The following is a 115,343-nucleotide window of genomic DNA, read 5'->3' as shown; positions in this document are numbered from 1 at the left end:
CGTGATTTAGCCGGTGAATGAGCCGGGTTGGACGGTGCCGGTTGAACTACGGTCGGGACGGCGGCAAGCAGGGTGCGGACAATGCGCTCGTCGCCCGCGCCGGACACCGTAATGCTATCAAAACCCAATGCCCGCGCGGTCTGCGCGATCCGGGGATGCGGCGTGACGAGCGCGGCGCGTTTGAGTTGAGAGATTTCGTCGGCGGTGAGGTGGTCTTGCGCCAGTTCGTGCAGATTGCGCACGCCTTCGGAACTGGTGAGCAGCCACGCGTGCGGCACGCCCGCGAGCAATTCGTGCACACGCGCCCAGCCGCCTATCGACGGTTCCGGCACGAGGCGCCGGTACGCCGCGACGGTCTCGACTTCGGCGCCGGCTTCGCGCAGACGCTCGGCCAGCCACTCGCGGCCGCCGTCGCCGCGCACGATCAGCACCCGCTTGCCTTCCAGGTTCGTCGCTCCGAGCGCCGTGTCGATCGCCGCGAAGAGGCCTTCGGAATCGAAGCGCGCGGTTTCTTCGTCGGTGCCGGACGGCGGGCTGATCACGTTGTATGCCGGCGAGGTCACGCCGTGACGCGCCAGCGCCTGCACGCTACCCGGCCCGACCACGCCGATCGGCAGCGCATGCGGCCAGATCGTATCGCTGCGGGCGAAGGCGTAATCGACGGCATTCGGCGACACGAACACGACGAGCGCATAGCGTTCGAGCGAACTCAACGCCGCGCGCAATGGAGCCTCGTCCGTGACGGGCGCGACGTCGATCAGCGGAAAGTCGAGCGTGGCGATGCCTGCGGCGGCGAGTCGTGCGATCAGTTCGTTTGACTGACCGGCCGGTCGCGTAATCACGACCGTGAACGCCGCCTTGTCGACGGATGGGGATGCGTTGCCGGGGATATCGGCCGCCATCACTCGCCGGTCACCGCGCTGTCCGCCGCAGCCGCACCGTTGGCGGTGCCGAGTGCGCGAACGATCTCCATCGCGCCTTGCTGTTCCAGCGCGCTCGCGACTTCCTGGCCGAGCGCGATAGCCTGCTCGACGCTGGTTGCGGGCGCCGACGCCTGCGCGCTCAGCACCCGCTGGCCGTCCGGCGTCGCCACGATGCCGCGCAGATGCAGCGCGCCGTCATGCCATGTGGCATAGGCGGCGAGCGGCACTTCGCAACTGCCGCCGAGCGCGCGCGAGACCATGCGCTCCGCTTCGACGGCGGCGGCCGTATGCTCGTGATGCAGCGGCGCGAGCCATGCCGCGAGGTCCGCACGGTCGGCGCGAATCTCGATGCCGAGCGCGCCTTGCCCCGCTGCGGGCAGGCTGTCTTCGGGATCGAGCAACGCGCGGATACGCTCGCCGAGACCCAGGCGCTTCAGACCGGCCGCCGCCAGAATGATCGCCGCGTAATCGCCGCGATCGAGCTTGGCGAGGCGCGTGTCCAGATTGCCGCGCAAAGGCCGCACTTCGAGATGCGGATAGCGCATGCGCAGCATGGCTTCGCGGCGCAGGCTGGAGGTGCCGACCACAGCGCCTTCCGGCAACGCGGCAAGCGAGTCGTACGTATTGGAGACCAGCGCGTCGCGCGGATCTTCGCGTTCCATGATGGTGGATAGCGCAAAGCCTTCGGGCAATGCCATCGGCACGTCTTTGAGCGAATGCACGGCGAGATCGGCGCGGCCATCGGCAAGCGCGGCTTCCAGTTCCTTGACGAAGAGACCCTTGCCGCCGACCTTCGACAAAGTGCGATCGAGAATTTGATCGCCACGTGTTGTCATTCCGAAGATTTTTACGTCACAAGATGGATATAATTTGTGCAGCGCACATCGCACATGCTCCGCTTGCCACATGGCCAGGCGGCTCTCTCGCGACGCAATCACAAGCGTGTGGGGTGGCGTGGAAAACGTCTCGGTGTTCATTAGCTTGCTGATCGAATGACGGGATGTAATAACAATCAATGTTAGCACGCGCCCTTGCGTCTCAAGACGCGGCGGGGTGCCGTGCTGAAGCGGTATCGATGGAGGAGACGGGCTTCGCGCGGCGCGTGCCGGCCCCATCCCTGCCTGTCCACGCACGGTCGTTCGCGCACCGGGCTGCGGCATGCGGGATGATGCGATGCGGTGCAATGTGCCGCAAGCGCCTCAGGTGCGCGTCGTGCAAACGCACGGCACCATGAAGGCGCGCAGTCTCTCTCAGGCGTATCGCCATCGGCGCATACCGTTTCGCGCAGTTCACTTTGCTGTTCACGTTGCAGTTCATAGTGCAGTCCCGCAGTAGCAGTTCATCACTCAACAGACCCTGGCTTCCCTGAGGAAACCCATCGTGACGTCTTCCGGACCGGCGCGCCCTGCCCGCCGCAACACTGCATCGCCCAACGCTCAAGCGGCCGACGCCGCCAAGCCCGCCGCCTCCGCCACGGCCGCTGCTGTGCCGACATCGGCCAAACGCACCGGCAAACCCGCTCAGGCTGCTCATGCCGCCAAAGCCGGCAAGGCCGCCAAAACCTCCACGCCCGTCAAGACGGACAAGGCTGTGAAGGCAGTCAAATCGGATAAGACGACGCAAGCCACAGCCACGGCCCAGGCGCAAAAACCGGCCAAGGCCGGCTCCTCGAAGATCAAGATCGTTGCCGCCGCACCGCAGGCGGCGAACGCGTCCGCGCTGCAGGCCGCATCGGCGCAAGCGCCCGCGCCGAAAGCCAATGGCCGCACGCGCGAGGACAAGGACCATCCGCTGTTCCAGGACATCCGTTATCTGGGACGCCTGCTCGGCGACGTGCTGCGCGAGCAGGAAGGCGACGCGGTGTTCGACGTGGTCGAAACGATCCGTCAGACGGCCGTGCGCTTTCGCCGCGAAGACGATAGCGCCGCCGCGCAGACGCTCGACAAGAAACTGCGCTCGCTGAGCCCGGAACAGACGGTCAGCGTGGTGCGCGCCTTCAGCTATTTTTCGCATCTCGCGAACATTGCGGAAGACCGCCACCGCAATCGCCGTCACCGGATTCACGAACTGGCCGGCTCGACCTCGCAACCGGGCACGATTGCCCATTCGCTCGAACGGCTCGTCGAAGCGGGCGCCGCCGCCACGCCGGTCCTGCAGCAGTTCTTCAACAACGCGCTGATCGTGCCCGTGCTCACCGCCCACCCGACCGAAGTCCAGCGCAAGAGCATTCTCGACGCGCAGCACGACGTCGCGCGCCTGCTCGCGGAACGCGACCAGCCGTTGACCGACCGCGAACGCGCGCACAACGAAGCGATGCTGCGCGCCCGCGTCACGTCGCTGTGGCAAACGCGCATGCTGCGCGATTCGCGTCTCAGCGTGGCCGACGAAATCGAAAACGCGCTGTCGTACTACCGCGCCACCTTCCTCGAAGAAATCCCGGCGCTCTACGCCGATATCGAAGAAGCGCTCGCCGAGCACGGCCTCGAAGCACGCCTGCCGCCGTTCTTCCAGATGGGCAGCTGGATCGGCGGCGACCGCGACGGCAATCCGAATGTCACGGCCGAAACCCTCGAGAACGCTATCACCCGTCAGGCCGCGGTGATCTTCGAGCATTACATGGAGCAGGTGCACAAGCTCGGCGCCGAGTTGTCGGTGTCGAACCTGCTGGCCGGTGCCAGCGACGCCTTGAAGGAACTGGCGGCCGCTTCGCCCGACCAGTCGCCGCATCGCACGGACGAGCCGTATCGCCGCGCGTTGATCGGCATGTACACGCGGCTCGCGGCAAGCGCGCGCGTACGCCTCGGCGAAGGCAGCGTGCCGGTGCGCAGCGCGGGCCGCGGCGCGGCGCCGGTGCGCGCCAAGCCGTATGCCGACTCCGCCGAATTCGTGCGCGACCTGCACGTGCTAATCGATTCGCTCGCCGAGCATCACGGCGCGCCGCTCGCCGCACCGCGTCTGTCGCCGCTCGCACGTGCCGCCGAAGTGTTCGGCTTCCACCTGGCGAGCATCGACTTGCGCCAGAGCTCGGACATTCACGAGGCGGTGATCACCGAACTGCTCAGGCGTGCAGGCGTCGAAGAAAACTATGCGGAGCTCCCCGAAACGGACAAGCTCAACGTGCTGCTCTCGGAACTGGCGCAGCCGCGTCCGTTGCGTCTGCCGTTCGCGGAGTATTCGGACCTCGTGAAGAGCGAGCTCGGCGTGCTCGAAGAAGCCCGCGTCACGCGCGAGAAGTTCGGCGCGCGCGCGGTGCGCAACTACATCATCTCGCACACGGAGACCGTGAGCGATCTGGTCGAAGTGATGTTGCTGCAAAAGGAAACCGGCTTGCTGCGCGGTTGCCTCGGCAATGCGAACGATCCGGCTCAAGCGGGCCTGATGGTGATTCCGCTGTTCGAGACGATTCCCGACTTGCGCAATGCGCCGCACATCATGCGCGATCTGATTGCGCTGCCGGGCGTGGACGCGCTGATCGAACACCAGGGCAACGAGCAGGAAGTCATGCTCGGCTATTCGGACAGCAACAAGGACGGCGGCTTCCTCACGTCGAACTGGGAGTTGTACCGCGCCGAACTGGCGCTGGTGTCGCTGTTCAACGAACGCGGCGTGACGCTGCGTCTGTTTCATGGACGCGGAGGCACGGTCGGCCGTGGCGGCGGTCCGACCTATCAGGCGATTCTGTCGCAGCCGCCGGGCACCGTGGACGGCCAGATCCGCTTGACCGAGCAAGGCGAAGTGATTGCGAGCAAGTTCGGCAATCCGGAAATCGGCCGGCGCAATCTGGAAACGGTGGTCGCCGCGACGCTCGAAGCGTCGTTGCTGCCGCACGGCATCGCCCCAGCGCAACTGCCCGCGTTCGAAGAAACGATGCAGCAGTTGTCCGACGCGGCAATGGCGTCGTATCGCGCGCTGGTCTATGAAACGCCCGGCTTCAAGGAGTATTTCTTCGAGTCGACGCCAATTGCGGAGATCGCCGAATTGAACATCGGCAGCCGTCCGGCTTCGCGCAAACTGCAGGATCCGAAGCAACGCAAGATCGAAGATCTGCGCGCGATTCCATGGGGTTTCTCGTGGGGCCAATGCCGTTTGCTGCTGACCGGCTGGTACGGATTCGGCAGCGCGGTGGCCGCGCATCTGGACAGCGCGCCGAGCGACGCCGAACGCAAGAGCCGTCTCGCGCTGCTGAAAAAAATGCACAAGACGTGGCCGTTCTTCGCGAACCTGCTGTCGAACATGGACATGGTGCTGGCCAAGACCGACCTCGCGGTCGCTTCGCGCTACGCCGCGCTCGTGTCCGACAAGAAGCTGCGTAAGCACGTGTTCGAGCGGATCGTCGCGGAATGGGAGCGCACGTCGAAGGTGCTGTCGGAGATTACGGGCAAGAGCGAGCGGCTTGCTGAGAACCCGCTGCTCGCACGTTCGATCAAGAATCGCTTCCCGTATCTCGATCCGCTGAATCACTTGCAGGTGGAGTTGCTCAAGCGTCACCGCGCGGGCGACACCAATGCGCGCGTGCGGCGCGGGATTCATTTGAGCATCAATGGGATTGCGGCGGGCTTGCGTAATACAGGTTAAGCCGCTGCACGCCAGGGTTGGGCCGAAATTGAAGCCGGTCGCGGATTATTTCGCCGTGACCGGCTTCGGCATTTCTCGTGGCGCAATATTGAACCTGATTTCGGGGTTGTCACGCGTGCGCCTTGCCTGGTCGTATGCCTCCAGGTCCGCCGCAAATCGCCGCTCGAAGTTCCCGCGCGCTTCCTGCGCCGACGTCACCGCCGAACTCCCCTCTGTAATGCCGGGCGGTCTGAAACCGTACTGCGCGTGCCGCGGATCCGAGGAAACACCATACGGCACGCCACCGGGATAAGAGGCAATCGCGCGCGGCAGTGTCGTGCCATTACGGCTATAGAATTCCTGATTGGTTTCAGCCACGGTGCACGGCGACAACGTTGCCACGGAAAGGCCAACAAAGGCGGTGCTAACGGTTCGTTTCAGCATGGCGACAGCTCCAAATTGCTAAGCAATCCAGAGCATATCACGGCGTTTCCGTGCACTTATTTTGGGATGTTCGGTTGAACGCATCACTTGACTTAACGTTGTCAGGACACACCTCAAGCCGCTTCGATCATCAACGCGTCGAGCTTGAACGAGCCGTCTTCCTGCACGTCGAAATATTGACGGACTTCATCCGGCGCGGACGCCCACATCGAACGAATCGCCACCACGCGCGGTTCCGGCGTGCGCATGCGCGCCACCCACGAGCTGAACTCGATATCGATGCGCCAACGCTCGTGAATCGCGGCTTTGAACCCAGCCGCCGCGAACAATGCGAGCCACTCGTCGGCGCGGTAATCGCGGCTATGCGAGGCATCGCGCAACAACTCGATGGCCTGGATATGCGTGTCGAGCAGCGGATGATCGCTGCCGGCAATATCGATGAACAACACTTTGCCGCCCGGCTTCAGCACGCGCCGCACTTCGGCGAGCGCGAGCGGCACGTCGTGCCAGTGATGCGCGCTCATCCGGCTGATGACCCAATCGAATGAATGGTCGGAGAACGGCAGCACTTCGGCCGCGCCCTGTTGCGTGCGAATGTTGGCGAGACCACGCTCCTTCGCTGCGCCTTCCACGGTCGCCAGCATTTGCGGCGCGATGTCGTAGGCCACCACCTCTTTCGCGTGCGGCGCGACTGCGAAACTCGCGTGACCCGCGCCGCACCCCATATCGAGCACCGTCGCAATCGGCGTCGCCGCGATCGCTTCGGCCAGCGTCCGCAGATCGGCGCCGGCGGCATGCGTCGGGCTCGTCAAATAGGCGGCGGCGGTCGAGCCGAAGGCGTCGGCGACCTGATCGTGATGCTTCATGGGAGGCTCCGGTTAGGTGTGTCGGGTAGCGCTGGCGGACGTCGTGCCCTTTCAGCCGCTACGAGCCGCTACAATAGAGCCCGCCGTGTACCAGTACAAGTTAAGCAATTATTCTGGTATCTCTATTACCTGCCTGCGCTTCGTCGCCCCATCACCCACCGCCCGCTCAGAATGACCACGCCGTCTTCCGCCGACCACCCGCCGCCGCTCGACGCCACCCCGGCCCGCGCGCTCGGCGACTTCATCCGCGCTCACCGCGAACGGCTTTCGCCGCAAGCGGTCGGCCTGCCGCCCGGTCCGCGCCGCCGCACGCCCGGATTGCGGCGCGAGGAAGTCGCGCAACTGTGCGGCGTGAGTCCGACCTGGTACACGTGGATCGAACAGGGGCGCCCGGTTTCCGCGTCCGCCGAGGCGCTCGCGCGCATCGCGGTCGCGTTGCAGCTGTCGCGCGCGGAGCGGGCCTATCTGTTCGAGCTGGCCGCCCAGCGCGACCCGGCGGAGCCCGACCCGGCCGCCGCCGACGCGCCCGCCACCCTGCTGGAAACCGTGCAACTCGTGAACGCGCCGGCTTACGTGCTCGACCGCCAGTGGAATGCGCTGGCGTGGAACGCGCGTGCCGCCGACCTGTTCGTCGGCTGGCTGGACGGCGCGCACGACCGCAATCTGCTGCGCTACACGTTTACCGAGCCAGCCGCGCGTGAGCTGATCGTCGATTGGGAAACGCGCGCGCGGCGGCTCGCCGCCGAATTCCGCGCCGACTCGATCCGCCATCTGAACGACGCGCCCACACGCGCGCTGATCGACTCGCTCACTACGGCGAGCGACGCGTTCGCGCGCTTCTGGGCGTCGCAGGACGTGGGCGGCCGCGAAGGCGGACGGCGCGAATTCAACCATCCGCGCGAGGGCCGCATCGTGTACGACCAGATCACGTTCAAACCCGCGCATCGCGAGGATTTGAAGCTGGTTGTGCTGGTGCGCGAGTAGGCGATGAATGGGTGGTCAGGGGCGGTTAGCGCGTCCCCAGGGAAAGCCGCTTTTGCGTTGCCGTGCCCGTGGCCAGCGGGCGCGCCGCGCAGCGACTCGGCAACACGTCACACGAACCCGCCTGGCCCGACCTCCCGGACGCGGCAACGCCGCCTCACCTCGCGCGCTCAGACCGCTGTGGGCCGTCCTCTGGACACCACCATATGGCGCACCGCGGCTTCAAGCCTCCCCGCCGGTGTTAAAATCCCTGTCTTTCTTCGCTTCGGCGGCTGCTTTTGCACGGTATGTGCATGCGCGTCGTCAGCCTCCCCACCGCTCGCTCAACTGCCGCTTAACTGCCCAACACCATGACGTCCCAACTGCACAAAAAAGGCGAAGCCTGGTCGGCTCGCTTCTCGGAGCCGATGTCGGAGCTCGTCAAACGCTACACGTCGTCGGTTTTCTTCGACAAGCGTCTGGCGCTCGTCGATATCGAAGGGTCGCTCGCGCACGCCTCCATGCTGGCCGCGCAGAAGATCATCGCCGCCGACGACCTCGCCGCGATCCAACGCGGCATGGCGCAGATCAAGGGTGAAATCGAGCGCGGGGAGTTCGAGTGGCAACTCGATCTGGAAGACGTCCACCTGAATATCGAAGCGCGCCTGACCGCGCTGATCGGCGACGCCGGCAAGCGCCTGCACACCGGCCGCTCGCGCAACGACCAGGTCGCAACGGATATCCGCTTGTGGCTGCGCGGCGAGATCGACCGGATCGGCGGCTTGCTTACGGAACTGCGCACGGCCCTGCTCGACATGGCGGAGAAGAACGCCTCGACCATCATGCCGGGCTTTACGCACCTGCAAGTGGCGCAGCCGGTCACGTTCGGCCATCACCTGCTGGCTTACGTCGAAATGTTTTCGCGCGACGCCGAGCGCATGATCGACTGCCGCAAGCGCGTGAACCGTCTGCCGCTCGGCGCGGCCGCGCTCGCCGGCACCAGCTATCCGATCGACCGCTACGCGGTGGCGAAGACGCTGGGCTTCGACGGCATCTGCGCAAACTCGCTGGACGCGGTGTCCGACCGCGACTTCGCGATCGAATTCACGGCGGCGTCGGCACTCGTCATGACGCACATCTCGCGCTTCTCCGAAGAACTCGTGTTGTGGATGAGCCCGCGCGTCGGCTTTATCGATCTGGCCGACCGCTTCTGCACCGGCTCGTCGATCATGCCGCAGAAGAAGAACCCGGACGTGCCCGAACTCGCGCGCGGCAAGACCGGCCGTGTGAACGGCCATCTGATCGCGCTGCTCACGCTGATGAAAGGCCAGCCGCTCGCGTACAACAAAGACAATCAGGAGGACAAGGAGCCGCTGTTCGATACCGTCGATACGGTTGCGGATACGCTGCGCATCTTCGCTGAAATGGTCACCGGTATTTCGGTGAAGCCGCAAGCCATGCGCGATGCTGCGTTGCAAGGCTTCTCCACGGCAACGGATCTGGCCGACTACCTCGTCAAGCGCGGTCTGCCGTTCCGCGACGCGCACGAAGCAGTGGCGCTCGCCGTGCGCGTGTGCGCGGATCGCGGCTGCGATCTGGCGGATCTGACGCTCGCAGAAATGCGCACGGAACTGCCGAACGTCGCGCATCTGATCGGCGAGGACGTGTTCTCGTATCTGACGCTGGAAGGCTCGGTGGCGAGCCGCAACCATCCGGGCGGCACGGCGCCGGAGCAGGTGCTCGCCGCGGTGAAGGCGGCACGCGAAGCGTTGAAGTAAGGGGGCGGCGTGCGATGAGGTGGCATTGCAAGCTCATCGCGTGCGCCTGGCTTGCTTGGTGTTTGCGGCCTCGCAGCCTTGCAAACAGAAAGGCGAACTCGTTATCGGGTTCGCCTTTTGTTTTTTGCGCCGCAGCGGCTCGCATGGAACGCGCTGCGCAAAAGAAAAAGCCCGCACGAAGCGGGCAAAATGAAAGACTTCCACCGATGCCTCTCGTAAGAGGCCATCAAAGTGTAGGCGTGTTTCGGCCGCACACCAATCCGGCCATATTTCAGCCTATTACAAGGGTCAAGCCACAAACCACGGGCGAACGCCAATTGCTTCCTGGCGCTTTTTGACTACCATCGAGTTAGACCCTGTCCCGTGTTTTCTCCGACGATGCTCAAGCGCACACGTCACCTTCTCTGCCTCACCGCACGCCGTGCGTCAGGCCTGCGTGTCCGGCCGGCTCCCATGCGCGGCATGCTGCTCGCCGTGGCGCTGGGCATCGCCGTAGCCGGCTGCACGATCACGCCGCCGCCGCGTCCGGTCGTCTCGACGCCCGCGGCCGCCATCAACAGCGCGGCGCTCGACCAGTACCGCGATGCGGTGGCCCGACGCATCATCGAACGCAATCCGTCTTATGTGTTGCGCGGCACGCCGCAAGCCATGCTGCGCTCGCTGGTGGTGGTGTCGTTCACGGTGGATCGTAACGGGCGCGTAGTGGAGTCGTCGGTGTACCGCACTAACGGCGACGACGAAGCCGAAAGCACCGCGCTCGCCACCTTGCGCCGTGCCGCGCCGCTGCCGCAACCGCCCGGCAGATTGCTGAACGGCCGTGGCCAGCTGGAGCTGTTCGAAGACTGGCTCTTCAACGACGACGGCAAATTCCAGCTCCGCGAGCTCGCCTTACCGCAGGCGCAAAACATCGATTGAACGCGCGCTCGCCTCGCCCGAGGCAAGCGGCGAACCCGGCCGCCTTGCTGCGCCACAGCCGTGCTCGCTATAATTTTCCGATTCCCCGCGCCGGAGCCTTCCGGCATGGCTCACGCCGCCCGCTCACCCGCCGGCGCGGCAAGAGCCCGATTGCAGCGCCGCTGCGCCATCCGCGAGCGCCGCCTGCTTGATGGGCGATGCGCGCGCTTGCCCTGATCGCCAACGTTCAGCGCCTCGCGCGGCATTCGCCGCCTTGCGTTGTTGGTCGCACGCGTCACGCAACCCGCCTGGTTATTGCCCTGGTATGGCCGCTTGCGCGGGCGAACTTCGCCGGCTGCCGTTGTAAGCTGTTGCTTCGTCGCCCGCGCCGCGCGTAGCCGTTCCACCGGCCGCCAAGCGAGCAAGGCACACGAACTTAAACAAGGACGCCGCCCACACGCGCACAACCGGCTCACGAACCGGCCGCCTCGCGGCATCACGACATTTGGAGACCCTGCATGTCCACTTCGCCGATTTCCGCAGCCCAGCCCAATGCGGCCGGGCAGAACAAGAGTTCGCGGATCATCTTCGCGAGCTTTATCGGCACCGCGATCGAGTTCTACGATTTTTACGTCTATGCGACCGCCGCGGCGCTCGTCATCGGGCCGGTGTTTTTCCCGCACGGCTCGGCCACGGCTCAGGCCTTGTCGGCCTTCGTCACGTTCGGCATCGCCTTCGTCGCGCGGCCGATCGGCTCGTTCCTGTTCGGCCACTTCGGCGACCGGATCGGCCGGAAGTCGACGCTGGTCGCGTCGCTGCTGGTGATGGGCCTGTCCACCACGCTGATCGGCTTCGTGCCGGGCTACGATTCGATCGGCAGCCTGGCGCCGATCCTGTTGTGCATCCTGCGTTTCGGCCAGGGCATCGGCCTCGGCGGCGAATGGGGCGGCGCGGCACTGCTCGCCACCGAGAATGCGCCGGCCGGCAAACGCGGCTGGTTCGGGATGTTCCCGCAACTCGGGCCGTCGATCGGTTTTCTGGCTTCCAACGGCCTGTTCTTCGCGCTGGCGCTGTCCCTGAGCGACGAGCAATTCCGCAGCTGGGGCTGGCGCGTGCCGTTCCTCGTGAGCGCCGTGCTGGTCGCGCTCGGCTTGTACGTGCGCCTGAAAATCGCCGAGACGCCCGCGTTCCAGGCGGCGATCGACCGCAAGGAACGCGTCAAGGTGCCGATCGCCACGCTGTTGTCGCAACACTGGCTGCCCACTCTCCTCGGCGCGCTCGCGATGGTGGTCTGCTACACGCTGTTCTACAACGCCACCACGTTTTCGCTGTCGTACGGCGTGTCCGTGCTGCATATTCCGCGGCCGACGTTCCTCGGTCTGCTGTGCATCGCCGTGGTGTTCATGGCGCTCGCCACGCCGCTCTCGGCCTGGGCCGCCGACCGCTATGGGCGCAAGCCGGTGCTGATCGTCGGCATCATCGCGGCGATCCTGTCGGGCTTCACGATGGCGCCGCTGCTCGGCAGCGGACAGACGCCGCTGGTGCTGCTGTTCCTCGTCATCGAACTGTTCCTGATGGGCGTGACCTTCGCGCCGATGGGCGCGCTGCTGCCTGAGCTGTTTCCGACCAACGTGCGCTATACCGGCGCGGGTGTGGCGTATAACCTGGGCGGGATTCTCGGCGCGTCCGTGGCGCCGTATATTGCCCAGATGCTGGCCGCGCGCGGCGGCTTGCCTTGGGTCGGCGCGTATGTGTCGATTGCCGCGGCCGTCAGCATGATCGGCGTGCTGTGCATGCGCGAAACGCGCGACACGCGGCTGATGTAATGTGAGGCGCCAGACTGGATTGGCGCCCCGCTCTCCCAGTGCCGCCGCGGCGTGCGATTCTCGCGCCGCGGCGGTACAGTCCCCCTCCCCGCTTTACACCCGCTGCTTGCCGAGCATTCCTGAGTAAATTCCCTGCCTTGCGCGTCTTTTTGACATGCCTATACTCGACTCCAATAACCCTATGGCGAGCAGGGAGGCACGGATGAACATTCATCTCCACAACGCGGATATCGTCATGATCATTGCGCTGGCGCTGCTATGTTCGCTGCTGCTTGCATTGCGCTTTCGACCGGCGACATGGAAAGGCATTGTCGTGGAAGCGTTGGCTGCGAATGCGGCGGCCATCGCCGCCGTAGTCGCGTTCGAAATGCTGCTGGCCTGACGCGGACGAATGTCGCGGCGCCCTCCTTCGGCGCCGCGGCACTTAACCGGAGTAGTTACCGGTAGTAATAGCCGCCGTGGTGGTAGTACCCACCACCGCCGTAATAGCCCGGTGCCGGTGCGACGATGCAGCCACCGAGTGCCGTTGCGAGCAGCGTGCCTGCGATCAGGCTCAAGATTAAACGTTTCATATTGTTCTCCATCGAGTCAGAGTCATTCGAGCCGAAACCCCGAATGACTCGATTGAACACGACGGCGCCTCGCGCAAGCGTTGCCATTTGTAAGGGAAGATCACGGCGGTGTTACATGATCGAGGCGCGCCACGGGCTGCATCCGAAGCGCGACCACGACGAATTCATATCAGAGGAAAACACCACCTATACTTGTTTGAACGTGCCGGTCCGGCGCGAGCCTTGCTAGCGGTGCATACGCCGTGCAAATGAAAATGCCGGCGAGCGTGCATGCGATCAGGCACGCGACAAGGCTGCTTTTGCATCGCGCGAAAAATGCGCGAGTAAGCCAATTAGGTACTCAACGAAAAGCGACAGATTTAACAGGCGTGTAATGCGCGGCGCCGCGGTTCCTCTCCGCCCGCTGTTCCCCGACGCGGGCGTTTTTCGGAGGCGTTACGAGGCAGCGCCCGTTTGATCGGGCGGACTGCACGTCACGCCTCTTTTCTTTTCGGGCAAACGATTGCGCAAGAAAGACGGAGAGACCCGGCGCTCAGGCAGCGGCCGAACCGTGTTGCACGGCCACGTCATGCGGCTCGGTGTGAACGTAGTCGATTGCCGCGAGCGCGGCGCTAACGGACGGCACTGACTGGCCGTCACCGATCGAGATGGAGCGGAACGGCGATTCGATGCCGTAATGCGCGGGCGGGGTCGCCACGAAGATCATCACCGTGCGCTTTTGCAGCGCGTGCGCAAGATGGACGAAGCCGGTGTCCGTGCCGATCACGAGGGCGCACGCGTCGATCATCTGCGCGATTTCGGTCACGCTCATTTTCGGCAGCACGGTCGCGCCCGGCAACTGCGCCGCGATCTGCTCCGCTTCGATCCGCTCGCCTTCCGAGCCCCACGGCAGCACCAGTTGAAAACCGCGCTGCGTCAACTCGCGGCCGATCGCCACCCAATGGGTCACCGGCCATTTCTTGTCGTCTTTCGAGGTGGCGTGAAAGAACGCCGCGACCGGTGCGCCATTCGAGACGAACGGAAGCCCGGTGGACTCCGGCAGCCGCAGTTTGAACACAGCCGGGCCTTCTATCTCGTAGCCGAGCGCCTCGCCCGCACTGATCCGCATGCCGTGCCATGCATTGCACTGCGGACGCCGGCCGAACCGCCCGGTGTAAGCGAACGCGGCGCCGCGTTCGCCGAGATCCGGAGCCTGATAGCCGATGCGCCGCGACGAACGCGCCAGAAACGCGATGATCGCGCTTTTGTACACGCCCTGAATGTCGATGATGAAATCGTAGCGGTAGGCGCGCAGTTCGGCGATCGACGCCCAGATCGATTTGAAATCGGCCCACCGGCGCGCCTTCTTGAAGCGGCGCAGCGGCGCGCATAGCACGCGGTCCACGTTCTCGCTCCAGTGCACTACTTCGGCGAATGCTTCGTCGGCGGCCCAATCCACCTGAACGCCGGGAAACGCGCGTTTGATATCGGCGACGACGGGCAAAGCCTGCACGATATCGCCGAGTGAAGTGACCTTGACGATAAGGACTCGCTTCATTGAAGACCTGTGAGTTGTTCGAACATCAAAACATTTTAGCCGACGAATGCGATGACCTCTGCCGAACCGCACAGCGCGCACTTCGGGCATTAATACGGCGGGTTACATCGAATGCCTTACACGCAGCTCTTTTACACCATTTCAAAATACTTTCATACCGGCTCGCGGGGCGTCGCGCGCCTTATACTGCATCCTTTGCACCAGCATTCGCTCATGTTCGTGCCACTCACGCTCCGTCCGTCCAGTCTCGTTCGCCGCGCGAGGCGGCTCTGGCGCCAATATGGCGTCTTCTGGCTCGGCGCGATCGCGGTCGGCCTCGTCGCGGTGCTGTACGCGCGGCTGATCGACTGGGGCTACGGCGAATTCCGCGCCCTTCAGCACGAGCATGTGTGGGCGCCCCTGTTCATCACGCCCGCGGTCGGAGCGCTCGCCGTCTGGCTCACGCGCAAATTCTTCCGCGGTGCCGAAGGCAGCGGCATTCCGCAGGTCATCGCTATCCTTCACTCGAAACCCGGCGCATACGGAGCGCGGCTGCTGTCGTTTCCCATTCTGCTGGGCAAGATCGCCGTGTCGTTTCTGGCGATTCTCGGCGGCTTCACGATCGGCCGCGAAGGTCCGACCGTGCAGGTCGGAGCCGCGTTGATGTTCAATCTGCGACGGCTCTATCCGCGCTCGAATGCATTGATCGAACGGCAACTGGTGCTGGCCGGCGCGGCGGCAGGTCTATCCGCCGCGTTCAACACGCCGCTCGCCGGCATCGTCTTCGCGATCGAGGAATTGACGCGCAGCTTCGAGGCACGCACGAGCGGCGTGCTGATTACGGCGATCATCATTGCCGGCGTGATCGCGCTCGGTTTGAACGGCAATTACACCTATTTCGGCACGATTCAGATCGGCGCGCACTTCCCCAATCTGATGGCGCTTGCCGTGCTGCTCACGGCGGTTGTCACCGGCCTTGCAGGCGGCGCGTTCGGCTGGCTGCTGCTGAATACCGCGCGCTGGATTCCAGCGCCGCTGCGTCGATTGCATGGCGAGCGGCCGGTCGCGTTCGCCGCGCTGTGCGGTTTGGTAATCGCGGTGGTCGGCCTGATTTCGGGCGGCACCACGTTCGGCAGCGGCTACGCGGAAGCCCGCGGATTGCTCGACGGGCATGCACAGTTGTCGGTGTTTTATCCGTTCATGAAAATGATCTCGATGGTCGGCTCATACCTGCCGGGCATTCCGGGCGGCATCTTCGCGCCGTCGCTGTCGATCGGCGCGGGCTTCGGCAATCTGCTGCATGAAGTGTTCGGCTCGATGGATTTACCAATGCTGATCGCGCTCGGCATGGTCGGCTATCTGGCCGCCGTCACGCAGTCGCCGATCACCTCGTTCGTAATCGTGATGGAAATGATCAACGGCCACGCGTTAGTGATCTCGCTGATGGCCACCGCGTTGATTTCGAGCCGCGTGTCGCGGCTGTTCGCGCCGCCGCTGTACGAGTCGCTGGCGGCGCGCTATATGGCGCTGCTGGCACAACCGGCGCCCGCGCCGGTGCCGGTTGCGCCCGAAGTCGAAGCGCCCGCGCCGGCCGCGACGCAAGCCGATGATGAGCCGCCCGCCAAAGACACACACGTAGACAGCGGCGGCGCAGCGCGTCAGTAGACGACCACGGCCGGCGCGCGCAGATACACCGGCCGCGCCGGCACGACGACGCAGCCGGCCAGCATGACCGCCAGAACGGCGATCAGAAGCAGATTCTTTTTCATCACAAGGGTTTCCTGGAACACGCAGGCCGGCGCTACGCCGGGCGCATGCGCGGTGCCTATGTCGTCGAAATGGAACGGGCGGCACGCGCGGCGTTCACCGCGCCGTGCCGCAAGCCGTGGGAGCCTGTGGCGCTAATTACGCCCAGTGGCCTTCAACCCAGCGGTAGTGCGGGCCGTGCGCGACCCAGTGGCCCGGCACCCAGTGATAGCCCACGCGCGCGGCCTGCCAGTGACCGCCTATCCACACATAGCGGCCATGATCCCAGCGCCAGTGACCGCGATCCCACACGTAGCCGACACGCGGCGCGGGCACCGCTTCGTAGTGCACCGGCGGCGGCGCGGACGGCGCGATCACGACGACTTCCGCCGCAGAAGCGGATGCCATAGCGGTTGCGCCAGCGGCGATCAATACGGCGTTGGCGAGCAGCAAACGAAAGGTCTTGTTCATGTTGTCCCTCTGTAGGTGAACACCGAAGGCGGCGTTACCCGTTTAATGCGCGAGGGGATGCAATGGCTGACCGTGGGCGTGTAACGCCACGCGCTGAAGTGCAACGGATTATTTCGACGCGAGGCCAAGGCGCGCGCGAACAAGCACTGAGGCAGCGGGACCGACAAAAAGGAACGACAGAGCGGCGCGAACCGGCGCGCTCACGCGCTTCGCCCCATCACGTCATTCCGACGCACCGCAGCGAAGCGCGCGGCACGTCATATGAAACCGGCCGCGAAACGGAACAGACCCGGCGATCAGGCCTGCGGTATTTCGATCTTGACCTCGAGCACTTCGAGATCGTCCTGACGTTCGAGGCTCACGCGAATATCCTCATGGGAAATCTTCACGTACTTCGAGATCACGGCCACCAGTTCGCGTTGCAACGCAGGCAGGTAATCGGCAGGCGCATGGCCGCCGGCGCGCTCATGCGCGATGATCAACTGCAGGCGTTCCTTCGCTACCGACGCGGACTTCTTCTTCTCGCCCAGCAAAAACGAAAGAATCGACATTACGTGCGCTCCCCTTACTTGGTGCCGAAGAGGCGCTGCAGCAGCCCGGGCTTCTGGTAGTCGGTAAAGCGAAGCGATTTCTGCTCGCCGAGGAAACGCGACACGACGTCTTTATAGGCTTCGGCCACGTCGGTGCCGTCCAGGTGCACCGCCGGCAAGCCCTGGTTCGATGCGTGCAGCACCGCTTCCGATTCCGGAATCACGCCGATCAGGTCGATGCGCAGGATTTCCTGGATGTCGGTGAGCGACAGCATTTCGCCTTCGCTGACGCGCTTGGGGTTGTAGCGGGTAATCAGCAGATGTTCCTTGATCGGCTCCTTGCCTTCGATCGCGCGCTTGGTCTTCGACGACAGAATGCCGAGGATACGATCGGAGTCGCGCACCGACGAGACTTCCGGATTCGTCACGATCAGCGCTTCGTCGGCGAAATGCATGGCGAGCAGCGCGCCCGATTCGATACCGGCCGGCGAATCGCAGACGATGTATTCGAAATCCATCGCGATCAGGTCGTTGATGACCTTCTCGACGCCTTCCATGGTGAGGGCGTCCTTGTCACGCGTTTGCGACGCGGGCAGGATGAACAGGTTCTCGCACTTCTTGTCCTTGATGAGCGCCTGGTTCAGATTCGCTTCACCCTGGATCACATTGATCAGGTCGTACACCACGCGGCGTTCACAACCCATGATGAGGTCGAGGTTACGCAGGCCGACGTCGAAGTCGATCACGGCGGTTTTGCTGCCACGCAGAGCGAGGGCCGATGCAAAACTCGCGCTCGTGGTCGTCTTGCCCACGCCACCCTTGCCCGAAGTCACCACAATGATTTTTGCCATTACCCTTACCTTGTGTTCGTCAAATTCATCAATTATGTGCGGCCCTATTTGCCTGAAACGCCGCGTGCCCCGGATTGATCGAGGCAGCGCGCTTCACGTCGCTCAGGTGAGCCGCAGTGGTTCGATCATCAACTTTTCTTCTTCGAGCCAGATCTGCACCGGCTTGCCGAGCACGTCGGCCGGCAGCGGGTTCTCGGTCGTTCGATAGATGCCTGCGATCGAGATGAGTTCCGGCTCGAGACACGTACAGAAAATGCGCGCGTCGTGATTGCCCTGCACGCCGGCCAGCGCCCGGCCGCGCAGCGGCGCGTAAATATGGATGTTGCCTTCCGCGATCACTTCCGCACCGTAGCTCACGAGGCCGAGCACGACCAGGTCGCCCTTGGCGTAAATGCGCTGACCGGAGCGCAACGGCTTGTCGACCACCATGGTTTGCGACGAGGTGGCAAGACGCACCGGCTCCGCGGCCGGCGCAGGCTCGACGGCGGCGGCCGTGGCCGGCGTGCCGCTTTCCGGCGTGACCAAGGCCGCTTCGAACAGATCGGCCGGCGGCGTGGCCGTCGCGGCGGTGACAGCCGGCGCCGTGGCGGAGGCGCTGTCTTCATCCGCAGATCTAGCGGCGGCGCCACGGCGGTCGCGCGCTTCGAGCAGCGGCAAAGCTGACTCCGCCGCCCACGCCTGCTGCGCGTTGGCGACCACGCCGACCGGTCGCATGCGCACGCTGTCGAGCAGTTGCGCGATGTCGGCGAGCGGCACGCGTTCGTTCCCGGCGAGGCGCCGCACGTCGATCGCGACGACGTCGTTAGCGAAAAACTCGGGAGTCGCCTCGAAGCGCCGGGTCAGTTCGGCACGCATGGCGTCGAGGTCGGTTGTCTTGACCACGAACAGGAGGGTGTCGACAGAGCCGCTGCGAAGTTCGAAAAAGGGCGATTTCTTGGGCGACATAGCGTTCTGCAAAAATTTTTGCGTATTTTACAGGCGTCGACGCGTGCGGCGAGCTTTTTTGCCGGGAGAGCGGGCCGACGCGATAACAGTGCGGCCATGCACGGGCCGGCCGGTAGATCCGCAACGGCCGCGCGGTGGCCAGTCACGTGGCCAATCACGTAGCCCATAACGCGGACAATACGCTGGCCGTTCAGGCCGCGCTTCACGCCGATGATCCGGCGACGCACGCTCAGAAGACACGAATGGGAATCGAGCGGCAGGCTGTCGCGCCGCTCGCAAGATCACTGCTGAAACACCTGCGACGTGGTCGGCACGTGGCGCACCAGCAGACTTTCCGCCTGGTCCGGTGCACGCGCGACGCGCCGATGTTCGCCGGTCGGCCCGAAGCCGAGCGCCTCATAGAAGCGCATGGCGTTGCGGTTGGCGTCGGCGACCCACGCGTAGACTTCCGTGGCGCCTTCATTCGCGAGCCACGCAGCGGCCGAATCGACCAGCAACTCGCCACCCCGCAGATGACGCACGGCCGGCGCCACCCACAGCTCGCAAACGAATGCGCGGCGCGCGGCGGTGTCGTCGAAATGCGCTTCGATCAACCCTGCCGGATGACCTTCGGTGTAGAGAATGAAGGTGGTAACAGTGAAGGAAACCGCATGATCCGCGGCGGTGGCGTCGAAACTGGCGGCGTCGGCCGACAACGCGTCCTCAAGCGTGGCGCCGAAGGCATAGGGTGCCTCCCGCAGCGACGCAGTACGGAGTTCGCGGAAAACGGCGCCCTGATCAGCGGCGATACGGCGAACGGTCAATGACGGACTCATGCAGACGAAAACCCCTTGAAACCCTAAGGCGTAGCTTTAACCGAACCGGCGCGAGAGTCAAATCATTCTTTACCGGATTGTGGAACCACGCACAGAGTCTATCCAGACTCAGCAGCATTTCGCGCGCCCGCCGCCGGCACATGCGGCGGCAGGCAGCGCGCCCTTTGCACGCTCAAGGCGCTTCGTAGCTGCCGGTGCCGTCCGGCCACGGCGTCAGCAGCTCATAGCCGTCGTCGGTGACGGCGACCATGTGTTCCCATTGCGCCGACAGCGAGCGGTCTTTGGTGACCACGGTCCAGCCATCGCGCAACACCGTGGTGCCGGCGCGGCCTGCGTTGATCATCGGCTCGATCGTGAAGACCATGCCCGGCTTCAAGCGTATGCCCTGCCCCGGCTGGCCGTAATGCAGCACCTGCGGCTCCTCGTGGTAGACCTTGCCGATGCCGTGCCCACAATAGTCGCGCACAATCGAGAAGCCGTCGCGCTGCGCGATCTTCTGGATCGCATGACCCACGTCGCCGAGCGTGGCGCCCGGCTTCACTTCGCGGATGCCCGCGAGCATCGCCTCATAGGTCGTGTCGATCAGCTGGCGCGCCACCGTGCTCGGCTGGCCGACGCAATACATGCGGCTCGTGTCGCCGAAATAGCCGTCCTTGATGATCGCGACGTCGATATTGATGATGTCGCCGTCTTTCAGGACTTCGCCGCGATTGGGGATGCCGTGGCACACCACCGAGTTGACCGAGGTGCAGATAGTCTTCGGAAATCCCAAATAGCCGACATTTGCCGGAATCGACTTTTGCGTATTGACAATGTAGTCGTTGCACAGTGTGTCCAGCTCTTCAGTGGAGACACCGGCCTTGATATGCTCGCCGATCATCGCCAGCACGTCGGCCGCGAGGCGGCCCGAAATGCGCAGCCTGGCGATGTCGTCGGGAGTCTTGTAGGTAATGGCCATGAATTCGGTCGATGTGGGTCGAATAGGAAAGTCGATGTTCAATCGATCGCCCAATTGTACAGAGGATCGCCACAAGGCTTGCGCGAGCCATGCCAAACCGGCCAAGCTGGAAATTTGGGCAGCACCTCCCTGTCGGCCTACAGCAATAAATCAGCATGCCTTACTGACGCATTTCATCTCTGCAAAAATCCCGAACTTCACGATGTGTTTTCCGGAGCGCCTCGAATCGCCGTTTTATTCGGACGCCCCGAGAGCGGGCACACGTCAGTCCGCTTTCGAAAGGACGAACTGCATCACGTCGGTACGTCGTTCGTCGAAACCGGCTTCGCAATACGTCAGATACAGCCGCCAGGTGCGCACAAAAATCTCGTCGAACCCTTGCGTGCGGATCGTCTCGAGTTGCGCTTCGAATGCGCCGCGCCAGCGGCGCAAGGTTTCCGCGTAATCGCGGCCGAATGCGAGCGACGCGCAAGCAACGAGTCCGGCACGCCGCGCCGCCAGGCCGAAGCGCTGCGGACTCGGCAACATGCCGCCCGGAAAGATGAACTCGCGAATGAAATCGCTCGTCGCGCGATACGCGGCAAAATGCGAGTCGTCGATCGTGATGGTTTGCACCAGCGCGCGCGCGCCCGGCCGCAGACGTTCGCGCAGAATGCGGAAGTAGGTCGGCCAGAACTTTTCGCCGACTGCCTCGAACATTTCGATCGATACGATGCCATCGTACTGACCGGTCAAGGTGCGATAGTCGCGCAGTTCGAGTTTCACGCGGTCGCCCAGACCCGCTTCGCGCACACGCTGCTGCCCGGATTCGAACTGCGCCGGCGAGATCGTCACGCCGTGCACGTGGATGCCGAGGCGTGCCGCGTGCATCGCAAAACCGCCCCACCCGCAGCCGATTTCCAGAATGTGCATGCCTTCGCGCAAACCGAGCGCATCGACGATCCGTTGATATTTCGCGTGCTGCGCGTCTTCGAGCGATTGATGCAAATTGCCGTCGAACACGGCGCTCGAATAGGTGAAGGTCGGGTCGAGCCACTGCGCGTAAAACGCGTTGCCAATGTCGTAGTGCGCGTGAATATTGCGCCGGCTGCCCGAACGCGTGTTCGGCCTCAGCTTGTGGCGCAGCCCGTACCAAAGTTGCGCGAGCCAGCCGCCATACACCGTGCGTTGCAAAGCGCGCTCGTTGCGGATCGCGACGCGCAGTAGCGCGGCCAGGTCGGGCGTATCGACCCAGAAGGCGCGCCACGCGTCTGCGAAACCGATATCGCCTTTGCGCAAAATCGCGCCGCACGCGCGCCAGTCATGCATTTCCAGGCGCGCGCCGGGCGCTGCGTGGGGATCGCCGAATACGCGCTGTTGGCCGTCCGGTGTGGTCAGGATCAGATGCCCTACCTGAATCCGCTCGAGCAAGGAGAGGAACAGACGGCCTGACGCGGGGGCGGCCTGGTGCCCGCTCAGGGTTCTTGAAAGCGCCATGACGGAATCTCCTCAATCGGGCGAAACGGGGCGAGCGGCGGAGGTTGGTTGGCCCGCTGCGGTAGGGTCGGCGGATGCGTCGGCGGTCTGGCCCGGTGCGGGGTTCTTGCCGTAAAACGGCGCGTTCCTGAGAGCAAGTCGCAGAGCCTGCCAGTGAATTCTCGTGACGACACCAACCGTCAGCAGCGGCTGGCGCAGCAGCGCGGCGAGCGCGGTCGCGCGCGTTAGCGGCGTCAAACGGCCGCCCAATGCGGTGCGCAGCAACAGGCCGTCCGCGTCGTGATAGTCGATCGAGACCGACGCGCTGTTGAGCGATTCCTTGATGCGGAAGGTGTAGCCGCCCTCAACGCGACAAAACGGCGACACGTGCAGCACTTTGCGGCACATGAGCCGCGTGTCCGCAGTGATCGGTGCGTTGCCGTCCGCACTCAGCAGATAACTGTGGCGCTCGCCGAATGTGTTGCGCACTTCGGCCAGCAGCGCGCGCAACCGGCCTTCGCGATCATGACAAAACCAGAAGCTGACCGGATTGAACGCATAGCCGAATACGCGCGGGAAAGCTTGCAACCAGATCCGGCCGTTCGCTTCTTCAACACCGGCTTGCGATAGTTGCGCGCGCATCCATGTGGCAAGGTCGCTGCCGTCGCGCGAACCGTGGTCACGCTGATGCAGACCAAGCGGCCGCCAACGGTCTATGCCGAACCAGCCGCTATCGAGCGCGGTCAGCCTATCCAGGTCGCAACGCACGTAAAACACCGGGTAGGTGAAACGATGATGCTTCGGCCGCAGACGCTCGTGCATCACCTTGCCGGTCAGAAGCCAGGCGGCCGGATCGGTGCAGGTGCAGGTGCAGGTGCTGTTGCGGCTGTCGCTCGGCGGTTTCATAGCCTGGCCCATGCCGGCGACGCGTCGAAATCCGCGGCCACGCGCAGCGCCGATTTCAGACCGTCCTCGTGGAAGCCGTAGCCCGTCCACGCGCCCGCGAACCAAGTGCGGCGCTTGCCCTGCAGCGAAGGCAGACGGTGCTGCGCGTCGATAGCGGCCAGATCGAACAGCGGATGGTCGTACACGAAGCGGCGCAATTCGGCGCCCGGCGCCGGCTGGGCCACCGGGTTGAGCGTGACGACGAGCGGCGTGCTGAACGGCAGCGGCTGCAACTGATTGACCAGATAGCTGACGCACACCGGATGCGTGCCGTCGACACTTCGGCTGCCCAGGTAATTCCACGCCGACCACACGCGCTGCCGACGCGGCAGCAGATTGGTATCCGTATGCAGCACGGCGACGTTCGGTTGATAGCGCACGGCGGCGAGTACGCCGCGCTCGTCCTGATCGGCGTCTTCCAGCAGACGCAGCGTGGTCGGCGCGTGCGTGGCGAGCACCAGCGCGTCGAAGCGCTCGGTGCCGCCGTCGGTGAACACGTCGACGCCGTCAGCGTCGCGCCGCACGCCGCGGACCGCCGTGCCGATGCGGACATCGCCGAGCGTGCCCGCTATCTGCCTCACGTATTCCCGGCCACCGCCTGCCACGGTCTTCCACTGCGGCCGGCGGTTCACCTGCAACAGCGCATGGTTCAGACAGAAGCGCAGGAACGTCGCGGCCGGGAACGCGAGGATGTCGGCGGTGGCGCTCGACCAGATCGCGGCGGCCATCGGCAGCAAATACTGCCGCTGGAACGCGCCGCCGTAGCCGCCTTCGGTCAGCAACTCGCCCATCGACGCACGCGTTTGAATCGCCAGTTCGAGGTTGCGTTGCGCGCCGCCGTTAAAGCGCACGATGTCGCGCAGCATGCCGATGAAGGTCGGCGAAAACAGGTTGCGACGCTGCGCGAACACCGTGTTCAGACTGCTGCCGGCCCATTCGAGGCGGCCCGCGTCGAGCGAAACCGAGAAGGTCATGTCGCTCGGATGCGACCGGACGCCCAGTTCGGCGAGCAGCGCGATCAGGTTCGGATAGGTGCGGTCGTTGAACACCAGGAAGCCGGTGTCGACCGGATGGCTGTGGCCATCGAGCGTGACGTCCACGGTGTTGGTGTGGCCGCCCAGATAGCCGGCCGATTCGAACAGCGTGACACGATGATTGCGCGTGAGCAGATAGGCGCTAGCCAAACCCGAGATACCGGCGCCGATGACCGCGACCCGCGAGCCGCGCGGCAGTGGTGAGGTCGGTGCGGAATGGGGCATGGGCGCCTCTCCTGATCGGGGGCGCGCGGTCGGTTAGTGGGGTGTGCGGCGAGGGTTGCGCGTCCTTGAGGGGATTTACGCAGCCAAGGGTGAATTGGATGCAAAGGCGGTGGATCGAGCCATTTTTGATTCAACAGGTCTGGGTAGCCCGATCGTGCGAAGGCGGGTGATGCCATTTCGCGGCTGTCTTCGGCGCCCAGCATGTGGATGCGGACAAGTCGCGCGGCGCCGATTGACCGCACCGCCGCTGTCCGCCGCATTTCACCTGGCCGGCGCTTCGGTTCAAGGCTTGCTGCTTGCGTCTGTACCGGGTCGGGGCAGCGTGAAATTCAGGGTGCCGCGTCCAGAATTGAGGTCCACGTCGATCCCTTTCGCGTCCGGAGAATCCGGATCGACCTTGGGCCAGGACAGATGAAACCACGTGCCCTTGTCGTCGGTGATCGCGGCGTAGGTGGTCCCGTCCGGCGCGAAGCTTTCCTGAAGCACGTGTGTGCCGTTGCCGTCGAATATATCGATGCCCGCCAGGTCGTCCCGATCGTCGAATTGCACGTACTTGCCCGGGGGAACGGACGGAGGCGGTTGCGGCACGAAGATGTCCTTCACCTTTCCATTGTCGTAGTAAGTGAAGGTGGTCGGCGACCCGGCTTGCGGATTCGGCGAGGGGACTGCGGATATTTGCGGGTCACGTCCATTGATCGAGAAGCTGTCATGCGATCGCTTTCCCGTCACCGGGTCTCTGGGGCCGAACAGATCGAACTCCGTGCCGCGTTTGGTATCGGTCACGAAGTATCGACTCCCGTCCCGTCCGATGGTCTCCTGCGAGTGTCTGCCGTTGCCGTCAAAGTTTTCCATGCTCTGCAAGTTCCCCTGGTCGTCGAAGCGCAAGTAGCGGCCCGGGGGAACGGGTGGAGGCGATTGCGGTATGAAGTCGTTGCGATTTCCGGTCTGGTCGTGGGTCACGGCCGGCGGTGGAATATTCACGTTGGTCATGGAGGATCCTCGTTGCGGGTCCAGAGGAAATCGAGAGCACAATGCTTCGAAATTCAGGAAGCCCTGGTTTGCTGGATGAACCAAGGACATATTCGAATGTTGCGGTGGGCAATGGGTAGTGCATATACGAGACGGGCGGCCGCCTTTTCCAATGCAACCATCTCCAACTGCCGAGGAATCGCTGCTTTTGCCTGATCGAACGCAGGGACTTCCGTTGGCCGCTTCGCGTCCAGTTTTACCAGCACGCGTGCATTATCGACAACGAGCGGCGCAGGGGTAACGCCACCGCGAGGCAACTGCGCCAGCGCCTGGGCTAACGGCAACGGCACACCTTGTGTATGCTCGTCGATAACCGGTGTTCTGAAGCTGACCCACGCTAGCTCACCACCGACAGACCTGCTCGGTGCGGTGCTGTGCTCCCGGGCGAGCCGGTCGAATGCCACGCCGGATTTCAATTGTGCAAGGACAACAGCGGCCGTTGCGTCGTCCGCGATCGAAACGCTGCGAGGCTTGTATTCATCCTTGCCGAGTGACGCGACGATCTGATCGTACTGAGCTCTTACCTGCAATCCGTGACCGGTTCCGCGTGTGGGTGCTTATATCAACGCCAGCGTTCCGTTCCACTTCTGGAATCGACGCACGACAGTCTGCTCATACGCGAGTCGTCGTCGTGCCCCTCTCCGCCTCGTGTAAAGTGGACGAAGTCGAGTGCCAAACGTATGCGCATCGCCTCCGGCAAAGTCTAAGCAGAAACTCCGACGCGCTACGAAACGTACGTGGGACAGTAAAGAACCCCAGACGCGCAAAACTGTCTTGATAGTCGAGTTGACAGTCGAAAAGCAAAAACCCCGCAGAATGAAAATTCTGCGGGGTTTTCTAAATTTGGCGGAAAGGGTGAGATTCGAACTCACGGTACCCCTAAAGGTACACTGGATTTCGAGTCCAGCGCATTCGACCACTCTGCCACCTTTCCGTGTCTTCCAACTCGCAACAACCGTACTGCAGGGCTGCTATCAAGCCAGATCCAAGCGGGTCGCTGCTTGGGAGAGAAAGATTATAGAACAGCTTAATTCGATTTCCAAGCCCCTCGTCAAAAATTTTTAAAGAGGCTTGGCAACCATTCACGGCAACCCGCCGCGCTCAAATCAGGCAGCCGGCAATTCCAGCCGCTCCAAACCGCCGAGGTACGGGCGCAACGCGGTCGGCACAGTGACCGAACCATCGGCGTTCTGGAAGTTCTCCAGCACCGCCACGAGCGTACGGCCGACGGCCAGCCCCGAACCATTCAGCGTATGCACCAGCTCCGGCTTGCCCTGCGCATTGCGATAACGGGCCTGCATGCGGCGAGCCTGGAACGACTCAGTATTCGAGCAGCTCGAAATTTCGCGATACGTATTCTGCGCCGGCACCCACACTTCCAGATCGTACGTCTTGGCAGCAGAAAACCCCATGTCGCCGGTGCACAGCGTAATCACGCGGTACGGCAACTCCAGCTTCTGCAGAATCGTTTCAGCGTGGCCGACCATCTGTTCCAGCGCGTCGTACGAGGTCTCCGGCGCGACGATCTGCACCATCTCGACCTTGTCGAACTGATGCTGGCGGATCAGACCACGCGTGTCGCGGCCATACGAGCCCGCTTCCGAGCGGAAGCACGGCGAATGCGCGGTCAGCTTGATCGGCAGCGCGTCCGCTTCGACAATGCTGTCGCGCACCGTGTTCGTCAGCGAAATTTCCGACGTGGAAATCAGATATTGCGTAACCGTGTTTTCGTCACCGCCCTTCTCGACGCGGAACATATCGTCGGCGAACTTCGGCAGTTGGCCGGTGCCGTACAGAATTTCCGGATTCACGATGTACGGCGTGTAGATCTCCGTATAGCCGTGGTGCTGCGTGTGCGTGTCGATCATGAACTGCGCCAGCGCGCGATGCAGCCGTGCAATCTGGCCGCGCAGCATGGTGAAGCGCGCGCCCGAGAGCTTCGCGCCGGTCTCGAAGTCGAGCCCGAGCGGCGCGCCGACGTCCACATGATCCTTCACCTCGAACTCGAACTGCCGCGGTGTGCCCCAGCGGCGCACTTCCACGTTTTCGGTTTCGTCCTTGCCCAACGGCACGCTTTCGTGCGGCAGGTTCGGCACGCCGAGCAGCAGGTCCGACAGACGCTTCTGGATCTCGTCGAGCCTGGCCGCCGAAGCCTTCATCTCGTCGCCGATACCGCTCACTTCGGCCATCACCGCCGAGGTGTCCTCGCCCTTGCCTTTCAGCGCGCCGATCTGTTTCGACAGACTGTTGCGGCGCGCCTGCATCTCTTCGGTACGGGTCTGGGTATCGCGGCGTTCCGCTTCGAGCGCGGTGAAGGCCGCCACGTCGAGGGTATAGCCGCGGTCGGCGAGGCGTTTGGCAACGCCGTCGAGGTCTTTGCGCAGCAGCTGAATGTCGAGCATGGAATGGGGCGGATGTTCGTTGTATGAAGGTGGGATTTTAGCGCACCGGCGCGGGCGGCCGGTGGGTTAGATGGTCAGCGTGAGCGCAAAGCCGACCGGGCGTGCGCCGCTGCGCGAGACAAGGTACGAACCGACGCGCTCAACGAGGCGCATTGCGAAGCGCAAACAGACTGCACGACGAGGTAAAGACCGAGCCGCGGAACAAGCCGCGAAAAAGCCGCACCACGAGCCACAAACCAGCCACAAACCGAACTGCGAAAAAAGCACCCAGCAACGCACCGGACCAGCTCACCCCTTCTTCGGCTTGTTCTCGCTACGCCACTGCGCGTCCAGTTCGGCCAGACGCGCCATCTTGTCGCCGATCTTGCCTTCCAGACCGCGCGGCGTCGGTTCGTACCAATGCGGATCGCGCATGTTCTCCGGCAGATAGGTCTCGCCGGCCGCGTACGCATCGGGTTCGTCGTGCGCGTAGCGGTATTCGTGACCGTAGCCGAGTTCCTTCATCAGCCTGGTGGGCGCGTTGCGCAGATGCACCGGCACGCCGCGCGACTGGTCTTTGCTGACGAAGCGGCGCGCCTCGTTATACGCGTTGTACCCGGCATTGGACTTCGGCGCGACCGCCAGATAGATGATGGCCTGCGCAAGCGCCAGTTCGCCCTCAGGCGTGCCGAGGCGCTCATAGGTTTCGGCGGCGTCGAGCGCGATGCGCGCGGCGCGCGGATCGGCGAGGCCGATATCTTCCCACGCCATGCGCACGATGCGGCGCGCCAGATAGCGCGGGTCCGCGCCGCCGTCGAGCATGCGGCAGAACCAGTACAGCGCGCCGTCCGGGCTGCTGCCGCGCACCGATTTATGCAGCGCGCTGATCTGGTCGTAGAATGCGTCGCCGCCTTTGTCGAAGCGGCGCAGGTTTTCGGCAAGCGCACTGCCGAGCAAGGCACCGTCGATCTCTGTGGTCTTTTGCTGTGAAGCCGCCCGCGCGACGATTTCGAGGTTGTTCAGCAGCTTGCGGCCGTCGCCGTCGGCGGAACCGATCAGCGCGTCGCGGGCTTCGTCGGTGAACGTGAGGCCGCCGAGTTCCTTTTGCGCGCGCTCGAGCAGCTCGCGCTGCTCTTCGTCGGTCAGGCTTTTCAGCACGTAGACGGCGGCACGCGAGAGCAAAGCGCTATTCACTTCGAACGACGGATTCTCGGTCGTCGCGCCGACGAACACGAACAGCCCCGACTCGACGTGCGGCAAGAACGCATCTTGCTGGCTCTTGTTGAAACGATGCACCTCGTCGACGAACACGAGCGTCTGATGCCCGTTCGCGCGATGAATCTGCGCGGTCTCGACGGCCTCGCGGATATCCTTCACGCCCGAGAGCACCGCGGACAACGCGATGAACTCGGCATGAAAGGCATCGGCCATGAGTCGGGCGAGCGTGGTTTTACCGACGCCGGGCGGCCCCCAGAGGATCATCGAATGGGCTTCGCCGGATTCGAATGCGACCCGCAGCGGCTTGTTCGGGCCGAGCAGGTGCTTCTGGCCGATCACTTCGTCGATATTGCGGGGCCGCAGGCGTTCGGCGAGCGGAACATTGGCACGGGTTTCTTCAAACATGACGTTTTGGGGATAATCTCGGCTTTTCCGGACGCGGTCCGTGTGAAGGCGGCGTACTGCCGGTGAGCCACGCCAGCACGCAAAAGTGCGGGCAACGTCCTGCATTATGACAGTGACGGCGCCCGAACGAAGGCGGCGCACTGCGCCGGGACGAGCCGGGCGCCGCGACCCGTGCAAAAATCCGGCAAAGTACGACGCAACAGGGCACGCAATCGAAGCCCCAGCCGCGGACATAACAGCAAACGCAACCGCCGACGCAACATCGCATGCAAATCGGCAAGCAACACCAACAGGGACAAGACCAGATGGCACAAGATCCACTCGCCGGCGACGCCGGTTCCACTTACGCACCGCTCATGCCGGTGCCCGATGCGCGCCGCGCGTTCCGCACCGGCGACGCCTTCGCGCTCTGGTTCTCGCTCGGCATCGGCCTGCTGGTCGCGCAAGCGGGCGCGCTGCTGGTGCCCGGGCTGTCGCTGCCGCATGCGTTGCTGGCGATCGTGATCGGCAGCGTGATCGGCGTCGTGCTGCTGGCGCTGGCGGGCGTGATCGGCACGGATACGGGGCTCGCGGCGATGTCGTCTCTGCGGCCGACGCTCGGCGTGCGCGGCGCGTCGGTGCCCGCCGTGCTGAACGCGGTGCAACTGGTCGGCTGGGGTTCGTTCGAGGTGATCGTGATGCGCGATTCCGCCGACGCCCTCGCCAAACAGGCCTTCGGCCTCTCCATGCCGCTCATCTGGACGGTGATCTTCGGGCTGCTCGCGACGCTGCTGGCGATCAGCGGACCGCTCTCGTTCGTGCGGCGCTTTCTGCGCACGTGGGGCATCTGGCTGTTGCTCGCGGGCGCGGCGTGGCTGACATGGAATCTGCTCGCAAAACACGATCTGGCTGCGCTGATGCAGCGTCCGGGCACGGGCGAGATGTCGTTCGGCGGCGCCATCGATCTGGTGGTCGCCATGCCGCTGTCGTGGCTGCCGCTGATCGCGGACTACACGCGCTTCGGCCGGCGCGCCGGTGAGACGTTCCGCGGCACGCTGCTCGGCTACGGCATCGCCAACATCTGGTTTTACGCGCTCGGCGCGATCTACGGCCTCGCGGCAGGCGGCGGCGACGCGCTGCTGACAAGCGCGCTGGCGCAAGCCGGCGGCGGCCTCGCGCTGCTGCTGATCCTGATCGACGAAGTCGACAACGCGTTCGCCGACATTCACTCCGCCGCGGTATCGACGGGCACGTTCTGGACGCGCGGCAGCGTGCCCATCCTGTCGGCGGCGTTCGGCGCGCTGTGCACGCTGATCGCCCTGCTCGTGCCGATGGCGAAGTATCAGAACTTCCTGCTGCTGATCGGCTCGGTGTTCGCGCCGCTGTTCGGCGTGGTGCTGGTGGATCACTTCATCGTGCGCAAGCGCCGTATCGAAGCTGCGGTTCTCGCCGACGTGCGCGGCCGTTACGGCTTCTCGGGCGGCTGGCATCTGAGCGCGTTCCTCGCGTGGGCCATCGGCATCGTCGCGTATCAGGCGATCAATCAATGGCTGCCGAATCTCGGCGCGACGCTGCCCGCGCTGGTAATCGGCGCGGTGTGCTATCTGGCGTTCGTGTCGGCGCGCAAGACTGCGTATGCGTGATTGAACTAACGTCACTGTTAAACGCGAAGAGGCCTGCAAATGCAGGCCTTTTCTGTTTGCGAGGTCACTTCAGCGCGTGGACGCCCGATACTCGACGCCCGGCAGCACGCACAGCAATTCGAACGCGAGATTCGCGCCGAGCAGCGCGGTCGTGCCAAACGGATCGTACGGCGGCGCGACTTCGACCAGATCGCAGCCGACGATATTCAGCCCACGCGAACCGCGAATGATCTCCAGCGCCTGCGGCACCGTCAAACCGGCGATTTCCGGCGTGCCCGTACCCGGCGCAAAGGCCGGATCGATCCCGTCGATGTCGAACGTGATGTACACCGGACCGTCGCCCATGCGCTCGCGCACACGCGCCATCAGCGGCGCGAGCGACTGGTTCCAGCAGGCCTCGGCCTGCACGACTTCGAAACCCTGATCGCGGCACCAGTCGAAGTCTTCCGCCGCGTAACCCGTGCCGCGCAAACCGATTTGCACGACGCGCTCGCAATCGAGCAAGCCTTCTTCCACCGCGCGGCGGAACGGCGTGCCGTGCGCGATCTTCTCGCCCATCATCGTGTCGTTGACGTCGGCGTGCGCGTCGACGTGAATCAGGCCGACCTTGCCGTGCTTGCGATGAATCGCGCGCAGGATCGGCAGCGCGATGGTGTGATCGCCGCCCAGCGTGATCGGCGTGCAATCGTGCTGGAGAATTTCGTCGTACGCGGTTTCGATGCGCTTGATCGAATCGTGCAGGTTGTACGGATTGATCGCGACGTCGCCGAGGTCGGCCACGCGCAGCGAATCGAACGGTGCCGCGCGCGTCGCCATGTTGTACGGGCGCAGCAGCACGGACTCGCTGCGGATCTGGCGCGGCCCGAAGCGCGCGCCGGTACGGTTCGAGGTGCCGAGATCGAACGGCACGCCGACGAAGCAGGCGTCGAACCCTTCGGCCGAGCCGACGTTCGGCAGCCGCATCATCGTCGCAATGCCGCCGCAGCGCGGCATCGCGTTGCCGGACAGCGGCTGCGGCCGTTCGCCGGCTTCGGCGTTAATGAAGGAAGAGGTATTCATCGTGTCTCGGCAATGAAAAAAGGACAGCACGCAAAATCATGCAGACCGGCCGAGGAGGAGCGTCTGAACCGCACCTTGCCGGGCGAATCTCGATTCTTGAGCAGTTTCCCAGAACTTAAAATACCTACGGCATAAACTTCACATTGATTCCCAGCGATGTATCCTGACCCATGTTCTCCCAACTCACCGATCTCGACCTGCGGCTGATCCGCGTATTTCTCGCCATTGTCGACGCGGGCGGCGTCTCACCGGCCCAGGCGACCCTGAACGTCGGCCAGTCGACTATCAGCACACAGCTTGCCACACTCGAAACGCGCCTCGGCTACCGGCTGTGCGAGCGCGGCCGCGGCGGCTTCAGTCTGACCGCACGCGGCGAGCAGTTCATCGACGCCGCCCGCGCGCTGCTGTCGGCCGTCGATACCTTCGGCATGCAGGCGCGCAACGTGGGCCGCAAGCTGGTCGGCACGCTCGATATCGGCATGATCGGCCACACGCCGGTGTCGGCGAGCACGCGCATCAGCGACGCGATCGGCCGGTTCCGGGCGCGCGATCAGTCGGTGCGGTTTTCGATTCTGGTGCGCTCTCCCGGCGAGTTGGAGGAACTGCTGCTCAATGGGCGGATTCAGATCGGCATCGGCTATTTCTGGCACCGCGTACCGTCGCTCGAATATACCGAGGTGTTCGCGGAAGATCAGTTCGCTTATTGCGCGAAAGGGCATCCGCTGTTCGCGCAAGCAGGCGAGGTGCAGCCCGCCGAGGCCGCGCAGCATGAATGGGCGTGGCGCAGTTATCCGCTGCCCGAAGCCGAGAGTTCGACCAGGCCGCAGAATGTCACCGCCGTCGCGGACAACATGGAAGCGGTCGCGATGCTGGTGCTCTCCGGGCATCATCTCGGCTATCTGCCGGGGCATTTCGCGGCGCCGTTCGTCAAGCAAGGGCTGCTCGCCGCGCTGAATCCGGCTCAGATGCGCTACCGCGTCGCGTTCCATATGGTCACGCGGGCGCGGCAGCATCGCACGGATATCGTCGAAGCGTTTATCGACGATATGAAGGCCGCGCATCCCATGCAGGTTTTGCAGGTGGATGAATAACGCGCGCAATAAAAAGCCGCGCACGGAGCGCGGCTTTCTGCCAATCACACACCACCCGCAGGCGGTTTATCCGTTGATCACGTCCGCGCCCTTCGGCACCGTGAACTTGAACGCATCGGCCGGTAGCGGCGGATTCTTCTGAATGTTCGAGAAGGTCAGCAGCGTGACGTTGCCGAACACGTCGTGCAATTCCATCGCTTCCAGATTGCCGTCCTTGAAGCCGATGCCCACGCGCTGAAACTGCGTGTCTTTCGCCTTCGGCGTCAGTTCGAGCCAGTCGATGCCGGCCTTCACGCCCGCGTCACGCAGCGTGAAGTTCCTGTCGAGATCGTTGCTGCCGAACAGGATCGCCGCAGGGCTCGCGCCGAGCGCGCCGCCGAGACTGCGCACCGTCACCTGATTCAGATCCTTGTCGTACACGAAGAGCTTGTCGCCGTCCGCTTGCAGCAGTTGGGCATAGGGCTTCTCGTATTGCCAGATGAACTTGCCGGGACGCGCGAACGTGAACGTGCCGCTCGACGTGCCGGTCTTGCCGGCGCCCGTGGTGGACAAGGTACCGCTTGCGCCCTGCGCCTTGCTCGGCGCCCGCACTTCCTGCTGCACGAAGGTGCCGCGCGCCGAATGCACTTGCGCGACGAACGCCTTCAGTTGCTCGGTGCCGCTCGCGAATGCCTGCGATGCGAACAGCACGGACGCGCCGATCGCCACACTGCCCACACTACGCACGAGGGTCCGCGCGAACTGGCCGAAACGGCCGGATTGAGCATTCTCTCGAGCGTGCTGCTGCGCGAATAGCCGCATGTAGTTTTCTCCCTTGATTGAATTCGTTGAGCGGTCATGACCGACGGCGCGCCACCGCTTCGCGTCGGAACCGAGGCCATCTGGCTCACTCCGCTTCCCGCGCCGGCGCCAGAATCTCGCGATTGCCGTTCGACGACATGGCCGACACCACGCCCGAGTTCTCCATCTGCTCGAGCAGGCGCGCCGCGCGGTTATAGCCGATGCGCAAATGCCGCTGCACCAGCGAGATCGACGCGCGGCGGTTCTTCAACACTACGTCGACCGCCTGGTCGTATAACGGGTCCGACTCGCCGTCGCCCGATCCGGTTCCCCCCGCGCCTGCGGAGCCTTCGTCGCCCTCGCCCGTCACGCCGCCTTCGAGAATGCCCTCGATGTAGTTCGGCTCGCCCTGTTCCTTGAGTTTGTCGACCACACGATGCACTTCCTCGTCCGACACGAACGCGCCGTGCACGCGCACCGGCAGGCCGCTGCCCGGCGGCAGATACAGCATGTCGCCCATGCCGAGCAGCGATTCCGCGCCCTGCTGATCGAGAATGGTGCGCGAGTCGATCTTCGAGGACACCTGGAACGCCATCCGCGTCGGCACGTTGGCCTTGATGAGCCCGGTAATCACGTCCACCGACGGACGCTGCGTAGCCAGAATCAGGTGAATGCCGGCCGCGCGCGCCTTCTGCGCGATCCGCGCGATCAGTTCTTCGACCTTCTTGCCGACCACCATCATCAGGTCGGCTAGTTCGTCGATCACCACCACGATGTTCGGCAGGCGCGTGAGCGGCTCCGGATCGTCCGGCGTGAGGCTGAACGGATTCGGCAGCTTTTCTTCGCGTTTGGCGGCTTCGTCGATCTTGTTGTTGTAGCCGGCGAGGTTACGCACGCCGAGTTTGCTCATCAGCTTGTAGCGGCGCTCCATTTCGGCCACCGCCCAGTTCAGCGCGTGACCGGCCTGGCGCATGTCCGTCACCACCGGACAGAGTAGATGCGGAATGCCTTCGTACACGCTCATTTCCAGCATCTTCGGATCGATCAGGATCATGCGGACCTGATCGGCGCTCGCCTTGTAGAGCAGCGACAGGATCATCGCGTTGATCCCCACCGACTTGCCCGAACCCGTCGTACCGGCTACCAGCAAGTGCGGCATCTTCGCGAGGTCGGCGCACACCGGTTTGCCGCCGATGTCTTTACCCAAGCCCATTGTCAGCGGCGACGCGGCGTCCGCATACACCGCCGAGCCGAGAATCTCCGAGAGACTGACGGTCTGACGGCGCTGGTTCGGCAACTCCAGCGCCATGAAATTCTTGCCCGGAATCGTTTCGACCACACGGATCGACACGAGCGAGAGCGACCGCGCGAGGTCTTTGGCGAGACCGACGATCTGGCTGCCCTTCACACCCGTGGCCGGCTCGATTTCATAGCGCGTGACCACCGGGCCGGGATACGCCGCGACCACGCTCACATCGACACCGAAGTCCTTGAGCTTCTTCTCGATCAGGCGCGAGGTGAATTCCAGCGTATCCGCGGAGATGGTTTCCTGCGCGACGGGCGCGGCATCGAGCAGCGAAATGGGCGGCAAGGTGGAGTCGCCCGGCAGGTCCGTGAAGAGCGGCACCTGCCGTTCCTTCTCGACGCGTTCCGACTTGGCCGGTGTGATGACCGGCGGCACGATCATGACCGGCTCATGTTCCTCGATCCGCACGCGGCCCTTCTCGACCTTGCCTTCGCGCTTCACGGCGGCCGCTTCGCCCAGCTTTCGGTCGCGGCCGGCCTCGCGGCGCAGCTTCGCGAAGGTCACGGCGGAAATAATGGATTCGCCAACCTTCTCCGACACCGACAGCCACGAAAAGCGGAAATACAGCGACAGCCCGATGCCGAGCACGATCAGCAGCGCCAATGTGCCGCCCGTGAACCCCAGCGCATGCGACACGCCGCGCGCGACCGCCTCGCCGATCACGCCGCCCGGCGCGCGCGGCAACTGTACTTTCAGCGACCACATGCGCAAGGCCTCGATGCCGTCGCACGCCAGCAGCACGAGCATGAAGGCGAACGCGTCGGCGAGCCAACTCACGTCGCGCGGCGCGTCTTCCTGCAATTCCTCGTGACGGTTGATGCGCTTGTAGTTCGCGGAGATATGACGGCCGAGCAGCACGATCCACCAGTAGGCGGACAGGCCGAACAGCAGCAGCAGGATGTCCGACGTCCACGCGCCGACGCGGCCCGCCCAGTTGGCGATATGGTCGACCTGCGCGGCGTGGGTCCAGCTCGGATCGCGCCTGCTGTAGCTGACGAGCGCCATGAGCAGGAAAACGCCGAGCGCCACCTGCAGGATCCAGCGGATTTCGGTGAAGAGGCGCGACATGCGGTGCGGCAATGCCTGCGCGCTCGCGGAATAGGGAGCTTTTGCCATTGATCCTGTTGCGTGTGTGCCCGATTCCCGGCCTGGGTTGTCGCCTGGGCCGTAGCCGAGCCTCACCCAGCGGGGCTTCGGGCCCGATCCCGGCTTCCGGGAACTTCGATCCGGCCTATTGTAAACGCAGTGCCCCGCGCGAGGCTGTAAATGACGGTAACTTGGCCGTCTGGCCACAGAAAGGCGTTGCAGGGCGCGCCGCCGACGCTATCGGCGCGATCGGAAAGCTTGATGGAGCAGGCGGGCGCCCCGCCCTTTATAATGCCGCACTGATACCCAACTATAGTTCCAGCTCAAGTCGCGCGGCCTCGCATGGGCGAGCCGGGCGCCGTAAAAGGATTCGATCATGCCCGCAACTTCCACGAAACACGCCAAGGTTCTGATTCTCGGTTCCGGTCCCGCCGGCTACACGGCAGCGGTCTACGCGGCGCGCGCGAACCTCGCGCCGGTGCTCGTCACGGGCCTCGCCCAGGGCGGCCAGCTCATGACCACGACCGACGTCGAAAACTGGCCTGCCGACGCCAACGGCGTGCAAGGCCCGGAACTGATGGCGCGCTTTCTGGAGCACGCCGAGCGCTTCAACACTGAAATCATTTTCGACCACATCCACACGGCCAAGCTGGACGAGAAGCCGATCCGCCTGATCGGCGACTCGGGCGAATACACCTGCGACTCGCTGATCATCGCAACCGGCGCATCGGCGCAATACCTCGGGCTGCCGTCGGAAGAAGCGTTCATGGGCAAGGGCGTGTCGGCTTGCGCCACCTGCGACGGTTTCTTCTACAAGCAGCAGCATGTGGCCGTGATCGGTGGCGGCAATACCGCGGTCGAGGAAGCCCTCTATCTGGCCGGCATTGCGAAGAAGGTGACCGTGATCCATCGCCGCGACAAGTTCCGCGCCGAGCCGATCCTGATCGACCGTCTGCTGGCCAAAGAGAAAGAAGGCATTGTCGAGATCAAGTGGAACCACACGCTCGACGAAGTGACCGGCGACCAGTCCGGCGTGACCGGCCTGCGCATCAAGCACACGCAGACCGGCGAAACCACGGACCTCGCGCTGCAAGGCCTGTTCGTCGCGATCGGCCACAAGCCGAACACGGACATTTTCGCGGGCCAGTTGGAGATGAAGAACGGCTACATCATCACCAAGGGCGGCCTGAACGGTTTTGCGACCGCCACCAGCGTGCCGGGCGTATTTGCCGCGGGCGACGTGCAGGACCACGTGTACCGCCAGGCAATCACCAGCGCGGGCACGGGCTGTATGGCCGCGCTCGACGCGCAGCGCTATCTGGAAACCATCGACGAAATGGCCGGCGAGCACGCCATGAGTCAGGAAGCCGAGCGTTGATCGGCCGCGCCGGTCCGAGACCCGGCCGGGAAGATTAGCGCAACGGTAAAATGGCGGCTGGGCATGGCCCGGCCGCCTGCTCGAAGAAGGCCGCGGCTGAATAGCCGGCGGCCTTTTTGCATTCCGCTCGCAAACAAACGTCGCGCGACCGAACTACTTCTCTGCGTGTATTACCAATATGCCGAAGAATCAGCCCCATCCGAGCGAACCGAAGCGCGCGCGCGCCGTCGCGCGGCCCGCGCCCGAACCGGCTGCGCCCGCCGTCAAACCGAAACTCGAACCAGCGGCCGGTCTCGCCGGCCTCGGCGCGTTGCGCGATGCGCTAAAAGTCGACGCGCAACGGCGCGAGCGCGAACGGGCGGCCGCTGCGGCCGCGCAGCGCGAAGCCTCGGCGGACGCCGATCTGTTTCGCCGCGAGATCGGCTCGGTCGCGCCGCTAGCCGTGCCGCCGCGCGCCACGCTGCCGCGCAATCCCCCGCCGCCGCTGCCGGTGCAAACCCGGCTCGATGAAGAAGCCGTGCTGCACGAAGCGATCTCGGACGAGTTCGATCCCGAAGTCCTGCTGGAAACCGACGAAACGCTTTCCTACTGCCGCCCCGGCGTGAGTCAGGAAGTCGTGCGCAAACTGCGGCGCGGCGACTGGATCGTGCAGGCGCAGATCGACTTGCACGGCATGCGCCGCGAGGAAGCGCGCGAGGCGCTGGCGGAGTTCATCCGCGAGTCGGTGAAACGCGGCTTGCGGTGTTTGCGCGTGATTCACGGCAAGGGTCTGGGATCGATCGGCAAAGAGCCGGTGCTGAAAGGCAAAGTGCGCGCGTGGCTCGTGCAGAAGTCCGAAGTCATTGCGTTCTGCCAGGCGCGTCCGCACGACGGCGGCGCGGGAGCAGTGGTCGTTCTGCTGCAGCCTGGCGCCGTGCCGGCGCACGCCAGACCCTGACGGAGCCGCGGTGATCCATCCGAGGCTGACGCTCGCGCTGACCATCATGGAAGCGCTGGCGATTTTCGCCTACGCCATTTCCGGTTTCATCGAGGCCAGAAGCCGCCGGCTCGATGCCGTCGGCACGTTTCTGGTGGCGATCGCCACGGCCTTCGGCGGCGGCACGTTGCGCGACGTGCTGCTGGAGCGCCGGCCTTTTTACTGGGTCGAGCATCAGGATTATCTGATCGCGATCTTCGTGATGTCCCTGTTCGCGCCGACGCTGCTGAAAATGACGTCGCGCCTGCTTTCCGAGCGGGTTTTGCTGGTGGCGGATGCGATTGGGCTTGGCCTCTTCAGCATCGCCGGCACGTCGATCGCGCACGACGCGCAAATGCCGTGGTTCACCTCGGTGATGATGGGCGTACTGACCGGGGTTTTCGGCGGCGTGATTCGTGACGTGCTGTGCAACGAAGTGCCGCTGATTCTGCGCGACTCGCGGCCTTATGCGACCTGCGCTTTCGTCGGCTGCTGGCTTTATGTGCTGCTGGATTACTTCGACTTCGACACGGTCTATAGCGTGCTGATCGCCACCGCCTTTATCCTGCTTGCAAGGCTGGTGACGTTCAGGTTCGATGTCCGCTTGCCGCACTAGCCAGCGCGGCACAGCTTGCATTCACGTGCGGCGCATGCCCGCGAACGGGCAGCGCGCCGTGTTCCAAACTGACCTGTTGGTCGCCGGCACGCCTGAAGCCGCCGAACAACGCCGTCAGGTATGACAAGTTGCTGTTCCTGGTCAATACTGGCCGGATCGTGGCGCCCGTCGATTTGTGCCGCTGCCGTTCGTCGTGAGGTAAACGGCCTCTTTGGCCGTCATTGCGCCGCCGCGCACTCCGCACTAGCAACCGTCCAAGGTGACCACGATGCCTCTGAAGCTCTACGCCCATCCCTTCTCCTCTTACTGCCAGAAGGTTCTGACCGCGCTCTACGAAAACGGCACGCCATTCGAGCTACGCCTGCTGGCGCACGACGACCCGCAAATCATGGCCGAATTCGCCGCGCTCTGGCCGATCAGGCGGTTTCCGGTGCTGGTGGACGGCGCCCGGACCGTGGCGGAGTCGAGCATCATCATCGAATATCTGGGTCTTTATCACCCGGGGGCGGTGCCGCTCCTGCCGGCCGACGCGCGCGCCGCGCTCGAAGTACGCAGCATGGACCGCTTCTTCGACAATTACATCTCGACTCCGCAGCAGAAGATCGTCTATGACAGTTTGCGCCCGGGGCCGGAACGGGATCCGCACTCGGTGGCCGAGGCGCGCGCCCTGCTCGACACCGCGTACGGCTGGCTGGACAAGGTGATGGCGGAACGCGAATGGGCCGCCGGCGACACCTTCAGCCTCGCCGACTGCGGCGCCGCGCCGTTCCTCTTCTATGCCGACTGGACGCACGCCATCGGCCCGACCTTCCCGCACGTGCTCGCCTACCGGAAGCGGCTGCTGGCGCGGCCGTCGTTTGCGCGCGCGGTGGACGAAGCGCGCCCGTATCGCGCGTTTTTCCCCCTCGGCGCGCCGGACCGGGATTGAGCGCGGCGGCACGGCGGCGGCTGCGGCTGCGGACAAACCTCAACACGAGCACTGGCAAACCGCCCATTCTTACCCTTTGGGACAACAATTTTTCCAACCTATACACTTCACTTCGACACCTACTTCCGCCAATCACTCACAAGGCAAAACATGGACCGTTTCGAAGCGATGGAGATATTTACGCGTGTGGTCGAGGCGAACAGCTTCACCAAAGTATCCGAGTCGCTCGACCTGCCGCGCGCCAAAGTCAGCCGCACCATCCAGGCGCTGGAGGAACACGTCGGCGTGCGTCTGCTGAACCGTTCGACGCGCCAGGTCAGCGTCACCGAAGACGGCGCGCTGTTCTACGAGCGCTGCGTGCGCATCCTCGCCGAAGTCGCCGAAGCCGAATCGTCGCTGTCGAACAAGCGCGAAAATCCGGCCGGCACGATCCGCGTGGATACGTCCGGCACGCTGGCCCGCGCGCTGCTGCTGCCCGCGCTCGACGACTTCTACCGGCAGTACCCCGAGATCGACGTGCGGCTCGGCCTCGCCGATCGCAACATCGACCTGATTCAGGACGGCGTGGATTGCGTGATCCGCATGGGCACGCCGGAGGAGTCGAGTCTCGTTGCGCGGCGGATCGGTCAGGCGCGGATCGTCACGTGCGCGTCGCCGGCGTATCTGGAGAAATACGGCGAGCCGACCACGCTCGAAGCATTGAGCGAACATCGCGCGGTCAACTACGTGTCCGCGCGCACGGGCAAAACGTTCCCGTTCGAATACGAAGTGGACGGCGAACTGGCCAAGGTCACGCTGAAGAGCGTGCTGGCGGTGAACGACGGCTCGGTGTATATCGGTGCGGCCGTGCTCGGTCACGGCATCATCCAGCCGTCGCGCTTCATGGTCTCCGATCTGATCAAACAGGGCGCGCTGAAGGAAATTCTCACCACCTACACGAGCCCCGGCACGCCGCTATCGGTGCTCTACGCGCATCGCCGCAATCTGAGTTCGCGGTTGCGCGCGTTCATCGAGTGGGTAACCGAGCTGGCGCGGAACAATCCGGATCTGCATATTGCGGAGCAATGAGGCGACGTCGCACAAGCAAAAGCCCCATGCGTCTTGCAACACATGGGGCTTTTTTTAAACACAATCCGAACTTCGCGGTCAGGCGATCCGCTCTTCGTTGGTCGGATCGAACAGCACCGCCTTCGAGGTATCGAACAGCAGCGTCGTGTTCGTCAGCGGCTGCGGATTCGAAGCCGGGTGCACGCGGCTCACAATCCGCTTGCCGTTGACCTGTGCGAACACCAGCGTGTCCGGGCCGGTCGGCTCGATCACGTCGACCTTCACTTCGATCGGTTGCAGCTTCGCGTTGTCGCCGTGCGCGCCACGCGCGTCGGTGATACGCTCCGGACGCAGGCCGAGAATCACGTCACGGCCCACATGCGACTTCACCTTCGCGGAGTCGAACGGCAGGTTCAGCGCCGTGCGCGCGACTCCCGTATCCAGTTCGAGCGCCACGCCCGCGCCCTGGTCGACCAGCTTGCCCTGGATGAAGTTCATCGGCGGCGCGCCGATAAAGCCCGCCACGAACAGGTTCGACGGCGAGTCGTAGATTTCCTGTGGTGCGCCGAACTGCTGGACGATACCGTCTTTCATCACCGCGATGCGGTCGCCGAGCGTCATGGCTTCGATCTGATCGTGCGTCACGTAGACGATCGTCGTGCCGAGGCGTTGATGCAGCAGCTTGATTTCCGAACGCATCTCGATACGCAGCTTCGCGTCGAGGTTCGACAGCGGTTCGTCGAACAGGAACATGACCGGGTCGCGCGCCAACGCACGGCCCATTGCCACGCGCTGACGCTGGCCGCCGGACAATTGACCCGGCTTGCGGTCGAGCAGGTGCGTGATCTGCAGCGTGTTCGACACGCGGTCGACGATCTGTGCCTGCTCCTGCTTCGGCACCTTGCGGATGTTCAGGCCGAACGAGATGTTCTCGCGCACCGTCATGGACGGATACAGCGCGTACGACTGGAACACCATGGCGATGTCGCGATCTTTCGGCGACAGGTTGTTCACCGTCTTGCCGTCGATCTGGATCTCGCCCTTGGTCACGGTTTCGAGGCCGGCAATCATGTTGAGCAGCGTCGATTTCCCGCAGCCCGAACCGCCGACGAGAATCAGGAACTGGCCGTCTTCGATGTCGATGTTGACACCCTTCAGAACCGGCACCCCGTTCGGGTAAGTCTTGTACACGTCACGGATGGAAAGGCTTGCCATGCTGTGAATCCTCTTGTCTCTGGTACAGCTTGAAAACTTTGTCGGGTGACGGCGGCTTCGAATCGAACAGACGCCGCCGCGCTCGGATGGTTTAGCCTGGCGTCTAGCCCTTCACCGCGCCGGCCGTCAGGCCGCGCACGAAATAGCGCCCGGCGATGATGTAGACCAGCAGCGTAGGCAGTGCGGCGATGATCGCGCCGGCCATGTCCACGTTGTATTCCTTCACGCCGGTCGAGGTGTTTACGAGGTTGTTCAGCGCCACCGTGATCGGCATCGAATCGACACCGGAGAACACGATACCGAACAGGAAGTCGTTCCAGATCTGCGTGAATTGCCAGATCAGGCACACCATGAAAATCGGCAGCGAGACCGGCAGCAGAATCTTCGTGAAGATCGTGAAGAAACCCGCGCCGTCGATACGCGCCGCCTTCACGAGCTCGGCCGGAATGCTGACGTAGAAGTTGCGGAAGAACATCGTGGTGAAGGCGATACCGTAGATCACGTGCACCACCACCAGACCGGTCGTCGTGTTCGACAGGCCGAGAAAGCCTTCGAAACGCGCCATCGGCAGAAGGATGGCCTGGAACGGGATGAAGCAGCCGACCAGGATCATCGTGAAGATCGGGTCAGCGCCACGGAAACGCCAGTGCGTGAGCACATACCCGTTGAACGCGCCGATGATCGACGAGATCAGCACGGCCGGAATCACCATCCGCACCGAATTCATGAAGAAGGGCTGCATGCCGTCGCAGCGCACTCCCGTGCAGGCACCGCTCCATGCCTTGATCCACGGATCGACGGTCCAGTGCGTGGGCGGCGTGAGCAGATTGCCGGTGCGCAGCTGGTCGATGTCCTTGAACGACGTGGACAGCATCACATACAGCGGAAACAGGAAATACAGGGCGAACAGAATCAAGGCCGCATAAATGACGGCACGGCTGATCGTCATCTTAGGCTGCATTGCGGGTGCTCCTCGATTCCAGATACATCAGCGGCACGAGCACGGCTACGACGGTGGCGAGCATCATCATCGACGATGCCGCGCCGACGCCCAGCTGCCCGCGATTGAACGAAAACGTGTACATGAAAATGGCCGGCAGCGACGAAGACGTGCCAGGACCGCCCGCGGTCAACGCGACCACCAGATCGAACGTCTTGATCGTGATGTGGCAGAGAATCAGCAGCACGGAGAAGAACACCGGGCGCATGCTCGGAATCACGATCTTGCGATAGATGGTGGGCAAGCCCGCGCCATCCATCTGCGCGGCCTTGAAGATTTCCCCGTCCACCCCGCGCAAGCCCGCGAGGAACAGCGCCATCACGAAACCGGTGGACTGCCACACGGCCGCGATCACGACGCAGAAAATCGCCTTGTCCGGGTCGCCCAGCCAGCTGAACGAAAAGCTCGTCCAGCCCCAGTCGTGAAACACCTTTTCGAGGCCGATGCTCGGCGTCATGATCCATTGCCACGCCGTACCCGTCACGATGAACGACAGCGCCATCGGGTAAAGGAACACGGCGCGCAGCGCGCCTTCGTTGCGGATCTGCTGATCGAGCAGGATCGCGAGAAACAGACCCAGGCCGATACAGATACCGATGAACGGGATGCCGAACCAGCCGAGGTTCGCAGCCGACGTCCAGAACACGTCGTTATCGAACAGTTCGCGATAACGATCGAGACCGACAAATTCATAACGAGGCATCAGCCGCGAATTGGACAGCGACAGATAGCCGGTGATTGCGATGAAGCCGTACACGAAGATCAGGCTGATCACGACGCTGGGTGCGAGCACCAGCTTCGGAATCCAGCGATCGGCAAGGGCCGCCATGGGCGACACGCGGCGGGTGGCGGTGGCCGGTTTCCCGTTTCCGCTGATAGAAGCAGTCACTACTCGACTCCTGCTGAAACTGTACCGCCGGCACCTTCACGCTGAAAAACGCGAAGCCGCAACGGCATAGGTGTGACTCTATGAAACCAGGTAAAGCCGCCTGCCGATGCGAGCTAGACAGCCCGGCAACCGGCGACACGAAGGGCGCGCCCGGCGCCCGTTGCTGAACCGCCGGGCGCGCCGCATCGCTTGACGCGACTACTTGGTCTTCGCTGCCTTCGCGAGCGCGGCAACTGCGCTCTTCGAATCCTGCTGCGAGTTCATGAACTTCGTGACCACGTCCGAGATCGCGCCGGCTGCTGCATCCGGTTGCGCCATGCCGTGTGCCAGCGAAGGCACATAGCCGCCCGACTTGATCGCCACCTGTTCATCCGCGTACGACTTCTTCGCGCAGTCGTCGAACTTGGCCATCGACACGCCCAGGCGAACCGGGATGGAACCCTTGTTCAGGCTGAACTGCTCCTGAAAGTCCGGCGACATGATCGTCTTGGCCAGTGCGAGTTGACCCGGCGTGGCCGCCTTCGCACCCTTCTGCTGGAAGAACACGAACGAGTCGACGTTGAACGTATACGACTTTTCCGTGCCCGGCACAGCGGCGCAGATGTAGTCCGAGCCCGACTTCTTGCCGGCGTTGGCGAATTCGCCCTTCGCCCAGTCGCCCATGAACTGCATGCCGGCCTTGCCGTTGATGACCATCGCCGTTGCCAGGTTCCAGTCACGGCCCGTGCGGCCCGCGTCGAAGTAACCCTGAATCTTGCGGACCGTGTCGAATACGCCGACCATCTTGTCCGAGGTCAGCGTCTTTTCGTCGAGGTCCACCAGCGCCTTCTTGTAGAAGTCCGCGCCTTGCGACAGCACGACGTCTTCCCACAGCGTCAGGTCTTGCCATGGCTGGCCGCCCATCGCGATCGGCTGGATGCCCGCGGCCTTCATTTTGTCCGCGACGGCGAAGAATTCAGGCCACGTGGTCGGCGCCTTGCCGCCCGCCTTGTCCAGCGCTGCCTTGTTGATGTACAGCCAGTTCACGCGGTGCACCGAGAACGGTGCGGCGACGTAGTGACCGTCCGCATGCATGATCTTGTCGATTTCCGGCGGCAGGTTCTTCTTCCAGTCGCCGGCGGCCGCGTCGATCGGCACCAGCACGCCTTGCTGCGCCCAGTCCTGGATCAGCGGACCCTTGATCTGCGCGGCGCTCGGCGCGTTGCCCGAGATCACCTGCGTCTTGAGTGCCGTCATGGCAGCCGCGCCCGCGCCACCCGCAACCGCAAAGTCCTTCCACGTGTAACCCTGCTTCGTCATGTCGTCCTTGAGGACGCCGACGGCTTTCGATTCGCCGCCCGAGGTCCACCAGTGCAACACTTCGATCGACTCGGCAGCCTGCACCGCCGAGACGCCACACATCAGACCTGCGGCGCACAAAGCGCCCATGATCGCGCGAAATTTCATTGCTTATCTCCTCCAGACACCTGAACAAAAAACAAATGGCCCCTGATGTCGCCAGGGTGCTGTGGTTGGTTCAAACAGGCAAAACACTGGGCGATCGAGCACGGTCGGGCGCATGCGCGAGGCATGTGCCGGCGGACCGATGTCCGGCCGCTGGAAGCTCAAGAGATGAGTGGTTCGGGATGCAACTGACTGTCTCCTCTTTTGATTTTTGCCTGCCCGCGTCGCGCGCGGCAGACTCGAGGTGCCTTGCACGTCAACTTGGGGCAGACCCTGCCGGCCGCTCAACCGCCCGACTTTCCGCAAGGTCCGCCGGGCATGCTGGCAAGTGCCGGCACGCAATGTCCGTTAACATGCAGGGGACGCCTGCCGATTCGGGAAAACGCGCATCTTGACTCACAGCGCACGCTTTTTTCATCGAATTAGCGCTACCTCTTGATTTGGATTGTAGTTAAACTACAATTCAGTGTCAAAAAAAATTTTATCGGACTACGGTCGCGCTTCCACTCACTTTCCGCGGCCCCAGGACAATCGACGGAGACTCATGCAAACCGATTCAAGCTTCACCTTCGTTCTCTTCGGCGGAACCGGCGATCTGTCGATGCGCAAGATTCTGCCGGCACTGTTTGAAGCACATCGTGCGGGCGGCATGCTGGCCGACAGCGGCAAGATCTTCGCGGTGGCCCGGCACGCGGCGGATCGCAGCGAATATCTGCAGTGGGTGAACGAGCACGTCAAACCGCATGTGTCGAAGAACGGTGTGGACGAAGCGGCATGGGCGAGCTTTCTGAAGCGCATCGAGTTCGTGAAGATCGACCTCGGCAACCCGGACGACTTCGCGCTGCTGCGCGACGCCATTCAGGATCTGCCCGGCATCCGCGTGTTCTATCTGGCCACCGGCCCGTCGCTGTTCGTGCCGATCTGCCACGCGCTCGCGTCGGTGGGATTGAATGCGAACGCCCGCATCGTGCTGGAAAAGCCGCTCGGCTACGACCTCAAGTCGTCGAACGCAATTAATGATGCGGTCGGCGAAATCTTCGCTGAAGAACAGATCTACCGGATCGACCACTACCTCGGTAAAGAGCCGGTGCAGAATCTGCTGGCGCTGCGCTTCGGCAATGCGCTGTTCGAGCCGCTGTGGCGCCGGGAGTGGGTCGAAAGCATTCAGATCACGATCGCGGAAGAGCTCGGCGTGGAAGCGCGCGGCGACTTCTACGACAATACCGGCGCGCTGCGCGACATGGTGCAGAACCATTTGCTGCAATTGCTCTCCATCGTCGCGATGGAGCCGCCGCATTCCATGGATTCGGATTCGGTGCGTGACGAAAAGCTGCGCGTGCTGCGTGCGCTCAAACCTATCGATCCGCGCGATATCGGCAAGGTGGCCGTGCGCGGCCAGTATCATTCGGGTGTGATTCGCGGCACTTCCGTGCCGGCGTACGCAACGGAGCCTGGCGTCAGGCCGGACAGCACGACCGAAACCTTCGTTGCGCTGAAGGTCGAGATCGAAAACTGGCGCTGGGCCGGCGTGCCGTTTTTCCTGCGCACCGGCAAGCGGCTGGCCGATCGCGTCGCCGAGATCGTGGTGAACTTTCGCCCCGTGCCGCATTCGGCGCTGGGCGCCTCCGCGCTGCGCGCCGGCGCGAATCGCCTGGTGATCCGCCTGCAGCCGAACGAGACCATTCGCCTCTACTGTCTCGCGAAGCAGCCCGGCGAAGGCATGAATCTCGCCAGCGTCCACCTCGACCTCGCGTTCGACCAGTTCTTCCGCGAAGGACAGATGGAAGCGTATCAGCGTCTGCTGCTCGACGTGATCAACGGCCGCCTCGCGCTGTTTGTGCGGCGCGACGAGCAGGAAGCCGCCTGGCGCTGGGTCGAACCGATCCTGAACGAATGGAAGGCGTCGAACAAGCCGCCCAAGCCGTATGCTTCGGGCACGTGGGGACCGGCCGCATCGAGTGCGATGCTGGCACAGCACGGCACCTGCTGGCTCGAAGAAGAGAATTGAATCGCGGCGCCACGTCGTATTCCACGGAACATGGCGTGGCGCCTGTAAGACCCACCGACGAACTGAACGGAATGGCGCCGGTATCACGAGGGCGCCTGCAAGTCATCCATCTTGCAGGCATCGCGTGAGAGCAGGACGGCACATTCGGCAGATCCAACAAGAAAGCAGCACGGAGGAGAAGTGATCGAGCTTCACGCTTTCGACGATCAACGCGCCCAGTCCGACGCGTTGGCGAAAGCGGTTGGCGACGCGTTGCATGCGTCGCTCGCCGCACAGGCCGCCGGTGCCACCACCGGCGCGCGCCCGGCAATGCTTGCAGTGTCCGGCGGCAGCAGTCCGCGCCCGTTCCTGCAGACGTTGTCCACGCAGTCCTTCGACTGGGCACGCATTGCCGTGACGCTGGTCGACGACCGCTGGGTGCCCGAAACGGACAGCGCGAGCAACTCGCAACTGGTACGCGCCACGCTATTGCAGAACGCCGCGAAGAACGCCGCGTTCTGGCCGCTCGTGGACACCACGCAGGATATCAACGCGCATGTCGCCGCGCTGAATGCCGACGCGCGTTTTAGCAGCGTGCCCGACGTCGCGATTCTCGGCATGGGCGAAGACGGCCACACCGCGTCGATCTTTGCCGACTCGCCCGAATGGGATCATGCGATCACCACCGCCGAGCGCTTCGTTGCCGTGCATCCCGGCAGCGCGCCGCATGCGCGCGTGAGCTGGTCGATGTCCGCATTGAAGGAAGTGAAGCATCTGTTTTTGCTGATTGCAGGACCGCGCAAGATGGACGTGCTGAATGCCGCCACCGCTGCGCTACAAAAAAATGCCATCTCACAGTTGGCAAACGACAAGGGAGTGAGACTCGATGTCTACTGGTGTGCAAACTAAGGCTGCTCCGGGCGCGGGCCAGCACGCCGATGGACCCAGGCTGCTGGCCGATATCGGCGGCACCAATGCGCGCTTCGCGCTGGAGGCGAGTCCGGGCGAAATCGGCTCGGTGAAGGTCTATCCGTGCGCGGACTATCCGGGTGTTGCCGAAGTCATCAAGAGGTATCTGAAGGACACCAAGATCGGCCGCGTGAATCACGCGGCGATCGCGATTGCGAACCCGGTCGACGGCGATCAGGTAAGCATGACGAACCACGACTGGAGCTTTTCGATCGAAGCCACGCGCCGCGCGCTCGGTTTCGACACGCTGCTGGTGGTGAACGACTTCACCGCGCTGGCCATGGCACTGCCCGGCCTCACCGACGCGCAACGCGTGCAGGTGGGCGGCGGCACGCGCCGGCCGAACAGCGTGATCGGCCTGCTCGGGCCGGGCACCGGCATGGGCGTGTCCGGCCTGATTCCCGCCGACGACCGCTGGATCGCGCTCGGCAGCGAGGGCGGCCACGCCACCTTCGCGCCGGCCGACGAACGCGAAGACATCGTGCTGCAATACGCGCGCAAGAAGTGGTCGCACGTGTCGTTCGAACGCGTGGCCGCGGGTCCGGGCATCGAAGTGATCTACCGCGCGCTCGCGGGCCGCGACAAGAAGCGCGTGGCGGCCAACGTCGATACGATCGAGATCGTCAAGCGCGCGATGGAAGGCGAGCCGCTCGCGGCCGAATCCGTCGACGTGTTCTGCGGCATTCTCGGCACCTTCGCCGGCAATATCGCGGTGACGCTCGGCGCATTGGGCGGCATCTATATCGGCGGCGGCGTGGTGCCGCGGCTTGGCGAGCTCTTCGCCCGCTCGTCTTTTCGCAAGCGCTTCGAAGCCAAGGGCCGCTTCGAGGCGTACCTGCAGAATGTGCCGACGTATGTGATTACCGCCGAATATCCCGCCTTCCTCGGCGTCTCGGCAATTCTCGCCGAACAGTTGTCGAACCGCGCGGGCGGCAGTTCATCGGCAGTGTTCGAGCGGATTCGCCAGATGCGCGATGCGTTGACGCCAGCCGAACGCCGCGTGGCCGATCTCGCGCTGAATCACCCGCGTTCGATCATCAACGATCCGATCGTCGATATCGCGCGCAAGGCCGACGTGAGTCAGCCTACCGTGATCCGCTTCTGCCGTTCGCTCGGCTGCCAGGGCTTGTCCGATTTCAAGCTGAAGCTGGCAACGGGCTTGACCGGCACGATTCCGGTGAGCCACAGCCAGGTGCATCTGGGCGACACGGCCACGGACTTCGGCGCGAAGGTGCTGGACAACACCGTGTCGGCGATCCTGCAGTTGCGCGAGCATCTGAACTTCGAGCACGTAGAGCGGGCCATCGATCTGCTGAACGGCGCGCGGCGCATCGAGTTCTATGGCCTCGGCAATTCGAACATCGTCGCGCAGGACGCGCACTACAAGTTCTTCCGTTTCGGCATTCCGACGATTGCGTACGGCGATCTGTACATGCAGGCGGCGTCGGCGGCATTGCTCGGCAAGGGCGATGTGATCGTGGCGGTGTCCAAATCGGGGCGCGCGCCTGAACTGCTGCGCGTGCTGGATGTAGCGATGCAGGCCGGCGCCAAGGTGATCGCGATCACGTCGAGCAATACGCCTTTGGCCAAGCGGGCCACGGTTGCGCTCGAAACCGATCACATCGAAATTCGCGAGTCGCAGTTGTCGATGATTTCGCGGATTCTGCATCTGGTGATGATCGATATTCTTGCGGTCGGGGTGGCGATCCGTCGTGCGGTGCCGAGCGCCGACGTGGCGGAGACGGTCGCCAGGGCGCGGCAAGGCGCGGACGACGATGCGACCGCCGTGCTGGATTGGCTAAGCCACGGCGCGGCTTCTTCGGCGCGGGATTGATGTTGGGGAATGGGCTGCGCCGCGGCGGAAGTTGTCTTGCCCGCGGCGCCGGCCTTTCCTTGAAGTTTTTTCGGCGTTCCCTTGAGCGTGCAGAACCAAAGGCACATGGCGACCCCGCACCAGGAGTTCGCGCATTACGACGCCTGGCAGCGACCAGGCACGATTGATCAATCAATGGCACTATTGTCGCCACCCTGCTAGATTTCCATTCAGCCGAATCATTGATCGGGAGAGATCGATGGCCGACAGACCGACATCCAGTACGTCCGCAGTCCGTTCGCTGCTTCTGATTGCAGTCATCGTGGCCGCGCTGGTCGCGGCCTTCGCCTATACGGCCGGCTGGCTTTCGCCAGGGCGCCTGACGCCGGCAAAGATCGTCAACGGCCTGGCGCCGCCGGGCGGCGCGGCGCTCGGCTTCCGGCGCAATCATGCCAAGGGCATCTGCTTTACCGGCAACTTCGAATCGAATGGCGCGGCCGCGGCCCTGTCCAGGGCGCCGATGTTCGCGCCTGGCTCGTATCCGGTCACGGGGCGTTTCAACCTCGCCACGGCGGACCCCAAGGCCCCGGACGCCACGGTGCGGGTACGCGGCCTGAGTCTGCGTATCGTCGCGCCGGACAGAAGCGAATGGCGCTCGGCGATGATCGACGCCCCCGTCTTCCCGGTCGCCACGCCGCAGGCCTTCTACGCTCTGCTCGAGGCGTCGGCCGACAAGACCGACCCGGACGCCATGAAGAACTTTGCCGCTGCGCACCCGGAGTTCGGCGCTTTTGTCGCGTGGGCCGGCAGCGCGCCATGGACGGGCTCGTATGCACAGGAACGGTACAACAGCCTCAATAGCTTCATTTTCACCAATGCCGCGGGAGAGGACCAGGCGGTGCGCTGGTCCTTCGTGCCCGCCGCGCAGCCCGAGGCCGTACCCGCCGACCAGTTGAAAGCACGTGCCGCCGACTTCCTCGCCGCGGATATTACGCAGCGGGTGCAAAGCGGACCGCAACGATGGACTTTGGTCGTCACGGTCGCCAATCCCGGCGACCCGACCGCCGACCCCAGCAAAGCCTGGCCGGAGGATCGGCGCAAGGTCGAGGCGGGGACGCTGGTGGTCAACGCGATCGAGCCCGAGGCTGACGGGCCGTGTCGCGATCTCAACTTCGATCCCACCGTGCTGCCGCCAGGCATGCATGTTTCGGACGACCCGTTTCCCGCCGCGCGCTCAGCCGCCTATTCCGTGTCGTTCAATCGGCGGACCGCCGAGGATAAGGACTATCCGCACCATCCGGCGGAAGGAGCCACGCCATGACCCCGACCCACGATCGCTTCACGCCGCTGCAGCGCGCCCTTCACTGGCTCATGGCGATTTGCATTCTGGCGATGCTGTTCATCGGTGTCGGAATGGTGTCCACCATTCGCCCGGACTATCTTTCGCTGGTGTCCATCCACAAGCCGCTCGGTATCGTGATTCTCGTGCTGGCGGTGATTCGCCTCGTGCTCAGGTTGACGCGCGGCGCGCCGCCGCTGCCGGCATCGATGCCGGAACCGATGAAACTCGCCGCCCACCTGTCGCATCTTGCGTTCTATCTGCTGATGATCGGACTTCCGCTGATCGGATGGGGCATGCTGTCGGCCGCGGACTATCCCGTCGTGGTGTTCGGGGTGCACTTGCCATCCATCCTGCCGCATAGCAACGGGTTGCACACGTTGCTATGGAACGCGCACCGGGCCCTCGCGCTGTGCTTCTTTGCGCTGATCGTGCTTCATCTGGCAGCGGCGCTGTTACACGCACTGGTCAGGCGTGACGGTGTGTTCCAGGCGATGGCGCCCTGGCGGTGAGAGACGCAGGTGCACTGCGCCTGATTCGAAGAGTCGCGTCGGCGAAAGGCGCTCGGTGGCGGCCGGAAGCCGCCGCCGAGCGCCAGGCCTCGTGTCTCGTGTCTCGCGTTGACGGAGAACGGTCGACGAGCCTTATAGTTTAAAACCGGGTCCGTAATCCAACGGTTCCGACCACCTGGTTGGCACTCGACGACGCGCCGCCCGATGTGTTGACAAACGCAACGTACTGCTTGCCGCTCACGTGCTGATACATGCCTTCCGCGTAGACATCGGTTCGCTTTGAAAGCGAATAGATCAGTTGCGCATTAACCTGATTCCATTTGGGGTCTGCGCCGTAGGTCGTCGTGTGACTCACATGGCCGTCCGTGTAGACGTAAGCGATGCCCGCCTTCAGAGCCGGCGTCAGCGCATAACGGCCGTTCACTTCGAAATTGTCGAAGCGCACCGTGCCGCCAGCCGACCCAAATGACTTCGTACCTTGATACTGGCTATGCGAATACACAAAGCCGAGCACAGCGGGGCCAAACGCGTAGTTCACGCCGGCGGCGGCCACGCGCTGCACGTCCGCGCCGAGCTGGAATCCGCCCGTGCCGTTTGCTGTCGATTCGGCGGTGTCGATTGCGCCGGAGGTATTCGCGCTGTTCGATCCATTGATCTGCAGGTAGCTGGCCGCCAGGTTTAACGGCCCCTGCCCGTAGCTTGCCCCAACGCTGTATACGCGATTCGAACTGAAGTCCGTGCTGTTGGAGAACGCATAAAGTCCTCCAAACTTCAAACCTGCAATGCTGTGGCTATTGAACTTGACAGCGTTGTTGATGCGGACAGAGTAGTCCAGATTATCGTTGTCGAATGGGTGCGAGAAGCCTGTCTTTCCGAACGACGAAGCCACTTCGGATAACGGCGCCACGAAGTCGACACCCGAGTCGTACTGGCGGCCAAGCGTCAGCGTCCCGTATTGGGCACTGTCGATACCAACGTAAGCCTGGCGGCCGAACAGACGGTTGTTCTGCCCGAGCTTGCCATTCTGGATGTTGAACCCGTTCTCGAGCACGAAGACTGCATGAAGTCCGCCGCCGAGATCCTCGTTGCCGCGCACGCCGAACTGACTCCCGTTGATGTTGCCGCTCGTCGCCTGAATGAGAGAGCCTTGGGAAGACCCTTTCTTGACGTTATTCGTGTACATGAGTCCGGCGTCGATCAGGCCGTAGAGTGTGACTGAATTCTGGGCATGCGCGAGCGGAGCGATCAGACTCGCCGCGACAGTAGCGCCCAAGACAAGCTTCTTGGTCAAGGTTGACTCCGGAAAGATGTTGATATTGCGGGATATGCCATTAGAGGGAGTCGATGCTAGAAGTCTGTCCGCTGTAGCGGAAATGATCTCTTGTTATATAGAAATCGTCGATTGTGTTATTGGCGAATTAACGGGAGAGTCGGCTCGGGTGGATAGAATGGTGTACTGAACATTTAGCCAGACACGGGAGTTACCGCGCAAACCCTTTCTGGACGGCGCTTTGCGCTTGAGCGTCCCGTGGATCGCACGCTACTGCCGAGCGTGGTCAGAGAGGTTTACAACAGCTTTTGCGCGAACCCGCTCACGGCGATTTATCTACGCCGTGTAACAGACCTTTCCAGATTGCAGCACTTATTCGCCATACCGGCGGTCATCTGGGACAGCTAATGGAAGGCTAATGGACGACTCATCGCGACATCGCGTGAACCGATTCAGAGTTGCAATGCGCTTGCCTGTAGATTCGACCCACTTTCCTTTTTGTCCCGTGGAATGAAGTCCGTTGCCTGAAGTGCAACCGTGCCCGAGCGGGCAATCGAGCGTTTCTTGCCGGCCAGAACCAGAATACGTTCCAGAAACGTATAGAAGAGTTCGAGCTGGGTCGCATCCGAAGCCGGCGACTCCAGGTCGAACACGTCCTCGAGCACGCGGCGCGACACGTGGAAACGTTGAAGTCCGTGGGCAATACGAACCTGGAAGACGACGCCGTCACTGTTGTGCGGCACCGCCGCCCAAATGAGCACATGGCTACTCATGGAGTCCCCGTGGATCATGATCTTCAGATCAAAAGCTGGTCGATCCATAATCGCACAGGCGAATATTTTTCAAAATTGTGACATCCAACCATTCGACATTTTTACCACGCCCTCTATTGCGACGCAGCAGACTACCTATAGACTGGAAGACGAACTGTGCACTCGTGCGCTCGCAGTTCTGATATAAGTAAAAAACGCGCCATGAAGGCTCCTCAGTAATCACACGCCCCATTCGCCCCTGTACTCCATGTCTTCGCGCAAGCGACGGCTGGCATGCCGGCGCATTCCAGCTCGCGAATTTACGCTTTCGCGTTGCCCTGCTCGTCGAGAGCAAACACAATTTGGAGAGTTTTGATGAGCAAGAAATCGTTTTCCGACGACGCCGGCGACTCGAATGAAACAACTGAACAGGCTTTGATAGCGTTGACGGCTCAGATCAAGGCGTTCGTCGAGAACAGGTCGCTAGACAGCCGGTTTGCTGCGAAACTCGTAAGACGATTGAAAAAGGAAGCCGATGCCATTTCGCAAGGCGGCAATGCCACGAAGCCTGGGCAGAAGGAGCTAAAGAAGGCATTCGACGCAGTGGACGAGGCGCTGCGTAACCACGACGCAGCATTATTGGTCACGGCCAACGCGGCGCTGCGCGAGACGGACGATACGAGCGCTAGCAAGAAGTCGCAGCAACGGCCGGCAAAGAAATGATCGGGCCTCTGCCCGCCGGGAGTACCCATGCTCCGCGGACAGATACCGTCGCAGCTCATTTTTCGGTCCGGTTGCTCCACTGGCCCTGGACAGAACCTCAAGCAACCTCGGCCGACAGATAGTCCGCGAGACGAATCAGCATCGCGTCGCAACGGCGCAATTGCTCGACGGTGACAAACTCGTCGGGCTTATGCCCCTGGTCCATGCTCCCCGGCCCGCAGACCACCGTGGGAATGCCAGCCTGATCGAAGAGCCCGCCCTCGGTGCCGAACGCAACCGTGCCGAACTCAGTGGAACCGCTGAGCAGCGCCAGCAGACGCGCCGCTTCGCTATCGGGCGAAGTGGCCAATCCCGGATAGGTGGAGAGCGACTGAAAACGGATGTCGGTATCGGACTTCACGGCGCGCATCTTCGGCAGCAATTCGGCTTCGGCGTAGGTCTGCAACTCGTCGGCTACCTCGTGGGCGTTATAGCCGGGCAGCGCCCGCACTTCGAAGTCGAATTCGCATTCGGCCGGCACGATGTTGAGCGCACGGCCGCCTTTGATCACGCCCGTCTGCACGGTCGAGAACGGCGGATCGAATCGCTCGTCGTGATGCTCGGGCCGCGCCAACTGCTCGCCAATCTCTTCCAGATGGCCGATCATGCGCGCCGCGTATTGAATGGCATTGACGCCGTACGGCGCATAAGCCGAATGGCAAGCCGCGCCTTTCACGTGACAACGCATCGCCAGCTTGCCCTTGTGACCCAGCACCGGCTTGAGTTCGGTCGGCTCGCCGATCAGGCACAGAGTCGGCTTATGCGGGCGCCGCTCCAGTTCCGCCAGCATGGGCCGCACGCCGAGGCATCCCACTTCCTCGTCGTACGAAAAGGCGAGATGGACCGGCAGCTTCAGTTCGCGCTCAAGAAACACAGGCACTGCCGCCAGCACCGAAGCGATGAAGCCCTTCATGTCGGCCGTGCCGCGGCCATAGAGCCGCCCGTCGCGTTCGGTAAGGCAGAATGCGTCGACGGTCCACGCCTGGCCTTCGACCGGCACCACGTCGGTGTGACCGGACAGCACGATACCGCCACGCTCACGCGGACCGATGGTCGCGAACAGATTCGCCTTGGTGCGCTCGGCGTTGTAGAACAACTCGCTCTCGACTCCGAGTTCCCCGAGGTAATCCCGAATGAATTCGATCATGTCCAGATTGGACTCGCGGCTGACCGTGGCGAAGCCGATCAGTTGTTCCAGCAGCGCCCGGCTGGATCGGTCATTCATCGCCTGGCACTCCGTAGCTGGGCGCGGCAGTCGGATTCAGCGCCCGGGTCACGTAATCCTGCATCTGCGGCCGATATGCCTGCCATAGATGGTCGAGCTGGCCGAGGGGATCGTCATCCGCCCAATCGACCCGCAAATCGACGATCGGCCAACTCGGTTCGCCCACAATACTGAGCGCCGCCGAATGCACGGGCCCGGCTTCGCCGCCGGCCGCCATTGCGGCATGCATGGCCGCTAGCAAGCGATCGGCGAGCGTGCCCGTTGCCTGCTCGAACGCCGGAACCATCGCCTCGATTACTTCGACGCCGGCGAGCATGTTGCCCGCGGCCACACATTGCTTGCCGGCCACGGCGTGATACGTGCCCAACGCTTCCTTGCCGCTGAAGAAAGCTGTGCGGCCCTGGCTATCGATCACCGTCACCTGCCGGTACTCGCTCCATTCGTTCGCGCCAAGCGCGCGCTCCAGCGCAGCGGCCGGATCGGATTGTCCGTTCTCCAGAAGATCGAGAATCTGCGGGCCGAGCGCTGGCAGCGTGACGTTCTGCGTCGCCACCGCGCCCACGCCTGCGCGAACCCACGGGCACCGGGCGCCCACCGCGATGCTGGACGAACTGATAGCGATTCCAAGCTGCCCGGATTCGGGACAACGTCCGACGATAGAGAATGTCATGTCCCGCTCCTTAGGCCGTCGGCGGCGTCCATCCATCCGGAATGACCGCGACGACATCGATCTCCATCAACCACTGCGGCTGACCGAGCGCGACCACCACCAGGCCGGTGGAAATAGGAAACACGCCCTTCAACCACTTGCCGACTTCCTGATAGACCGGCTCGCGGTAGCGGATGTCGGTCAGAAACGTCGTGGTCTTGACGACGTGCGACAAATCGCTGCCCGCTTCCGCGAGCAACTGTTTGACGTTCTTCATTGCCTGCTCGGCCTGGGCGCGCGGATCACCGAGGCCGACCAGGCGGCCTTCGAAATCCGTGCCCACCTGACCGCGCACATAAACGGTATTGCCGGCGCGCACGGCCTGACAAAGATCGTTGTCGAGCGTCTGGTTCGGATACGTATCCTTCGTGTTGAACATGCGGATACGGGTGTGCGTGGGTTGGCTCATCAATGCACCTCAATGCTAGGGAGAAACGGATACGGATCGCGGATTAAAGAAGCATACACATCAATTCACGCCCAACTCGCTGACTTTGTGAACGCGTGAATCGTGGGACGTGTTGCCGGTGCTTTCCTCGCTGCCGCCCTGTGCATGGCGTTGCGAGTCGTCGTAATAGGCAAGATATTTGCGCTGCGTGACGATGTGATCGGCAATGTGCTTCGCGTCGTGCCACACGCCCCAGATAAACGCGGAACCGCGGCGCGACAGCCAGGGCAAACCGAGGAAATAGATGCCGGGCTCTTTTGCCACGCCGCGTTGATGTTTCGGCTTACCCTTTTCATCGAAAGCGTCGACGTTCAACCAGCTGAAATCGAGTGCATAGCCGGTCGCCCAGACAATCGACGTCACGCCGGCTTTCGCCAGATCGAGATCGTGCAACGGCTGCGTCACGCACTCGGGATCAGCAGGAATGATGCGGGCTTCGGGTTCCTCCGGAAGATCGAGGCCATTGCGGGCAGCATAGGCATCGGCGGCGTCCAGCAGCGACAGATAGTTCTCGTCGCCGCGCGCGATGTTCTCCGCGAGATTCGTTTCGAAGATCGCCACGCCGTTGTCGAACGATTTCGTCAATCCGACCAGCGTGATGCCCTGATTCGCGAGACGCCTGAAGTCCACCGTATGGCCGCCACGCGCGCCGCTCACCGCAATGGTGACGTGTTCCCTGCCGGGTTTCATGACCTCCGCGTCCCATTCGCCGAGCACGCCCAGCCACCAGCAGAAGTCTCGGCCGCGATAAGCGCGCGGCGGACGGTCATGCGCGCCGACCGACAGATAAACGCGCCTGCCCGCACGTTGCAACTCGTCAGCGATCTGCACGCCCGACGATCCGCCGCCTATGACCAGCACGCCCCCTTCGGGCAATTGCCCCGGATTGCGATAGTCGGCGGAATGAATCTGCGTGAGACTCGAATCTTGCGGCGCGATCGGCGGAATGACCGGGCGCTGGAAAGGTCCGGTCGCGACCACCACGCGATTGGCCTCGATCGTGCCCTCCGACGTTTCGATCGTGAAGCCCTGCCGCCCTGCATTGCGCACGACATTCTTCACTTCCACGCCGGTGCGGATCGGCGCATCGAATTTCTTCGCATAAGCGACGAAATAGTCCGCGACCTGCTCTTTCGGCGCGAAAGCGTCCGGGTCGACATCGGCAAACTCGAGATTGGGGAAACGATCGTGCCATGCGGGGCCGTTGGCAACCAGCGAATCCCAACGTCCCGTGCGCCAGCGCTCGGCGATACGGGCGCGCTCGAGGACGAGGTGCGGCACGCCGAGCCTGCTCAGGTGTTCGCTCATGGCGACGCCGGCCTGGCCGGCGCCGACCACCAGCGTATCGATTGACGTTGTTTCCACTGTCATGGCTGTGTCCTTCTGAAAGACGGAATGTTTCGATTCGGTTGCGGCTTCGCGGCCTTCGAACGCTCGCAACCGTGGCGGACCCAGTCGTGTTTTGCGGTGGCGCGTGCCGCCTTGGGCCGTTCGTGCTCGTGAAAATCTACGCGCCCGGCCGGAATCTGAAAAATATATTTAAAAAATGCATAGCATCGGATTTTCCTATGCATGCCTTTTTGACCACCCCACAATCCCATCCATTGAAGGCCTCGAACAGGGAGCATAAGTCGATGGAGAGCCACCCCCTGCGCTACTCGCTGCGCCAGTTGCGTTATTTCGTGGTCACCGCGGAAGCGCTGTCTTTCACGGCCGCCGCGAAGCGTCTGCACATCTCGCAGCCGTCGATCTCGACAGCGCTTGCGGACCTCGAAGTGTCGTTCGGCGTGCAACTCTTCATACGGCATCACGCGAGCGGTCTCTCGCTCACGCAAGCGGGGCGCGATCTGCTCGGGCAAGCGCGCAATCTGCTGAAGATCGCGGAAGAACTGCAGATGGCCGCCAAGGAAATGGACGGCGGCATGACAGGCGCCATCGCGCTCGGCTGCCTCGTCTCGCTCGCGCCGCCGCTCATGCCGCGGCTCATCAGCCGCTTCACGGCCGAGCACACGGGTATCTCGTTCCGCACTGTCGAGGCGCATCAGGATGGGCTGTTGCGCGGCCTGCACGACGGCTCGCTCGACATCGCCCTCACCTATAGCCTCGATTTGACGGAGGATATTGCGTTCACGCCGCTGCTCTCGCTGCCGCCCTACGCGATCCTGCCGAGAACGCACCGCCTCGCGCGTGCCCGCAAGGTATCGCTCGCAGACCTTCTGCCCGAGCCGTATGTGATGCTCGATCTGCCGCACAGTCGCGAGTATTTCGCCGCGCTCTTCGATGCGGTGGGCAACCGCCCCGTGCCCGCGTTCCGTTCGTCGCAGCCGGAAGTTGTGCGCGGCATGGTGGCCAACGGCCTCGGCTATAGCCTGCTCAACTTCCCACTCAAATCGAATCGCACCGTGGATGGAGAAGAGTTCGTCATTAAACGCTTCAAAGACAATGTCAACGCGACGATGCTCGGCATCGCGCAATCGCGCACGATGAAACCACGCCAGGTGGTGCATCGCTTCGCGTCGTTCTGCGAGACGTATATCCGGCGGCTGCATCTCGACGATTGATCGGCAAAGCGTGCTCGCCCGTTTCGAGCCGGTGCACCTTGCATAGGTAAAAACTTTGATCTGTATCTGAAAACAATATTTTGGCTTGCAATTTGGCTTGATAGATTGGTGTCCATGTTGAGCGCTGCACTAGCAAGCCTCGTGCTGGCGCGCTCTTACCGCGATGAATCCAGGAGGACACCATGACCAACCCGGCAAGGACGATTGCAGTGCAAGCGCTTGTCGACGAGTTGCAGACGGGTTGCGAGCGACCCTTCAGCGACGCGCATGCAATGCCGCCCGGTGTCTATACGTCGCCCGAATTTCTCACACTGGAAGAGCGCGCAATCTTCGAGCGCGAATGGCAATGCGTCGGCCGCGCCAGTGCGCTCAAAGTACCCGGCGATTACCTGACGACGCGTATTGGCGCGCAACCCATCGTCATCTTGCGCGACGAACAGATGCAACTCAAGGCAATGTCGAATGTGTGCCTGCATCGCATGTCGGTACTGCTCGAAGGGCGCGGCAATGTGCGTCGCGTCGTGTGCCCCTATCACGCGTGGAACTATTCGCTGGACGGTGCGCTGCAAGGCGCGCCGCTGATGGATCGACAAGAAGGCTTCTGCAAGGAGGCCTACAAGCTGCCCGCCGTACGCTGCGAAGAATGGCAAGGCTGGCTCTACGTGACTCTCGACGAAAACGCGCCGCCCGTTCACTTGCAGCTCGCCAGCTTGAGCGAGCTGGTCGGCGCATACGGTATGTCGGACTACATTGAAACCTTCTATGAAGAGCACGTGTGGGACACGAACTGGAAGATCCTCGCGGAAAACTTCATGGAGAGCTATCACCTGCCGATGCTGCATCGCGCGACGGTAGGGCCGCATTCGCGGCTTGAGGAAATGGAATGCCCGCCGGGCTATCCCGCCTTCAACTATCACTGGATCACGAAGGAAGCGAGCTTGCCGATCGGCAATGCGCATCCGGATAACACGCGTCTCACGGGACACTGGCGCAAAACTACGGCACTGCTCGCAATCTATCCGACGCATCTCGTCACGCTCACACCGGGTTACTTCTGGTATCTGGTGTTGCAGCCTCAAGGTGTGGGACGCGTGCATATCCGCTTCGGCGGCGGGCTTGCGCCGGAGTTCATCGCGGATCCCGAGGCCAACGCGCACATGACGACGCTGAAGAAACTGCTCGACGAAGTGAACGCGGAAGACAAACGCGGCGTGGAAGCAGTCTTTCGCGGCGTACACGCGCCGCTCGCGCGGCCCGGCCACCTGAGCCATCTCGAACGCCCGAACTACGACTTCGCGCGCTACCTTGTGAGCAAAATCGCCGCGACCAAGCTCGGCACGCATTGAACCCGCTTCATCGACAGGACGCAATTACGATGTCAAACCCTTCCTTCATTTCGTTCTCGGGCGTGAGCAAAACGTACGACGGCACGCAATATGTCGTCGACGATTTGAACCTCGACGTGCGCAAGGGAGAATTCCTGTCGCTGCTCGGTCCGTCCGGCTCGGGCAAGACGACGACGCTCATGATGCTCGCGGGGTTCGAATCGCCCACGCACGGCGAGATCCGTCTCGACGGCCGCCGGCTCGACGACAAGCCGCCGCATCAACGCGACATCGGCATGGTGTTTCAGAACTACGCGCTCTTTCCGCATCTGACGATTGCGGAGAACGTCGCGTTTCCGCTCTCCGTTCGCCACGTAAGCCGCGCCGAGCAGAAGACGCGCGTAAAACGCGCACTCGACATGATCGAGTTGCCGCATCTGGCGAACCGGCGCCCCGTGCAACTCTCGGGCGGCCAGCAGCAGCGCGTGGCGCTCGCCCGCGCACTCGTGTTCGAGCCGAGCGTCGTGTTGATGGACGAGCCGCTCGGCGCGCTCGACAAGCGCCTGCGCGAAACCATGCAATACGAAATCATGCGCCTGCATCGCGAACTGTCGCTCACGATCGTCTATGTGACGCACGATCAGGCCGAAGCGCTGACCATGTCCGATCGCGTGGCCGTGTTCTCGGATGGCCGTATCCAGCAGGCCGCCACGCCGAGCGAACTCTATGAGAACGCGCAGAACGCCTTCGTCGCTAATTTCGTCGGCGAGAACAATGGGCTGACCGGGCGCGTCGTCAATGTGAGCGACGACTGGGCGACGCTCACGCTGTCGGACGGCAGCGTGATTCGCGGCCGTTGCGAACCCGGCCTGCGCGCGGACGACGAAGCGATGCTCGCGTTGCGCCCCGAACGCGCGCATATCCCGAGCGCGGAAGGCATTCAGGTCGATGAGCACAGCAACGTGGTACGCGCGCGCGTCGAGGAACTGGTGTATTGCGGCGACCATCATCGCGTGCACCTGAAGCTCGGCTCGCGCGATTCCATCGTCGTAAAAGTGCCCAACACGCAGCGCCACGCGCTGCCCTCGCCTGGCAGCGAGATCGAAATCGCGTGGCGCCACGACGACTGCAAGATTCTCGCGGCGAGCTCGCCACGCAGCGCGCCCGCGCTCCAGGTATCCACACCGCCTTCACCTTCCATCATCACTACAGCAGCCGCAGGAGCCAACTGATATGCGCAACAACCTCAAAGCACAATGCGCCGCACTCGCCGTGCTCGCGTTCACCGCCGCGGCCTCCCAGGCAGCGGAGACGCTCTCCGTCGTGACCTTCGGCGGCGCGTATGAAGCGGCCGCGAAGAAGGCCTATTTCGAGCCGTTCACGCAGGCTACCGGCATCGGCTTTTCGACCGAATCGTATGACGGCGGCCTCGCCAAGCTCTCCGCGATGGAGCAGGCGAAGAACACCACGTGGGACCTGATCGACCTCGAAACAAACGACGCGATCACCGCCTGCGACGAAGGCCTCCTGCAGAAATTCGACAAGAAGTCGCTCGGCAAGACGAGCGACTTCATCCCCGGCTCGATCAGCGATTGCGCGGTCGCGAGCATGGTCTGGTCCACGGTCTACGCCTACGATGCCAGCAAGCTCAAGACCGCGCCGACCACCGTCAACGACTTCTTCGATCTGCAGAAATTCCCCGGCAAGCGCGGTCTGCGCAAGTCGCCGAAGGTGTCGATGGAATGGGCGCTGATCGCCGACGGCGTCGATCCCAAGGATGTCTACAAAGTACTCGGCACGCCCGCCGGCGTGGATCGCGCATTCAAGAAACTCGACACGATCAAGAAGAGCATTGTGTGGTGGGAGTCGGGCGCGCAGGCGCCGCAACTACTCGCGGACGGCGCGGTCGTGATGACGCAGGCCTACAACGGCCGCATCGACGACGCTGCGAAGAAGGACAACAAGCCGTTCAAGGCCGTCTGGGACGCACAGGTCTACGACTTCGACTGGTGGGGCGTGCCGACCGGCGCGAAACATGCCGACGACGCCGCGAAGTTCATCGTCTCGGCGTCGCAGCCGAAGGCATATGCGGACCTGTCGAAATACATCGCCTATGCGCCGCCGCGCAAGGACGCGATCGCGCTCGTCGACAAGCAGCGGCTCGCCGATCTGCCGACGTCACCGCAGAACTTCAAGCGCGCGTTGCAGATCAACGCAACCTTCTGGGCCGACAACGCGGACCAGATCAACAAGCGCTTCCAGGTGTGGCTGACGCAGTAACCCCATCGTCCGACGAGAGCCCAACGTGACTACCAGCATGCCCGCTTCGGCCCGCGCCACAGCCGTCGGCTCTCCGACGAGAGCCGACGGCGGCGCGTCATTTCAGAAGGCGCGCCGCCGCGCGTCGGTGCGGGCACTGTTGCTCGCGCTGCCGCTGATCGTGTTCCTCGTTTCGACGTTCATCGCACCAATCGCGCTGCTGCTCGCGCGCAGCGTGCAGAACCACGAGATGTCCAACGGCATGCCGGCGCTCACGCGCGCGCTCGACGCGTGGGACGGCCGCGGCGTGCCGGACGAGCCCATGTTCGCCCTGCTCGCCGCGGGGCTCCGCGAGGCGCAGCAGAGCGGACAGCTCGGCACCGTCGCGCGGCGGCTGAACTTTGACCAGGCCGAGTTCCGCAGCCTGTTGATGCGCACCGCGCGCCAACTTCCCGCCGATGCGCCGCCCGCATGGAAACCGGCGCTCATCGAACTCGACGAACGCTGGAATTCGCCGGAAATCTGGCGCCTGCTGAAGCGCGCCGCCGCGTCGCCAACGCCGGACTATCTGCTCGCCGCCGTCGATGCGCAAGTCACGCAGCAAGGCTCGGTCGCGTTCGTGCCGGACAATGCGTCGATCTATCGGCAGGCCTTTGCGCGCACGATCTCGATCAGCGCCACGGTCACGCTGCTGTGCCTCGTGCTCGGCTATCCGGTTGCATGGCTGCTCGCGAACTTGCCCGCGAAAAGCAGCAACCGCCTGATGCTGTTCGTGATCGTGCCATTCTGGACCTCGCTGCTCGTACGCACGACTGCATGGTACGTTTTGCTGCAACCGGGCGGCGTCATCAACAGTCTGCTGACGGGTCTCGGGCTCGCCACGCATCCGCTGCCGCTCATCTTCAACCGCACGGGTGTGCTCATCGGCATGACGCACGTGCTCCTGCCGTACATGATTCTCGCCATCTACTCGGTGATGAAAAGCGTATCGCCCGTCTACGTGCGGGCCGCGCAATCGCTCGGGGCGCATCCGTTCACCGCGTTCGTGCGCGTCTACATTCCGCAGACGCTGCCGGGCGTGGGCGCAGGCTGCTTCCTCGTATTCGTGCTCGCGCTCGGCTACTACATCACGCCCGCGCTGCTCGGCGGCGCAGGCGACGAGATGATCAGCCAGCTCATCGCGATACAGACCAATACGCAGCTCAACTGGGGGCTCGCCGGCGCACTCTCGGCCTACCTCGTGATCTTCACGGCGATCTTCTATTTCCTGTTCAACCGCATCGTCGGTATCGACCGCTTGCGCTTCGGTTGAGCCTCGGTCGAAACACGCGCATACGACGAAGGAACGACATGCAAGAACAACGCAACAAGGTGCTGACGGAACGCATCGCCACGCGCTGGGTGCGGCTGCATACGGCGGTCGTGCTTTTCTTTCTGATCGCGCCGATTCTCGCGATCATCCCGCTCTCATTCAATTCGGGCTCGTATTTCTCGTACCCGATGCAGGGCTTTTCTTTTCGCTGGTATGAGCAGGCGCTGACGAGCGCGGACTGGCAACGGTCGCTTTTGAACAGCATCGGCATCGGCGCGGCATCCACACTGATCGCCACGTGTCTGGGCACGCTCGCCGCGCTGGGCCTTTCGCGCGCGCAGTTTCCGCTGCGCTCGCTGATCATGCCGATCATCATTTCGCCGATGATCGTGCCGATCGTGGTCGTCGCCGCGGGCTTCTATCTGATCTTCGCGCCGCTCGGCCTCGTGAACTCGTATCCCGGCGTGGTGCTCGCGCACGCGGCGCTCGGCACGCCGTTCGTGGTGATCACCGTGACGGCGTCGCTGCTTTCGTTCGATCAAAGCCTGTTGCGCGCCGCTTCCGGGCTAGGCGCAGCGCCTTGGGTCACGTTCCGGCGCGTCACGCTGCCGCTCATCATGCCCGCTGTCGCCACCGGCAGCGTCTTCGCATTCGCGACTTCGTTCGACGAAGTGATCGTCATTCTGTTCATTGGCGGCCCGGATCAAACCACCGTGCCGCGGCAGATGTGGAGCGGCATTCGCGATTCGATCGACCCTTCGATTCTCGCCGTGGCAACGATGCTGATCGTATTCGCCGTGCTGCTCTTCGCGAGCATCAACTGGTTGCGCGGCCGTGCGGCCGCGGCCAGCAGCGCTCTTACCTGACGCTCGGGGCCACGCCGTGTCCGGCTGCTCGGGCAATCCTGCTGTCGCGACGCAGGGCTGCGTTTCCGGTCAGAGGTTCGTCTCCGCTCGTGAGCACATCCCCTCGCGTTCGAGCCAGGAGCGGAACAGCACGACCAGGTCATCCGCGGACTTCCCCTCCGGAACATAAGTGCAATAGCTCCGCGACGGCAGACGAGGGCCGGCGAACGGCGCGACAAGCCGGCCGGCCGCGAGATCGTCGGATACCAGCGCGGTCGGCCCCATTGCGATGCCTATCCCGTCGATGGCGGCTTGCAACGTCAGATAAAAATGGTCGAAGGTCAGAGCGGCAGCCGGCCTGAGTGCGGGAATTTTCGCGCTCGCCAGCCAGTCCGGCCACAGACGCGGAAGGCTCGACGTGTGCAGCAGCGTGTGCTCCTGCATATCGTCGGGTGTGCGAAGCGGCAGTCGCTGCAATAGCGCCGGACTACAGACCGGCAGCCGCTCCTCGGACAGGAAAGGCCGCATCGAGTAGCCGTAGAACGTGTCCGGACCACCCCGGATAACGATGTCATAGATATCTTTCAGACTCTCCGCCGACTCGTTCGACGTCTCCACCTTCACGTCCACGTCCGGATGCACTGCGCGGAACTTCGCCAGTCTCGGCACCAGCCAGCGCAATGTGAAGGTGGCAGGCGCATTCACGGAGAGTGTGCGGGAGACCGTCTCCGGAAAACCATATCTCGCGGTTGCCTGCGACAACTGCTCGAACAGGGGACCGATTTCTCCCAGATAGGCCTTCGCCGCCGCGGTGAGCACCACGCGCCGGTTGTGCCGTTCGAATAGCGGTGCGCCTAGCCATTCCTCGAGCAGGCGCACCTGCTGACTCACCGCCCCGTGAGTCACGTGCAATTCGGCCGCCGCTTCCTTGAAGCTGCCGAGTCGGCCTGCGGCCTCGAAGGCTCGCAATGCATTGAGCGGGGGCAATACCCGTTTCATTCACAAGAGTTTATCTAACGCGAGCACCCAATTTAACTCGTTTGTTAGCGAGCGACAAGATAGATATCCTGCTTGCAGCGCCGATGGGCGGCGTGCACGCGCGAAGCGTAATTTTCCACACCCTTTCCGGCCCAGAGCCCATGCTCAGTTATACCGGCGGTCTCGTTCTGCTTGCAGCCCTGCTCCACGCGAGTTGGAACGCAATGCTTCACGGCAACCGCGACCGTTTCCTGTCCATGACGTGGATGAGCATCGCCATCGCAACGGTCTCCAGCTTCGTGGTCATGTTCACGCCGTGGCCGACCGGCGCGGCGTGGCCGTATATCGTCGTCTCGGGGCTCCTGCATATCGTCTACAACATGACCCTCGTGCGGGCATACCGCCGCAGCGATCTGGCCCAAGCGTATCCGATCGCGCGCGGCTCATCGCCCCTGCTCGTCACGCTCGGCGCCGCGCTTTTCGCGCATGAGGCGATCGGCGCCTTGCACGCGCTCGGGATTGCGATGATATCGGGCGGCATCATCGCGATCGCGCTGCAAGGCGGGCGCGTATCGCGCGCGGGTGCGCTGGCCGCGCTGACGACCGGGGCGACGATCGCGCTCTATACCGTGATCGACGGCATCGGCGTGCGCTTATCCGAAGGCCGGGCGCTCACCTACACGGCGTGGATGTTCCTGTTCTACTGGCTGATGCCGCTGCTGTTCGTCGCGATGCGCGGACTCGCGGCGCTGTGGACACCGGTACGGGCGGCGCCAATCGCAGTGGGTTCGTCGCTCGTCGGCGGCCTGGTGTCGATCGCGGCGTACGGCATCGTGATCTGGGCGATGCAGTCGGGCGCGATGGGCGCGGTATCGGCGTTGCGCGAGACCAGCGTGGTGTTCGCGGTGCTGATCGGGCGCGTGTTTCTGCGGGAAGCGGTGAGCGCAAAGCGCTGGCTCGCGTGCGTGATCGTTGCGGCCGGGGCGGTTTGTCTGGGAGTTTGAGCGGCGAGATCAAAAACACAAAAAAGCGATAATAGAACCCCCGCTGCTTCAGGCAAGAAAACCACCCCCAATGATCATCCGCCCGCATCTCCATTGGTTTCGCATGCTGCTCGCCTGGCGAGGCTCAGTCCTTCCGCAATTGCTCCCGCGGCTCTTCCTGATCTTCTGCATTTCGATCGTAGCCGTGGCGGCCCACGACCACCTTCTGCCGATCTCGCTGAATCTCAACACCACGGCGCCCTTCTCCCTGATAGGCATTGCGCTCGCGGTGTTTCTCGGCTTCAGGAACAACGCCAGTTACGACCGCTGGTGGGAAGCCCGCAAGCTCTGGGGCCAGTTGCTCAACGAGTCGCGCTCGCTTACTCGCCAGGTGCTCACGTTGCCGGTCCGGCCATTGCCGAAAGAAGACGTCAGGGAACTTTTCACGGCGCTCGGCGCCCTTCCTCACGCGCTGCGTCATCAGCTTCGCAAGAGCGACCCGCGCGAAGACCTCGCCGCACGTCTGCCGCAAGCCCTCTTCGAGCGCGTCATGGCGTCGCGGTACAAGCCGGCCACCTTGATGCTCTATCTCGGCGAATGGGTGCAACGCCACGCCCGGGCAGGCGCAATCGATCCGATGGCGGTCATCGCCTTCGACCGGAATCTGAATGGCATTTCGGATGTGATCGGCGGCTGCGAGCGCATTGTTTCGACGCCGCTGCCGTTCGCGTATTCGGTGATGATTCACCGCACGGTGTACTTCTTCTGCGCGTCCTTGCCGTTCGGACTGGTGGACAGCATCGGCATCTTTACGCCCGTTTTCGCGGTGTTCGTGGCGTACACGTTCATGGCGCACGAAGCCATCGCGTCGCAGATCGAAGAGCCTTTCGGCACCGACGACAACGACCTGGCGCTTCACACGATGTCGATGGTGATCGAGGACGCCATGCGCGACCTGCTCGGCGAACCGGCTCTGCCGCTGCCGAGCCCGGAAGCGGAAGGCTACATACTCAATTGAGCGTGCTTCGCCCGAAGCACGCCGCTTACCGCACGCTCAACTATTGCCGACGGTTTCCGACAAACGCTTGAGCGTCGCCACCCGCGCGCCGATGATATCGATGCGGCCGCGCTCGTCGATAACCGGCGTCGTGGCGTTCAGGTACACGGTCCACGCCTTCTGCGCGCGCGCCAGCGTCGGGCGCGTGCGTACCGGCATCTTCGACTGCAGGCGGCGGTAGTAGCGGTTCAGATCGAACATGGCGTGTTCGCACTGCGCGTCCGCGCGGCAGGCGCGCACCCGGCGCGGCGGATCGCCGCCGGCGCTCGCCTTCGCGACCGCGCTGCGCAGCGCGAGCGCCCGGTCGCGTACGGGCTGCAACTGCATGTCGGCTTCGGCGAGCACGTACATGGAACCGCGCGTGGTGGCGAACACCGCAGCGAGCAACGGCTTCTCGGCATCGCGCGACGCCTGCCAGCTCGCCTGGCTCTTTTCCCACTGCTTGCGCTGCGCGGGCGGCACCTTCTGCTGAAGCTGCTGCCACGCGTTGTCCAGCGCGGTCCTCCAGCCGATCCGCGCGTTGTCCATGCACTGCACCTGCCCCACTGTCGACGACATGTCGCTGCGCGCGAGGCAAGCGCGCATCGACGCGTCGATCGGATCGGCGGCGGCGACTTCGGCATGCGCCGGCAACGACGCCGCGCCGAACACCGCTGCCGCGGCCAGCGCCAGCGCACAGAACGCCCGCTGCGGGCCGCCGGCGCCCAACGGGGACTTCGCTCGCCGCATCGTCAGCCGCGAACGCAATCGACGAAGTATTCGATGCGCCCGTTGATCGTTTCGCCGACAAGCCCGTGGATGTCCGTGTGGAAACCCGGGAAGCGCTCGTTGAACTCGCGCGCAAAACGCAGATAGTTGACGATGGTCCTGTTGAAGCGTTCGCCCGGAATCAGCAACGGAATACCCGGCGGATACGGCGTCAGCAGGATCGACGTGACGCGGCCTTCCAGTTCGTCGATAGGCACGCGGTCGATCTCGCGGTGCGCGAGCTTGGCGAACGCATCCGAAGGCTTCATGGCCGGTTCCATGCTCGACAGGTACATCTCGGTCGTCAGGCGCGCAATGTCGTTCGCGCGGTAGACACTGTGAATCTGCTCGCACAGATCGCGCAGGCCGACGCGCTCGTACATCGGATGATGCGAGACGAACTCGGGCAGCACGCGCCACAGCGGCTGGTTGTTGTCGTAGTCGTCCTTGAACTGCTGGAGTTCGGTGACCATCGAGTTCCAGCGGCCCTTGGTGATGCCGATCGTGAACATGATGAAGAACGAATACAGCCCGGTCTTCTCGACGATGATGCCGTGCTCGGCCAGATACTTCGTGACGATCGCGGCCGGAATACCCGACTCGCCGAAGCCGCCGTCCATATCCAGACCCGGCGTGACGATCGTTGCCTTGATCGGGTCGAGCATGTTGAAGCCGTCTGCGAGCGGTCCGAAACCGTGCCACGGATCGTTCGGACGCAGCATCCAGTCTTCGCGCGAGCCGATGCCTTCTTCGGCGAACTGATCCGGGCCCCACACCTTGAAGAACCAGTCGTCGCCATATTCGGCGTCGACCTTGCTCATTGCGCGGCGGAAGTCCAACGCCTCCGCGATCGACTCTTCGACGAGCGCGGTGCCGCCCGGCGCTTCCATCATCGCCGCGGCCACGTCGCACGAGGCGATGATCGCGTACTGCGGGCTGGTCGACGTGTGCATCAGATACGCTTCATTGAAACGATGCTTGTCGAAGCGGCTGTTCTTCGAATCCTGCACGACGATCTGCGAAGCCTGCGAAATGCCGGCCAGCAGCTTGTGCGTGGAGTGCGTGGCGAACACCATCGCGCCGATGCGCGGACGCCCCGCGCCGATTGCGTGCATGTCCTGATAGAACTCGTGGAATTCCGCGTGCGGCAGCCAGGCTTCGTCGAAGTGCAGCGTGTCGAGCCAGTCGCCCAGCATTTCCTTGATCATCTCGACGTTGTAGATCACGCCGTCGTAGGTACTTTGCGTAATGGTCAGGATGCGCGGCTTGAGCTCCGGATTCTTCGCGAGCGCTTCGCGGGCGAACGGGTTCGCCAGAATCTTCTTCTTGATGTTTTCCGGCTCGAACTCGCTGCGCGGAATCGGACCGATGATGCCGAAGTTGTTGCGCGTCGGCGTGAGGAACACCGGAATCGAGCCGGTCATGGTGATCGCGTGCAGGATCGACTTGTGGCAGTTGCGGTCCACCAGCACGATGTCGCCGGGCGCTACCGTACCGTGCCAGACGATCTTGTTCGACGTGGACGTGCCGTTGGTCACGAAGAACACGTGGTCCGCGCTGAAGATGCGCGCCGCGTTGCGTTCGGAAGCCGCCACCGGACCGGTATGGTCCAGCAACTGGCCGAGTTCGTCGACGGCATTGCACACGTCCGCGCGCAGCATGTTCTCGCCGAAGAACTGGTGGAACATCTGGCCGAGCGGGCTCTTCAGGAACGCGACGCCGCCCGAGTGGCCCGGACAGTGCCACGAGTACGAGCCTTCGTCCGCGTACTGCACCAGTTCCTTGAAGAACGGCGGCGCGAGCGAATCCAGATACACCTTGGTCTCGCGGATGATATGGCGCGCGACGAACTCCGGCGTGTCCTCGAACATGTGGATGAAGCCGTGCAGTTCGCGCAGGATGTCGTTCGGCAGGTGGCGCGAGGTGCGCGTTTCGCCGTACAGGAAGATCGGAATGTCGGCGTTGCGGCGGCGCACTTCGGTCACGAACGCGCGCAGCGCGACGATCGCGGCGGCCAGTTCCGGCGTCTCGCCTTCCACCACGACGTTATCGACGTACGGCAGCAGTTCGTCGTCGTCGATCGAGAGGATGAAGCACGAGGCGCGGCTCGACTGCTGCGCGAACGAGGTCAGATCGCCGTAGCTCGTCAACCCGAGCACTTCCGCGCCTTCTTTCTCGATAGCTTCGGCCAGAGCCCGGATGCCGGAACCCGAGATGTTCTCGGAGCGGAAATCTTCGTCGATGATGACGACGGGAAAACGAAACTTCATGGGCGATTCTCCAAAAAGAACGACCGCTGCATTCTGTCAATTGCAGCGGTCACCCGGTATGCCTGGTGGTTCAGTACGCTGCGGCCGTCACGTTCTCGGCAACGTGACGCCGTGCTGACCTTGATATTTGCCGCCGCGATCCGCGTACGACGTTTCACAAATCTCGTCGCTTTCGAAAAACAGCACCTGGGCGACGCCTTCGTTCGCGTAGATTTTCGCAGGCAAAGGTGTCGTATTCGAGAATTCGAGCGTGACGTGGCCTTCCCATTCCGGTTCGAACGGCGTCACGTTGACGATGATCCCGCAACGCGCATACGTGGACTTGCCCAGACACACGGTCAGGACGCTGCGCGGAATGCGGAAATACTCGACGGTGCGCGCAAGCGCGAACGAATTCGGCGGGATGATGCAGACATCGCCCTTGAAGTCGACAAACGATTTCTCGTCGAAATTCTTCGGATCGACGATGGTCGAGTTGATGTTCGTGAAGATCTTGAATTCGTCGGCGCAGCGGATGTCGTAGCCATAGCTCGACGTGCCGTAGCTGACAATCTTCCGGCCGTCTTCGGAGACGCGAACCTGATCGGGCGCGAACGGCTCGATCATCTTGTGCGACTCGGCCATGCGCCGGATCCACTTGTCGGATTTGATAGTCATAGGTGAACGCTGCTCGACGTGAATGACAGGGGTGTGACGGATTACGACCCGGTAAGTGCCGGGTCACTTTTGGTTAACTGCACGCCTGCGTTGCGCTGACTTCGGGGTGCGGGACAGGCGGCACGCCGTTCGGGCGCCCTATGCCCCTTTGACTGAGTGCCCCGCCCATAAGGCGGAACGGTCGCGCTGAAGAGGCAGCCGAACGAAAGGCGCTTATTTTACGCGATCGTGAGCATGCTGCCGCAGGTAGGGTTGAGAACGGTCCTGTGACCTGCCCCTTGCTGAACGCCGCCTGGCCGAATGCCGGCGAGCTGCTTCGCCCGCGAACACGCGGTGCGCGCGCCGCTCATTGGCGGATCACTCCGCATGCGAGCGCGGGGCCTGCGCCATGCTGCGGGTAGGCGTACGGATCAGTCGCGTCGTGATGCAGCACCACCGCGCGCTGCAATACCGAGCGGATGCCGTCGAGCGAAACGTCCGGCGCGACGATGAAGCCCGTGGCCACGCCGTTCGCATCCGCGTGAATGTTGCCGAGATCGCCTTCGACCCGCGCGCCGGTTTTCAGCCGCTCCGCGGCTGGCGAGAACACCTGGCCCGCGCTGGAACCGTCGGCGGCGTTGCAGTCGCCGCGCTCGTGCACTTGCAGCGCGTGGTCGCTATTGGGCGGCATGCCCGCGAGATTGTAGGTGACCTGCACGCCGTCCGAGCGCTCGATGAACGTGACGAGGCCGCGCGCCTGATTGCCCACGGTGGGCAGCAACTGAGCGTCGGCACGTTTTTCCTGCGGTCTCAGGAACGCGCTACAGCCGCATAACAGCACACTGGTGGCAGCCAGGACGATGAACGCATGCACCGCCTGCCCGTCGATTCGTTTTCCCATGCGATCCTCTTGCCGGCCTGGCGGCCGCCCCTGCGGCCGCCGAGCCGAACTTGTGAAGTCGACATGATACCGCGAGACCAGGCGCAAAAAGACGCCTTGACCCCTTGTCCGGACGGCTGTCAGGAACGGCCCCAACCTGTCGTTACGCGCCGGCCCCCGAGGGGGTGAGAAAACTTGGGGCGGCCCGGCGTTCCAGGAGCGCCCCCCAATCTGTCGCTACGCGCCAGCCCCCCGAGGGGGGTGAGAAAACTTGGGGCGGCCCGGCGTTTTCTCAGGTGTTCTGGACGACGATGTTCGGAAACTTCGACGTCATGTCGCGAGCCCGCTCGGCGATATGAATCGCCACCTTGCGTGCGATCGACCGGTAAATCTCGGCGATACGCCCCTCCGGGTCCGCCACCACGGTCGGTTTGCCCGAGTCGGCCTGCTCGCGGATCCCGATGTCGAGCGGCAGGCTGCCGAGCACGTCGACGCCGTATTCCTTGCCCATGCGCTCGCCGCCGCCGGCGCCGAAGATATGCTCTTCATGGCCGCAGTTCGAGCAGATATGCGTGCCCATGTTCTCGACAATGCCGAGAATCGGAATGCCGACCTTCTCGAACATCTTGAGACCCTTCTTCGCGTCGAGCAGCGCGATGTCCTGCGGCGTCGTGACGATCACGGCGCCCGTCACCGGCACGCGTTGCGACAGGGTCAGCTGAATGTCGCCTGTGCCCGGCGGCATGTCGACGATCAGGTAGTCGAGATCGTGCCAGTTGGTCTGCCGCAGCAGCTGTTCCAACGCGGAAGTGGCCATCGGGCCGCGCCACACCATCGGGTTGTCCTGCTCGATCAGGAAACCGATCGAGTTGGCCTGCAGGCCGTGGCCGGTCATCGGGTTCATCGACTTTTCGTCCGGCGACTCGGGGCGGCCGACGATACCCAGCATCATCGGCAGCGACGGGCCGTAGATGTCCGCGTCGAGAATGCCGATGGAGGCGCCTTCGCTTGCCAGCGCCAGTGCGAGATTCACGGCCGTCGTGCTCTTGCCGACGCCGCCCTTGCCCGACGCCACCGCGACGATATTCTTGACGTTCGGCAACAGTTTCACGCCGCGCTGCACGGTATGCGCCGCGATGTGCTGCGACACCTGGACACGCGCGTCGGCCACACCGGGCACGGCGCGCAGCGCGTCGGAGAATTGCGCGCGGATGGCGTCGAATTGGCGCATGGCCGGATAGCCGAGTACCACATCGACGCTGACCGTGGCATCCTGCACCGCGACGTTCTTGATATTTTTGGCCGCCGCGTACGGTCGGCCGGTGTTGGGGTCGGCGACGGCCGCGAGGGCAGCGTCGACCAAAGCCCGATCGATACTCATTGAGACTCCGTGGGGAACACTTGCGGCGTAGCGGAATCGAAGCCTCCGCCACGCGCCGGAATTTGAAAGAAATTGTTAGACAGCATTGCGAAAACCCGGCGTGCCGGGCACCCTTCGGGCAGGCGGAACGCAATGGGGCCGCATCGCTGCGTGCTTCAGCCATTATTGTAGTGGTTGGCGCCACGCCCTGCCGGAAGACCCTTCTTCACTGTCGGACCGAGGCTGAATAAGGCGTAGGACTTCTCGTATTATCGAGCCGACGGCTTTACCGCCGTCATGCTCACCGTATAGATTTGTCGCTTGTCGCCGCCTTTTCCGCCTGACTAGCTTCACTCAAGAGGAATCAAAAATGAATGCAAAAATCATGACTCGCCTGGCCGTCTTTGCCGTTGCCGGTTCGTTGCTGGCAGGTTGCGCCACCCAACAGGGCACCAACACAGCCGTAGGTACTGGCGTCGGCGCCGGCACCGGTGCGGCGCTGGGCGCAATCTTCGGCGGCGGCAAGGGCGCGGCGATCGGCGCGGGCGTCGGCGCAGCGGTGGGCGGCATCACCGGTTATAACTGGCAGGCCATTCACAACAAGCTGTCGGGCGCCACGAAGGGCACCGGCACGCAGATCACCGAACAGCCGGACGGCTCGCTCAAGCTGAACATTCCAAGCTCGGTCACGTTCGACACCAATAGCTACGCAGTCAAGCCGTCGTTCGCGCCGGTGCTGGACCAACTGGCGCAGACCATGCAACAGAACCCGGAACTGATCGCTCAGGTGGTCGGCCACACGGACAGCACGGGCCAGCCGGCGTACAACCAGACGCTGTCGGTCAACCGCGCAGAAAGCGTGACGGGCTACCTGGGCCAGCGCGGCGTCGCGCCGCAGCGCCTGTCGGCACAAGGCATGGGCCAAACCCAGCCGATCGCCGACAACAACACCGAAGCCGGCCGTGCAGCGAACCGCCGCGTGGAGATCTATCTGCGCGCAACGGCTCAGCACACCACGCAATAAAGACAGAACCAGGGGAGATTGAGAAAGCCGGTCGCCGCAACTGCATCGCCGGCGATCGTGATGCCGATTGTGATGCTTTAGAAAGCCGTGAAAGGCGGAGAACAGGAATCTCGCACGAGAACGAAAAAAATTTCGAACTCTGCGGAAAATCCGCTGTCTGTCTTTACGGTACGTGGCTGGCGATGCCGCCGCGTCACCATTCTCCTCTTGTCGTTGTTGCTCCGGGGTTAATAGCCCCGGTTTTTTTTGGGCGCTCGGTTTACACACCACGTGAGTTCCCTCGGGGACACACCGCCCCACGCGGCCCGCCCCGCGCCGGGCGCCTGCCCTGCTAGAATCAACGTTTCGTCCCACCGCAGGCTCCCACCATCCTTATGTCAGCACCCGCAACCGATCTCTCCGCAGGCGCGCCGTCAGGCCGTCGCCAGATTCTCGTCACGTCGGCCCTTCCCTATGCGAACGGGCAAATCCATATTGGCCATCTGGTCGAATATATCCAGACGGACATCTGGGTCCGGACGTTGCGAATGCACGGGCACGAGGTCTACTACGTGGGCGCCGACGACACGCACGGCACGCCCGTCATGTTGCGCGCGGAGAAAGAAGGTCTCACGCCGAAGCAGCTGATCGACCGCGTCTGGCAGGAACACAAGCGCGACTTCGACAGCTTCGGGATTTCGTTCGACAATTACTATTCGACCGACTCCGAAGAGAACCGCGTTCTCAGCGAAAACGTCTATCTGGCGCTCAAGGAAGCAGGCCTGATCGACGCGCGCGACATCGAACAGGCGTATGACCCGGTCAAGGAAATGTTCCTGCCGGATCGCTTCATCAAGGGCGAATGCCCGAAATGCGGCGCGAAAGACCAGTACGGCGACAGCTGTGAAGTATGCGGTTCGACTTATCTGCCCACCGAACTGATCAATCCGTACTCGGTCGTCTCGGGCGCCACGCCGATTCGCAAGACCTCGACGCACTACTTCTTCCGTCTCTCCGATCCGCGTTGCGAGAATTTCCTGCGCGCATGGGTGGGCGGTCTGGCGCAGCCGGAAGCCACCAACAAGATGCGCGAATGGCTCGGCGACGCCGGCGAAGCCAAGCTCGCCGACTGGGACATCTCGCGCGACGCGCCGTATTTCGGTTTCGAAATTCCGGGTGCGCCGGGCAAGTATTTCTATGTGTGGCTGGACGCGCCGGTCGGCTATTACGCGAGCTTCAAGAACCTCGCCGAAAAACGCGGCCTCGATTTCGACGCGTGGGTTCGCAAGGGTTCGAAGGCCGAGCAGTATCACTTCATCGGCAAGGACATTCTGTATTTCCATACGCTGTTCTGGCCGGCCATGCTCGAATTTTCGGGCCACCGCACGCCAACCAACGTGTTCGCGCACGGCTTCCTGACCGTGGACGGCGCGAAGATGTCGAAGTCGCGCGGCACCTTCATCACCGCGCAGAGTCTGATCGAGACGGGCCTGAATCCGGAATGGCTGCGCTATTACTTCGCGGCCAAGCTGAACAGCACGATGGAAGACCTCGACCTGAACCTCGACGACTTCCAGGCGCGCGTCAATAGCGATCTGGTCGGCAAATACGTGAACATCGCGAGCCGCGCCGCCGGCTTCCTGATCAAGCGCTTCGACGGCCGCGTGCAGGACAGTGCGATGCAGCATCCGCTGCTCACTTCGCTGCGCGCCGCCGTGCCGCAAATCGCCGCGAACTACGAAGCCCGCGAGTACAACCGCGCGCTGCGTCAGACTATGGAACTGGCCGACGCCGTGAACGCGTACGTCGACACCGCCAAGCCGTGGGATCAGGCCAAAGACCCGGCGAACGGCGTCGCGCTGCATGAAACGTGCAGCGTGAGCATAGAAGCGTTCCGCCTGCTGTCGCTGGCGCTGAAGCCGGTGCTGCCGAAGCTCGCCGAAGCGGTCGAAGGCTTCCTCGCCATCGAACCGCTGGTTTGGGCGGACGCCAACGTGCCGCTCAGTTCCACCCGGCCAATCAACGCGTACAAGCATCTGATGACGCGCGTCGATCCGAAGCAGATCGAAGCGCTGCTCGCCGCCAATCGCGACTCGCTGCAAGCCACGCCGGAAGCAGCCGCGCCGGCCGACGCCAAGGGCAAGTCGAAGGCAGCAAAAGCAGCCGCCGCCGAGAAAGACGAAACACCCGGCGTCATCTCGATCGACGACTTCGCGAAGATCGATTTGCGCATTGCGAAGATCGTCGACTGCAAGGCGGTGGAAGGTTCGGACAAACTGCTGCAACTCACGCTCGACGTCGGCGAAGAGAAGACCCGCAACGTGTTTTCGGGCATCAAGTCGGCGTATCAGCCGGAGCAACTGGTCGGCAAGCTCACGGTCATGGTCGCCAATCTCGCGCCGCGCAAGATGAAGTTCGGCATGTCCGAAGGCATGGTGCTGGCCGCCTCCGCCACCGACGAGAAAGCCGAACCGGGTCTTTACGTGCTCGAGCCGGATAGCGGCGCGAAGCCGGGCATGCGCGTGAAGTAAAGAAACAAAACGCGCGGCGGCTTGCGCTGCAGGCGCGAATAAAAACGGCACGCTCTAAAAGGCGTGCCGTTTTTTTGCTGTGCCGTTTTTTTGCCGTACTTTTTTTGCGGTGCCTTTTTTGCCTGGCCGCGCAGATTCAAGCCCGCATCGCGCGCATCACCAGTGGATCCGGTCGAAGCGCCGCGTGTAGAGCAGATCGAGGCCGTCGAACGTGCCGCCATAAGCCGCAACCGACCAGTACCGCGTCAGGTTGACGGTCGCCTTGATCGCATTGCTCGCCGACTGCAGCCCCTGTTCGTAGCCGATCACGAGCCACTCGTTGATCGCCTTCGACACCATCACCACCTGCGGATCGGTCAGTCCGACTTCGCTTCGCCCAATGGAGAACTCGTCGAGCCCGAAAGTCTGCGCGATCCGCTTGCCGCTCGCGCTGCCGAGCAACGCGAGCGCCGTCGTCATGGTGCTCTGTTGACCCAGGTTGTTGCCCTGATCCGTGCCATGACCGAACAGCAGCCACGAGAGCTTTTCGTTATCCGGCACGTTCGGTTCGGACACCAGCTTCGCGGTCGGGAATTGAACCGTGCCCGTGACCTGCACGCCCGCCTCGACCTGCTGATTGCGGCGCATGGCGAGGATGTTGATGCCGGGATTGGCCACCGGACCGTTGAACGTGAAGAAGCCGTTTTCGATATTGAGCTTGCGGCCGAACGCGGTATAGGTCGAACCAGGCGTGACACGCACGTTCCCCACTGCGCGCAGCGGCAAATTCGGCGCGCTCATGGCGGTGATCGTACCGCTCAGGCCCAGATCCGCGCCCTGACCGCGGAAGCGGAAGCTGTTGCCCAGGTTGATGTCAATATTGGCGCGCGGCGCGAACGGGCCGATCGGCTTGTTGGTGCCCGCCACGGGCCGCGGCCGCTCGCCCGCCACCGAACCGTCGGGGCGCACCACCACCACGTCGTCGCCGAGCTTCGGCGCGGACTGCTCCGGCATGTCGAACAACGCGTGATCGACCACGAATTTGCCGTTGATCTCCATGCCGCCCAGCGTCCCGCCGTTCGCCACGGTCGCGCTGCCCGACAGCGACAGGTTACGGTCCGGCGCCGCGAACAATTCGAGCTTGTCCGCGACGATGCTCGCGGTCAGGTCCGGCTGGGCACCGTCCAGACGCACGCGCCCGGTGGCGCGCAACGTGCCGCTCGCGCCGTGAAACTCGACCTGCTGGAAGTCGACCAGATTCTGCGAGAGCGCGATACGCACCACGCCATCCTTTAATTGCACGCCCTGGTCGACCATCGTCGCGGAAATTCCGTCGCCGAGCAGCGAGCCGGTCAGGTTCGGTTTGGCGACCGTGCCGCCGAGCGCGAGCTTGAGCGCGAGGTGGCCGTCGAGCAGATAGCTCGGACCGAACAGGCCGCCGGTCGTTTTCAGCGACGGCACATTGGCATTCACATTGCCGGTAAGCGCGCCCTCTTCGTTGACGGTCAGGAAGCCGTCGCGCATGACCAACGTGGTGTGCGCGTCGGCGTCGATCACGCCGATGCGGCTTGCCTGCGCATGCACCGTGGCGTTGAGCCGGTTGCCGCCGCTGAACTCAGCGCGCGCGCTGATATCCGAAATGCCCAGGGAAGCGAGGCCCCGGCCGATCTCGACCGTAACGTCGCCGCTACGGCGCTTCAGCTGGATGTGGCCGCTCGCCGTGCTGCCGAGCGTGAAGTCCCAGTCGCCGTCGAACACCAGGTCGGTTTTGACGATCGGCGGCTCGCCGGTGATCTGGCGCCGCAGATCCTGAAGGCGCACGGCCGAAATGTCAGTCAGGCTGCCCGCCGACTGAATCTTGCCGTGGTCGAAGGCGAACGTTTTCAGGCTCAGCACCGCGCCTTCGAGCGTGAGCCTCGTCGCGCCGAGCGTCAGGTGCTGCGGCCCGGCGCTGACGGCGAGCGGCGACTCCAGATTGAACGACGGCGTGCCGCGATTCTGCAAGCGGGTGACCGTGCCGTCCCAGCGCGTGCCTTCGCGCGCTTCGGTCAGCTTGCCGTTGGCGGCGAGCGTGAGATCGAGCGGACGGTCCTGCAGCTTGCCGGTGGCCGCCGCCTCGAGCGTGTGATTGGCGCGCGTGCCGGACAAGCGCGCCGTGAGCGTGCTCAGATCGACGCCGCCCGCGCTGACATTGCGTGCGTCGGTGGTAAAGACGAGCGCGCCGTTCGCGCCGTCGCGCAGTTCCGCGTGGCCTTCCGCATGACCGATGCGGTTGCTGCTGAACACCACGCTGTCCGCCTTGTAGTTCAGCACCACATTCGGATGCGCGAACGAGCCGGTGATGTCGCCATCGGCAGCGACGAGCCCCGCCAGACCGAAGCCGAGGCGCTCCAGTTCCGGCGCATCGACGCGAAACTTCAGCCGGTCGCCACGCGCGCCGAAGCTGCCTTGCACATCCACCTGGTTGCCCGCCACCGAGAGGTTCGCGCGGCTCGGCAGGATTCGCGAGCCCGCCAGTTGGACGGTGCCGCTACCGGTCAGCGGCAGGCCGTCGTACACGCTCGGACCGAGCTTGAAGTCGGCCTTGGTCGTGAAGACCGGGCCGAGCATGCCGGCCGCGCTGAGCGTGCCGTTCACGCGCGCCTCGATCTTGCGGGCAGGCGGCGCGCCGCGTTTCGGCGCCGGCGTTTTGCGCTGGGCCACTTCGGTTCTGACCGCTGCCTTCGCGGTGTTTTTCACGGCGGCGGCGGCTTTGTCGGCGGGCGCCGCGCTCTTTGCGCCAGCCGTGCTGCCGGCTTGCGCCGTGGCCTGCGCGGTTCCGCTCTTTCCGGCACTGCTCGCCGCCGGTGCCGGGCCGGCCACCGGCGTGCGCGACGGCATCTGCGAAGTCAGCGTCAACGGATCGAAATCGGTCAGTTGCGCTTTCAGGTTGTAGGTGGAATTCGCGTCGTGCTTGAGCGCGCCGGAGAGATCGATGCGGCCTTTGCCCGACGTGATGCGCACGTCGTTGAAGCTCATCCGCGCGGGATCGAAGGTAATCTTGCCTTGGGCGCGCAGCGCCGCTTTCGGGTCCGCGAGATCGAGCGTGACACTCTGCACGTCGTCGTTCAGACGAACACTGATTGGACCGGAAAGCTGCGTAGGCCGCACCGTTGCCTGCAATGCATTCAGGTCGAGCCCGGCGACCTGCAGATCGAACTGCCCGTGCTTGCCGCTCAGCGCGCCGCCGCCGGTGAGCGTGGCGCTCTTCACGAGGCGCACGTTCAGGTTCGAGATGCGCTGCGTCTGGGCGTCGAGCCGCACGTCGGCGTTGGCATCGATCAGCGGCAGCAGGTTCTGGTCGATCGCGCCGGGCTTGGCGTTGACGATCGAAACGTGGCCGGCGACCGCGAATCCGGCGGTGCTTTTGCCTGACGCGCGGGGCTGAGCGCTGTGTTCGCCGCTTGCGGCAATGGCGCGCTGCGCCGCGCTGGCCCCACTCGCCCCACTCGCCCCCGACACGGCCGCCTCCGCCGCCCCCTGCCCGACCGGCTGCAACTCTGCCCGCACGGCGAGATCGGCCTGCGGCGCACCCGGCGAAAACGCCTGCGGGTTGATGTGATCGAAGGTCAGCGTGGCGCGCTGTAGCGGCACGTCGCCGAACGGCTCGGCCTCGACCCTGGCGTGACCCGCGAGTTTCATGCCGCTCGCGTCGAGCTCGGCGATCAGATTCTCTAACGAGCCGCTCAGATGCCCGCCCACCTGCACTGCCTCGTTGTTGACCTTGCCCGAATAGCCGATGTCCCCGCTCAGCGGAAACGGCCGCACGCCGTCGAGTTTCGCGGCCGCCGTCACCGCGCCGAACGGCGTGTCGAGCCGCTCGATCGCGGCCTCGTGATGGCGACCGTCGCTGCGTCCATGAAAGACGAAGCGCGAGAATTCGGTCGTCGACGCGCCCTGATGCAGCAACAGTTTGTCGACCTGGACGTCGCGAATGTCGAGCTGGATGGGCAAGCGCAGGTCTTGCGGCAGCTTCATCGGCCCGCTGCTCGACGACGAAGCGCCGATGCGCGCGTCCACCGTGCCGACATGCAGATAGTCGACCGTGAAGCGCCACGGTTGGCGCGCGAGCGCCCAGCGGCCCGCCACGCGATCGATCTGGATATCGGTGCCGCTGCCGTCGAGGCTGCGCCAGCGCACTTGCCGCAATTGCAGGCCGTTGGCGAGTGCGCCGCTTTCAAGCGTGCCGCTCAGCTTACCGCCCAACAGCTTCACCGCCGCTTGCCACGCATAGGCGGTGCCGCGCTCCGTGGTCAGCGCGCCGTATAGCAAACCCGCCGCCAACGCGAGCAACAACACGACCACGGCCACCGTCCACGCGAGCGATTTCAGCAGCAACCGGCCGAGCCGGCGCCTGGGCGCAGGCCCTTCGGGTGGCGGCTGCTGTCCCGGCGGCTGCCTTGGCGGCTCTCCTGGCGGATGAGCACCCGGCGGCTGGGCGGGAGGTTGGGCGGAAACGTCCGTGGTCATGCGTGGATCATGGGGAAGCAGGTTTCCATCAGAAGGCGATGCCCAGCGTCAGATACGGCCGCACGCTGCGGTTGCGGATCCCGTAGGCGACATCGACGTTGACCGGGCCGACCGGGCTGCGCCAGCGTGCCCCGACACCGACGCCTGGATAAAAGACTTTTTCGCCCCAGGTATCCGTGGCGGTGCCGACATCGAAAAACGCAGCAGCGCCCCAGTCGTGGTTGAACCAATGCTGGTATTCGGCCGCCGCCGTGACGAGGTACTTGGTGGGCAGCACCGAACCGTCGACGTTGTTACCGATGCTCTGATAGCCATAGCCGCGCACCGAATTCGAGCCGCCCGCGCGAAACAGCAGCGAAGCCGGAATGCCGCTCGAAGGGCCGCTCGTGAACACACCGCCCAGTTCGGCGCGAATCAGCACGAGGTCTTCCTTGCCGATCGGCAGGTACTGCTGGCCGCGCGCATAACCGCGAATGAAGGTCTGGTCGGTGAGCACCCCTTTGACCGCGAAGCCCGCCTCGACGTGAATCAGGTTGCCCTTGCGCGGGAACAGCGGGTCGTCGGTGTTGCGCCGGGTCCATGACCAGGACGGCACCAGCGCGCGGCTCGTGGTCGGCGCGGCCGCGTTCTGGTCGAGCCGGTCCTGATAGAACAGGAGCGCGTAGTTGTAGTCGATGAACTGCGAGGTCCGGGCCCGCTGCACGCCGCCACGGATACTGTAGATGCGCGTGTCGGAAACGTCGGTCGTGGTGTAGGAAGCCAGCATGCTATTGGTCCACGCGCGCCGCCCCGGCGGCATCGAGAGTTCGATTTGCCCGTACTGCTGGATCTGGTCGACGCGGCCCTCGACGGTGAACGGCCAGGCTTTGCCGAAAGTGTCGAGGTACGAATAGGAGCCCTGAACCAGCGGACCGTTGTCCGTGGAATAACCCACGCCGCCGCGAATGCTGTTGTACGGATATTCCGACACCTTCACGTGCATCGGCGTCTCGACCGGTTTGGCGGGGTCGCTATCCACGTCGATTGCGACGCTCGCGTAGTACGGCGTGTTTTGCAGTTGCCGCTGCAATTCGGCGACGCGCTGCACGTCGTAGATATCGCCCACCGAAATCGGGTTCACGTTGTCGACGATCTGTTCCGGGTAGCGCCGCGTGCCGGAGACGTCCAACTTGCCCATCGTGAAAGTCGGCCCGCTTTCGTACGTGACCGACAGTTTCGCCTCGTGTGTGCGCGGATCGACGCGTGCCTCGGAATGGTAAATCTTCGCGCCCAGATACCGGCGCGCCTGCAAGGCCTTGAGCGACGCGTTTTTTGCATCGTCCCAGCCGCCCTGCGAAAACGGGTCGCCTTCGTGCAGCGAAAACGCGAAGCGCGCGGCGTTCTCCTGCGCCGGGTCTTCGGTGAGCACCGGCCCGCGGAACGACAGCGAAATCGACGAGATCAGCGTTTGCGGCCCGGGATCGACGCTCACGGTGACGCGCTTCGTATCGTCGACGGTGCGCACGTCGGTACGCACGACCGGCGTGAAATAACCCTGCGTGGAAGCCAGATCGCGCACCTGTTGAGGCGTGGCGGTGATCAGAAACTCGAACTGGTCGTCGCTGATGTCGGGGCGTTTGGCGAAACGCGCAATATCCAGATGCGCTTCGAGCAGCTTGCGCAGCGAGCGCGGCGTGGCTTCGATATCGACCTTGTAGCTGGCGGCCGCTTTCGCGGCGTGAGCGTGGCCGGCCGCCAGCGTCAACATGACGAGACCGAATGCCAGCCACGCGCGCAGCCAGTGCCGCATGGGCGTGCGAGGCCCACGCCGGAAACCGGCCTTGCCGCGCCGCAGCCGCGGCTTGTCGATCGCACACCCCGCCAAACAGGACCTCCGGCCGTGGTTGATGAATTCCGTCGCTCAGGCGCGCCGCGGCGGCCGAAGCTCGCTATTTGACCACATCGGCATGATGCCGCGAGATCTCTAAAAAGGGGTGCGCCGCGTGCGGGCGGGCCTCGCCGCCAGATTCGCGCGCGGCGCAACACGCCAGCGAAGACCCTGACGCCCGCACCGAACCCAGGGAATACAACGGATGCACGCCGCCTGGTCGGCGACGCGCCCGCCTTTGACGCACACCGCGCCGCGCGGGTTCCGGGTATTTTCGTGCGCCGGCCACCTGGCGCTGCCGCCGTTTTTCGCCCGCGCGCCGCGCATGCGGTAAAATTGCGGGATAGCAGCGGTGTCCGGCGAATGACCGCCGGGTGGCCGCCAATTCCCATACCACGGACGTCGAGCCATGTATCAATCGGACATCACCCAGTTCCTGAACCAGCTCAAGCAACAGAAGCCCAACCTGGAAGCCGAGCAGCGCCGCGGCCGCGCGCTGCTGTGGGACAAACAGCCGATCGATCTCGAAGAACGCGCCGAGCAGAAAGCCTCGCGCGTGGAACAGACGCCTTACTCGTACTATCAAAACTTCTAAGCGCGTGAGTCACGCCGACGAGGCACACGGCGCTCCGCCGGCCCCCGCCGACGCCGCGCTGGCCGCGCCCGCCACCGATTCGACACCCGACACCGTCGACGGCATCGCTTTTGCACGCCTGTACGGCGAGCCGCTCTTCAAGATGCCGACGGATCTGTACATCCCGCCGGACGCGCTCGAGGTGTTTCTCGAAACGTTCGAAGGCCCGCTGGATCTGCTGCTGTATCTGATCCGCAAGCAGAACTTCAACGTGCTCGACATTCCGATGGCGGACGTCACGGTGCAGTACCTCGGCTACGTCGACCAGTTGCGCCAGACCAATCTCGAACTCGCGTCCGAGTATCTGCTCATGGCCGCGATGCTGATCGAAATCAAATCGCGCATGCTGCTGCCGGTCAAGAAGGCGGACAGCGGCGAGGAAGCCGAAGATCCGCGCGCGGAACTGGTGCGGCGCCTGCTCGAATACGAGCAGATGAAGCTCGCCGCGCAGCGCATCGACCAGTTGCCGCAACTCGGGCGCGACTTCCTGCGCGCCGAGGTCTACATCGAGCAAAGCATCACGCCGCGTTTTCCCGACGTGAACAGCGAAGACCTGCGCGCCGCGTGGGCCGACGTGATCAAGCGCGCCAAGCTGGTCCAGCATCACAGAATCTCGCGCGAGGAGCTTTCGGTGCGCGAGCATATGAGCTCGATCCTGCGGCAGCTGCAAAACGCGCGCTTCATCGAATTCTCCGACCTGTTCGACACGAGCAAAGGCGTGCCGGTGGTCGTGGTGAATTTCATCGCCGTGCTTGAGCTGTGCCGCGAATCGCTCGTTGAAATCACCCAGGCGGAACCGTTCGCGCCGATCTATGTGCGCCTCGCCTATTTGCCCGCCTGACACCCTCAAACGGGGCTCGATTCCGTTCGCCGGGAGAAGGTGCCTCTTTTCGGTGCGGCAGCCGTCCAAATCCACTACAATCCCGCGCTCCGAACCTGTCATTACCAGTGAGGCGGCGGCCCGCGCGATTCCTTAGGGTTTTGCGTCCACCCAGTCTCGCGCCGCGCGAGGAAATCCCTGTCCGATCATGAAAGTCATCAGCTCGATCCATGAATTGCGCGACCAGTTGCGCGGCCAGAATCGCACCGCGTTTGTGCCGACAATGGGCAATCTGCACGAGGGCCATCTGTCGCTGATGCGTCTCGCGCGTCAGCACGGCGACCCGGTGGTGGCCAGCATCTTCGTCAACCGGCTGCAGTTCGGTCCGAACGAAGACTTCGACAAATACCCGCGCACGATGGAAGCGGACATCGAGAAGCTGCAGAAGGAAAACGTCTACGTGTTGTTCGCACCGACGGAAAAAGACCTCTATCCGGAGCCGCAGGAGTACCGCGTGCATCCGCCGCACGATCTGGGCGATATCCTCGAAGGCGAATTCCGGCCGGGCTTCTTCCAGGGCGTGTGCACGGTAGTGATGAAGCTGATGTCGTGCGTGCAGCCGCGCGTTGCCGTGTTCGGCAAAAAGGATTACCAGCAGTTGATGATCGTGCGCCGCATGTGCAACCAGTTCGCGCTGCCCACCGACATCATTGCCGCCGAAACTGTGCGGGATGCCGACGGCCTCGCGCTCAGCTCGCGCAATCGCTATCTGCAGTCCGCCGAGCGCGCCGAGGCGCCGAGGCTGGCCGCCGAACTGAATCAGGTGCGCGAAGCGGTGCTTGGCGGCGAGCGCGACTTCGCGAAAATCGAACGGGCGGCGATGGCGGCGCTCGCCACACGCGGCTGGCAGCCCGACTACATCGCCGTGCGCAAGCGCTCGAATCTGCTGCCGCCGGGTCCGGAAGACGCGAATGCGGAACTGGTGGTGCTGGCCGCCGCCAAGCTCGGCGCCACCCGTCTGATCGATAACCTCGAAATCTGAAGCCGTCTTAGGCAGACGTAGACACGCAAAGAAATCACACAGGATTGGTCATGCAACGCAACATGCTGAAGTCGAAGATTCACCGCGTCGCGGTCACGCATTGCGAACTGCACTACGAAGGTTCGTGCGCGATCGACGAAGATTTGCTGGAAGCGGCGAACATCGTCGAAAACGAGCGGATCGACATCTGGAACATCAACAATGGCGAGCGTTTCTCGACCTACGCGATCAAGGGTGAACGCGGCAGCGGCATGATCTCGCTGAACGGATCGGCGGCGCGGCGCGCGCAGCTGGGCGATCTGGTGATTATCGCGGCGTTCGCAGTGGTGGACGAAGCGGAGCTGAAGGCCGGCTGGAAGCCGGACCTCGTGTTCGTGGACGACAACAACAGGATCAAGGGCAGCCGCGATCACGTGCCGACGCAGAACTGGACCTGAACGCGCAGTAGTAGTTTGCTGGCAAGTTCGCTAGCAGTTTGTCAGATGTCCGCCACGCGTGCGCCCCCAAGGAATTCCTTGGGGAATTCACCGCGCGGGGACTCGACCTGGCGGGCGGCACACAGCCGCCGGCCCTGCCGCCTCAACCCTTCCTTCCCGCCCCGCTAGTCCATTCGACGATCGGCTGCCACTGCTCCAGATCCTTCTCCACCCGGCTTTTCGCCACGTCCCACAAGGTCAGCCCGTGGGCCGCCAGTTGCACGTAATTCTGCGTATCGCGCAAAAAGCCGAGTACCGGCAACTTCAGCCCCTCGACAAAGCGATGCAGTTGCTCCGCCGAGCGCGTGCGCGCATCCACGCGCATGCCGACCACGCCGATTTCAATTGCGCCTTTCCTGACCGCTTTCTCCTTGGCCAGCCGCTCGAGGAATTCCTGGGTGGCGAGAATATCGAACATGGACGGCTGGAGCGGCACGATCACCTTGTCGGCCAGATCCAGCGCGATATTCAGGCGATTGCCGTGCAGCCCGGCCGGTGTGTCGATGACAGCATGCTCCAGTCCCTTGGGCGGTTTGACCGGCGCGTCCAGATTGACTTCCCAGGTTTCGATGGCCGGCAGCGTGTCGGGCCGCAGCGACAGCCACGCATGCGCGGACTGCTGTTTGTCCAGGTCCGCCAGCGCGACCCACTCGCCGGCCGCCGCGAAATAGCCGGCCAGATTGGTGGACAGCGTGCTTTTGCCCACGCCGCCCTTCGGATTCGCCACCACGATCACCGTCATGAATTCTCCCGGAAAGAAGGCTGGCTGCCGCCAGCCGGTTTGCCGCGTATTGGGTCTGACATGCGCAAGTGTGCCCGGATCCGCATTGGTTTCAGATCCACTTGCCGATCCAGCCGTTGATAATATCGACAAATGCACGCTGGCCGAAGCCCCCAAACGGCTAATTAGCCGCTGTGCGCTGCCGATTTCTTCAACCAGGATCCGAATCTCATGAGCAAACTGCGCCCGGAATACACCGTCGAACGCCTCCACGAACGCCAGAAAGGCTCGCTGCCAGGCCTGCTGGGCGTGCATGTCGTGTCGCTGGAAGAGGGCGTGCTGATCGCGGAATTGACCGTGCGCACGGAACTGCTCGCGCCGAACGGCTTTTTGCATGCCGCCACCGTGATCGGTCTCGCCGACACCGCCTGCGGCTACGCCTGCCTCGCGCATCTGCCGGAGACCGCGCGCAATTTCACGACCATCGAGGTGAAAAGCAATTTTCTCGGCACGGCAACCGAGGGGACGATCCGTGCAGTCGCAAAGAGCGTGCATCTCGGGCGCAGCACACAGGTGTGGGATGCCACGGTCACCGATCCGAACGGCAAGACGATGGCGCTGTTCCGGTGTACGCAGATCGTGTTGTATTGACGAGGGAAAGGGACGCGGTACCATAAAAAAGGCACGCGGCCTTGCGGCGCGTGCCTTTTCATGGGAGCAGCCAACCGCTCAGGCGGCCACCGCCCGCGGCGCCTTCGCCCCGCCGAACGCCAGCGCCCCGCCGCCGAGCAGCGACTGCACCACCAGCGTCACGGCCCAGAACGCCGGATATTCCCAACCGCCGTTCGGCGACGCGAAACCCCAGCCGTTGTGGAGATGCTGCGACATCGCGCCGAGCATGAACGGCAGCAGCACCAGCGCGGCCCAGCGCACCTGCACGCCGAGCAGCAGCGCAATGCCGCCGAACAGTTCGACGAATGCCGTCACGTAGCCGAGCCAGCCCGGCAAGCCGAGCGAGACGAAGAACTGCGCCGTGCCGGGCAGCGTGAAGACGAAAATCTTTTGCAGACTGTGGGCGAGATAGAGCACGCCTAGAGCGACGCGAAGGAGTAAAGCGGCAAGCTCGGCAGAACGGTTCGGGTTCATGACAGGTCCTTGAAGAGAGAGAGACAGCACGGAAACGGCCGTCGATGCCTGCACTCTATTCGAACCGTACGAAGCGAAAAACCAGTTCTCAAGCTTTGATTATTTCCCAACAGGATTTAATCTGATCTTCCCCTTTGACCCCGATCAACCCATCGCAGCAAAAAGTTTCGCCAGATCGAGATGCTCGGCAAGCGTATCCGCAAGGCGTTCCAGAGACGCCTCACGCAACGCCGGGTAGTCGATTGCCTCGGCATCGCTCAAACCCGCCCACGCGAGCAAAGCCGCACAGGCGGCCGGCGTGTCGAACAGGCCGTGCACGTAGGTGGCGAGAATCTGGCCATCGGCGGAGATCGCGCCGTCGGGGCGGGCATCCCGCGCGTCGCCCAATTGCAGCGCGGGCGTGTCCAACGCCGGCCCGCGCGTCTCGCCCATATGGATCTCGTAGCCGGCCACTTCCGGCGCGCCGGGCAACGCGAGGCGCCCGGTCACATTCTTCAGCGTCTTGTCGCGCGTGAGCACTGTCGAATAGTCGAGCCAGCCGAGTCCCGCGGACGTACCCGGCGCGCCCTCCACGCCATGCGGATCGGCCACTTCACGCCCCAGCATCTGCATGCCACCGCAAATCCCGATCACCCGGCCGCCATAGCGCAGATGCTTTTGCAGCACCGCGTCCCAGCCTTGTGCGCGCAGAAACGCCAGGTCGCCAGGCACGTTCTTCGAGCCCGGCAGAATGATCAGATCGGCTGGCGGCGGCGGTGTGCCGCTGCGCACGTAATGAAAATCGACCTGCGGATGCGCGCGCAACGCGTCGAAATCCGTGTGATTGCTGATGTGCGGCAGCACCGGCACGACTACCCGCAGCATGCGCCCCGCGCCACCGCTATGCGCCGCGCGCAATTCGGGCGGCAGCATGTCTTCGGCGTCGAGCGTCAGCCCATGCAGATAGGGGATCACGCCGAGTACCGGCTTGCAGGTCTTCGCTTCGAGCCAGTCCAGACCGGGCTGCAGCAAACCGACGTCGCCGCGAAAACGGTTGATGATGAAGCCGCGCACCCGCGCCTGCTCGCTCGCCGACAAACACGCGAGCGTGCCCGTGAGATGGGCGAACACGCCGCCTCGGTCGATATCGGCCACCAGCACTACCGGGCAATCCACCGCCTCCGCAAAACCCATGTTGGCGATATCGCGGTCGCGCAGATTGATTTCGGCGGGGCTGCCCGCGCCTTCGACAAAAATCGTGTCGTACGCCGCTTGCAGACGCGCATACGACTGCAGCACGGCTTCGAACGCGACGGGTTTGTAGTCGTGGTACGCACGCGCGTCGAGGTTCGTGCGCGCCTTGCCGTGGATGATCACCTGCGCGCCGCGGTCGCTGGTCGGCTTGAGCAGCACGGGGTTCAGATCGGTGTGCGCGGCAATGCCCGCGGCCACCGCCTGCAAAGCCTGCGCGCGGCCGATCTCGCCGCCGTCCACCGTTACCGCGCTGTTGAGCGCCATGTTCTGCGGCTTGAACGGCGCGACCCGCGCGCCGGCGCGGCGCGCGAGCCGGCACAATCCGGCGACCAGTGTGCTCTTGCCCGCGTCGGACGTGGTGCCCTGGATCATCAGCGTGCCGCGCGGCACGGGTACGGCGTTATGCGAGGTCGAAGTGGTGGTCACGGAGTCTTGGGCCAGGGCCTGGCGGTGAACAGACAAAACAGACAATGAAGCTGGCGGCAACGCAGCGCTCACGCGGGGCACCGGGCCGTGCGTTTTCATACGGACATCAACGCGTGCCGGTAACAAGCCGCGCAGCGCCGGCCCCGTGTGGTGCGCTGAGGCGCCATGCATGGAACGCGGCATTATCCCATCGCGCCGGCCCGCACTGCACGCCGGTACAATCACGCGATGACTCCCCGCGACCTCACCTTCGTTCTCGGCGGCGCCCGTTCGGGCAAGAGCGTGCACGCCGAACAGCTTGCCACAGGCAGCGCCCTGCCCGTCACCTACATCGCCACCGCGCGCGTCGCTGACGACGCCGAATTCAGCGCGCGCATCGCCCACCATCGCGAGCGGCGTCCGGCGCATTGGCAACTGTTCGAAGCAGGCGTCGATCTCGCCGGCGCGGTGACGCAAAGCGACGCGCCCGGCCACTGCATCCTGGTCGATTGCCTGACGCTGTGGCTCGCCAATCTGCTCTGTCCGCCCGAAGGCGACGCGCTGCCGATCGATCGCTATCACGCGCACGTCGCCGCGCTCGAAGCGGCGCTCGTCAACGCCCAAGGCAAGGTCATCGTGGTCAGCAACGAGATCGGTCTGGGTGTGGTGCCGCTCGGCGCGGCCACGCGTCTTTACGTCGACGAACTCGGGCGGCTCAACCAGCGCATCGCCGCGTTGAGCACCCAGGCCACGATGATGGTCGCCGGATTGCCGCTCGCGCTGAAAACCGCGAGCCACGCGTGATGCTGTCGCTCCCGCTTCTCGTGACGCTGACCACCGTGGGCGTCGCCCTCGACCGTTGGTTTGGCGAGCCGCGCACGGCTCATCCGCTGGTAGGGTTCGGCAAATGGGCGATGCGTCTCGAAACGCGCTACAACACCGGCCGCCGCTTGCGGCTCAAAGGGCTGCTCGCGTGGTCGCTGGCCGTGATGCCGCCCGTGCTGATCGCCTGGTGCCTGGTTGCCGTGCTGCCGTTTTTCGCGGCCTGCGCGGTGCATGTCGCGCTGCTGTGGTTCGCGCTCGGCGCGCGCAGTCTGCACGATCACATTGCGCCGATCGCGCAGGCATTGGCGCAGCGCGATCTCCCGCAAGCGCGCTTGCTGACCGCGCGCATCGTCTCGCGCGAAACCGCGCATGCGGACGAAGGTGCGCTGTCGCGCGCCGCCGTCGAATCGGCGCTCGAAAACGGCAACGATGCGATCTTCGGCGCGCTGTTCTGGTTTGCCATCGCGGGCGGTCCGGGTGCGCTGGGGTTTCGTCTCGCCAACACGCTCGACGCGATGTGGGGTTATCGCACGCCGCGCTATTTGCGCTACGGCTGGGCCGCCGCGCGGATCGACGACGTGCTCAACTGGATTCCCGCCCGTCTGACAGCCGCCAGCTATGCGCTCCTCGGCGACACGCGCACCGCGTGGCGCTGCTGGCGCGAACAGGCGCCGCGCTGGGACAGCCCGAACGCCGGACCGGTGATGGCAGCCGGCGCAGGCAGTCTGAACGTGCTGATCGGCGGCCCGGCGGTTTATCACGGCGCACTCGAACATCGCCCGATGCTCGGCTTCGGACGCGAGGCCAAGGCCGCCGACGTCAACGCCGCGTTGATGCTGGTCGAGCGCACGGTCGTTCTATGGCTCGCCGCGCTGATCGTGCTGGCGTTGCTGAGCGTGCCCTTTCATGTTTGATCGAATGACAGGCCGCTTGAACACAACGGGCGAAACGAGCAAAGCGAACGAGGCAAACGGAATGCCCGCTGCAACCGGTACGATCGCGCACGGCGGCAATCTGCAAGAAGCGGCCAGACGCTACGGCATTCCGCACGCGCAATGGCTCGATCTTTCGACGGGTATCAATCCGCACGGCTATCCGGTCCCGCCAGTTCCCGCCGATGCCTGGCGCCGCCTGCCCGACGACGGCGACGATTTCGCCGCCTGCGCCGCGCGCTACTACGGCGCGCCCGACGCCGCGCATGTGCTGCCCGTTGCAGGTAGCCAGGCGGCGATTCGCGCGCTGCCCGCGCTGCTGCCGCGCGCACGCGTCGGCATCGCGCCGCTCACGTACGGCGAATACGCGCCCGCATTCGAGCGCGCCGGCCATGAAACGATCGTGCTCGATGTCTCCTTCGAAACATTGCCCGACACGCTTACGCATGCAGTCGTCGTGAATCCGAACAATCCGACCGCCGTGCATCTGAGCGCCGCCAGGCTGCTGCATTGGCATGCCCAGTTGGGCGCGCGCGGCGGCACGCTGCTGGTCGATGAAGCGTTCGCCGATGCGATGCCGTCGGCATCGCTCGCGGCGAGCACGCATCGCGACGGCCTGCTCGTGTTGCGTTCGCCGGGGAAATTCTTCGGTCTCGCCGGCGTACGCGCGGGTTTCGTACTCGGTGCACCTGCGTTGCTCGAACGTTTGCGCGACACGCTCGGCGCGTGGACCGTCAGCGGCCCGGCCCGTCACGCCGTCAGAGCCGGATTCGCCGACGAGGCCTGGCAACGGCACATGCGCACCCGGCTCGACACCGAAAGCGCGCGGCTGGCCGACCTGTTGCATGCGCAAGGGTTCGACACGCGCTGCACACCGCTCTTCGCGTGGACCTGCGACGCACGCGCCGCCGCTTTGCATCGAGCCTTGGCGCGGCGCGGCGTGTGGACGCGTCTGTTCACGCCGTCAGGTAGCGTCAGATTCGGCTTGCCTGCAAGCGAGGCCGAATGGACACGCTTTGACGGGAGCCTGCGTGAGGCCGTTCGGGAGATCGATCCCACGCGAAGGGGCTGATGCAGCAAAGACCTTGCATCCCTGCCACGCTCACCCTACGTCTCCCACCTCTTCGCCCGATGAATCGACTCGCCCGCTTCACCATCGCCGCAGCGCTTTGCATCCACGCGACGCACGCGTTTGCCGCCATCTCCGTCACCGACGACACCGGCGCAACCGTCACCCTGCCCGCTCCCGCGCAACGTGTAATCAGCCTCGCGCCGCACGTCACCGAATTGCTGTATGCGGCGGGCGGCGGCGCGAAGCTGATCGGCGCAGTGTCCTATAGCGACTACCCGCCGGAGGCAAAAAAATTGCCACGCGTCGGCGACAACAAGTCGCTCGATCTCGAGCGACTTGTTGCGCTGAAGCCCGATCTGATCGTGGTGTGGCGGCATGGCAATGCGCAGCTTCAGCTCGACCGCCTGCGCGAGATGCACATTCCGCTCTTCTTCAGCGAGCCGCATCATCTCGACGACGTGGCCGCGTCGCTGACGAAGCTCGGACAATTGCTCGGCACGTCGCCGGCGGCGGATGCGGCAGCGGCCGCGTACCGCCAGGACATCGCGGCGCTGCGCAGCCGGTATGCGGGCCGGGCGCCCGTCAGCGTGTTCTATCAGGTGTGGGATCAACCGTTGATGACGCTCAACGGCGAGCATATGGTCAGCGACGTGATCGCGTTGTGCGGCGGCCGCAACGTGTTCGCAAAACTCGCACCGCTGGTGCCGACCGTCTCGACCGAAGCGGTGCTCGCGGCGAATCCGGAAGCGATCGTCACGGCGGCGCCGGGCGCGACCGAACCGGACACTACCTTGCCGCAACTCGGCGCATGGCGAGCGTGGCCGAGCCTCACCGCGGTGGCGAACCACAACCTCTTTGCGATCGACGGCGATCTGATCAACCGGCCGGCGCCGCGCATCGCGCAGGGCGCGAAACAGATGTGCGAAGACCTCGACATAGCGCGCTCACGCAGAAAGTCAGGCGCGCAATGAGGCAAGGGCGATCGGCGCCCTGCCCGTCTTACGCATTCCACCGCACCAGCGACCACTGCTGCGTTTCATCGTTCCTGCGCAACCATACGATGCCGCTCATGTCGAGCGACCAGCGCAGACAGCGTTCGAGCGGCACGTCCAGCACGATCGATGCAATGGCCCGCATCACGCCCGCGTGCGTGACCACATAGGCCGGCGACAACTCGCGCGTCAGTGCGAACGCATCGAGCCATGCACGCACCCGCGCGACGAACTGCGCCACGCTTTCGCCGCCATGCGCACGCGCATGTTCGAAATTGACCGCCCAGTCGTCGAGCAGTTCGCGATCGATCGCGTCCCAGCGTTGCGTTTCCCAATCGCCGAAGTTCATTTCCATCAGACGATCGTCGTGACTGATCACACAGCCGAAGTCGTTCGCCATCTCGGCAGCCAGCGCCGAGCAGCGCTTCAACGGGCTCGACATCAGCACGCGTGGCGCGGGCATCTGCAAAGTCGCGAGCTTCAAGGCGAGCGCCGCCGACGACACCTCGGCGTTTTCGGCAAGCGCCACGTCACTGTGGCCGTAACACACGCCCGCATCGAGCGCGACCGCGGGATGACGAATCAGGACGATATCCATATGAGCCCCACCAGGTAGATGCTCAACTCAAAAATCTGCTGTGCGAAGCCGAGGCAGTCGCCGGTATAACCGCCGATGCGCCTGACGAAATAACGGCCCATTGCCACGCGAAGTACGACCAGTACCGCAAGCGCCGAGCCCGCAAAGCGCCAGTCAGGCGCATCGAGCCAGTTCGGCCAGAGCAGCCACGGCAAACCGGATATCGCGGCGCAGACGAACGCGCCGCCGCTCAGGCGCTGCGCCACCGGTTTGGCCTTGCCTTCGGCGCGCACGTAGTCGAGCGTAGCCAGATAGCTGATCGCGCACGTTCGGCTCGCCGCGTGCGCGGCAATCATCAGACTTGCGGCGCGCATCGGCGGCATGGCGGCGAGCGTTTGCCATTTCAATGCGAGCGCCACCACGAGCGCGATGGCGCCGAAAGCGCCGATGCGCGAGTCATGCATGATTCGCAATACATCTTCGCGCGTATAGGCGCCACCGAACGCATCGACGCAATCTGCGAGACCGTCTTCATGGAATGCGCCGGTCACGAGCAGCGACGCGGCCATCGAGAGCAGCACCGCCACGCCCGCCGGAAACACGCGCAACGCGGCCAGATAGACCAGCGCGCTCAATCCGCCGATCAATACGCCGACCAGCGGAAAATAACGCGCCGCCGCATTCAGATAATGCGGTTCATAGCCGACCCAGCGCGGCACGGGCACGCGCGTGAAATAACCGAGCGCCGTGAAAAAATAGCGCAGTTCCGCGAGCGGATTCATGAGCGGGCCGGGAGCGTGTTTCCGTATGAACGATCACGCATCGCGATTCGCGACGCCGGCCGATTCGAAGCTCGCCATCTCGTTGACGAACGCCACCGCCGCGCGCAGCAAAGGCACTGCGAGCGCCGCGCCGGTGCCTTCACCGAGCCGCATATCGAGCGAGAGCAATGGCAGCGCGCCGAAATGATCGAGCATGCGGCGATGGCCCGCTTCGTTCGACGCATGCGCGAACACGCAATATTCGCGCACGCTCGGTGCGAAGGCGTCGGCGATCAACAAGGCCGAGCTCGCGATGAAACCGTCGACCAGTATCGTCATGCGTGCTTCGGCGGCCGCGAGATAGGCGCCCGCCATCATTGCGATCTCGAAGCCGCCGAAGGTGGCGAGCACGTCGAGCGGATCAGTGGACACCGGGTGATGCGCGAGCGCCGACGCCAGCACGTCGCGCTTCCTCGCGAGCCCCGCGTTATCCAGACCCGTGCCGCGGCCGACGCATTCGTCGATCGGCACGCCGCACAAGCGGCTCATCAGACAGGCAGCCGCCGAGGTATTCGCAATGCCCATCTCGCCGAAACCGATCACATTGGTGCCGAGCGCCGCGTGATGCCGCACGCGCGCCGCGCCCGCCTGCATCGCGGCAAGGGCCTGGTCGCGGCTCATGGCCGCTTCATGCGCGAAGTTGCGCGTGCCGGCCGCGACCGGAATGTCGACGAGTCCTTCCGCCGAAGGCAGCGGCGTCGCGATGCCCGCGTTGACCACTTCGAGTTCGATGCCCGCGACGCGGCTCAACGCATTGATCGCCGCGCCGCCCGCGAGAAAGTTGGCGACCATTTGCGCGGTCACGGCTTGCGGATAAGGGCTCACGCCCTCCTCGGCCACGCCGTGGTCGCCAGCGAAAACGATCATCGCCGGACGTGTCACGGCGGGATGCGTGGTGCGCTGAATCAGGCCCATCTGGCGCGCGAGCGTTTCGAGCCGGCCGAGACTGCCTGGCGGCTTGGTCTTGGTATCGATGATGTGCTGCAAGTGATCACGCAGCGTTTGATCGAGTGGTTCGACTTCGGGCAATCCGGGCAAGCGTGGCGATGAAGTCATAAGCGTGTCTGAAAGAGAATGTTGAATTGAAGCGATCAGCCTGCCGGCGTGTCTTGGCCGGCGAGCGATTCGTGACGCGCGCGCGGCGCGGGAATCAGCGCCTCGTGTTCGCCGTCGCGAATCAGGATCAAGGGGTAACCGAAGGCCCGGCTCGCGAGCGCGGGCGTCAGCACATCTTGTACCGGTCCGGCATAGGCGCCGCCTGCGCCGTCGAGCAAGAGCGCATGCGTGGCGAAGCGGCGCGCCAGGTTCAGATCGTGGCACGAAAACATCACTGTACGCCGAGGCTCGCGCGTCCAGGCGGCCAGCGCTTCGAGACAGTCGATCTGATGATGCAGATCGAGATGCGATAACGGTTCGTCGAGCAGCAGCAATGGCGCGTCCTGGCATAGCGTCGCCGCCAGCGCCACGCGCTGACGCTCGCCGCCCGAGAGCGAGAGCACATCGCGCGCGGCAAATGCGGCGAGGCCCAGCAAATCCAACGCCGCCTGCGCCGCTTCGCGATCGGCCGCGCGTTCCCAGCCCCAGCCGCTGAGATGCGGAAAGCGATTCAGCATCACGATATCGAACACGCTCGTGCTGAATGCGTCCGGCGCGCTTTGCGGCATCAACGCGCGGCGCTGCGCGAGCGCGAGCGGCGGCCAGTCGGCCACACGCGCGCCGTCGAGTTCGACATGGCCCGCCGACGGTTGCAACAGACCCGCCAGCGTGGAGAGCAATGTCGTCTTGCCCGCGCCATTCGGTCCGGCCACGCACCAGATCTCGCCTTCGTAGAACGTATGCGTGAAAGCGCCGAGCAAGGTGCGCGCGCCGGCACGCAAGGTCAGACGTTGCGCGCTGAGGACGGCCTGGGCGGTATCGAAGGTCGGCATCATCGGCGCCTGCGCAATAGCATCCACAGAAACACCGGCACGCCGATGATCGACGTGATCGCGCCGACCGGCAACTGCGCCGGCGCGATCACGGTGCGCGCGACCAGGTCCGCGCCCATCACCGCGACACCGCCGCCGAGCGCGGCGGCCGGCAGCAGCATGCGCTGATCGTTGCCGAACGCGAGCCGCAGCATATGCGGCACAACCAGCCCGACGAAGCCGATGGTGCCCGCCGTCGTCACCGCCGCGGCCGCCGCCAGCGAAGCCACCAGATACACCCGCAAGCGCAACGGCATCACCGCGACGCCCAACGCCTGCGCGGCGGCGTCGCCACGCAGCAGCACGTTCAGACGCGGCGCGGCGGGCATGATCGCGACCAGCACGACAACGAGCGCGGCGAGCGCCGTCCACGGCATCGCGCCGCCGTTGAGGTCGCCCGTCAGCCAGAACAGCATGCCGCGCAGACGGTTGTCGGGCGCGAGGTTGAGCAGCAAGGTGATGAGCGCGCCCCAGCCCGCGGCGATCACCGCGCCGGTCAGCAGCAAACGCGGCGACGTGTCCTGCGGCTCGCCGCGCCACAACTCGCGGCGCGCGAGGCCGAGCACCAGCAGGATCGACACGAAGGCGCCGGCGAAGGCGCTCGCGTCGACGATCCACCAGGCGCAACCGGCGATCATCGCGACGAGCGCGAAGCTCGCCGCGCCGCCCGACACACCCAGCACGTAAGGTTCGGCGAGCGGATTGCGCAACAGCACCTGCAGCAGCGCGCCGGCCAACGCGAGCAACGCGCCGCAAGCAAAGCCGGCCAGCGCGCGCGGCAAACGCAGCGTGCGAACGATCTCGGCCGTCAGATCGGCGGAGCCCGCAGACGGCCCATGCGAGGGCAGCAGCGCCGCGAGCACGCGCAGCGGCGCGAGCGATACGCTGCCCAGCGCGAGCGACGCCATCAGCACCGCCAGCGCGATCACACCGAGCGCGAGCCAGATCGCGGCCGCGCGCTTCGCGCTCATCACGCGCAGCGCTGCAGGTATCGCACCGGAGTGGCGGCTCGCTTGTCGGCTCATGGATCGGCTCGTAGGTAGGCTCATCCGCGCGAACTCAACGACGCGGGTCCGTCACTGCTGCTGCCAACCAACCGTGAGATACGCACCGCGCCGCGGCGAGTTATACGAGTAGGCCGTTTCATAGTCCTTGTTCAACAGATTCTGGATTTGGGCGGCCACGTACCAGGCTCTCGTGATGTTGTAGCGCGCCGACAGATTCACCACGCCATAGCCGCCCAGCTTGCCGCTGCTGTCGTCGCGCGCGCCGCTCACGATCCACTCGCCGCCCACGCGCCACCCGGCGATACTGCGGTTCACCGTCAGCGAGCCGAAACGCCGCGCGCGCCGCACGAGGTCGACGTCGTTGTCGAGATCGACGGGGTTTTGCAGCGTCACCGAGGCGCGCACGTCCGTCTTGCCGATATGCCCGCTCCACGATCCCTCGAGTCCCTGCACCTTCGCATGGCCGACATTCTCGGCTAGATAAATACCGGGCGTCACCTGCTCGTAGTCGATCAGATTCGAATAGCGCGTCTGGAATGCGGTGAGACGCATCACGCCGAGCGCATTCGACGCGTACTGCAGCGCGGCTTCGATCGAATGGCTGCGCTCCGGCTGGATCGACGGATTGCCGCTGAGCGGATAGTACAGATCGTCGAAGCTCGGCGCGCGAAACGAATCCGAGTAGCTTGCGCTCACCTTCCAATGGCCGGTGATGTCGAAGCCGTAGCCGAGATAGTAACTGTTCGCTCCGCCGAAATCGGAATACTGGTCGCGCCGCACGTTGGCCTGAATCTGGCTGCGCCCAAAGCGCCCCGTATAGCCGACGAAGCCCGAATCCACATGCCGGTCGGGCGCCGCGAACGTATCCGAGTCGAGGCTCTGATCGAGATGCTCGTAGCCGACCTGCAACTTCTGCTGCGCGGCCAGCGCGAAATCGTTCTGCCATGTGTACTGGCGATTGTCGGTATCGAAGCGGCCGTTATAGACACCGTTGGTGTTCGACACGCTGCGGTCGTCGCCTTCGGAGACGATGAAGTGCGTCGTCCACCAGTCGGTGAGCTTGCCGTTGGCGAACACCGAGACCTGGCGCACTTTGCTATACAGGTTGTTCAGCTCGGTCGGCACGCCGTACGCGTTGTCGTAGCTGTTGTTGCCGTTCGACTGGAAGTAGCTCGCGCCGGCATCCCATCTGTCGTTGAACTTGTGGCGCAGCGAAGCCGAGATGCTTTCGTTCAGATAGCCGTTCGCATTCGGATTGGCGGCGGGCGCCTCACGCGGATTGAGCGACGAGAAGCCGTCGTCCTTCGACCTCGCGAGCGAAATGCTGAAGGTCGTATTGCCGTCTTTATCCAATGCGCCGTTCACGCCCGCCTGCTGCGTCTGCGTGTGATAGCTGCCGTAGCCCAGCGAAAAATTGAAACGCGGCGGATGGTCGCCGCCTTCTTTCGTGAACACCTGGACCACGCCGCCGATCGCACCGGACCCGTACAACGCCGACACGTTGCCGTTCACCACCTCGACGTGATCGATCTGGTCGAGCGGAATCTGTGCGAGTTGCGCCGAACCCAGGCCCACTGAATCGACGCGCACGCCGTCGATCAGCAGCAGCGATTGCGTCGACGACGCGCCGCGCAGGAAGAGGCTCGTCGTCGAACCGGGGCCACCTGTACGCGAGATTTGCGCGCCGGGCGCGAGTTGCAGGAGGCCCGGCAAATCGGTCGCGGTGGTGTCGGCGATATCCTGCTGGTCGAACAATGCGGTCTGCGGGATCGTGTCGGCCAGCGCTTGCGGCCCGCGCTCCGCCGTAACGACCACCGGGGACAACACCGTGGCCGATGAATCCGCGGCAGATGAAGAAGAGGACGAAGAAGCAGCTTGCGCATGCACAACGATCGGCAGGCTCGCGAAGGCAAGCAACACCGCACGAGCGACGGGAGACAGCATGGGACGAGGATCCTGTGGGTAGCGTGCGCGGCCCGCTTCCCCGCAGGCCGATGCGTAACGAGGCGCCAGCGTATTTAACATTTTCGCGCGTGACGTGCCTCTCCCTCTGGCCGGTATCCGGGCTGGCGACATCTCGATCCCGCCTTCCCACGCGTGACGCGCAGTGGCACACTCGCGAGTTGAACTTCCAACGCGCGATCAGGATCGACTTGCATGACGAATGCGGTCGCTTACCGTTGCGGGGGCAGCGCAGGTTGGCGCGTTCTGGCGAATGGCGCGCCCTGCTTCCCGTTTAACTGCGTGCGCCGTTGAAAAGCGCATGCGGGCACCAAGAGTGCGGCCAGTGTAGGAGCGGCCTCGGGGTCCGTCAAGAACGAGGGCACGCGGGCGCGCTGTTCTGACAAGTGCAGGTTATTGTCCGACGCACGAGTACTTTTTCATCGTATGGTCGATAAAAAGCCTGCACAAAGCGATGTTGTTACGTCTCGAAACGAGACAATTGTCGGAACCTGCGACATTCCGCGCTAAAATGCGATGTCTTTAGAGGACGCAGCACATGCTCACCGAACTCGAAACACTTTCACAGAATATCGGCAAGCTGATCGCGATCAGCCAGCGCCACAATGAAGCGCGAGTCGCGCTCGAAGAGCAGCTCGCCCAATCGCGTGCTGACGTCGAAGCTACACGCACGGAACTTGCAATGCTGCGCGAGGAACGCAATGCGCTGCAGGCGGAACGCGACGCGCTGTCGGCGAAGATCGACGACGCCCAGGTGCGCCTGAATGCGATCCTCGAAAAGTTGCCGCGTGCCCGCGCGCACAGCGAGCCGGACAACCAGCTCGATCTGCTCGAACCCGCTCAGCATGAAGTCGCAGCCGGTGCCGAGAGCGACGCGACCCGCCACGGAGAAAATGCATGACCACCAAGCAGATCGAAGTATCGATTCTCGGCGTGCCCTATCGCCTCGCCTGCTCGCCGGAAACGGAAGGCGCGCTGCTTGAAGCGGTTGCACGCGTCGACGCCGAAATGTCGAAGATCCGCAATAGCAGCAACGTGCGCGGTACGGATCGCATTGCTGTCATGGCCGCGCTGTCGCTGGCATCGGAACTGCTTAAGCTGCAATCGAGCGTGAGACACGGAGAAGCATTTCCTGCTGAGGAAATCCGGCGTACAATGCATCAAATGAACGAACAGTTGGGTACTGTGATTCAGCAGTACAGCATGCAGTAAATAGCAGTGTTATAGTGCGGCCGGTCCTGAGATCGGCGGCGGATTCAAACGGAGTGCGTGAGCACAAGGCGTGCAAGATTCTGCAAACGTTTGAGTTCAATCGGTAGTTTTCGTGATTTAGCTTCATCGGTTTAGCTTCCCTGCCTGGTTCGCCAAGGTCATATATTCCTTGAACCAATGCCATGTGCACGGTTGCGGAAATTTGTAGCACGGGTGTGCGCGTCACTCTGTCTGATGTACCCGAAGTGTTGCTAACTGCGACCAATTCTGAACCCCCGGTTCAGGATGCCGGCCTAGCGGCTAAGGCGGGGACCTTATTTAGAACGGCATCGGACTTCGGTTCGGTGCCGTTTTTCTTTGTGCGCTGTTTTTTGTACGCCGATTTCTTCCGCGTCTTCAAACCCTTAACGTTCAATTACGTTCAATTCGATTCATGCGCTACTGGCTAATGAAGTCCGAACCGGACGAAGCAAGCATCGACCATCTCGCCAACGCACCGCATCGCACGTTGCCGTGGACCGGCGTGCGCAACTATCAGGCGCGCAATTTCATGCGCGACATGATGCAGGTCGGCGACGGCGTGCTGTTCTATCACTCGAGCTGTCCCGAGCCCGGCATTGCGGGCATTGCGGAGGTATCGTCCACCGCGTATCCGGACCCCACGCAGTTCGACAAGAAGAGTCCCTACTACGACGCGAAGTCGTCGCAGGAAACGCCGCGCTGGGTGCTCGTCGATGTGGTGTTCAAGAAGAAGATCCCGCTGATTCCGCTCGCCGCGCTGCGCGAGCATGACGAACTCAAGGACATGCGCGTGCTCGCCAAAGGCAACCGCCTGTCGATCACGCCGGTGACCGAAGCCGAATGGCGCTTCATCACCAAACGGCTCGCCTGACGTTGCGTGGGTGATCATGCGCCGTGCGTATTCACGCGGACGCAAACATTAAAGTAACGTCAAACCCGGGAACCAAGCTCAGGTTACAACCGCCTAACGGACTCGCAAACGCCGTGCCATTGCGCGGCGCTCGCTTCAATCGTGCACAAACCCTGTTCAAGCAAGGAGTCCAACAATGACGAAAAACACCGCACGTGCACTCGCTCTCGCTTTCGTATGCGCCGCGCCCGCCGCGCTCGCCCTGACGCCGGCCATGGCCCGCGCGCAAGCCGTCGCGCAATATCAGCCGGCGGGCGTGCTGTCGCTGAACGCGCAGGCCAGCGCGGAAGTCCCGCAAGACGTCGTCGAAATCACGCTGTTCTACGAGCAGGAAGCGAGCGATCCGTCGGCGCTCACGTCAACGCTGAATCAGCGCGCCGATTCGGCGCTGCAAAAAGCCAAGGGTGTGAGCGGCGTGACGGCCCGCACGGGCTCGTTCTCGATCTATCCGTCAACGGACCGTGACGGGCGCATTTCCGCGTGGCGCGGCCGCACGGAGATCGTGCTCGAATCGCACGACTTCGCCGCGGCGTCGAAGCTGGCGGGTCAAATGGCGTCGATCATGCAGGTCGGCAACGTGCAATTCTCGCTCTCGCCTGAAGCGCAACGCGCTGCCGAGCAAAAGCTCACCGGCGAAGCGATCAGGTCGTTCCGCGAGCAGGCCGCATCGTCCGCGCAGGCGTTCGGCTACAGCGGCTATTCGATTCGCGAGGTCAACGTCGGCCACAACGGCGTGATGCCGCGTCCCATGATGATGATGATGAGCGCGCGCGCCATGGGCGCCGACGCGAAGGCTTCGGCGCCGGTGCCGATCGAAGGCGGCACGTCGACCGTGACGGTGAATGTGTCGGGTTCAGTGCAGATGAAGTGATGCGCTTTACGCTAGAAGCATTGCTTCAAGGCACTTAAAGAAAAAGCCACGGCACGCCGTGGCTTTTTTCATTTGACCGCTCGCTACGATAAACCGTAGCGATCCGCTCAACTCGCGCTGACCGCCTGCGCCGGTTCACGGCGCGCGCGGCGATAAGACCACACCAGCATGCCGATACCGACGAGGATCATCGGCAGAGACAACCATTGGCCCATGGAAAGTCCCATGGCCAGCAGGCCGAGGAAGTCGTCCGGCTCACGAGCGAATTCGACCGTGAAGCGCGCGAGGCCGTAGCCGATCAGAAACATGGCGGAAATCGCGCCCATCGGCTTGGGTTTGCGCGAGAAGAAGAACAACACGAAAAACAGCGCGACGCCTTCCAGCGCGATCTCATACAGTTCCGACGGATGGCGCGGCAGCATGTGATATTGCGCAAACACTTCGTTCAGGTGCCATTGCGCGGCCAGTTGCGGATGCGTGGCGAGCCACGCGGCGTCGTCGGGCGCGGCGCCCGGAAACAGCATGGCCCATGGCGCGGTCGGATCGGTCACGCGGCCCCACAACTCGCCGTTGATGAAGTTGCCGAGACGCCCCGCGGCGAGGCCGGTGGGCACCATCGGCGCGACGAAGTCGGTGACCTGCAGCCACGAGCGTTTGCGCTGATACGCGAACAGCACCATGGCCAGCGTCACGCCGAGAAAGCCGCCGTGAAACGACATGCCGCCTTCCCACACCTTGAAGATGTCGAGCGGATGCGCGAAATAAAAGCTCGCCTTGTAGAACAGCACGTAGCCGAGCCGGCCGCCGAGGATCGTGCCGAGCACGCCGTAAAACAGCATGTCGTCGATATCTTTGGCGGTCCAGCCTTGCGCGGCGACATACGGCAAGCGCAGCCGCAGCCGGCCGACGACGATCGCCGCGATGAACGCGACGAGGTACATCAGTCCATACCAGCGCACGGCGAGCGGCCCCAGATGAATGGCAATGGGGTCGAAATTCGGGTGAATGAGCATCGTGTTGTTATGGGCAGTTCAGGTTCAGAAGGGGGTTTTCTGGGTTTTCTAATAGTGGGCGGCGCTGCCCCCACGCTGCGGTGCATGCGTTGGACGGTCCGCGCGCCGATGCGTTCGCGAGAACGCTTCTAAACGCGCGGCGCGGCGGATTGCGGCGCCTCGACGGTCGCGGCATGCGCGCGCACGATCTCGATGAAGCCCGCCAGCACCGGGCTTACTTCGGCCGTGCGCCAGACCAGCCCAGTCTCGATGGCCGGCACCGACTCCGAAAGCGGCCGGTACACGACGCCGGTGCGGCGCAGATTACGCAACGATTGCGGCACCAGTGCGACACCCATGCCGGCCGACACGAGGCTCACGATCGTCTGCATCTGGATCGCTTCCTGGCCGATCCGGGGCGCGAGGCCCGCCACGCCGTAGCAATCCATAATGATGTCATAAAAGCCTGGCGCCAAACGTCTTGGGAAGATCACGAGCGGTGCGTCGGCCACGTCGCGCAGGCTGATCGGCGTGTCGAGCCATTCCGCGCCCGGGTCGGCACGGCTGCCGCTACCGCTCGCCACGCGCGCCGCCATCTCCGTCGACATGGCGATCACCAGCGGCTCGCGCGCGATGGGCAGCCACGACAACTGAGCGGCATGGCGCGACGGCAGCGGCGCGATCACGAGCCCTGCGTCGATGCGCCCGGCCACCAGTTCGTCCACCTGCACGTCGCTGGTGGCTTCGGTCAACTCCAGCCGCACGCGCGGATGGCGCACGCCGAAATCGCGCAGCAGGAGCGGCAGCAGCCCATAGTCCGCCGTCGAAACAAACGCCAGCGACAGCACGCCCGCCTCGCCGCGCGCGAGGCTCTGCGCGAGCGGCCGCAGCCCCTCGGCGCTCGCCAGCAGGCGCTGCACCTCAGGCAACAGATCGGCGCCCACCGGCGTCAGTTCGACCGAGCGCTTGGTGCGCGCGAACAGCGCGACGCCGAGCGTCTCCTCCAGCGCCCGGATGGCTTGCGAGAGCGGCGGCTGCGTCATCGAAAGACGCACGGCCGCACGGCCGAAGTGCTTTTCTTCGGCGACGGTGACGAAATAGCGCAACTGGCGCAGGTCGGGGATGGCTGGCAGCATGGGTAATACGTTTTACGACCTAATGAAGCACGAATAATATATTAGACGCACGCATTGCAAAACTGCGTCCTTGCGGAACGCGCGCGAACTACACTGGACGGATGCGGCCGACCACCCACGCCGGCAAGGCAGAACCCGCAGCGCGGATCAAAACAAAACAGACTGGAGTTCCCATGCCATACAACCGTCGTTCGAAGAACATCACGCAAGGTGTAGCGCGTTCGCCGAATCGCTCGATGTACTACGCGCTCGGCTACGAAAAAGCCGACTTCGACAAGCCGATGATCGGCATCGCCAACGGCCACTCGACCATCACGCCGTGCAACGCCGGCCTGCAGCGCCTCGCCGATGCCGCGGTGGCCGCGATCAAGGGCGCCGACGCGAATCCGCAGATATTCGGCACGCCGACGATCTCGGACGGCATGTCGATGGGCACCGAGGGCATGAAGTACTCGCTGGTGTCGCGCGAAGTCATCTCCGACTGCATCGAGACCTGCGTGCAAGGCCAGTGGATGGACGGCGTGGTCGTGATCGGCGGCTGCGACAAGAACATGCCGGGCGGCATGATCGGCATGCTGCGCACCAACGTGCCGAGCATCTACGTGTATGGCGGCACCATTCGTCCGGGCAACTGGAAGGGCACTGATCTGACCATCGTGTCGTCGTTCGAGGCCGTGGGCGAATTCACCGCCGGCCGGATGTCGCAGGAGGATTTCGAAGGGGTCGAACAGAACGCGTGCCCGTCTACCGGGTCGTGCGGCGGCATGTACACCGCCAACACGATGAGCTCGTCGTTCGAAGCGCTCGGCATGTCGCTGCTGTATTCGTCGACGATGGCCAATCCGGATCAGGAAAAGGTCGACTCGGCCGCCGAATCGGCACGCGTGCTGGTCGACGCGGTCAAGAAGGATCTCAAGCCGCGCGACATCGTCACCCGCAAGTCGATCGAAAACGCCGTGGCCGTGATCATGGCCACCGGCGGCTCGACCAATGCCGTGCTGCACTTTCTCGCCATCGCGCATGCGGCGGAAGTGGAATGGAGCATCGAGGACTTCGAGCGCATGCGCAAGAAGGTGCCGGTGATCTGCAACCTGAAGCCGTCGGGCCAGTTCGTGGCGACCGATCTGCACAAGGCCGGCGGCATTCCGCAAGTCATGAAGATCCTGCTCGACGCGGGTATGCTCCACGGCGATTGCATCACGATCACCGGCAGAACCCTCGCGGAAGAGTTGAAGGACGTGCCGGCCAGGCCGCGCGCCGATCAGCAGGTGATTTTCCCGGTCGAGAAGGCGCTCTACAAGGAAGGCCATCTTGCGATCCTGAAGGGCAACCTGGCCGTGGACGGCGCAGTCGCCAAGATCACCGGCCTGAAGAACCCCGTGATCACCGGCCCGGCACGCGTGTTCGACGACGAGCAAAGCGCGCTGGAGGCGATTCTGGCCGACAGGATCGTCGCGGGCGACGTAGTGGTGTTGCGCTACCTCGGCCCGAAGGGGGGCCCCGGCATGCCGGAGATGCTCGCGCCGACCTCGGCGATCATCGGCAAGGGGCTCGGCGAGAGCGTGGGTCTGATTACCGACGGGCGCTTCTCCGGTGGCACGTGGGGCATGGTGGTCGGTCACGTCGCGCCGGAAGCCTTCGTGGGCGGCACGATCGCGTTCGTGCAGGAAGGCGACTCGATCACCATCGACGCCCATAAGCTGCTGCTGCAACTGAATATCGACGACGCCGAACTGGCGCGGCGCCGTGCCGCATGGCAGCAGCCGAAGCCGCGTTACACGCGCGGCGTGCTGGCGAAGTACTCCGCATTGGCGCTGCCGGCCAATAAGGGCGCCGTGACGGGCTAGGCCACGGCCTCAGGGGCCGGGAACGCACATCGCCGGAGGCCGCGGCAACGGCCGGCGAGCACATGGAAGGCTACGTAAAAGCGATAGGGACGCGCGGGAAACCGTGCGCCCCTTTCCTTCTATAATGCCGACACCACGAGTCGGGCACCCGCACCGACGGAGACCAGAATGAAATCAATGTCGCACACAGCGCTTGCAGCCGCCGTCGTGCTGGGCGCCGCGTTGAGTGCCGGCAGTCCGGCCGCGCATGCCGAGGCCACAGGCCTCGCGCTGGCCCAGCAGGAGAACTGCATGAGTTGCCACTCGGTCACGCGCTCCTTCATGGGACCAGCGCTGCGCGACGTCGCGGCGAAATATGCCGACCGTGAAGACGCGGCCAACTATCTGAAGCACAAGATTCTGGATGGCAGCACGGGCGTGTGGGGTGTGGTGCCGATGCCCGCGAATACTCAACTCACGCCTGATCAGGCGGCCACGCTGGCTAGCTGGGTGTTGACGCTCAAATAAGCTGTTCGGGTACGTTGATTAGATGCAGGCGTCTGGCTTGTGAACGACGTGACAGGCAAACGCGAGAGGCAAACGCGACCAGCAGACGTGACCAGCAAGCGCTACACGCAGGCGCTGCTCTGCGTGCCCGCGCTTCACGTACACCGTCAGTCCTTTTTGACCGAAGCGCGCCGCGCGATCTCTTCCAGTACCGCTTCGCGCACCCAGCTGGTCATTTCCTCTTCCAGCGTCAACGCCACTTCGCGCGTGATCTGATCGATCAGCCAGCCCGTGTGCGCCTGCAAAGTTTCGCGGCAACGATCTTCGATGATGCTCCGGCCGTCACCCGCGAGGAATCCCGCGACCCGCCTGCGCAGACGTTCGGCGATGACATCGGCGTCCAGATCCAGCGGTGTCTCTCCAGCGCCTTCGCGGGCGATATCCGGCGGCACGGTCGAACCCGCCTCCAGCGGCGTGGCCGGCTCGGCCCGATCGAACACGCCCGCCGACGGCACGTACCCGTCGTCATGCGCATGCCGCGGCTGGGCGGCATGGTGCGCCCGCGCGCGCTTCTTCGGATGATGATGATCGGCTTGATGCGCCGGCGGCGCTGAGTGCGCGGCTTCGTCCGGCGCATGCGGTTGAGGCGCGAACGCCGCGGGTGCTTGCGCATGCGCTGGTGGAGGCGCGAACGCTGGCTCCTGCGCATGCTCCGGCTGAGGCGCGAACGCGGGCTCTTGTGCATGCACCGGCTGAGCTGCGAACGCCGGCTCCTGCGCATGGACAGGCTCGGCCGGATGCACAGGCTCGGCGGACCTGACCTGCTCCGGCGTCAGCACCGGCTGTGGCGCCAGCACGGGCTCCGCCTTGAAACTGGGCTCGCGCGGCGCGTCGAACTCGTCATTGCCGCTCGACGCTTGGCGCGCCTGCGCAGGATGCCCCTGCACGAGAATCTCGTGCAGAACCGGGATCGAATCGTCGTGGGGATCGGACACGTGCGCTCTCCGTGTTTGAGTCGAAGCAGAAGCAGGCCGCGCGCCCGCCGGATGCCTGAGGCCAGACACGCGCGCGATGCGGACCGAATGGGCCCTAGCTGCCTTGCTTGTAGTTGTTCAAAGCATAGCCGCGATCGCGATAGAAGCGATAGCGCTCGCGGCCCGCAGCGAGTTCCTCGTGTGCGTTACCGACCACTTCCAGCAATCTTTCGAAGCGCGCGAACTGCGCCGGCACCGTGGCGCCGAGATTGAGCAGCACTTGATGATGCGGCACGTCGTCGAGGGTGGAAGCCAGCACGATCGGCGTTTGCGCGGCGAGCGGCGTGCCCGCCATGCAGTGCGGCACGAAGTCGAGCGGCGAGAAGGTCCACAACTGTTCGTCGAAGGCCTTCAGGCGCGCCGGCTCGGCCAGCACGATGGTCGGCTGGCCCGCCTGATACGCCTTGCGGATCAGGCGGCACGCATACAGCAGCGAATCGCCGACGTTCGAGTGGAAGTCGATTCTGGTCATCGGCGGCTCCGCCCGGCGTTTGCTTGCGCAGCCGGGCCTGCAACTTTACTGCATTGCGTCATTGAGACGCGCGATCGATAAGGAACTGCGCCAGCAACGGCACCGGACGGCCCGTTGCGCCCTTCGCCGCACCGCTCTTCCACGCCGTACCCGCGATGTCCAGGTGCGCCCACGGATAGGCTTCGGTGAAGCGCGACAGGAAGCACGCCGCCGTCACGCTGCCTGCCGGCCGGCCGCCGATGTTGGCCAGATCCGCGAAGTTCGACTTGAGCTGATCCTGATACTCGTCGTCGAGCGGCATGCGCCAGGCCGGGTCCGAAGCTTCACGCGACGCGTCGAGCAGCTCGCCCGCCAGCGCGTCGTCTTTCGAGAACAGGCCGCTGTTATGGTGACCGAGCGCAATGATGCAGGCGCCCGTGAGCGTGGCGATGTCGATCACCGCTGCCGGCTTGAAGCGCTCCGCGTAGGTGAGCGCGTCGCACAGGATCAGGCGGCCTTCGGCGTCCGTGTTCAGCACTTCGATCGTCAGGCCCTTCATGCTGGTGACGATGTCGCCCGGCTTGGTGGCCGTGGCCGACGGCATGTTCTCCACCGCCGGGATGATGCCCACCACGTTGATTTTCAAGCCCATTTCGGCGACGGCGCGCAACGTGCCCAGCACCGAACCGGCGCCGCACATGTCGTACTTCATCTCGTCCATGCCTTCGCCCGGCTTGAGCGAAATGCCGCCCGTGTCGAACGTCACGCCCTTGCCGACCAGCACCACCGGCGCGGCTTTCGCGGCGCCGCCCTGGTACTGCAGCACGATGAACTGCGCCGGTTCCACCGAGCCGGCCGTGACCGACAGGAACGAGCCCATCTTGAGCGCTTCACACTGCTTTTCGCCCAGCACTTCGACCTTCAGCTTCCAGTCTTTGGCGAGCTTCTTCGCGGTGTTGGCGAGGTAGGTCGGCGTGCAGACGTTGCTCGGCAGGTTGCCGAGGTCGCGCGTCAGGTCCATGCCGTTGGCGAGCGCCGCGCCCTGCTTCGCGGCCAGCTTGGCGGCCTTCTCGTCGCCGGTGTTGACGCTGAAGACGATGCGCTTCAACGCACGCGCCGACGTGTCGGGCTTGCTCTTCATCTGCGTGAACTTGTAGGTCAGCTCGCGCAGCGCGAGGATCGCGGCACGCACCGCCCAATCCGCCGAACGCTCGAGGATAGGCAGTTGCGCCAGCGTGAAGGTGACCTGGACGATCTTGGTGGACAGCAGTGCGCGCCAGGCGGCCCGTGCGGCGTCGCCGTAGGCTTTCTGGTTGAAAGCGTCCTGCTTGCCGAGGCCGACCAGCAGCACGCGGGAAGCGCCGATGCCCGACACTTCGTGCAGGAACAGCGTGGTGCCGGCCTTGCCGTCCATGTCGCCGGCCTTGATGATGCGGGTCAACAGGCCCTTGGTGGCCGCGTCGATCTCGAGAGCCGCGCCCGAGAGGGTTTGCGACTCGAACACACCGATTACGATGCAATCGGATTTTCCAGTCAGGAAACCGTTTGACGAGCCTTTGGTCCAATCACAGGCTTTTATGCTAAAGTCCATCGCGCTTGTCCTCGGATAAAATCTGGGCTTAGGATGAAAGCCGCAATTATCCGCTATTTTTCCCGCGGCGGCTGCACCGGAGGTGTGACGGGAAGCAACCCGTGCGCCACTGAGAGCGCCCCCTCTCATCATCAATAATGATCTTCGAACGCTCCCTCCAGCGCGAACTCGCGTATACGGCTGGTGCCGTGTTCATGGTTCTCCTCACGCTCGTGCTGACGACGATGATGATCCGCATCGTCGGCTTCGCGGCCTCAGGCGAGATCGACCCGCGCGACGTGCTGGTCCTGATCGGCCTGACCGTGATCGGCTACCTGGCGATCATGCTCGTCGCGACCCTGTTCGTGTCGATCCTGTTCGTCCTGACCCGTTGGTACAAAGACTCCGAGATGGTCGTGTGGCTCTCGTCGGGTGTCAGTCTGACGCAATTCATCAAGCCGATCGGTATTTTTGCCACGCCGATCATCATCCTCATTATGTTCTTCGTGTTCGTCGGCTGGCCGTGGTCGAACCAGCAGAGCAAGCTGATCCGCGCGCGCTTCCAGCAGCGCGACGAGGTCTCGCTGCTCGCGCCGGGTCAGTTCCGCGAATCGGCCACCAGCCACCGCGTGTTCTTCATCGAGAAGATGTCGCCCGACCAGGCGCGCGTCGAAAACGTGTTCGTGACCAGCACGGAAAACGGCAAGGTCAACGTGGTCGTGTCGAAGACCGGTCATACGGAAACGCGTAAGAACGGCGATCGCTTCGTCGTGCTGGAAAACGGCCGCCGCTATGACGGACAGCCGGGCCAGCCCGATTTCCGCATCATGGAGTTCGAGCGCTACGGCGTGAAGATCCAGAGCCAGCCGGTCGTCAATACGCCGACCACCACCGGCACGCCTACGCTTACGCTGCTGCGCAATCCCACCAACGACAATCTCGCCGAATTCGCGTGGCGCGCGGGGCTGCCGCTGATTGCACTCAACCTGATGCTGCTCGCCATTCCGCTCGCGCACCAGAACCCGCGGCGCAGCCGCACCATCAATCTGGTGATGGCGGTGCTCATCTATCTGACGTATTCGAATCTGTTGAACGTGGTGCAGTCGTGGATCGAGCAGGGCAAGATGTCGTTCCCGGTCGGGCTGGTGGGCCTGCATGTGATCGTCGCGGCGATCGTCGCGTTCATTTTCTGGCTGCGCGTGCGCAACCGGCCGCTATTCACGCGGGCAATGTTCAGCCGTTCGCAGGGAGCCTGACCGATGCGCATCTATGAAAGGTACTTCGCGCGTCAGATCTATCTCACGTTCATCTTTATTCTGTTTGCGTTTTCGGGTCTGTTCTTTTTCTTCGACCTGATCAACGAATTGAATTCGGTCGGGCACGGCAACTACAAGTTTCAGTACGCCGTGTTGCGGGTCGCGTTGCAGACGCCGTCGCGTTTCTACGAAATCATTCCGGTCGCCGCGTTGATCAGCGCGATCTATGTGTTTGCGCAGATGGCGGCGAATTCGGAGTACACGATTTTTCGTGTGTCCGGGCTTGCGACGAATCAGTCGCTGCGCTCGCTGCTGAAGATTGGCATTCCGCTGGTTTTGCTGACCTATCTGATCGGCGAAGTGGTTGGTCCGTACACGGATCAGTTGTCGGAGCGTGTGCGGCTCGAGGCGCTGGGGTCTTCGGTGTCGAGTAATTTCGAGTCGGGCGTGTGGGTGAAAGATACGCTGACGGCGCGCGCGGATGGCGAGCAGGTCACGCGGTTCGTAAACGTCGGCGAATTGAAGCCGGATGCGACGATCAGCAATGTGCGCATCTACGAATTCGATTCGAAATTCCGGCTCTCCAATGTGCGGACCGCGAAAAGTGGCAAGTATCAGCCGCCGGGGCATTGGCAGTTGACTGGCGTGACCGATACGCAATTGATCGATGTGCCCCCTCCTCCGGGCACGCCCGCTGACGCTTTGAATCCGGTTTATCGTGCGAAGGAAGTTGCGGTGCCGGAGTATTCGCTGCGTTCGGAATTGACGCCGCAGATTCTGTCGGTGCTGCTGGTGTCGCCGGATCGGATGTCGATGTTCAATCTGTTCCGGTATATCCAGCATTTGACCGAGAATCATCAGGATACGCAGCGGTATGAAATTGCGTTGTGGCGCAAGCTGCTTTATCCGTTTGCCGTGTTCGTGATGCTGGTTTTGTCATTGCCGTTTGCGTATCTGCATACGCGGGCGGGTGTCGTCGGGATGAAGGTTTTCGGCGGGATTATGCTGGGGATGAGTTTTCAACTGTTCAATACTTTGTTCTCGCATATCGGCACGTTGAATACCTGGCCTGCGCCTTTGACTGCGGCTACGCCAGGGTTGGTTTATCTGGTACTTGGGCTGGTTGGGTTGAAGTGGGTTGATCGGCATTAGGAGCGGTTTCTATGGCTATGCACGGTATCGTTCTGTTTGGGCATGGCGCGAGGGATGTGCGGTGGCGGGAGCCGTTTGAGCGCTTGGCTGTCAAGTTGCGGGGAGCTGCTCCGGGGTCCGGGCCTGTGGCGTTGGCGTTTCTGGAGTTGATGGAGCCGGATTTGCCTACGGCTGTTTCCGATCTTGTTGCTCAAGGGTGCGAGGTCGTTACTGTTGTGCCGGTGTTTTTTGGGCAAGGGGGGCATGTGAGGAAGGATTTGCCTCTGGTAATCGAACAGTGCCAGGCTTTGCATCCTTCTGTTCTGGTTAAATGTGCTGTTGCTGTGGGTGAGGATGAGGCCGTTTTGGACGCTGTCGCTGAGTATTGTCTGCGGCAGATTTGAGTGCCGTTGGGTTGTGCTCCCGCGGCGTTGGCCTTTCCTTGTTTTCACGGTGGTTTATTAGTGTTGCCCCTGTAAACTTCATCGGGCCTGTCATAAATTTTGTGTTCAAGGCATAACATGTAGCCCAAGGAGCATGTATGCCACGCAAACCCAAGCCGGCCGCTGGGGCCACGACCAGTTTGTGAAGGGGCCGATGAGCGCCGAGGCGGTTCAGGCCGTGTCCGCCGCGTTCAAGAAGGCGCTCATCGAGCGGGCGCTGGGCGCGGAGCTGGGTCACCATCTGGGCTACGCGCCGGGCGCTGAACGGCCCCCGGAGGCGACCAACCAGCGCAACGGTAAAAGCGGCAAGACGGTGCTCACCGACGACGGCCCGCTGCGGCTGGACATTCCGCGCGACCGCGATGGCAGCTTCGCCCCGATCCTGATTCCCAAACACGCACGCCGCTTCACGGGCTTCGACGACAAGATCATCGCGATGTACGCGCGTGGCATGACCGTGCGCGAGATTCAGGGTTTTCTGGCCGAGCAGTACAGCACTGATGTGTCGCCGGAATTCATCAGTTCGGTGACCGATGCCGTGATGGAAGAAGTCACTGCCTGGCAGGGCCGTCCGCTCGAACCGATGTACCCGGTGGTGTTCTTCGACGCACTGCGCGTGAAGATCCGCGAGGAAGGACTGGTGCGCAACAAGGCGATCTATCTGGCGCTGGGCATCCTGCCTGACGGCACACGGGACATCCTGGGGC

The 115,343-nt window shown here is 63.7% G+C and carries 102 protein-coding genes, 1 tRNA gene, 1 other RNA gene, 1 pseudogene and 1 riboswitch (1 of these 106 running past the window's edge); of the genes and pseudogenes, 50 read left to right on the top strand and 55 right to left on the bottom strand.

Going from position 1 to position 115,343, the window contains the following annotated elements; translation table 11 throughout:
- Positions 1-902, bottom strand: the 5' end (the start) of a protein-coding gene (hemDX, locus tag NE850_RS28920) for a fused uroporphyrinogen-III synthase HemD/membrane protein HemX (RefSeq protein ID WP_310699723.1). Its footprint begins 1,117 nt before the window's first position; only the first 902 of its 2,019 coding nucleotides appear in the window; the start codon lies at positions 900-902; the stop codon falls past the left edge of the window.
- Complete coding sequence (hemC, locus tag NE850_RS28915; RefSeq protein WP_310699722.1) at positions 902-1,900, bottom strand: hydroxymethylbilane synthase; 999 nt, start codon at positions 1,898-1,900, stop codon at positions 902-904. Before hemC ends, hemDX begins: the two co-directional genes overlap by 1 nt.
- A 403-nt stretch (positions 1,901-2,303) precedes the next feature.
- Between hemC and ppc the strand changes: the two genes are divergently transcribed.
- The gene (gene ppc, locus NE850_RS28910; protein WP_007175849.1) at positions 2,304-5,498 is read left to right on the top strand and encodes a phosphoenolpyruvate carboxylase; all 3,195 of its coding nucleotides are present in this window, start codon (positions 2,304-2,306) and stop codon (positions 5,496-5,498) included.
- A gap of 45 nt (positions 5,499-5,543) precedes the next feature.
- Here ppc and NE850_RS28905 read toward each other — a convergent pair whose 3' ends face one another.
- Positions 5,544-5,921: a hypothetical protein gene (locus tag NE850_RS28905; RefSeq protein WP_165185063.1), complete on the bottom strand. Its 378-nt coding sequence runs from the start codon at positions 5,919-5,921 to the stop codon at positions 5,544-5,546.
- Between the two features lie 113 nt (positions 5,922-6,034).
- A complete protein-coding gene (locus NE850_RS28900) occupies positions 6,035-6,787 on the bottom strand; it encodes a methyltransferase domain-containing protein (RefSeq protein ID WP_310699721.1) in 753 nt (250 codons plus the stop codon).
- A gap of 171 nt (positions 6,788-6,958) precedes the next feature.
- On the opposite strand from NE850_RS28900, the gene NE850_RS28895 reads away from it, so the two are divergent.
- The 5 genes from NE850_RS28895 to NE850_RS28875 all read left to right on the top strand — a co-directional run bounded on the left by NE850_RS28895 (position 6,959) and on the right by NE850_RS28875 (position 12,627).
- Complete coding sequence (locus NE850_RS28895) at positions 6,959-7,771, top strand: helix-turn-helix transcriptional regulator (RefSeq protein WP_310699720.1); 813 nt, start codon at positions 6,959-6,961, stop codon at positions 7,769-7,771.
- A 347-nt stretch (positions 7,772-8,118) separates the two neighbouring features.
- The gene (argH, locus tag NE850_RS28890; protein ID WP_007175853.1) at positions 8,119-9,525 is read left to right on the top strand and encodes an argininosuccinate lyase; all 1,407 of its coding nucleotides are present in this window, start codon (positions 8,119-8,121) and stop codon (positions 9,523-9,525) included.
- Positions 9,526-9,978: 453 nt separating this feature from the next.
- On the top strand, positions 9,979-10,440 hold the full coding sequence (locus NE850_RS28885; RefSeq protein ID WP_310699719.1) for a TonB family protein: 462 nt from the start codon (positions 9,979-9,981) through the stop codon (positions 10,438-10,440).
- Positions 10,441-10,937: 497 nt separating this feature from the next.
- Positions 10,938-12,245 (top strand): MFS transporter, encoded by a 1,308-nt coding sequence (locus NE850_RS28880; RefSeq protein WP_007175855.1) that lies wholly within the window; start codon positions 10,938-10,940, stop codon positions 12,243-12,245.
- A gap of 202 nt (positions 12,246-12,447) precedes the next feature.
- Positions 12,448-12,627 carry a hypothetical protein gene (locus NE850_RS28875; RefSeq protein WP_007175856.1) on the top strand — a complete coding sequence of 60 codons (180 nt, stop codon included), beginning with the start codon at positions 12,448-12,450 and terminating at the stop codon, positions 12,625-12,627.
- 55 nt (positions 12,628-12,682) lie between these two features.
- Here the strand turns inward: NE850_RS28875 and NE850_RS28870 are convergent, their stop codons facing one another.
- Positions 12,683-12,817, bottom strand: a complete 135-nt coding sequence (locus NE850_RS28870; RefSeq protein ID WP_012432108.1) for a hypothetical protein — start codon at positions 12,815-12,817, stop codon at positions 12,683-12,685.
- Between the two features lie 532 nt (positions 12,818-13,349).
- A complete protein-coding gene (gene waaC, locus NE850_RS28865) occupies positions 13,350-14,354 on the bottom strand; it encodes a lipopolysaccharide heptosyltransferase I (protein WP_007175858.1) in 1,005 nt (334 codons plus the stop codon).
- Positions 14,355-14,567: 213 nt separating this feature from the next.
- Here waaC and NE850_RS28860 point away from each other — a divergent pair, with 213 nt between their 5' ends.
- Complete coding sequence (locus NE850_RS28860; protein WP_310699718.1) at positions 14,568-15,998, top strand: chloride channel protein; 1,431 nt, start codon at positions 14,568-14,570, stop codon at positions 15,996-15,998.
- Positions 15,999-16,238: 240 nt separating this feature from the next.
- On the opposite strand, the gene NE850_RS28855 is transcribed toward NE850_RS28860, so the two are convergent.
- From NE850_RS28855 to NE850_RS28790, 14 genes are all read right to left on the bottom strand, one after another.
- Positions 16,239-16,550: a YXWGXW repeat-containing protein gene (locus NE850_RS28855; protein WP_165185054.1), complete on the bottom strand. Its 312-nt coding sequence runs from the start codon at positions 16,548-16,550 to the stop codon at positions 16,239-16,241.
- A gap of 296 nt (positions 16,551-16,846) precedes the next feature.
- A complete protein-coding gene (minE, locus tag NE850_RS28850; RefSeq protein ID WP_007175862.1) occupies positions 16,847-17,101 on the bottom strand; it encodes a cell division topological specificity factor MinE in 255 nt (84 codons plus the stop codon).
- A gap of 14 nt (positions 17,102-17,115) precedes the next feature.
- The gene (minD, locus tag NE850_RS28845) at positions 17,116-17,931 is read right to left on the bottom strand and encodes a septum site-determining protein MinD (protein ID WP_007175863.1); all 816 of its coding nucleotides are present in this window, start codon (positions 17,929-17,931) and stop codon (positions 17,116-17,118) included.
- A gap of 102 nt (positions 17,932-18,033) precedes the next feature.
- A complete protein-coding gene (gene minC / locus NE850_RS28840; protein ID WP_007175864.1) occupies positions 18,034-18,876 on the bottom strand; it encodes a septum site-determining protein MinC in 843 nt (280 codons plus the stop codon).
- 281 nt (positions 18,877-19,157) lie between these two features.
- Positions 19,158-19,691 (bottom strand): GNAT family N-acetyltransferase, encoded by a 534-nt coding sequence (locus NE850_RS28835; RefSeq protein WP_007175865.1) that lies wholly within the window; start codon positions 19,689-19,691, stop codon positions 19,158-19,160.
- 172 nt (positions 19,692-19,863) lie between these two features.
- Positions 19,864-20,649 (bottom strand): type I methionyl aminopeptidase, encoded by a 786-nt coding sequence (gene map / locus NE850_RS28830; RefSeq protein WP_007175866.1) that lies wholly within the window; start codon positions 20,647-20,649, stop codon positions 19,864-19,866.
- A gap of 264 nt (positions 20,650-20,913) precedes the next feature.
- Positions 20,914-22,125 carry a cyclopropane-fatty-acyl-phospholipid synthase family protein gene (locus NE850_RS28825; RefSeq protein ID WP_310699717.1) on the bottom strand — a complete coding sequence of 404 codons (1,212 nt, stop codon included), beginning with the start codon at positions 22,123-22,125 and terminating at the stop codon, positions 20,914-20,916.
- Positions 22,126-22,137: 12 nt separating this feature from the next.
- Positions 22,138-23,010 carry a DUF1365 domain-containing protein gene (locus NE850_RS28820; protein WP_310699716.1) on the bottom strand — a complete coding sequence of 291 codons (873 nt, stop codon included), beginning with the start codon at positions 23,008-23,010 and terminating at the stop codon, positions 22,138-22,140.
- The gene (locus NE850_RS28815) at positions 23,007-24,308 is read right to left on the bottom strand and encodes an FAD-dependent oxidoreductase (protein ID WP_310699715.1); all 1,302 of its coding nucleotides are present in this window, start codon (positions 24,306-24,308) and stop codon (positions 23,007-23,009) included. The genes NE850_RS28820 and NE850_RS28815 overlap by 4 nt, the downstream gene beginning before the upstream one ends.
- 282 nt (positions 24,309-24,590) lie before the next feature.
- Positions 24,591-25,298 (bottom strand): hypothetical protein, encoded by a 708-nt coding sequence (locus NE850_RS28810; protein ID WP_310699714.1) that lies wholly within the window; start codon positions 25,296-25,298, stop codon positions 24,591-24,593.
- Between the two features lie 53 nt (positions 25,299-25,351).
- Positions 25,352-25,867 carry a peptidylprolyl isomerase gene (locus tag NE850_RS28805; protein ID WP_310699713.1) on the bottom strand — a complete coding sequence of 172 codons (516 nt, stop codon included), beginning with the start codon at positions 25,865-25,867 and terminating at the stop codon, positions 25,352-25,354.
- Positions 25,868-26,181: 314 nt separating this feature from the next.
- Positions 26,182-26,271: transfer RNA gene (locus NE850_RS28800), tRNA-Ser, on the bottom strand.
- Between the two features lie 172 nt (positions 26,272-26,443).
- On the bottom strand, positions 26,444-27,739 hold the full coding sequence (serS, locus tag NE850_RS28795; protein WP_310699712.1) for a serine--tRNA ligase: 1,296 nt from the start codon (positions 27,737-27,739) through the stop codon (positions 26,444-26,446).
- 288 nt (positions 27,740-28,027) lie between these two features.
- Entirely contained in the window at positions 28,028-29,341 is a 1,314-nt protein-coding gene (locus NE850_RS28790) for a replication-associated recombination protein A (RefSeq protein WP_007175872.1), read from the bottom strand.
- Positions 29,342-29,646: 305 nt separating this feature from the next.
- Between NE850_RS28790 and cytX the strand changes: the two genes are divergently transcribed.
- Positions 29,647-30,963, top strand: a complete 1,317-nt coding sequence (gene cytX / locus NE850_RS28785; RefSeq protein ID WP_007175873.1) for a putative hydroxymethylpyrimidine transporter CytX — start codon at positions 29,647-29,649, stop codon at positions 30,961-30,963.
- Positions 30,964-31,032: 69 nt separating this feature from the next.
- Here the strand turns inward: cytX and speB are convergent, their stop codons facing one another.
- Positions 31,033-32,022 carry an agmatinase gene (gene speB / locus NE850_RS28780; RefSeq protein ID WP_310699711.1) on the bottom strand — a complete coding sequence of 330 codons (990 nt, stop codon included), beginning with the start codon at positions 32,020-32,022 and terminating at the stop codon, positions 31,033-31,035.
- A gap of 170 nt (positions 32,023-32,192) precedes the next feature.
- Between speB and NE850_RS28775 the strand changes: the two genes are divergently transcribed.
- Positions 32,193-33,113, top strand: coding sequence for a LysR family transcriptional regulator (locus NE850_RS28775; RefSeq protein WP_007175875.1), 921 nt, complete (start codon positions 32,193-32,195; stop codon positions 33,111-33,113).
- A gap of 66 nt (positions 33,114-33,179) precedes the next feature.
- Here the strand turns inward: NE850_RS28775 and lolA are convergent, their stop codons facing one another.
- Positions 33,180-33,914 (bottom strand): outer membrane lipoprotein chaperone LolA, encoded by a 735-nt coding sequence (lolA, locus tag NE850_RS28770; protein WP_007175876.1) that lies wholly within the window; start codon positions 33,912-33,914, stop codon positions 33,180-33,182.
- A gap of 85 nt (positions 33,915-33,999) precedes the next feature.
- Entirely contained in the window at positions 34,000-36,315 is a 2,316-nt protein-coding gene (locus NE850_RS28765; RefSeq protein ID WP_007175877.1) for a DNA translocase FtsK, read from the bottom strand.
- A 346-nt stretch (positions 36,316-36,661) separates the two neighbouring features.
- Here NE850_RS28765 and trxB point away from each other — a divergent pair, with 346 nt between their 5' ends.
- The 5 genes from trxB (at position 36,662) to NE850_RS28740 (ending at position 41,230) form a co-directional block, all read left to right on the top strand.
- Positions 36,662-37,663, top strand: a complete 1,002-nt coding sequence (gene trxB, locus NE850_RS28760; protein ID WP_007175878.1) for a thioredoxin-disulfide reductase — start codon at positions 36,662-36,664, stop codon at positions 37,661-37,663.
- A 178-nt stretch (positions 37,664-37,841) separates the two neighbouring features.
- Positions 37,842-38,600, top strand: a complete 759-nt coding sequence (locus NE850_RS28755; RefSeq protein ID WP_007175879.1) for a Smr/MutS family protein — start codon at positions 37,842-37,844, stop codon at positions 38,598-38,600.
- 13 nt (positions 38,601-38,613) lie between these two features.
- A complete protein-coding gene (locus NE850_RS28750) occupies positions 38,614-39,234 on the top strand; it encodes a trimeric intracellular cation channel family protein (RefSeq protein ID WP_035516978.1) in 621 nt (206 codons plus the stop codon).
- Between the two features lie 268 nt (positions 39,235-39,502).
- On the top strand, positions 39,503-40,162 hold the full coding sequence (locus NE850_RS28745) for a glutathione S-transferase family protein (RefSeq protein ID WP_007175881.1): 660 nt from the start codon (positions 39,503-39,505) through the stop codon (positions 40,160-40,162).
- Positions 40,163-40,312: 150 nt separating this feature from the next.
- The gene (locus tag NE850_RS28740; protein WP_007175882.1) at positions 40,313-41,230 is read left to right on the top strand and encodes a LysR family transcriptional regulator; all 918 of its coding nucleotides are present in this window, start codon (positions 40,313-40,315) and stop codon (positions 41,228-41,230) included.
- A gap of 78 nt (positions 41,231-41,308) precedes the next feature.
- Here the strand turns inward: NE850_RS28740 and NE850_RS28735 are convergent, their stop codons facing one another.
- The 4 genes from NE850_RS28735 to NE850_RS28720 form a co-directional block, all read right to left on the bottom strand.
- Positions 41,309-42,424: an ABC transporter ATP-binding protein gene (locus NE850_RS28735; RefSeq protein WP_007175883.1), complete on the bottom strand. Its 1,116-nt coding sequence runs from the start codon at positions 42,422-42,424 to the stop codon at positions 41,309-41,311.
- 103 nt (positions 42,425-42,527) lie between these two features.
- Positions 42,528-43,385 (bottom strand): carbohydrate ABC transporter permease, encoded by an 858-nt coding sequence (locus tag NE850_RS28730; protein WP_007175884.1) that lies wholly within the window; start codon positions 43,383-43,385, stop codon positions 42,528-42,530.
- Positions 43,375-44,313 (bottom strand): carbohydrate ABC transporter permease, encoded by a 939-nt coding sequence (locus NE850_RS28725; protein WP_007175885.1) that lies wholly within the window; start codon positions 44,311-44,313, stop codon positions 43,375-43,377. The genes NE850_RS28730 and NE850_RS28725 overlap by 11 nt, the downstream gene beginning before the upstream one ends.
- 198 nt (positions 44,314-44,511) lie before the next feature.
- A complete protein-coding gene (locus NE850_RS28720) occupies positions 44,512-45,759 on the bottom strand; it encodes an ABC transporter substrate-binding protein (protein WP_310699710.1) in 1,248 nt (415 codons plus the stop codon).
- A 541-nt stretch (positions 45,760-46,300) separates the two neighbouring features.
- Between NE850_RS28720 and zwf the strand changes: the two genes are divergently transcribed.
- The 5 genes from zwf to NE850_RS28695 all read left to right on the top strand — a co-directional run bounded on the left by zwf (position 46,301) and on the right by NE850_RS28695 (position 52,376).
- Positions 46,301-47,764, top strand: a complete 1,464-nt coding sequence (gene zwf / locus NE850_RS28715) for a glucose-6-phosphate dehydrogenase (protein ID WP_165185033.1) — start codon at positions 46,301-46,303, stop codon at positions 47,762-47,764.
- Positions 47,765-47,944: 180 nt separating this feature from the next.
- Positions 47,945-48,652 (top strand): 6-phosphogluconolactonase, encoded by a 708-nt coding sequence (gene pgl / locus NE850_RS28710; RefSeq protein WP_165185031.1) that lies wholly within the window; start codon positions 47,945-47,947, stop codon positions 48,650-48,652.
- Positions 48,630-50,546: a bifunctional transcriptional regulator/glucokinase gene (locus tag NE850_RS28705; protein WP_165185028.1), complete on the top strand. Its 1,917-nt coding sequence runs from the start codon at positions 48,630-48,632 to the stop codon at positions 50,544-50,546. Before pgl ends, NE850_RS28705 begins: the two co-directional genes overlap by 23 nt.
- 238 nt (positions 50,547-50,784) lie before the next feature.
- Complete coding sequence (locus NE850_RS28700) at positions 50,785-51,846, top strand: catalase family peroxidase (RefSeq protein WP_165185026.1); 1,062 nt, start codon at positions 50,785-50,787, stop codon at positions 51,844-51,846.
- Complete coding sequence (locus NE850_RS28695) at positions 51,843-52,376, top strand: cytochrome b (RefSeq protein WP_165185023.1); 534 nt, start codon at positions 51,843-51,845, stop codon at positions 52,374-52,376. Before NE850_RS28700 ends, NE850_RS28695 begins: the two co-directional genes overlap by 4 nt.
- A 139-nt stretch (positions 52,377-52,515) precedes the next feature.
- Here the strand turns inward: NE850_RS28695 and NE850_RS28690 are convergent, their stop codons facing one another.
- Entirely contained in the window at positions 52,516-53,667 is a 1,152-nt protein-coding gene (locus NE850_RS28690) for a porin (RefSeq protein WP_165185021.1), read from the bottom strand.
- A 431-nt stretch (positions 53,668-54,098) separates the two neighbouring features.
- A complete protein-coding gene (locus NE850_RS28685; RefSeq protein ID WP_165187359.1) occupies positions 54,099-54,419 on the bottom strand; it encodes a hypothetical protein in 321 nt (106 codons plus the stop codon).
- Between the two features lie 354 nt (positions 54,420-54,773).
- On the opposite strand from NE850_RS28685, the gene NE850_RS28680 reads away from it, so the two are divergent.
- Positions 54,774-55,121 (top strand): hypothetical protein, encoded by a 348-nt coding sequence (locus NE850_RS28680; RefSeq protein ID WP_165187357.1) that lies wholly within the window; start codon positions 54,774-54,776, stop codon positions 55,119-55,121.
- Between the two features lie 97 nt (positions 55,122-55,218).
- Here NE850_RS28680 and argE read toward each other — a convergent pair whose 3' ends face one another.
- From argE to NE850_RS28660, 4 genes are read right to left on the bottom strand one after another with little or no spacing between them, the layout of a single operon-like run.
- On the bottom strand, positions 55,219-56,385 hold the full coding sequence (argE, locus tag NE850_RS28675; RefSeq protein WP_165185019.1) for an acetylornithine deacetylase: 1,167 nt from the start codon (positions 56,383-56,385) through the stop codon (positions 55,219-55,221).
- A complete protein-coding gene (locus NE850_RS28670; RefSeq protein WP_165185017.1) occupies positions 56,378-57,055 on the bottom strand; it encodes a DUF1028 domain-containing protein in 678 nt (225 codons plus the stop codon). Before NE850_RS28670 ends, argE begins: the two co-directional genes overlap by 8 nt.
- A 10-nt stretch (positions 57,056-57,065) precedes the next feature.
- Complete coding sequence (locus NE850_RS28665) at positions 57,066-57,503, bottom strand: RidA family protein (RefSeq protein WP_165185014.1); 438 nt, start codon at positions 57,501-57,503, stop codon at positions 57,066-57,068.
- 60 nt (positions 57,504-57,563) lie between these two features.
- A complete protein-coding gene (locus NE850_RS28660) occupies positions 57,564-58,913 on the bottom strand; it encodes an NAD(P)/FAD-dependent oxidoreductase (protein ID WP_165185012.1) in 1,350 nt (449 codons plus the stop codon).
- A gap of 263 nt (positions 58,914-59,176) precedes the next feature.
- Between NE850_RS28660 and NE850_RS28655 the strand changes: the two genes are divergently transcribed.
- From NE850_RS28655 to NE850_RS28630, 6 genes are all read left to right on the top strand, one after another.
- The gene (locus tag NE850_RS28655; protein ID WP_007175904.1) at positions 59,177-60,103 is read left to right on the top strand and encodes a LysR family transcriptional regulator; all 927 of its coding nucleotides are present in this window, start codon (positions 59,177-59,179) and stop codon (positions 60,101-60,103) included.
- 182 nt (positions 60,104-60,285) lie between these two features.
- Positions 60,286-61,449 carry an SRPBCC family protein gene (locus NE850_RS28650; protein ID WP_165185009.1) on the top strand — a complete coding sequence of 388 codons (1,164 nt, stop codon included), beginning with the start codon at positions 60,286-60,288 and terminating at the stop codon, positions 61,447-61,449.
- A 29-nt stretch (positions 61,450-61,478) separates the two neighbouring features.
- Positions 61,479-62,660: an ABC transporter ATP-binding protein gene (locus NE850_RS28645; RefSeq protein WP_165185007.1), complete on the top strand. Its 1,182-nt coding sequence runs from the start codon at positions 61,479-61,481 to the stop codon at positions 62,658-62,660.
- Position 62,661: 1 nt separating this feature from the next.
- The gene (locus tag NE850_RS28640; protein ID WP_165185004.1) at positions 62,662-63,708 is read left to right on the top strand and encodes an ABC transporter substrate-binding protein; all 1,047 of its coding nucleotides are present in this window, start codon (positions 62,662-62,664) and stop codon (positions 63,706-63,708) included.
- Positions 63,709-63,745: 37 nt separating this feature from the next.
- A complete protein-coding gene (locus tag NE850_RS28635; protein WP_165187354.1) occupies positions 63,746-64,999 on the top strand; it encodes an ABC transporter permease in 1,254 nt (417 codons plus the stop codon).
- A 38-nt stretch (positions 65,000-65,037) separates the two neighbouring features.
- On the top strand, positions 65,038-65,865 hold the full coding sequence (locus tag NE850_RS28630) for an ABC transporter permease (protein ID WP_007175909.1): 828 nt from the start codon (positions 65,038-65,040) through the stop codon (positions 65,863-65,865).
- 69 nt (positions 65,866-65,934) lie between these two features.
- Here the strand turns inward: NE850_RS28630 and gcvA are convergent, their stop codons facing one another.
- Positions 65,935-66,843 (bottom strand): transcriptional regulator GcvA, encoded by a 909-nt coding sequence (gene gcvA / locus NE850_RS28625; protein ID WP_165185001.1) that lies wholly within the window; start codon positions 66,841-66,843, stop codon positions 65,935-65,937.
- Between the two features lie 140 nt (positions 66,844-66,983).
- Here gcvA and NE850_RS28620 point away from each other — a divergent pair, with 140 nt between their 5' ends.
- Together NE850_RS28620 and NE850_RS28615 are read left to right on the top strand one after the other, a co-directional pair.
- Positions 66,984-67,826, top strand: a complete 843-nt coding sequence (locus NE850_RS28620; protein ID WP_165184998.1) for a DMT family transporter — start codon at positions 66,984-66,986, stop codon at positions 67,824-67,826.
- A gap of 70 nt (positions 67,827-67,896) precedes the next feature.
- Positions 67,897-68,823 carry a bestrophin family ion channel gene (locus NE850_RS28615; RefSeq protein WP_310699709.1) on the top strand — a complete coding sequence of 309 codons (927 nt, stop codon included), beginning with the start codon at positions 67,897-67,899 and terminating at the stop codon, positions 68,821-68,823.
- Positions 68,824-68,859: 36 nt separating this feature from the next.
- On the opposite strand, the gene NE850_RS28610 is transcribed toward NE850_RS28615, so the two are convergent.
- The 5 genes from NE850_RS28610 to apbC all read right to left on the bottom strand — a co-directional run bounded on the left by NE850_RS28610 (position 68,860) and on the right by apbC (position 74,776).
- A complete protein-coding gene (locus tag NE850_RS28610; RefSeq protein ID WP_165184993.1) occupies positions 68,860-69,591 on the bottom strand; it encodes a lysozyme inhibitor LprI family protein in 732 nt (243 codons plus the stop codon).
- 2 nt (positions 69,592-69,593) lie between these two features.
- Positions 69,594-71,879, bottom strand: a complete 2,286-nt coding sequence (locus NE850_RS28605; protein ID WP_165184991.1) for an arginine/lysine/ornithine decarboxylase — start codon at positions 71,877-71,879, stop codon at positions 69,594-69,596.
- 87 nt (positions 71,880-71,966) lie between these two features.
- Positions 71,967-72,536, bottom strand: a complete 570-nt coding sequence (dcd, locus tag NE850_RS28600) for a dCTP deaminase (RefSeq protein ID WP_007175915.1) — start codon at positions 72,534-72,536, stop codon at positions 71,967-71,969.
- Between the two features lie 346 nt (positions 72,537-72,882).
- Entirely contained in the window at positions 72,883-73,416 is a 534-nt protein-coding gene (locus tag NE850_RS28595; RefSeq protein WP_165184988.1) for a superoxide dismutase family protein, read from the bottom strand.
- Positions 73,417-73,687: 271 nt separating this feature from the next.
- Positions 73,688-74,776, bottom strand: a complete 1,089-nt coding sequence (gene apbC / locus NE850_RS28590) for an iron-sulfur cluster carrier protein ApbC (protein ID WP_165184985.1) — start codon at positions 74,774-74,776, stop codon at positions 73,688-73,690.
- Positions 74,777-75,125: 349 nt separating this feature from the next.
- Between apbC and NE850_RS28585 the strand changes: the two genes are divergently transcribed.
- Both NE850_RS28585 and metG read left to right on the top strand, forming a co-directional pair.
- On the top strand, positions 75,126-75,779 hold the full coding sequence (locus NE850_RS28585) for an OmpA family protein (RefSeq protein ID WP_165184982.1): 654 nt from the start codon (positions 75,126-75,128) through the stop codon (positions 75,777-75,779).
- 374 nt (positions 75,780-76,153) lie between these two features.
- Positions 76,154-78,289 carry a methionine--tRNA ligase gene (gene metG / locus NE850_RS28580; RefSeq protein ID WP_165184979.1) on the top strand — a complete coding sequence of 712 codons (2,136 nt, stop codon included), beginning with the start codon at positions 76,154-76,156 and terminating at the stop codon, positions 78,287-78,289.
- A gap of 156 nt (positions 78,290-78,445) precedes the next feature.
- Here metG and NE850_RS28575 read toward each other — a convergent pair whose 3' ends face one another.
- Positions 78,446-82,777 (bottom strand): translocation/assembly module TamB domain-containing protein, encoded by a 4,332-nt coding sequence (locus tag NE850_RS28575; protein WP_165184976.1) that lies wholly within the window; start codon positions 82,775-82,777, stop codon positions 78,446-78,448.
- A gap of 28 nt (positions 82,778-82,805) precedes the next feature.
- Complete coding sequence (locus tag NE850_RS28570) at positions 82,806-84,641, bottom strand: autotransporter assembly complex family protein (RefSeq protein ID WP_165184974.1); 1,836 nt, start codon at positions 84,639-84,641, stop codon at positions 82,806-82,808.
- A gap of 412 nt (positions 84,642-85,053) precedes the next feature.
- Here NE850_RS28570 and NE850_RS28565 point away from each other — a divergent pair, with 412 nt between their 5' ends.
- The 4 genes from NE850_RS28565 to panD all read left to right on the top strand — a co-directional run bounded on the left by NE850_RS28565 (position 85,054) and on the right by panD (position 87,577).
- Positions 85,054-85,239 carry a DUF3460 family protein gene (locus NE850_RS28565; RefSeq protein ID WP_007175923.1) on the top strand — a complete coding sequence of 62 codons (186 nt, stop codon included), beginning with the start codon at positions 85,054-85,056 and terminating at the stop codon, positions 85,237-85,239.
- 4 nt (positions 85,240-85,243) lie between these two features.
- Positions 85,244-86,119: a ScpA family protein gene (locus tag NE850_RS28560; protein ID WP_165184972.1), complete on the top strand. Its 876-nt coding sequence runs from the start codon at positions 85,244-85,246 to the stop codon at positions 86,117-86,119.
- Positions 86,120-86,306: 187 nt separating this feature from the next.
- Positions 86,307-87,140 (top strand): pantoate--beta-alanine ligase, encoded by an 834-nt coding sequence (panC, locus tag NE850_RS28555; RefSeq protein ID WP_165184970.1) that lies wholly within the window; start codon positions 86,307-86,309, stop codon positions 87,138-87,140.
- 50 nt (positions 87,141-87,190) lie between these two features.
- On the top strand, positions 87,191-87,577 hold the full coding sequence (gene panD / locus NE850_RS28550) for an aspartate 1-decarboxylase (protein ID WP_007175926.1): 387 nt from the start codon (positions 87,191-87,193) through the stop codon (positions 87,575-87,577).
- A 142-nt stretch (positions 87,578-87,719) separates the two neighbouring features.
- On the opposite strand, the gene NE850_RS28545 is transcribed toward panD, so the two are convergent.
- Positions 87,720-88,358 carry a ParA family protein gene (locus tag NE850_RS28545; RefSeq protein WP_007175927.1) on the bottom strand — a complete coding sequence of 213 codons (639 nt, stop codon included), beginning with the start codon at positions 88,356-88,358 and terminating at the stop codon, positions 87,720-87,722.
- A 210-nt stretch (positions 88,359-88,568) separates the two neighbouring features.
- On the opposite strand from NE850_RS28545, the gene NE850_RS28540 reads away from it, so the two are divergent.
- Entirely contained in the window at positions 88,569-88,988 is a 420-nt protein-coding gene (locus NE850_RS28540) for a PaaI family thioesterase (RefSeq protein WP_165184968.1), read from the top strand.
- Between the two features lie 78 nt (positions 88,989-89,066).
- On the opposite strand, the gene NE850_RS28535 is transcribed toward NE850_RS28540, so the two are convergent.
- Both NE850_RS28535 and NE850_RS28530 read right to left on the bottom strand, forming a co-directional pair.
- The gene (locus NE850_RS28535) at positions 89,067-89,483 is read right to left on the bottom strand and encodes a DoxX family protein (protein ID WP_310699706.1); all 417 of its coding nucleotides are present in this window, start codon (positions 89,481-89,483) and stop codon (positions 89,067-89,069) included.
- Between the two features lie 144 nt (positions 89,484-89,627).
- Positions 89,628-91,088 (bottom strand): cobyric acid synthase, encoded by a 1,461-nt coding sequence (locus NE850_RS28530; RefSeq protein WP_232064243.1) that lies wholly within the window; start codon positions 91,086-91,088, stop codon positions 89,628-89,630.
- A 282-nt stretch (positions 91,089-91,370) separates the two neighbouring features.
- On the opposite strand from NE850_RS28530, the gene cobU reads away from it, so the two are divergent.
- The 4 genes from cobU (at position 91,371) to NE850_RS28510 (ending at position 94,921) form a co-directional block, all read left to right on the top strand.
- Positions 91,371-91,925 (top strand): bifunctional adenosylcobinamide kinase/adenosylcobinamide-phosphate guanylyltransferase, encoded by a 555-nt coding sequence (gene cobU, locus NE850_RS28525; protein WP_165184965.1) that lies wholly within the window; start codon positions 91,371-91,373, stop codon positions 91,923-91,925.
- Positions 91,925-92,860 carry an adenosylcobinamide-phosphate synthase CbiB gene (gene cbiB, locus NE850_RS28520; RefSeq protein WP_165187352.1) on the top strand — a complete coding sequence of 312 codons (936 nt, stop codon included), beginning with the start codon at positions 91,925-91,927 and terminating at the stop codon, positions 92,858-92,860. The genes cobU and cbiB overlap by 1 nt, the downstream gene beginning before the upstream one ends.
- 61 nt (positions 92,861-92,921) lie before the next feature.
- Positions 92,922-93,950, top strand: a complete 1,029-nt coding sequence (gene cobD, locus NE850_RS28515) for a threonine-phosphate decarboxylase CobD (RefSeq protein ID WP_165184964.1) — start codon at positions 92,922-92,924, stop codon at positions 93,948-93,950.
- A gap of 59 nt (positions 93,951-94,009) precedes the next feature.
- On the top strand, positions 94,010-94,921 hold the full coding sequence (locus NE850_RS28510; protein WP_310699704.1) for a cobalamin-binding protein: 912 nt from the start codon (positions 94,010-94,012) through the stop codon (positions 94,919-94,921).
- A gap of 28 nt (positions 94,922-94,949) precedes the next feature.
- Here NE850_RS28510 and cobC read toward each other — a convergent pair whose 3' ends face one another.
- Genes cobC through NE850_RS28480 form a run of 6 tightly spaced genes read right to left on the bottom strand, consistent with a single transcriptional unit; the run spans position 94,950 to position 101,258 of the window.
- Entirely contained in the window at positions 94,950-95,540 is a 591-nt protein-coding gene (gene cobC, locus NE850_RS28505; protein WP_165184962.1) for an alpha-ribazole phosphatase, read from the bottom strand.
- Positions 95,525-96,301, bottom strand: a complete 777-nt coding sequence (locus tag NE850_RS28500; RefSeq protein ID WP_165184961.1) for an adenosylcobinamide-GDP ribazoletransferase — start codon at positions 96,299-96,301, stop codon at positions 95,525-95,527. The genes cobC and NE850_RS28500 overlap by 16 nt, the downstream gene beginning before the upstream one ends.
- 33 nt (positions 96,302-96,334) lie before the next feature.
- The gene (cobT, locus tag NE850_RS28495; RefSeq protein WP_165184960.1) at positions 96,335-97,396 is read right to left on the bottom strand and encodes a nicotinate-nucleotide--dimethylbenzimidazole phosphoribosyltransferase; all 1,062 of its coding nucleotides are present in this window, start codon (positions 97,394-97,396) and stop codon (positions 96,335-96,337) included.
- Between the two features lie 35 nt (positions 97,397-97,431).
- Positions 97,432-98,271, bottom strand: coding sequence for an ABC transporter ATP-binding protein (locus NE850_RS28490; protein ID WP_310699726.1), 840 nt, complete (start codon positions 98,269-98,271; stop codon positions 97,432-97,434).
- Positions 98,268-99,332 (bottom strand): iron ABC transporter permease, encoded by a 1,065-nt coding sequence (locus NE850_RS28485; RefSeq protein ID WP_165184959.1) that lies wholly within the window; start codon positions 99,330-99,332, stop codon positions 98,268-98,270. The genes NE850_RS28490 and NE850_RS28485 overlap by 4 nt, the downstream gene beginning before the upstream one ends.
- Positions 99,333-99,383: 51 nt before the next feature.
- The gene (locus NE850_RS28480; protein WP_310699703.1) at positions 99,384-101,258 is read right to left on the bottom strand and encodes a TonB-dependent receptor domain-containing protein; all 1,875 of its coding nucleotides are present in this window, start codon (positions 101,256-101,258) and stop codon (positions 99,384-99,386) included.
- Between the two features lie 90 nt (positions 101,259-101,348).
- Positions 101,349-101,606, bottom strand: a riboswitch (cobalamin riboswitch).
- Positions 101,607-101,814: 208 nt separating this feature from the next.
- Here NE850_RS28480 and NE850_RS28475 point away from each other — a divergent pair.
- The 5 genes from NE850_RS28475 to NE850_RS28455 all read left to right on the top strand — a co-directional run bounded on the left by NE850_RS28475 (position 101,815) and on the right by NE850_RS28455 (position 104,290).
- The gene (locus NE850_RS28475) at positions 101,815-102,177 is read left to right on the top strand and encodes an ATPase (protein WP_165184955.1); all 363 of its coding nucleotides are present in this window, start codon (positions 101,815-101,817) and stop codon (positions 102,175-102,177) included.
- Positions 102,174-102,488: a cell division protein ZapA gene (locus NE850_RS28470; RefSeq protein ID WP_028200473.1), complete on the top strand. Its 315-nt coding sequence runs from the start codon at positions 102,174-102,176 to the stop codon at positions 102,486-102,488. Before NE850_RS28475 ends, NE850_RS28470 begins: the two co-directional genes overlap by 4 nt.
- A 134-nt stretch (positions 102,489-102,622) precedes the next feature.
- Positions 102,623-102,804, top strand: a non-coding RNA gene (gene ssrS / locus NE850_RS28465) — 6S RNA.
- 117 nt (positions 102,805-102,921) lie between these two features.
- Entirely contained in the window at positions 102,922-103,380 is a 459-nt protein-coding gene (locus NE850_RS28460) for an EVE domain-containing protein (RefSeq protein WP_132375720.1), read from the top strand.
- Positions 103,381-103,555: 175 nt separating this feature from the next.
- Positions 103,556-104,290 carry an SIMPL domain-containing protein gene (locus NE850_RS28455; protein WP_165184953.1) on the top strand — a complete coding sequence of 245 codons (735 nt, stop codon included), beginning with the start codon at positions 103,556-103,558 and terminating at the stop codon, positions 104,288-104,290.
- 107 nt (positions 104,291-104,397) lie between these two features.
- Here the strand turns inward: NE850_RS28455 and lgt are convergent, their stop codons facing one another.
- Positions 104,398-105,303, bottom strand: a complete 906-nt coding sequence (lgt, locus tag NE850_RS28450; protein WP_165184951.1) for a prolipoprotein diacylglyceryl transferase — start codon at positions 105,301-105,303, stop codon at positions 104,398-104,400.
- Between the two features lie 128 nt (positions 105,304-105,431).
- Positions 105,432-106,418, bottom strand: coding sequence for a LysR family transcriptional regulator (locus NE850_RS28445; protein WP_165184948.1), 987 nt, complete (start codon positions 106,416-106,418; stop codon positions 105,432-105,434).
- Between the two features lie 173 nt (positions 106,419-106,591).
- Between NE850_RS28445 and ilvD the strand changes: the two genes are divergently transcribed.
- Both ilvD and NE850_RS28435 read left to right on the top strand, forming a co-directional pair.
- Positions 106,592-108,265, top strand: a complete 1,674-nt coding sequence (ilvD, locus tag NE850_RS28440; RefSeq protein WP_165184946.1) for a dihydroxy-acid dehydratase — start codon at positions 106,592-106,594, stop codon at positions 108,263-108,265.
- Between the two features lie 168 nt (positions 108,266-108,433).
- Positions 108,434-108,772 carry a c-type cytochrome gene (locus NE850_RS28435; protein ID WP_165184944.1) on the top strand — a complete coding sequence of 113 codons (339 nt, stop codon included), beginning with the start codon at positions 108,434-108,436 and terminating at the stop codon, positions 108,770-108,772.
- 146 nt (positions 108,773-108,918) lie between these two features.
- Here the strand turns inward: NE850_RS28435 and NE850_RS28430 are convergent, their stop codons facing one another.
- From NE850_RS28430 to NE850_RS28420, 3 genes are all read right to left on the bottom strand, one after another.
- Positions 108,919-109,746, bottom strand: coding sequence for a DUF2486 family protein (locus NE850_RS28430; protein ID WP_310699702.1), 828 nt, complete (start codon positions 109,744-109,746; stop codon positions 108,919-108,921).
- A gap of 94 nt (positions 109,747-109,840) precedes the next feature.
- Positions 109,841-110,257, bottom strand: a complete 417-nt coding sequence (locus tag NE850_RS28425; RefSeq protein ID WP_091796450.1) for a DNA polymerase III subunit chi — start codon at positions 110,255-110,257, stop codon at positions 109,841-109,843.
- 58 nt (positions 110,258-110,315) lie between these two features.
- Positions 110,316-111,827, bottom strand: a complete 1,512-nt coding sequence (locus NE850_RS28420; RefSeq protein WP_310699701.1) for a leucyl aminopeptidase — start codon at positions 111,825-111,827, stop codon at positions 110,316-110,318.
- Between the two features lie 137 nt (positions 111,828-111,964).
- On the opposite strand from NE850_RS28420, the gene lptF reads away from it, so the two are divergent.
- The 4 genes and pseudogenes from lptF to NE850_RS28400 form a co-directional block, all read left to right on the top strand.
- Positions 111,965-113,062 (top strand): LPS export ABC transporter permease LptF, encoded by a 1,098-nt coding sequence (gene lptF / locus NE850_RS28415; RefSeq protein WP_007175951.1) that lies wholly within the window; start codon positions 111,965-111,967, stop codon positions 113,060-113,062.
- 3 nt (positions 113,063-113,065) lie between these two features.
- Positions 113,066-114,214, top strand: coding sequence for an LPS export ABC transporter permease LptG (lptG, locus tag NE850_RS28410; RefSeq protein ID WP_011487122.1), 1,149 nt, complete (start codon positions 113,066-113,068; stop codon positions 114,212-114,214).
- A gap of 11 nt (positions 114,215-114,225) precedes the next feature.
- A complete protein-coding gene (locus NE850_RS28405) occupies positions 114,226-114,597 on the top strand; it encodes a CbiX/SirB N-terminal domain-containing protein (RefSeq protein WP_310699700.1) in 372 nt (123 codons plus the stop codon).
- Between the two features lie 137 nt (positions 114,598-114,734).
- Positions 114,735-115,343 (top strand): annotated as a pseudogene (locus NE850_RS28400) (transposase); the annotation flags it as partial.

Origin of the sequence: Paraburkholderia sp. USG1, from assembly GCF_031570135.1 — a bacterium.
Classification (GTDB): Bacteria; Pseudomonadota; Gammaproteobacteria; order Burkholderiales; family Burkholderiaceae; genus Paraburkholderia; species Paraburkholderia dioscoreae.
This window is presented reverse-complemented; position numbering and strand designations above follow the sequence as displayed.

Coding starts and splice junctions, on each gene's coding strand:
- hemC (WP_310699722.1), bottom strand. CDS start 1,900: ATGAACACCGAGACGTTTTCCACGCCACCCCACACGCTTGTGATTGCG.
- NE850_RS28905 (WP_165185063.1), bottom strand. CDS start 5,921: ATGCTGAAACGAACCGTTAGCACCGCCTTTGTTGGCCTTTCCGTGGCA.
- NE850_RS28900 (WP_310699721.1), bottom strand. CDS start 6,787: ATGAAGCATCACGATCAGGTCGCCGACGCCTTCGGCTCGACCGCCGCC.
- NE850_RS28895 (WP_310699720.1), top strand. CDS start 6,959: ATGACCACGCCGTCTTCCGCCGACCACCCGCCGCCGCTCGACGCCACC.
- argH (WP_007175853.1), top strand. CDS start 8,119: ATGACGTCCCAACTGCACAAAAAAGGCGAAGCCTGGTCGGCTCGCTTC.
- NE850_RS28885 (WP_310699719.1), top strand. CDS start 9,979: ATGCGCGGCATGCTGCTCGCCGTGGCGCTGGGCATCGCCGTAGCCGGC.
- NE850_RS28880 (WP_007175855.1), top strand. CDS start 10,938: ATGTCCACTTCGCCGATTTCCGCAGCCCAGCCCAATGCGGCCGGGCAG.
- NE850_RS28875 (WP_007175856.1), top strand. CDS start 12,448: ATGAACATTCATCTCCACAACGCGGATATCGTCATGATCATTGCGCTG.
- NE850_RS28870 (WP_012432108.1), bottom strand. CDS start 12,817: ATGAAACGTTTAATCTTGAGCCTGATCGCAGGCACGCTGCTCGCAACG.
- waaC (WP_007175858.1), bottom strand. CDS start 14,354: ATGAAGCGAGTCCTTATCGTCAAGGTCACTTCACTCGGCGATATCGTG.
- NE850_RS28860 (WP_310699718.1), top strand. CDS start 14,568: ATGTTCGTGCCACTCACGCTCCGTCCGTCCAGTCTCGTTCGCCGCGCG.
- NE850_RS28855 (WP_165185054.1), bottom strand. CDS start 16,550: ATGAACAAGACCTTTCGTTTGCTGCTCGCCAACGCCGTATTGATCGCC.
- minE (WP_007175862.1), bottom strand. CDS start 17,101: ATGTCGATTCTTTCGTTTTTGCTGGGCGAGAAGAAGAAGTCCGCGTCG.
- minD (WP_007175863.1), bottom strand. CDS start 17,931: ATGGCAAAAATCATTGTGGTGACTTCGGGCAAGGGTGGCGTGGGCAAG.
- minC (WP_007175864.1), bottom strand. CDS start 18,876: ATGTCGCCCAAGAAATCGCCCTTTTTCGAACTTCGCAGCGGCTCTGTC.
- NE850_RS28835 (WP_007175865.1), bottom strand. CDS start 19,691: ATGAGTCCGTCATTGACCGTTCGCCGTATCGCCGCTGATCAGGGCGCC.
- map (WP_007175866.1), bottom strand. CDS start 20,649: ATGGCCATTACCTACAAGACTCCCGACGACATCGCCAGGCTGCGCATT.
- NE850_RS28825 (WP_310699717.1), bottom strand. CDS start 22,125: ATGGCGCTTTCAAGAACCCTGAGCGGGCACCAGGCCGCCCCCGCGTCA.
- NE850_RS28820 (WP_310699716.1), bottom strand. CDS start 23,010: ATGAAACCGCCGAGCGACAGCCGCAACAGCACCTGCACCTGCACCTGC.
- NE850_RS28815 (WP_310699715.1), bottom strand. CDS start 24,308: ATGCCCCATTCCGCACCGACCTCACCACTGCCGCGCGGCTCGCGGGTC.
- NE850_RS28810 (WP_310699714.1), bottom strand. CDS start 25,298: ATGACCAACGTGAATATTCCACCGCCGGCCGTGACCCACGACCAGACC.
- serS (WP_310699712.1), bottom strand. CDS start 27,739: ATGCTCGACATTCAGCTGCTGCGCAAAGACCTCGACGGCGTTGCCAAA.
- NE850_RS28790 (WP_007175872.1), bottom strand. CDS start 29,341: ATGTTTGAAGAAACCCGTGCCAATGTTCCGCTCGCCGAACGCCTGCGG.
- cytX (WP_007175873.1), top strand. CDS start 29,647: ATGGCACAAGATCCACTCGCCGGCGACGCCGGTTCCACTTACGCACCG.
- speB (WP_310699711.1), bottom strand. CDS start 32,022: ATGAATACCTCTTCCTTCATTAACGCCGAAGCCGGCGAACGGCCGCAG.
- NE850_RS28775 (WP_007175875.1), top strand. CDS start 32,193: ATGTTCTCCCAACTCACCGATCTCGACCTGCGGCTGATCCGCGTATTT.
- lolA (WP_007175876.1), bottom strand. CDS start 33,914: ATGCGGCTATTCGCGCAGCAGCACGCTCGAGAGAATGCTCAATCCGGC.
- NE850_RS28765 (WP_007175877.1), bottom strand. CDS start 36,315: ATGGCAAAAGCTCCCTATTCCGCGAGCGCGCAGGCATTGCCGCACCGC.
- trxB (WP_007175878.1), top strand. CDS start 36,662: ATGCCCGCAACTTCCACGAAACACGCCAAGGTTCTGATTCTCGGTTCC.
- NE850_RS28755 (WP_007175879.1), top strand. CDS start 37,842: ATGCCGAAGAATCAGCCCCATCCGAGCGAACCGAAGCGCGCGCGCGCC.
- NE850_RS28745 (WP_007175881.1), top strand. CDS start 39,503: ATGCCTCTGAAGCTCTACGCCCATCCCTTCTCCTCTTACTGCCAGAAG.
- NE850_RS28740 (WP_007175882.1), top strand. CDS start 40,313: ATGGACCGTTTCGAAGCGATGGAGATATTTACGCGTGTGGTCGAGGCG.
- NE850_RS28735 (WP_007175883.1), bottom strand. CDS start 42,424: ATGGCAAGCCTTTCCATCCGTGACGTGTACAAGACTTACCCGAACGGG.
- NE850_RS28730 (WP_007175884.1), bottom strand. CDS start 43,385: ATGCAGCCTAAGATGACGATCAGCCGTGCCGTCATTTATGCGGCCTTG.
- NE850_RS28720 (WP_310699710.1), bottom strand. CDS start 45,759: ATGAAATTTCGCGCGATCATGGGCGCTTTGTGCGCCGCAGGTCTGATG.
- zwf (WP_165185033.1), top strand. CDS start 46,301: ATGCAAACCGATTCAAGCTTCACCTTCGTTCTCTTCGGCGGAACCGGC.
- NE850_RS28705 (WP_165185028.1), top strand. CDS start 48,630: ATGTCTACTGGTGTGCAAACTAAGGCTGCTCCGGGCGCGGGCCAGCAC.
- NE850_RS28700 (WP_165185026.1), top strand. CDS start 50,785: ATGGCCGACAGACCGACATCCAGTACGTCCGCAGTCCGTTCGCTGCTT.
- NE850_RS28695 (WP_165185023.1), top strand. CDS start 51,843: ATGACCCCGACCCACGATCGCTTCACGCCGCTGCAGCGCGCCCTTCAC.
- NE850_RS28685 (WP_165187359.1), bottom strand. CDS start 54,419: ATGAGTAGCCATGTGCTCATTTGGGCGGCGGTGCCGCACAACAGTGAC.
- NE850_RS28680 (WP_165187357.1), top strand. CDS start 54,774: ATGAGCAAGAAATCGTTTTCCGACGACGCCGGCGACTCGAATGAAACA.
- argE (WP_165185019.1), bottom strand. CDS start 56,385: ATGAATGACCGATCCAGCCGGGCGCTGCTGGAACAACTGATCGGCTTC.
- NE850_RS28670 (WP_165185017.1), bottom strand. CDS start 57,055: ATGACATTCTCTATCGTCGGACGTTGTCCCGAATCCGGGCAGCTTGGA.
- NE850_RS28665 (WP_165185014.1), bottom strand. CDS start 57,503: ATGAGCCAACCCACGCACACCCGTATCCGCATGTTCAACACGAAGGAT.
- NE850_RS28660 (WP_165185012.1), bottom strand. CDS start 58,913: ATGACAGTGGAAACAACGTCAATCGATACGCTGGTGGTCGGCGCCGGC.
- NE850_RS28655 (WP_007175904.1), top strand. CDS start 59,177: ATGGAGAGCCACCCCCTGCGCTACTCGCTGCGCCAGTTGCGTTATTTC.
- NE850_RS28650 (WP_165185009.1), top strand. CDS start 60,286: ATGACCAACCCGGCAAGGACGATTGCAGTGCAAGCGCTTGTCGACGAG.
- NE850_RS28645 (WP_165185007.1), top strand. CDS start 61,479: ATGTCAAACCCTTCCTTCATTTCGTTCTCGGGCGTGAGCAAAACGTAC.
- NE850_RS28640 (WP_165185004.1), top strand. CDS start 62,662: ATGCGCAACAACCTCAAAGCACAATGCGCCGCACTCGCCGTGCTCGCG.
- NE850_RS28635 (WP_165187354.1), top strand. CDS start 63,746: ATGCCCGCTTCGGCCCGCGCCACAGCCGTCGGCTCTCCGACGAGAGCC.
- NE850_RS28630 (WP_007175909.1), top strand. CDS start 65,038: ATGCAAGAACAACGCAACAAGGTGCTGACGGAACGCATCGCCACGCGC.
- gcvA (WP_165185001.1), bottom strand. CDS start 66,843: ATGAAACGGGTATTGCCCCCGCTCAATGCATTGCGAGCCTTCGAGGCC.
- NE850_RS28620 (WP_165184998.1), top strand. CDS start 66,984: ATGCTCAGTTATACCGGCGGTCTCGTTCTGCTTGCAGCCCTGCTCCAC.
- NE850_RS28615 (WP_310699709.1), top strand. CDS start 67,897: ATGATCATCCGCCCGCATCTCCATTGGTTTCGCATGCTGCTCGCCTGG.
- NE850_RS28610 (WP_165184993.1), bottom strand. CDS start 69,591: ATGCGGCGAGCGAAGTCCCCGTTGGGCGCCGGCGGCCCGCAGCGGGCG.
- NE850_RS28605 (WP_165184991.1), bottom strand. CDS start 71,879: ATGAAGTTTCGTTTTCCCGTCGTCATCATCGACGAAGATTTCCGCTCC.
- dcd (WP_007175915.1), bottom strand. CDS start 72,536: ATGACTATCAAATCCGACAAGTGGATCCGGCGCATGGCCGAGTCGCAC.
- NE850_RS28595 (WP_165184988.1), bottom strand. CDS start 73,416: ATGGGAAAACGAATCGACGGGCAGGCGGTGCATGCGTTCATCGTCCTG.
- apbC (WP_165184985.1), bottom strand. CDS start 74,776: ATGAGTATCGATCGGGCTTTGGTCGACGCTGCCCTCGCGGCCGTCGCC.
- NE850_RS28585 (WP_165184982.1), top strand. CDS start 75,126: ATGAATGCAAAAATCATGACTCGCCTGGCCGTCTTTGCCGTTGCCGGT.
- metG (WP_165184979.1), top strand. CDS start 76,154: ATGTCAGCACCCGCAACCGATCTCTCCGCAGGCGCGCCGTCAGGCCGT.
- NE850_RS28575 (WP_165184976.1), bottom strand. CDS start 82,777: ATGACCACGGACGTTTCCGCCCAACCTCCCGCCCAGCCGCCGGGTGCT.
- NE850_RS28565 (WP_007175923.1), top strand. CDS start 85,054: ATGTATCAATCGGACATCACCCAGTTCCTGAACCAGCTCAAGCAACAG.
- panC (WP_165184970.1), top strand. CDS start 86,307: ATGAAAGTCATCAGCTCGATCCATGAATTGCGCGACCAGTTGCGCGGC.
- panD (WP_007175926.1), top strand. CDS start 87,191: ATGCAACGCAACATGCTGAAGTCGAAGATTCACCGCGTCGCGGTCACG.
- NE850_RS28545 (WP_007175927.1), bottom strand. CDS start 88,358: ATGACGGTGATCGTGGTGGCGAATCCGAAGGGCGGCGTGGGCAAAAGC.
- NE850_RS28540 (WP_165184968.1), top strand. CDS start 88,569: ATGAGCAAACTGCGCCCGGAATACACCGTCGAACGCCTCCACGAACGC.
- NE850_RS28535 (WP_310699706.1), bottom strand. CDS start 89,483: ATGAACCCGAACCGTTCTGCCGAGCTTGCCGCTTTACTCCTTCGCGTC.
- NE850_RS28530 (WP_232064243.1), bottom strand. CDS start 91,088: ATGATCCAGGGCACCACGTCCGACGCGGGCAAGAGCACACTGGTCGCC.
- cobU (WP_165184965.1), top strand. CDS start 91,371: ATGACTCCCCGCGACCTCACCTTCGTTCTCGGCGGCGCCCGTTCGGGC.
- cbiB (WP_165187352.1), top strand. CDS start 91,925: ATGCTGTCGCTCCCGCTTCTCGTGACGCTGACCACCGTGGGCGTCGCC.
- cobD (WP_165184964.1), top strand. CDS start 92,922: ATGCCCGCTGCAACCGGTACGATCGCGCACGGCGGCAATCTGCAAGAA.
- NE850_RS28510 (WP_310699704.1), top strand. CDS start 94,010: ATGAATCGACTCGCCCGCTTCACCATCGCCGCAGCGCTTTGCATCCAC.
- cobC (WP_165184962.1), bottom strand. CDS start 95,540: ATGGATATCGTCCTGATTCGTCATCCCGCGGTCGCGCTCGATGCGGGC.
- NE850_RS28500 (WP_165184961.1), bottom strand. CDS start 96,301: ATGAATCCGCTCGCGGAACTGCGCTATTTTTTCACGGCGCTCGGTTAT.
- cobT (WP_165184960.1), bottom strand. CDS start 97,396: ATGACTTCATCGCCACGCTTGCCCGGATTGCCCGAAGTCGAACCACTC.
- NE850_RS28490 (WP_310699726.1), bottom strand. CDS start 98,271: ATGATGCCGACCTTCGATACCGCCCAGGCCGTCCTCAGCGCGCAACGT.
- NE850_RS28485 (WP_165184959.1), bottom strand. CDS start 99,332: ATGAGCCGACAAGCGAGCCGCCACTCCGGTGCGATACCTGCAGCGCTG.
- NE850_RS28480 (WP_310699703.1), bottom strand. CDS start 101,258: ATGCTGTCTCCCGTCGCTCGTGCGGTGTTGCTTGCCTTCGCGAGCCTG.
- NE850_RS28475 (WP_165184955.1), top strand. CDS start 101,815: ATGCTCACCGAACTCGAAACACTTTCACAGAATATCGGCAAGCTGATC.
- NE850_RS28470 (WP_028200473.1), top strand. CDS start 102,174: ATGACCACCAAGCAGATCGAAGTATCGATTCTCGGCGTGCCCTATCGC.
- NE850_RS28460 (WP_132375720.1), top strand. CDS start 102,922: ATGCGCTACTGGCTAATGAAGTCCGAACCGGACGAAGCAAGCATCGAC.
- NE850_RS28455 (WP_165184953.1), top strand. CDS start 103,556: ATGACGAAAAACACCGCACGTGCACTCGCTCTCGCTTTCGTATGCGCC.
- lgt (WP_165184951.1), bottom strand. CDS start 105,303: ATGCTCATTCACCCGAATTTCGACCCCATTGCCATTCATCTGGGGCCG.
- NE850_RS28445 (WP_165184948.1), bottom strand. CDS start 106,418: ATGCTGCCAGCCATCCCCGACCTGCGCCAGTTGCGCTATTTCGTCACC.
- ilvD (WP_165184946.1), top strand. CDS start 106,592: ATGCCATACAACCGTCGTTCGAAGAACATCACGCAAGGTGTAGCGCGT.
- NE850_RS28435 (WP_165184944.1), top strand. CDS start 108,434: ATGAAATCAATGTCGCACACAGCGCTTGCAGCCGCCGTCGTGCTGGGC.
- NE850_RS28425 (WP_091796450.1), bottom strand. CDS start 110,257: ATGACCAGAATCGACTTCCACTCGAACGTCGGCGATTCGCTGCTGTAT.
- NE850_RS28420 (WP_310699701.1), bottom strand. CDS start 111,827: ATGGACTTTAGCATAAAAGCCTGTGATTGGACCAAAGGCTCGTCAAAC.
- lptF (WP_007175951.1), top strand. CDS start 111,965: ATGATCTTCGAACGCTCCCTCCAGCGCGAACTCGCGTATACGGCTGGT.
- lptG (WP_011487122.1), top strand. CDS start 113,066: ATGCGCATCTATGAAAGGTACTTCGCGCGTCAGATCTATCTCACGTTC.
- NE850_RS28405 (WP_310699700.1), top strand. CDS start 114,226: ATGGCTATGCACGGTATCGTTCTGTTTGGGCATGGCGCGAGGGATGTG.